We start from the raw sequence: 113169 nt of genomic DNA, 5'->3' as shown, positions 1-113169 counted from the left end.
TTGAAGTCGACGGCCAGGCGCTGCATGTACGCCTGCTCGACTACATCGAAGGCCAGCCGCTGACCCACCTCAAGCACCTGGGGCCCGAGCTGGCGGCCGGCTTCGGCCGGTTGTGCGGGCAGATGGACCTGGCCCTGGCGGACTTCCAGCACCCGGGCCTGGAACGCACCCTGCAATGGGACGCGCGCCACGCCCATAGCCTGATCAATCACCTGTTGCCGGTGATCGCCGACGAACAGCAACGCCGCCTGATCGCCGAAGTGGCCGAGCAGGCCGAGCGCCGTGTGCAGCGCCTGGCCGAGCAGTTGCCGGTGCAGGCGATCCACCTGGACATCACCGACGACAACGTGGTCTGGCAGCGTGACGCCCAGCGTCACTGGCAGGTACAGGGGGTGATCGATTTCGGCGACCTGATCCGCGCCTGGCGTATCACTGACCTGTCGGTGACCTGCGCGGCGCTGCTGCACCATGCCGAGGGCGATCCGTTCTGCATCCTGCCGGCGGTCCGTGCCTATCACGCGGTCAATCCACTGCAGCAGGCCGAGTTGCTGGCGCTGTGGCCGCTGATCGTGGCCCGTGCCGCGGTGCTGGTGCTCAGTGGCGAACAGCAGGTGAGCATCGACCCGGGTAACCAGTACAGCCGCGACAACCTGAGCCACGAATGGGAGATCTTCCGTGTCGCCACCTCGGTGCCGTTCGAGTTGATGGAAGCGGCGATCCTCGCGGCGGTCGGCCAGTCTCTGCCGGCCATCGCCAGCGAAGGTTTCGCCCCCTTGCTGCCGGGCCTGGTGGGGCGCGAGTTCGCCCTGATCGACCTGGGCGTGCTCAGCCCGCATTTCGAGGCCGGCAACTGGGAGCAGCCGGAGATCGATACCCAGCTGTTGCAGCAGGCCGCGGCGGCCCATGGATTGGCGGCCAGTCGTTATGGGCAGTACCGCCTGTCCCGGACTTGCCCGGACAGTGCGGTCGAGCCGGACACCTTCCCGTTGCATGTGCAGTTGCAGGTGCCGTCGGGCACGGCGGTCGAAGCGCCTTTTGCCGGGGTGCTGCACCGCGCCACGGACGGTGTGTTGCGCCTCGACGGTCCGCAATTGAGTGTGCGGCTGTGGGGCGTCACGCCCTCGGTGCATGCCGGCGCGGCGCTGGTCAAAGGCCAGGTGCTGGGGGCGGTGGATGGCGGGCTCAAGGTCCAGCTGTGCCGTGGCGCGCAGCTCGATCCGCCGCTGTTCTGCACGCCCTCGCGGGCCGCGGCATGGCAGGCGCTGTGCCCGTCGCCGGCGGCGCTGCTGGGCCTGGCCTGCGACGCCGAGCCGGAGCTCGACTCGCACGCTTTGCTGGCGCGCCGCGATGCCAGTTTCGCCCGTTCGCAGAAGCACTATTACGTCGACCCGCCACGCATCGAGCGCGGCTGGCGCAACCACCTGATCGACATGCAGGGCCGTTCCTACCTGGACATGCTCAACAACGTCGCGGTGCTCGGTCACGGCCACCCGCGCATGGCCGCCGAGGCCGCGCGCCAATGGTCGCTGCTCAACACCAACTCGCGCTTCCACTACGCGGCGATTGCCGAGTTCTCCGAGCGCTTGCTGGAGCTGGCGCCGGACTCGATGGACCGGGTGTTCCTGGTCAACAGCGGCAGCGAGGCCAACGACCTGGCGATCCGCCTGGCCTGGGCCTACAGCGGCGGGCGCGACCTGCTCAGCGTGCTGGAGGCCTATCATGGCTGGACGGTGGGCGCGGATGCGGTGTCCACCTCGATCGCCGACAACCCCCAGGCCCTGAGCAGCCGCCCGGACTGGGTGCATCCGGTGACCGCGCCCAATACCTATCGCGGCGAGTTCCGCGGCCAGAACAGCACCGCGGACTACGTGCGCAGCGTCGAACACAACCTGGCCAAACTGGCGGAGCAGAATCGCCAATTGGCCGGTTTCATTTGCGAGCCGGTGTATGGCAACGCCGGCGGCATCGCCCTGCCGCCGGGTTACCTGAAGCAGGTCTATGCGCTGGTCCGCGCCCAGGGCGGGGTGTGCATCGCCGACGAGGTGCAGGTCGGTTACGGGCGCATGGGCACGTTCTTCTGGGGCTTCGAAGAGCAGGGCGTGGTGCCGGACATCATTACCATGGCCAAAGGCATGGGCAACGGCCAGCCGCTGGGGGCGGTGATCACCCGCCGGGAGATCGCCGAAGCGCTGGAGGCCGAAGGTTATTTCTTCTCCTCGGCCGGCGGCAGCCCGGTGAGTTGCCGGATCGGCATGGCGGTGCTGGACGTGATGCAGGAAGAAAAACTCTGGGAAAACGCCCAGGTGGTCGGTGGCCACTTCAAGCAGCGCCTCGAAGCCCTGATCGAGCGTTATCCGCTGGTGGGCGCGGTGCATGGCTCGGGGTTCTACCTGGGCCTGGAGCTGATCCGCGATCGCCAGACCCTGGAGCCGGCCACGCAGGAGACCGCGCTGCTGTGCGATCGCCTGCGCGAGCTGGGGATCTTCATGCAGCCCACCGGCGATGACCTGAACATCCTCAAGATCAAGCCGCCGATGGTCACTACGCGCCAGAGCGTCGACTTCTTTGTCGACATGTTGGCCAAGGTGCTGGAGGAGGGGCTCTAGGCCCCACTCGAATGCCCTGCATTCGGATCGCGAGCAAGCTCGCTCCTACCTAGAAAGGCATGCCCTGTAGGGGCGAGCTTGCTCGCGATAGCGTCCGCACTGACACCCCTGAACCCCTATAAATATCGATAATAATCGATATTTATAGGGTTTAATTTTTTGATTATTTGTTTTTAGGCTTTTAAAGTCGATTTTTATCGGATATAAAGTCATCCCTATCAGGGCAGGCTCAAGCCGCGCCTGAGCATTCCCTTTTTTGTCATCGACCGATGCCACCCTCGGTCCTTTGCTGCTGCCCAGGAGATGATCCATGAGCCGTATCGTTACCGTCGCCGCAACCCAGATGGCCTGTTCCTGGGACCTCGAAGCCAATATCGAGACCGCGGAAAAGCTGGTCCGCGAGGCCGCCGCCAAAGGCGCGCAGATCATCCTGATCCAGGAACTGTTCGAGGCCCCGTACTTCTGCCAGAAGCCGAACCCGGACTACCTGCAGCTGGCGACTCCGGTGGCAAGCAATGCGGCCATCGCGCACTTCCAGAAAGTCGCCAAGGAGCTGCAGGTGGTGCTGCCGATCAGCTTCTATGAACTGGCCGGGCGGGCGCGTTTCAACAGCATCGCGATCATCGACGCCGACGGCAGCAACCTCGGGATTTATCGTAAAAGCCACATTCCGGACGGCCCCGGCTATCACGAAAAGTACTACTTCAATCCGGGCGACACCGGCTTCAAGGTGTGGAACACCCGCTACGCGAAAATCGGCGTGGGCATCTGCTGGGACCAGTGGTTCCCCGAGTGCGCCCGCAGCATGGCGCTGCAAGGCGCACAGATTCTGTTCTACCCGACCGCCATCGGCAGCGAGCCCCACGACAAGAGCATCTCGTCCCGCGACCACTGGCAGCGCGTGCAACAAGGCCATGCCGGCGCCAACCTGATGCCGCTGATCGCCAGCAACCGCATCGGCAACGAAGAGCAGGACGGCTACGACATCACCTTCTACGGTTCGTCGTTCATCGCCAACCAGTTCGGCGAGAAGGTTGAAGAACTGAACGAGACTGAAGAAGGTATTCTTGTCCACAGTTTCGACCTCGACGAGCTGGAACACATTCGCAGCGCCTGGGGTTCGTTCCGCGACCGTCGGCCGAACCTGTACAGCGCGATCAAAACCCTCGACGGTTCCCTGGAGTCCTGAACCCATGACCACTTTGCACAGCACCCCTCGCGCCGACGGCTTCTACATGCCCGCCGAGTGGGCGACGCAGACCCAGACCTGGATGATCTGGCCCGAGCGCCCGGACAATTGGCGCCTGGGCGGCAAGCCGGCGCAAGCCGCGCACGTAGCGGTGGCCAAGGCCATCGCCCGCTTCGAACCGGTGACCGTGGCAGTGTCCGCGGGCCAGTATGAAAACGCCCGGGCCCGCCTGGACGTGCCGAATATCCGCCTGGTGGAGATGTCCAGCGACGACGCCTGGGTCCGCGATACCGGCCCGACCTTCGTCATCAACGACCAGGGCGAAGTCCGTGGCGTGAACTGGGATTTCAACGCCTGGGGCGGTTTCGACGGCGGCCTGTATGCGCCGTGGAACCGAGACTCGCAGGTCGGCGGCAAGATCCTCGAGATCGAGCGCAGCCCGCGTTACCGCACCGAGGGCTTCGTGCTCGAAGGCGGCTCGATTCACGTCGACGGCGAAGGCACGGTGATCACCACCGAGGAATGCCTGCTCAACCGCAATCGCAACCCGCACATGAACCGTGCCGAGATCGAAGCGGTGCTCAGCGCCAACCTGGCTGTGGATAAAGTCATCTGGCTGCCGGATGGCCTGTACAACGACGAAACCGATGGCCATGTGGATAACTTCTGCTGCTACGTGCGTCCGGGCGAAGTATTGCTGGCCTGGACCGACGACCCGCAGGACCCGAACTACCCGCGCTGCCAGGCGGCGCTGAAAGTGCTGCAAGACAGCACCGACGCCAAGGGTCGCCCGTTCACGGTGCACAAGATGCCGATTCCGGGGCCGCTGTACGCTACCGAAGAAGAGTGCGCGGGCGTCGACCCGGTGGATGGCACCCAGGAGCGTAATCCGTCGGTGCGCCTGGCCGGCTCCTATGTGAACTTCCTGATCGTCAACGGCGGCATCATTGCTCCGAGTTTCGACGATCCCCTGGATGCCCAGGCCAAGGAAATCCTGCAGAACCTGTTCCCGCAACACGAAGTGGTGATGGTGCCGGGTCGCGAGTTGTTACTGGGGGGCGGAAATATCCATTGCCTTACCCAACAGCAACCGGCGCCGCACAAGGTTTGAGTGTTGTTGTAACAGCCCGTGACGCCTGATTGACGGGCGGTTACATGGATCCAATCCGGCGTCGCCCGGCAAGCCCGCAGCCCTGATGGACTGCGGGTTTTTTTGGATCCGGAAGCTGGCAATTGCGGGACCTTGGCATAGCTCTTGTATCTCTCGCGAGGTCAATCCGAGGCCGGTGGAACTGCGATGTTCTGTCATAAACCTTGGATAAGTTAGCCGCTTACAAACCGGGAGAGAGCGCTGGAAATGAATAGGGTCAGCGAGCGGACTTCCGCAATAAATAGCGAGTCGCTTCAGGTTCTGGCGCAATGGTTGAAGTGCAATGGAACGCGACAGGTCCGGGAAACCGACCCGCGCCGGATGATCCTCGATCGTTACCCTGCTGGTTTGTTCAGCGAGGCCGAACTCGAAGCGCTGTGGGATGTGCTGGAAGGATAAGCAAACAACGGATTGGTAAAAGCGCTGCCCGGATGGCAGCGCTTTTTTTTTGCGTGGGTTTTGTCGCAGGCGCTCGGTCGGCCCTCGCTTGCCGGTGATGGGAGCGTCGCGGTTTGCCTGATGCAACGCGTTATCGTTCATCGCGAGCAAGCTTCGCTCCTACAGGATTGGGAGGCTTTTGTAGGAGCGAGGCTTGCCCGCGATAAGCACAACGCGGTCTGGCCGAGGCGCCGCGTATCCGCTTAAAAACTGTAGGTGCCGGTTACCACCAGGCTGCGTGGATCGCCGAACTGGATCTGCCCGGCGCTGGTGGCCGAGGAGTAATACGTGCGGTCGCTGATGTTGTTCAGCGCGGCCCGCAGGTCCCAGTCCTTCTGCCGGAAGCCGGCCAGGGCGTCCCAGCGGCCATAACCCGGAAGCATCACGGTGTTGGCGTTGTCGGCATAACGATCGCCGACCAGGGTCAGGCCGGTCTCGGCGTACCAGCCCATTTCCGGCTTCCAGGTCACGAACAGGCTGCCATTGCGCTTGGCCACGTTGTTCACCCGGTTGCCCTCGTCACCGTTGTTGCTCTTGACCACCGTCGCGTCCTGCAGGCCGATGCCGCCGCGGATCGACCAGTTGCCGACGATCTTGCCGGCCGCGGTCAGTTCCACGCCGCGTGAGCGCTGCAGGCCGGTCAGCAGGATCACGTTCGGGTCTTCCACGCTGCGGCTGCGACGGTTGTAGAGTTCCAGTTCATAGACCGCGAGCGTGGTGCTGAAGCGGTCGTCGAGCCAGTCGCTCTTGACCCCGATTTCCTTCTGCCGGGTGCGCTCGGGGCTCAGGTCGTTGCTGTTGCCGTTGGCATTGGGGGTGATGCCGATCAGGCCACCGCCGACCGGCGAGAAGCTCTTGCTCCAGGAGGCGTAGAAGGAGTGGTTCTCCAGCGGGGTCCAGACCACGCCCAGGCGCGGGCTGGTGCTGTGGCTGTCGCGGTCGTCCTTGATATCCAGCAGTTTGTTGTGGGTCTCGACGTTGAAGTTGTCGTAGCGCAGTCCCGCGAGCACTTGCCACTGATCGTTCAGGCGCAGCTGGTCCTGGACATACACGGCGCGGCTTTCCACCTCGCTGTGGTTGTAGCTGGACGCCACCATTTTCCCGGTATGCCGCATGTTTTTATCCGGGTTGAACGGGTCCAGGGACGGCACGGCCTGGCCACCGGCGCTGACCGCCGCTGCGGTATAGAGCTTCGGATCGCGTCGCTGGCTGCCCAGCTCGACACCCGTCAGCACCCGGTGCTCGAGGCCGAAGGTATCGAAGGTGCCTTCGACTTCGAGGTTGTTGTAGAGGTTGCGGGTGTTCAGGTCCTGCTGCCAGCGCTGGCGGTTCACCCGCTTGGTGCGGCTGTCGTAGCCGGTCTGGTAGGTGTTGTCGAAATCGCTGTTGAGCTTGAACAGGCTCAGGGTATGACGCAGTTGCCAGTTGTCGTTCAGCTCGTAGCTGAGCTTGGAGCGCAGCGACTGGGACTTGTCGTCGATGTAGTCGCGCGGGTCGCCGTACGTGGTGTCGCGACTTACGTCCGCCGGGCGCCCGTCGATCCCCGGGATGCCGCGGTCCGGCGTGCGGTTGTAGCGGCTGTATTCGTACTGCACCAGCCAGTTCAGGTCCGGCGTCAGTTGCCAGCTCATGGACGGCGCGAACAGCTGGCGACTGCCACTGACGCCATCGCGGAAGCTGTTGTTGTCCTGGTTGCCCATGTTCAGGCGCAGGCTGATGTTTTCGCTGGGGTCGGCGCTGAGGTCGGCATACAGGCTGCGCAGGTCTTCGCTGCCGCCTTTGACTTCGACGCTGGAGTGGCGGCCGAACTGCGGCAGCTTGCTCACCCGGTTGACGATCCCGCCCTGGCTACCACGGCCATAAAGCACCGCCGCCGGGCCCTTGAGCACCTCGATGCGCTCGATGTTGTGCAGGTCGCGCACGTACTGGCTGTCGTCACGGACGCCGTCGAGGTAGAAGTCGTTGCTGGCGTCGAAACCGCGAATACGCAGGCTGTCGAAGCGGGTGTCGGCGCCGCTGCTGACGTTGGGAATGCCGCTCAAGGCCGTGCCCAGGTCGTTGATGCCGTAGTCCAGCAGGTTGCTGGTCTTCACCGAGTCGATGGCTTGCGGCACGTAGCGCACCGGCGTGGCGGTGCGGGTCGCGGTGCTGACTTCCTTGACCCGTGGGTCGTCGGCATCGACTTCCGCGCTGATGGCGGTAGCCGGCAGGGTGGTCGGGGCGGCGCAGGTGAAACCGGCCGTCAGCGAGGCGCAAAAGCCAAGGGTGAGGGGAGTCAGGCGGAAGGGGGCAGGCATGGAAAAACGCATCCAGAAGGGGAAAGAAACAGTCGGCGCGAATGGTAATGCTTGCTATTTACTTTCGTTAATTATTCTTGAAAAGTTCCCTGGGCGGATTGTTTCAATTTGTGTCTTGATTGAGATGAAGTGGATACACGGCCGATTCGACCGATTCTTGAAACAGACTAAAAGCCATTCCAGCGTTTTTCGCCGTGGGCCACAGGCATAGTCTGCCGCCATCGAATTTATCGGCCTTTGTCCCGGAGCCTTGCATGTCGGCAGCGACCCTTCATTACATCTACGATCCTTTGTGCGGCTGGTGCTACGGCGCCAAACCGCTGGTGCAGGCGGCCCAGGCAGTGCTGCCGGTGGTGGCCCATGGCGGCGGCATGATGACCGGGCGCAACTGCCAGCAGGTTTCGCCGCAACTGCGCGACTACGTCATGCCCCATGACCGGCGCATTGCCGAATACACCGGGCAGCCGTTCGGCGAGGCTTACTTCGAAGGTTTGCTGCGCGACTATTCGGCGCTGTTCGATTCGGCCCCGCCGATTGCCGCGGTACTGGCGGCGCAGGCGCTCGCCGGGCGCGGCCTGGAGTTGCTCGGGCGCTTGCAGACGGCCCACTACGTCGAAGGGCGCCGCATCGCCGATGTCGATGTTCTGTTGGAACTCGCCGAAGGCCTGGGCTTTGAGCGCGGCGAGTTCGAGGAAGCCTTCGAGTACGCCGCGGCGAACAGCTTGAACGAGCACATCAAGGCCAGCCGTGCCTTGTTGGCCCGGGTCGGTGGCCAGGGTTTTCCGACCCTGGTGCTGGAGCAGGACGGTCAGTTCAGGCTGCTCGATATCAGCCCCTGGCTGGGCAAGCCGCAGGCGTTCGCCGCCTGGCTGAGCGAAGCCTTCGGTTCGCCAGTGGTCGAGCTTTCACCTAGCCTGCAGGCCTGTGGCCTGAACGGTTGCGCCCTTTGAACCCCCACTTAATTTGCGGAGTCGCCCATGGATAACCTGGCACTGATCAAAAGCACCTACGAAGGCGCCAACTCCCAGGAGAACGCGAAAAACACTGCCGCCGCCCTGGCTGCGGATGCGCGCTGGACCGAAGCGGCAGGTTTTCCCTACGCCGGCACCTACGTCGGCTTCGATGCCGTGGTGGAGAATGTCTTCAAGCGCCTGGCCACCGAGTGGGAGGGGTTTGCCTTCACTGTCGAGAACTATGTGGCCCAGGGCGACAAGGTGTTCGCCTACGGCAACTACAGCGGCGTCTATAAAGCCACGGGCAAACCGCTGAATGCCCGCGTGGCCCATTTGTGGACGTTGAAGGATGGCAAGGTCACGCACTTCGAACAGTTCGTCGACAGCCATACCGTGCAACTGGCCATCAAGGATCGTTAAGTTCTTAGACGATTTTTGCCTATTTTCAGACGATTCTTGAAATTGACACACTGTTCAGGGCGCGGATAGGATTCGCGCCAACGCCTGTGGCCAACGGCCATGACCTTCCAATAATAAAAGGCCCACCGCGATTTTTCGTGGGTGGGTCTTTTTGTTCTGGCCTGAAAAAAGAGCGCTTAAGCGCCGTTTCCAAGGAGCACCACAGCGCGTCATCAACCCGTAATAAGGAAAATAAAATGTTGAACAAGCGGATCGGTCTGATCGCACTGGGGATTCTGAGCAGTACTCAAGTTATGGCTAACGACCAGGCTGAGTCCAAGGGTTTTGTCGAAGACAGCAGCCTGAAAATTTTGCTGCGCAACGCCTACATCAATCGCGACAAGAAAAACGGTAACGATGACCAGCGCGAGTGGGGTCAAGCGGCCATCGGTACCTTCTCGTCGGGCTTCACCCAAGGCACCGTCGGCGTGGGCGTCGATGCCTTCGGCCTGTACGGCCTGCGCCTGGATAAAGGCAGCCACAGCGGCGGCCAGGGCATCGACTTCTTCAAGCCAAGCGAAGGCGGCAACAAGAGCCCGGCAGGCGACCTGGCCAAGGCCGGCGCCGCGGTCAAATTCCGCCTGTCCAACACCGTCCTGACCTACGGTGACCAGATGCCGGCCCTGCCGGTACTGAGCTACGACAATGGTCGTCTGCTGCCGGAAAGCTACACCGGTACCCTGATCACCTCCAAAGAGATCAAGGGCCTGGAGCTGAACGCCGGTCGTTTCACCGCCGAGTCGCGTAAAAGCGCCGAAGGCCGTGACAGCGGTGGCCTGAAGTCGATCAACGTATTGGGCGGCAGCTACCAGTTCACCGAACAGTTCAAGGGCTCGCTGTACGCTTCCGACGTCGAAGACGTGCTGAAGAAGCAGTACGTGAACTTGAACTACGTGTTCCCGCTGGCCACCGACCAGTCCCTGACTTTCGACTTCAACGGCTACCGCACCAAGCTGGACAAGTCCTACGCTGAGCTCAAAGAAGCAGGCGGCCAGGACAACAAGATCTGGAGCCTGGCAGCCACCTACGCCACCGGCCCGCACTCGTTCACCCTGGCGCACCAGCGCAGCACCGGCGACAGCAACCTGGGCTATGCCTATGGCGGCTACCAGAAAGAGCAAAACCGCGTGGGCGATGGCGGCAACACCATCTACCTGGCGAACTCCTACTGGTCCGACTTCAACGCCGAAGACGAACGCAGCTGGCAGCTGGGCTACGGTCTGGACTTCGGCGCCTTCGGCGTACCGGGTCTGACCTACAACGTGGCTTACGTGCGTGGCGACAACATCACCACTGCCACCTCCTCCGGCGGCACCGAGCGCGAAATCTTCAACCAGTTCAAGTACGTGGTCCAGAGCGGCCCGGCCAAGGACCTGAGCGTCAAGGTGCGTAGCTCGATCCTGCGTGTATCGCAGAAATCCAGCGACTACAACGACAGCGGTAACGAACTGCGTGTGTTCGTCGACTACCCGATCAACGTGTTCTGATAAACACCTGATCGCGGCCTGATACTGGGCCGGCCATAGAAAAAGCCCCGACTGGTTCGGGGCTTTTTTGTGGGTGTTGTCCCGTCCTGAACAGCACCGCGGCTCCCTGTAGCCGCTGCCGCCGGGCTGCGATCGGGCGCGAAGCGCCCGTTGAGGATTTGGGGCCGCTTTGATTTGTCAGGCCACTCAGGGCTGTTGCGCCTGAAAGCTCTGCAGATAGGCCAGCAGATTATCGATCTTCTCCTGATCGCTCAGCCCCCAGAAAATCATCCGCGTACCGGGCACCACGGCCTTTGGGTCTTCCAGGTAGGCCACCAGCTTGTCGCGGGTCCAGACGATGCCGGAGGACTTCATCGCGTCGGAGTAGTGATAGTCCGCCACGCTCCCCGCGGTGCGCCCGAAAATGCCATTGAGTTGCGGCCCGAAAGAGCTGCGCACCGAAGGCCCGATATTGTGGCAGCCACCGCAGATGCGCTTGAACAGCTTGCCACCGGCCTCGGCATCGCCCACCGCTTCTGCCTGGGCGTGGAGCGACGGCAGGCTGAGCATCAGGGCCAAGGTCAGGGCGGCGGTGTTTTTCATGTTCGGCTCCGGATCGGGTGTGGCGGGTGGCAAATGCGGGGGGCTATTTGAGCATGGCGGGCGGTCTTTCGGGAAAAGGGGTGTTACGAGTCCGAGGAAAGATTGGTTGCTGAAGCCATTTCGCCCGATGTTTTGAGAAATGCCTTAAATCCTTCTGAATACCCCGGTCGTTAGCATTCAGGCTCATTCCGCTTGCAGGAAATAGCCATGACTTTTGTGATCAGGGAGGGAGACCCGACCACGACGGGAGGTCGGGTTCTCGTAGGGTCGACGACTACGGTTGTGGAGTACCGTAAGGCCGCAAGAATCAGCGATCCGGTGTGGTGTCCTCAATGCAACAGCATGGGGTTTATCGCCGAAGGCAATCCGACTTTTATCGTCGAGGGTGTTGCAGTAGCGACCCATGGCCATGCTGTGCAATGCGGATGCCCTCCTGGCAGCAATCGGCTGATCGCCACTCAAAGTACGGTAATGGCTGCCGAGGAAGGTAGCGTGACCATCGCTCCTGAGTTTGCAGCAAAGGCGCAGGCGGCCACGCATGCCTGGGCACAGGCAATCAGCGATGGTTCTTACAAAAGCGAATTCACTCGGGATATTCCAAGTCAAGGACTGACCGGGTTGACCAGTGCTGAGCCGTTGTCAGCTGCGCCGACAACGCTTCAGGGTGTCGAGCCTGGGTTTCATATTGTGCAAAGCGTTATCCCTCGCTCAGAGCTTGAAGCGCTCCTGTTCGAACAGCCAAGTGCCGCTGTGCTTAACAAGTTCCGCACCTTGAACCCTCAGCTATCGAGCTACGCAAAACCGGGGCAACTGATTGTCTTGAGCGATCCAAAGAACCATCAGTGCACCCGAGAAGAAGCATTGCTGATGGACGCTGCCAATAAGGTGAACAGCGCGCTTGGATCGATGAGTGATGATGAGGCGACCTTTATGGTCCGTCATCGAGCGGAAATCGAATCGTTCTTGACCGAAGGTTCGGGGGCGATCGGCATCGGCGAAGTCATGTTCTCCAAGCATCTGGAAAACGTGAAAAGCACCTTGGGGCAACTGGAGCAGTTGCACCAGCGTACGTTCCAGCAACATGGCAGGTTGCAGACCCCGGAGTTTTTTGCAGAACGAAAGCGTTTGATGTCTCAACTGGATAACAGCCTGGGCCCGCTTGTGCGTAAAGGCGTAGGTATACCTGAGCACCCAAAACTGAAAAATGCCCTGGGGATCTCCAGTCGTAGTCTGGTCCATCACTGGAGCAAAGCCGGAGTGCCTGGAAATATTCCGGGTTATGCGACCCACATTAATGGCGTAGCCAAGGCCAGCAAATACATCAAACTCGGGGGCTGGGTTGGTATTGGGCTTGGGGCATCCGCTTCGGCATTGAAAGTCCAGGAAACCTGTCGACTGGGGCGTGAGGATGATTGTCGTAAGGTGATGCTTACTGAAAGCGGAAAATTTACTGGTGGGCTGATAGGTGGTGCTATTGCCGGCGCGGTGGTCACCGGTTCAGTTGCCGCTGGGGTGTGTACGGCTATCGGGGCGGGGACCGTTGGTGTGGGAGGTATCGTCTGTGCTTTAGTGGTTGTGGCAGGCGCTTCAGTAGCCGGTGGTACGGTCGGAGAGTCTGGCGGTGAGTTAGTCGGTGAGCAAATTTATAAAGTGAGCAACTAGCCATGCTTGATAGCTATGCCCTGAGCTGGATATCAGTATTTGTATTGATACTGCTCTCGTTGGTCCTATGGCTTTACACCGCCTATACAAGAATGGACGAGATGCTGAAACACCTCTCGAATTGTCGTGCCATTCAGATCAGGAAGCTCCTAATGGGCAAAGATCCATTTGGACGTTTGTTCATGATGGGGACCATCGCTGGGGTGCTGCTGACTCCGAAGTTTTATCTGAAAGATGGTGGAGCAGACCCGGACGACATTGCCAAATTCCCGAAGCACTTGAAGAGGGTGATAGCCATTCAATATGGGCTTTTGGTGCTTGCCGGAACTTTGATGTTTGTGCTTTGGGGAATCGGAAAGTACATGGGGTGGCTCAAGTAGCTTGGCGACATGTGCTGCTATCCATCTAGTCCGTCGGCTACTGACGGTACGGGAGAAGCGCTGAGAATTCAAAACGGGACAGGTATGGCCCTGAAACAACGAAGCCCTCGCATCGCCGCGAGGGCTTTTTTCTGAGTCGAAAACAGCCCCTGACCCGCCCGTCCTATATGTGGCCCGGCGGCGCAGGTCCGACGGGGCGCACTATACTTTTCAGAAGATTTGCCCCGGGGATAGAGGCAATGTTCCAGCAGGCTTGGGAGGAGGGTTAGGCATCGGTGTGGCGCTGCGGTTGGGCGACGTTGCGTTTGCATGGCCACAGAACAACCGGCACAGGAAGACGAGAAAATGGCGATAGCAATCATCCTGGTTCTAGTCGTTGTCGCTTCGGTGCTGTTTCACCTGCTTGCTCCCTGGCACATGACGCCGGCTGCCTCCAACTGGGGGGCGATAGACACCACGCTGCTGATCACCCTGGTCATTACCGGAATCTTTTTCATCGCCATCACGCTGTTCATGGCCATCGCCGTGATTCGCTTCCGTCATCGCGAAGGTGCCCGGGCGCACTACCAGCCGGAAAGCCGGAAGCTGGAAGGGTGGCTGGTCATCCTCACTTCATTGGGCATCATCGGCATGCTCGCGCCCGGCCTGGTGGTCTACAACGATTTCGTCCAGGTGCCGCAAGAGGCCACCCAGCTCGAAGTGGTTGCCCAGCAGTGGCAGTGGGCGTTTCGCTTTCCCGGGCGTGACGGAAAACTCGGCAAGGCGGATGTCAAATGGATCGATCCCGGCAACCCCTTCGGTCTTGATCGCAATGACCCTGCCGGGCAGGACGATGTACTGATCATGAACAATGAAGTACGCCTGCCCATCGATCGGCCGGTAAAAGTCCTGCTGCGGGCAAAGGATGTGCTGCACGATTTTTATATTCCGCAGATGCGCGCGAAGATGGACATGGTGCCGGGCATGGTGTCCCACTTCTGGTTCACCCCGACCCGGCTCGGCAAGTTTGAAGTGCTGTGCGCCGAGTACTGTGGCCTGGGCCACTACAACATGCGCGGCCATCTGGTCGTCGAGGAGCAGGGCGCTTTCGACCAATGGTTCGCCAGCCAGCCGACCTTTGCCCAGACGCTGACGAACGTCGCCACGCCGAGCCGGGACAGCCTGCTGGAAAAAGGCCGCCAACTGGTGGAAAACCATGGCTGTCGCGCCTGCCATAGCCAGGACGGCAGCACCAGCCTTGGCCCGGGCTGGAAGGACCTGTACGGCCGCTCGGAACAGCTGGCCGATGGCAGCAGTGTCCAGGTCGACGAAGCCTACCTCAAGGAGTCGATTCTCGAGCCGCAGGCCAGGCTGGTCCAGGGCTATCCGCCGGTCATGGTGGCCTATACTTTCAGTCAGGATGAACTGGCCGCCGTGGTGGCTTTCATCAAGTCGCTGAGTGCCGTGGGGCAGAAAGAACAAGGCCCTGCAAACGCACAGAATGAGCTGGCGGCGCAGGGACAGCGGCTGGCCGAATCGCTGGGTTGCCTGGCTTGCCACAGTGTCGATGGCAGCCAGGGTGTCGGCCCGAGCTGGCAGGGGTTGTATGGCAAGACGGAAACCCTGGCCGATGGTTCTCAGATCAAGGTCGATGAGGGCTACCTGAAGGATTCCGTGCGCCAACCCGGCGCTGCGATCGTCAAGGGTTACGCCGCGGTGATGCCGACCTTTACCCCCAATGACAAGGAACTGGACGCCCTGATCGCCTTCATCAAGTCGAAAGCTGCTGTCGACGCGGATGCCGGCAAGGTGGAATCGGGCAAGTCGCCGTAACTAGCCGGAAATGCTCCGAAACTTAGCGGAGGATGACCTGATGGCTTATGTCGAGCATGCAGAAGCAGAAGTCCTGCACGAACCGAAGAGCTTCTTCACGCGCTATATCTGGAGCCAGGACCACAAGGTCATCGCCATCCAGTATTCCTTGACGGCGATTTCCGTGGGGCTCGTCGCCCTGGTGCTGTCCGGCCTGATGCGCATACAGATCGGCTTTCCCGGCAGCCTCGAGTTCATGGACGCCAGCACCTATTACCAGGCGATGACCCTGCACGGCATGATCATGGTCATCTACCTGCTGACGGCCCTGTTCCTGGGCGGCTTCGGCAACTATCTGATTCCGCTGATGATTGGCGCCCGGGACATGGTCTTCCCCTACGTCAACATGCTGAGCTTCTGGTTCTACCTGCTCTCGGTCCTGGTGCTGCTTTCCAGCTTCTTCGTCCCGGGCGGGCCCACCGGGGCGGGCTGGACACTCTATCCGCCGCAATCCATCACCCGGGGCACCCCGGGGACCGAATGGGGCATCGTGTTGATGCTGGTGTCGCTGGCGATCTTCATCGTCGCCGCCACCATGGGCGGGCTGAACTACGTGACCACGGTGCTGCAGGCACGCACCCGCGGCATGACGCTGTTTCGCATGCCGCTGTCCGTCTGGGGCATCTTCATGGCCTCGATCCTGGCCCTGCTGGCCTTTCCGGCCTTGTTCGTCAGCGCGGTGATGATGCTGTTCGACAGGCTGCTGGGCACAAGCTTCTTCATGCCGGCGGTGATCTCCATGGGGCAGCAGCTCGCGCATCAGGGTGGCAGCCCGATCCTGTTCCAGCATCTGTTCTGGTTCTTCGGCCATCCGGAGGTCTACATCGTCGCCCTGCCGGCGTTCGGCCTGGTCTCCGACCTGATCAGCACCCACGCGCGCAAGAACATCTTCGGTTACCGCATGATGGTGTGGGCCATCATTGCCATCGGCGTGTTGAGCTTCGTGGTCTGGGCGCACCACATGTACGTCAGCGGGATGAACCCGTACTTCGGCTTCTTTTTCGCCGCCACCACCTTGATCATCGCCGTGCCGACCGCGCTGAAAGTCTACAACTGGGTGCTGACCCTGTGGCATGGCGACATCCACCTGACGGTGCCGATGCTGTTCGCCCTGGCCTTTATCGTCACCTTCCTGGTCGGTGGCCTCACCGGGTTGTTTCTCGGCAACGTGATTGTGGATATCCCGCTGTCGGACACCTACTTCGTGGTGGCTCACTTCCATATGGTCATGGGGGTCGCGCCGATCCTGGTGATATTTGGCGCCATCTACCATTGGTTTCCGAAGATCACCGGGCGCCTGATGAACGACACCCTGGGCAAGCTGCATTTCTGGATAACTTTCCTGGGTACTTACTGCATCTACTTCCCCATGCACTACCTGGGGCTGCTGGGCATGCCTCGGCGCTATTACGCCTGGCAGAACTACGACTTCATCCCGCAATCGGCGCAGCAGCTGAATGCGTTCATCACCGTTGTCGCGCTGACGGTCGGGGTATGCCAGCTGTTGTTCCTCTTCAACCTGGCCTGGAGTGCCTTCAAAGGCAAGCCGGCAGGCCCGAACCCATGGGGGGCGGCCAGCCTGGAATGGCAGACGCCGGACACCCCGCCCGTACATGGCAACTGGGGGCCGGAGCTGCCGGTGGTGCACCGTTGGGCCTATGACTACAGCGTGCCCGGGATAGAGCAGGACTTCGTGCCACAGACGGTTTCGGCCCAGGAGCTGGAGCAGATGAGGCAGAACAGCGCAGAAGCCAGGATCGCGGGCGAAAGACCATGAACGGGCCGCTATTGAAAAACACCGAAAGCGCCGGCGCCGGTGGCCGTTGGAGCCAGCCCCCCGACCACTCTCGGGGACCGGCAGGCCTGGACAGGGAGAAAGCCGCAAAAGTGGGCCTGCGCATGTTCCTGGTGGTGGTGACCTCGCTGTTCCTGCTGTTCCTGCTGGCCTTCATCGCGCGTTCGCAAATGGCGGACTGGCAGCCTCTGACCGAGCCCCTGGCGCCGCTGGCCAGTACCCGGCAACTCTGGCTGAACACGCTCCTGCTGGTGCTGGGCAGTATCAGCCTGCAGTGGGCGCGGCTGGCCGCCCGGCGGGATGCATTGAACGGGGCCACCCTCGGCTTCGCCTTGGGCGGTGTCTTTGCGATCGCCTTTCTCGGGGGGCAACTTTGGGTCTGGAAGCAGTTCGTCGACTGGGGCTATTTCGTCTCCGCCAATCCGGCCAACAGCTTTTTCTATCTGCTGACCGGTGTACACGGGTTGCACCTGCTGGGAGGCCTGGTGGCCTGGGGCAGAGTCGGCGCCAGGTTCCTGCGCCGGGTTCCGCTGTCGCAACTGGCGCCCAGCGTGGAGCTCTGCGCGATCTATTGGCACTACCTGCTGGGGCTGTGGATCGTTCTCTTCGCCTTGCTGACCAGCACGCCGGAAACCTATCAAGCCATCGCCGCATTCTGCGGCCTGAGGTGAAGCCATGGCATTGCCCTCAGCAACAGCTCCGGAAGATCCCGTCCCGCCCCCACCCGATACGCTGGTAGCGGGGTGGAAGAGCATCGCCACCGATTGGGCCTCGGATCAGGATGTGTTCAAGCGGGTGCCCTGGGGCAAGGCGATGATGTGGATCTTCCTGCTCAGCGACACCTTCATCTTCACCTGCTTCCTGACCGGCTACATGTCGGTGCGCATCAGTGCCACCGTCCCCTGGCCGAACCCCAGCGAAGTGTTCGCCCTGACCATCGGCGGCGTTGAAATCCCCCTGATCCTGATCGCCATCATGACCTTCGTGCTGATCAGCAGCAGCGGCACCATGGCCATGGCCGTGAACTTCGCCTATCGCCGTGTACGCGGCAAATGCGCGGCCCTGATGCTGGCGACCGCGATCTTCGGTGCGACCTTCGTCAGCATGCAGGCGTTCGAGTGGAGCAAGCTCATCGCCGAAGGCGTGCGCCCCTGGTCGAACCCCATGGGCGCGGCGCAATTCGGCGCCAGCTTTTTCATGATTACCGGTTTCCACGGGCTGCATGTATCGGTCGGCGTCATCTACCTGTGCATCGTCGCCTTCAAGGTATTGCGCGGAGACTACGAGCGCTCTGGAAACTACCAGATCGTCGAGATCGCCGGGTTGTACTGGCACTTCGTGGACCTGGTGTGGGTATTTATCTTCGCTTTCTTCTACTTATGGTGAGCCCGCAGAGGAGTACCGGCGATGGCACATGCACAAGGTCAACAGCATCCACTGAGCCTGTACCTGAAGATCTGGGGGCTGCTGTTCGTACTCAGTACCCTGTCCTACCTGGTCGACTACTTTCACTTCCAGGGCTACTTCAGGTGGTCGCTGATCCTGGTCCTCATGTTGTTGAAGGCCGGCCTGATCGTTTCCATCTTCATGCACATGGCCTGGGAGCGCCTGGCGATGGTCTACGCCATCCTCGTCCCGCCGTTGTGCCTGCTGGTGCTGGTTGGCCTGATGGCCGCCGAGGCGGACTACGTGTTTTCCACCCGGGGGATTTTCCTCGGGCAATGACCGGCTTCCGCCTCCGGCGTTCAAGCGCCGCAGCGTCCTATATCGTGCGCTTGAACTGATGCCATTTCTGCAGCCAGGCCACTATCCAGTGAGGCGCTGCTGCGCCGGTCCCGGCGACCTGCAGTTGCGGGTGATGGCTGATGACCTGATCCAGGATCGGCTCCTGAGCGGGTTCGACGTCCACGAAGAAAATGTGCTCGCCGTCCCTTACCGTCTTTTTCAAATTGCTGAAGTGGGCATTGGGCACCTGGATACCAAAGAAGCCGCCTTCCCAGATACAGAAGCCCAGGATCACGATCGCCAGGAAGATGAACGGCACCCAGCCTGCCGCGGACTCGGTCCAACCTGCCAGATAAGCACCGAGCAGTACCAATGCCGCGAGTGGTATGCCAATGACCGCGCCAATCTCGCCAGAGTGAACGACATCCTGCTTCATGAGTGAGTTCACATCATGCAGGTGATGCTGTTCCACATCCGCATCCCGGTCGCTGAGCACATGAATCTGCTCGGTACTGATGCCGCTGGCTTCCAGTTCGCTTTCAACGGTTTCCAACTCGTCGAGATTGTCGCTGATGTAAAAATGCCGGTTCATGAGTCACCTCCTACTTCATCGTCGCAGAGGCCCCCATTTTTTCTGCAGTCGTTATCTGAAATTCCAAAGCGTTTTCCTGTTGCTCTGGATAACACCGCACGCTGATCGCTAGCTAAAAAAGTATAGCATCGCCCCTGTCAACGCCTTGCTGGCCGGGGGCTGCGGGCACATAGGGCAATCTGAGGGGCGTGAGTCATTCTGTTCGAATTGGCCTGGTGACGTGGGTATTAGCGGTTTGTTGCCCGTAGGAAATCTGGCAGCCCTTGTGCTTAAAGCCTGCCGAGCTTTTGTGCATGCCTTGTAGGGGACAAATGATTGGCCTTCCGGAGAAATTTCATCGGCATGGGGTTGCGTCGAAATACTGTATGTATGTACAGTTATTTTGACTGGGATTCTATCCAGTCCAACTCAATGCAACATGTTTCCATGGAGAAAATTTATGAAGGGAAGCTTTATCCGTTTTGTGCTTTCGCTCGGCCTTGCTGCTGGGGCTGTTGGCGCAGCTCACGCTGATAGTTCGCCTGTTGGCTTATGGCGGATGTCGACGTTCACCATTCCAGGCGGAGCTGCGGCGACTGTTCAGACGGTTTGCTTAAAAGCCGATAACACGTGGTATTCCACAAGCGAGCCAAATTGGAACGGCAACTGGTTCAAGAACGAAAAAGATGTCCATTGGTATGGAAGTATTCCTATCTCCCAGATCGGTACCATTGCGAGCATGGCGATGGGTAAGCTGGACAGCCCTACCGCCATGACAGGCAATTATGCGGAGTGGACCGCCCCCGGTACTCCACCCCTGTCTTTCGATAGGCATTTCACTTATTCGATGGTTTTTCTACAGGCTGACTGCCTGCCACCAAAGCAATGATCAGCAAGTTTGGGAGTAGCTAAAACTGGCGGCCTCTATAACTCTTTTGAATTGAGCTTTGGCGATAGAGCGCGATGCCTCATTTGGGCACGTTGATCAAGATGGATGCCGGCTTACTCGTATTGCAAGATCAGTTGTCCGCTCCCGGATAGCCGGACCGATGTGCGACGGAGCCACGATTATGTTTTGTATGAGCGGCAGGTGTGGATAACTCAAGAGCCGCTAGAACAATGTACGTCTGGTAGAAACAACAAAGCCCTCGCATCGTTGCGAGGGCTTTGTTCTGTAGAGTGCCACGCTGGGAGTCGAATCCAGACACTGCTTATGCAGTGTCTGCTTCAGCGCTCACCTGGCGATTTGTTACTTGCTCAGCTTGACCGCCAGCTGGGCCACGTACTGGCCTTGATGACGGGCGATCTCCAGTTCACGAGCATCAGGCTGGCGCGAGCCGTCACCACCGGCAATGGTGGATGCGCCATAAGGCGTGCCACCGCCGACACTGGATGTATCGAACAAGGCTGGCGAGCTGTAACCGATGGGCACAATGATCATGCCGTGGTGAGCCAGGGTGGTCCACGTGGAGGTAATGGTCATCTCCTGGCCGCCGCCGGTACCTGTCGAGGTGAATACACTGGCGAGCTTGCCAACCAGGCCGCCCTTGGCCCACAGCCCGCCAGTCTGGTCGAGAAAGTTGCGCATCTGGCCGGACATATTGCCGAAGCGGGTCGGAGTACCCAGGATGATTGCGTCGTAGTCGCCCAGCTCACCTGGCGTGGCAACCGCAGCGCTCTGATCCACCTTCCCATGAGCAGCCTTGAAGGCTTCCGGGTCCATGGTCTCGGGTACGCGTTTGAGGGTGACTTCAACCCCGGGAACGCTCCGGGCACCTTCCGACACGCTCTGGGCCATTGTTTCGATATGACCGTACATCGAATGATAAAGAACCAATACCTTAGCCATGCGTACTTCCTCTTGAGGTGTGTCTTGAGCTGACTGACGGCCTGTTAAATAGGCAATCAGGTTAGTTATCCATCCCACTGTTGCACCTGCATCTGCGTGAGTCGTGGCGCATGATCGATCTAATTGGCTTCTGTGAATATGAGAAAATATCGAACGGGATGTTCGAAAAAATTGATCTTGGAAAGCAACAAAGGCCAACCCGAAGGTTGGCCTTTGACATACTGCGTATGGGTACCAGAGAAAAACGTAATGACATGAAAGCCTCAGAATCGCCCACTGATCCCCAACAGTGGCCCCTTCTGGACAATGTCGTAGACAAAACCGTCATGGCGATAATTCACCCCCATGGCCCGGTAACCGGCCACCGCCGAAAAGCCCGGCAAGAATTCCCAGCCTGCCAGCGCGGCCAGGTCCCAGTCTTCCCGCGACTGGCCGGCGCCTGCCATGCCCCAGGATGACAACCAGAATCGCTCATTCACGGCATAGTGCCCACGCAGCCCCGCCATCGCGTCGGCCCAGGTGGCCTTGTCGGACCCGGACAGGCCGCCAGCAGGCCCGCCGTGCAGGGTGATGGCGGTGCTGCTGTACCAGACCCGCACGCCGCCCGCGACGTCCAACCGATGATCGTCATCCCCCAGCACCTGATATCCGCCTCCCAGGAATCCCGAGGCCGTCTTGCTTTCCACCTCAAGCTTGGACGCCGGGGCGCCTGCTGGCAGACGGTTGCGGGTGTCGGTGTCGATGTACATCAGGTCGGCGAGTACGCTGTATGGCCCGCGCCGCGCCTCGCCCATCAGCATCACCGACATATCGACGCTACGCGCGATGTCGGAGAAGTCGGATTTTATAAACTGGGTCCCGGTGCTGCGGTGGCCCACGTGCCCACGGATACCGGCGCCCCACAGGTAAGGCCCGCCATTGAACTGCCAGCCATCAGCGTCTGCCGCCATGGCCACCATCGGCAGACTGGAACCCGCGGTCGTCAAGGCGCTGACCAGCAGCGCCAGGCGGGCCTGCTTGCACCGCAACGGCGAGCGTGGGTTGTCACTGTGCATCATGGTGTTTCTCCGATCAGTGCTGGGTCAGCGAGAGCGCCACGCCCTCGGCTGCACAGTCCTCTGTAGGCTTCAGGCCCGCCTTTTGCGCAGCCTTGACCTCCTCCTTCGCGGCCGCCAGGTCCGCCAGGAACGCCGGATTGCCATGCAGGCTCGCCACCGTGGCGGCCCCCATGATGCGGCCTGCATCCACGTCGCTCTGCCAGTGCGCATCGCAGATGACCCGGCTCTGGCCGTATGACAGGCCACGGGTCATCAATTCGGTGGCGCGTGCCGGATTGATCTCAGCCAGTACCAGGCCCCAGGCCCAGCCCGCGGCGGAGTGGCCGGACGGCCAGGAACCATCCGTGCGCAGCAGTGGCTCCATGTCTTTGCGGCATGTGCTTTCGTTATGCACCACGAAAGGACGGGTACGGTTGTAGGCATTCTTCCCGGCGTAGGTGGAGCCGCCCGCATCGGTCAGGGTGCGCTGCATCAAGGTGTAAAGATGCGGTGTACTTTTCTCGGTGATCGGCGTGCCCAGCGCGCAGGAGAATGTTTTCGCCGGGCCAGGGAATGACAGCGCCGCATCCGTTGCCGCGAGTTTCTCCCGAGCGGTGCCACGCAGCGCCAGCGCCGTGCGTCGTGCTTCCTCATCCCGCGCAAGCGCCGCGGAGTCTGGTTTGGGCGGGGCACCGAGCAGCGCCAGGCGCACTGGCAAGTCAGCCGGGTCCAGATAGCCTGGAGCCAGCTTGAAGTGAGGGTCCGTGACCTGGGTGGCGGCATCTTCGGCGAGCAGCAGTCCCGACCCGAATAGGCCGGCCAGGGACGCGGTCATCCCCAACTGCTTAGGTAGTTTTTTCATCGATCATTCCTTTATCTGTATCGGATGGCGCCGGTATTACCGGTTTATCAAAAACGGTATAGAGCGTTCAGATAGGCACCGGCCCCGACCTTCTCACCCGTCAGCGGGCTGTCGCGGGCGTCGGCAACCAGGGCGTAGGTCTTGATGCCGCCTTCCAGTGCCAGCTGTGGCTGCCATTGCCAGGTGAGGCCCAGCTTCAAGGTCACGTCGCGCATCCCGCCACCCGGGTGGTATTCATCGAACCGGGTGCGTGCGGCTTGCTGGGCCGTGACGCCGAAGCGCGCCATCATGTCGTTCTCATTGCTCCAGGTGCCGTACAGCGTCGAGTCCAGGGTCAAGGTCGAAGACAGTAGGTATGCCGTGGCGACCCCGGCTTCCAGGTACGCCGTGCGCCCCAGGCTTTCGCCACCGTAATGGCGGTTCTGGCTCGATTGCAGGCCGCGAACGAACAGGCGGCCGGCCGGCAGGATCCAGTACGCTTCCGCCCCGACCAGGGCGGTGCTGTCCAGGTTGCCCATTCCCTTCAAGTAGTCATCGCGGCCGTCCAGGGTATGAATTCTTTCCTTGCGTCCCTGGTCATAACCGATCAGCAGGGCCACTCCGAAAGGAGCCAGCCCCGGCAAGTCCCAACGCAGCCCATCCGGGAAGGCCGCGGTAAAGGTGCCCCAGTCTTCGGTAGGCAAGACCGCTTTCAGTTTCAGCGACGGGAACGCGGCGTAGTGTGAAGAGCCTTCGTACAACGGGCCAACGGCAACTCCGCCACCTACCGTCACGGATGGAGCGCCGTTTGAATCGTCAATGGCTGCATGTGCAGGCAACACCAGCGTCAATGCGAGGGCTGCACCCATGATGAACATCAGCGGGTGTCTAAAAGAATTTGAATGGTCTTTGCTTGTCATTGTTTAGTTCCTTTGGTGTGAACTCTGTAGTCCAGAGCCATCCTGACTTAATAAGCCATATCAAACTTGGTAACCGTTGCGTCTAACGCTACTAAGGCATCAGCCAATTGATCTAAATAACCAGTCATTATTCGAATGCTTGAATTTATAGAACGACGGGCTGCGGCTGTGGAAAACGCCATTGGCCATTCAGTATTTCGTTGCTCGGCTGATAAAGCCTGACCGTATAGTTCCAACCGGGCATAACGGGCAGGCAATTAGTGATCTTTGCATCGCAACCACCGAACTGGATGACAATCGAGCCATCATCGCTTTTCTTGGCAGTGAGGTTATTCAGCGAGTAGAGGTCATATGGGTTCTTCTGAAAGTATCCGTCTGCGTTGTAAACACTCACAGACCAGAAGCTGTTGACCGGGACCTGCCCAACTTTGAGACGGTAAACGGTTTTCCCATCGTTCTGCGGCATCACACCGCCGAGGTAGATGGCGTCCTTGCTCGGATTTCCGCCCCACCCCGTCGCAGTTCCGATCAGGTGCTGGATCGGATCGACGCTACCTTTAGGGCCAAAGGACTGGTTGTAGTTGGGAATTGTCGAACCCAGGACAGCCAGGGCATCACGCATCTTTTTCTGGCTCGCCTGATCCCACTTCGGTACTACGAACTCCCCTGGCTTGGCCTGGCTGACCTTGATTGCGTCCTGCAGCTCATGCACCTGCTCAAGGTCTTCGCGATCCGTGGGATCGAAGAAAATGCGCACAGCGACAAAAACATAGCGTGTGCCGATATCCTCTTTCGTCAGCGTATGGCGACCGGCACCGTAAATGACGGCGGGTACGTAGTGATCTTCGTTGACCATTTGCATCGACATGAACCGCTCACCGGCCTCAGGCAAAGTGATCGTGACTGGACCGGCATCGAGATCGAACACCGCTGACGAATAGAGGGTGTCCCGATTCATTCGGACGACATCCTGAGCGTCGATAGGAACCGGTTCACGGTTATGAACAAACTGACCAAAGCCTCCACTCGTCACCGTTTTGCCCATGTACAGGTCGGACTCGGCACGAACAAAGTTATCGACACCCACCAGCGTCGCCGCGGCAGGGGATGACTGCGCGTTTGCACTGGCAAAAGTTGCCAGCGTCAGGGCGACGATGCAGGCCGTGGATGAGTAGGACATTTAAACCTCTTGATCTTATAAGAAGTGATTCCCTTCCCCGGCTTCAGGCTTTTCTTGTGCATGGATCGCTTGCTGCAGTGCTTGCTGGGGTTGGCATTACCTTTTAAAACTGTATAAGAACGCCTCGATGGAAACTTGCCATTTGATGCCAAAAGGCCAAGCCATTACTTACCGATCAGCTTGCCGGCGGCGCTCGTACAGAAATGGCTGCTCAGATCAGGACGGCAAGCCCTATCCCGGTAGTTCGAGGCTATTGGAAGGCTTAGCCCGAAGTGGGCCGAAGGGGCGGGTGGGAGAGGGAGCAAGTGGTTAAGCGAAGACTCTGTCTTGAATTTTAATAATCATGTTTCAAGGCCGAGCGGTAGCGCGACGGCGAGTTCCCGGTCCAGCGTTTGAAGGCTCGAGTAAAGTGCGCTTGATCGCTGTAACCCACCATGTAGGCAATTTCGGTTGCGGTGTATTTACCGCTGGCAATTAGTTGAAGTGCTTCGCTGCGCCGCGTCTCGTCGCGTAGATCTTCGAAGTCGATGCCGCAATACTTGAGACGGCGCTGCAGCGTTCGAGAAGACAGTCCGATATTTCTTGAGATAGCGGTAAGTTTGGATTGATCCTGATCCGATATCCGCTCGATGAGCACGCCTGCTGCTTGCGCTGTCGACTTCAAGGCTTCGGTGACTTTCCAGGCGTCATCCCGAACAGGTTGCAGGGGCGTGTCGAGCAGCTCACGGTCGAATTCGATCATGTTGTACTGCGCGTTCATTTCGAGATTCGGCCCCAGGTATTCTTCAAGCGCCTCATCGCCGCTTTCCCTCGGGTTTTGCAGATGCACGCGTATGGCGCCAGGCTCACCGGACATGAGAGGTACTTTTCTAAGCAGCGCAAGCGTGCCGAGAATGACTTGCTTCGGATCAGCTCCGTGCTGCCCGGTAAATTGGTGGATCAGTTTCGTCGTACGGCCTTCGGTGACGATTTCTACTTCTCCTCCTTGATGCAGCAAGTCGGTATAGATCGCCGCCGTTGCACAAGCCTGAGCGAGGTTGGTTGAGCCCAATATCAACTCGCCCCAGGCACCGAGCGAGCGTACTTCGATCAGATGCCCCACACAGGCACCGCCGAAGGGGTCCTGTGCGATAGCTGCCATTTCGTTGGCTATATGAAAACAGGCCGCTCGCGGTACCCAGGCATCAGGGTTTTGAAAAACATGAGGGGAAATGCCGTAACGCCGAAAGAACTCCAGCGGCGACACCCCACGCATGCTCAGGTAGGGGGCTATTTGCCGAAGAGTGCTGAGTTTGATGGATGGCGTGGCATTCGTCATAAGTGTTCGCACCTGTTTTTAAAGGCAATGCACGGGAAAGCCGTCTTGGCCCGCAGGGAAACACTAGCGCAAAACTTTTGCCAAAGTCGCGTTATTGACAGCACAGCACAGGTCGATTCAGCGACAAGATCATCGCTTTTGCAGAACCCCAAAACGAAAAAAACCGCCAGAAGGCGGGTTTTTCGGGGGTTCCAGAGATTTAGAAAGCCTTCTCTGGAACCTTGTATGGTGCCGGCACCAGGAGTCGAACCCGGGACCTACTGATTACAAGTCCAATAATACGGTTAGTGTTTATTGGGGAAGAACAGATGGCCCAAGATTTCAGAGGATATTTGGGAAATAGTCGTCATAGATGCTATTAGAGCCGCCTATGACGCATCGGATTGATAACCTGTTATCCAGCAGAAAAAAATTCATGACGTGATGCTCGTCGTTCGCGGGCATTGTCTATGCTTAGGCTTTCTCGAAAGGAATCGACACCATGCCAAGCGATTATTCAGCAGGTGCGGTGCACACCAAGGTCCAATCAAAAGTCATGGCGAGATGAATTCGGGTAACCAATCCGGTTTCTCGCCACATACTGTTAATTGTATTAAACGCAAGCAGGTGACAAGAATGGAAGCTAAAGTTTACGCAAACAAGGACTGGCAACATATCGGCATAGTAGAAAAAGACGGAAATTTGTATGCTGACGGAGAGTGGTGCTTCAAAAAAGATCAACCCGATATTTATACCTGTAAGAGTACTGGGCTTAATTCCAGTTATTTATCATTTACTCATGTCAAAAAAATCGATAATAGCGGTGACACATCCTATCCCTATAGTGGCCCAGGGGCAAAGATTGGTCAGCTTGTTATTCGCCTAGGTGAAAACGGACTACCAGTACCTTTGAATGGTGCAGGCTTCTTAAGCGTGAAGGCCGGGCAGGATTTATGGATGCGCATTAATGATGACTCAGGACTTTCCGATAACGACGGCTACTTAACACTTAGAATTGTTCAAGGTGTACCAGATCGTGCCGTGACAAACTCCTATGGAGACCCTATCGGTACTCAGTACCGTCGAAACTCCGCCGGAGGTTACGATAAAATTTAGAGGTTCTGGTTTGAGCTGATAGTTTCCAATTTTCTGACTGTGGCTTTCAGCTCAAACTCAACCGATTTATAAACCTCAGATTGATGATGTGAAGCAACGCACTCTACATCCGCTACTGATTGGCTTTCGTTTGTGAATATGAATTACCAGCCCACCTTGCACGCCGTGCAAGTGCCGAACGCCCCACAGACCCCGTAGCGGGCCTGGGCTAGGGCCTGGTTTGCACTACCCTGCCGGTTTGCACAAAAAACGGACGCAGAGCCCGTCGGCGGGAGGGGGATAAGTGTTTTTTCGGCAGGTTTTTTTCTCTGCGCTCGGACTTTCCCAAGGCGGTGGCTGCATGCATGAAAAAGCCCCCACTACCCGATAGAGCAGTGGGGGGCTGGTCGTTGCTTACCAGGTGCTTATGCAGCCTCGACGGTGATAGAGATCCGCCGACCGAGTTCCGGCAGGGTGAAGTGGCTGCCCTTGCCGGGATTGGAACTCCGCGCCTTGGTCTTTCAACCATCGCCGAAACTCGCTGTACTTCATCTGCATCCCTCGCTGTTTCGGTGAAGCCATCGTGCAACATTTATGATGCGCCCTTGTTGGAATTAACTCGTAATAAGTTCAGAAAAATCCCCGCCATCGTTTTGACATAATTGCCGCAACAGGCGAGGCTCAACCCGCGCCTTCATCGTTTTGTGGGAGTGGGTTGGTGTCAGAAAGGATTGAGGGCTCGGGCGGGAAAATCATGTTCGACGTGGATGCGGTCTACTGCATTTCGTTGAAAGAGCGAACAGACCGGCGAGAGCTATTCCGGGCCTCGGTACAAAGCCTGATCCGAAACCCGGTGGTGTTCCATGTCGTGGAGCGGCGCGCCGCCCCTGTCCGTGGCTGCTATGAGTCGCACCAGGACCTGGCACGGATTGCGCTCGAGCGCGGGCTTGACCGGGTGTTGATCTTTGAAGACGACGTTGCACCGTATGAACTGAAGGCGACCCCCATCCGTTGGATCAATAAATTCATCCGTACTCGGCAATTTGAAGTGCTGCACCTGGGGTACAGCATGGGCAGGACCTGGCTAACCTGGTTCCCCTTTATTGCCCGGGGCCGCGTCGTTGCGCTGCACGCCTATATCCTGTCTCGTGAGGGTTGTCAGATCCTGGCGAACACCCCGTACAACGGCACGCCCGTTGACGTGATTTTCAAGAAGCGCATAAAGCAGCACTGCGCCTTTCCGATGCTGTTCCGTCAGCAGCCAGCAACATTGGCGGGTAGCGACATCGAGACCGAAGTGAAAAACGAGGATGAATGGTGGCAGCGCAATTGGGACAAGCACCGTACCTCGCCGATTAAAAACCTCTGGCGGACAGTGCTAAGACTCAATTTTTAAAGGGGAGGGGCTTTATCTTCCCCCAGCACGTTGGCCTTGGCTGGCGCTGTAGTGAAGGTATCGGCGTTGCCTGGCGGTGGTGTCGACCCATGGGGGATGAACGGCCAGTTGGCTGTCCATGTCGGCCACCAGGCTCGCGGATCGGCCCGACACCGCTTGAGCGCGCCCAGCGCCTGGGACCGTTTTCGCCAGCCTGGGCACAATGTGGACAACTAAGGCGAACTAAGTGGCGTTTACAACAGCCAGAAACAACAAAGCCCCGCATTGCGGGGCTTTGTTTTGTATGGTGCCGGCACCAGGAGTCGAACCCGGGACCTACTGATTACAAGTCAGTTGCTCTACCAACTGAGCTATACCGGCGTGTGGGCGACGATTATAGCGATTGGCGGGGTTCTGTAAACCCCTGAAATCTTACTATTTTTGCTTTGTGCCGGGCTCTAGCCGCGGACCAGTACTTTCTTGAGTTTTTCGAGGACGCGCCACGAGCGGCTGTTGCGCAGGGCGTGCAGTGCAGCTTCGGCGCGGTCGGCGCGTTGGCGTTCGGCTATCAGGGCCTGTTCCAGGTCGGTGGCGGGGGCGACGAAGCGGTGGCCGGGGTTGAACTGGAATTCGTCGAGGTTGCACGGCGGAATGTCGAAGGCACCCTTGAGGTTCAGGTGTTCTTCGGCCAGGTAGAAGGTGTTGATACCGTCGAACACCACCGGGTGGTAGCCGGCGCCGGTGACCAGGGTTTCCCAGGCCTGGTCGCGGTTCCATGGGGTTTCGATCAGCAGGATCCACGGCCGCCAGCGGTTGAAGTCCATGCTGCGCAGCACGGTTTCTTCGTGGCCTTCGACGTCGATCTTGAGGAAGTGGATGGGGCCGCCGACGTGGGCCTCGCAGATATCGCTCAGGGTGCGTGAGCTGACGATTTGGGTCTGCACCTGCATGCCGGCGTCCTTGTGTTGCTGGGCGATGGCGGGGTCGAGGGTGGACAGGCCGGTGTCGGCGATGGCGTAGAAGGTCAGGGCCTCGGCGTTGTCGCCGGCGGCGCATTGCAGGTTGGTATCCCTGGGCCGCTCCTGGCACAGGGCGTGGTAATAGCTCGGCACCGGTTCGACGTTGATGCCGCGCCAGCCGTGATCGTAGAAGGCGCGGGTCACCGAGTCGGCGGTGGGGTGGTTGGCGCCGACGTCGATGTAGAAGCCGTTTTCAACGTGTTTGAGCGCGCGCCACAGGCGGATGTCTTCGAAATTCTGTGCATAAGAAATGAACGTCACTGTCTTTTCCCGTCAGTCACAAAGGTTCTGGATCGGACGCGCCCGCGAGCGCCTGCGTCTGTATAACAAGCGTCGCCGACCGGCGCAATTTGCCGCGCCTGTGGTGCCGGTTTTCGGCTGTTATGTCCTTTGGCATTGACGCTTATGCACAATCGATGGCTATCGCGCGGCTGTTTTTGCTGATTTTGTGGATCCGTTCTCAACTCGCCGCAACTGGCTGTTTTTTCGCTGATTTATTTTTATGAACAAAAAATGACCAGCTCTGTATTGAGGCTGTAGCAGGCGCTTTCAGCGGCTTTGGCGGGATTTCATCAACAGAGTTATCCACAGGCTGGATAAGATGATGGATCCAACTTATCCACGTTCCGCCAGCAGCATCAGATTGCGTGGGGTGAGCGGTGCCGGGCAGAACAGGCCCAGTTGTACGCGGTAACCCTGTTCCTGCAAAAACAGCCCGCGATCGAGCACCAGCCACAGCTCCAAGGGCCGGCGAAACAGGCCGCGCAGCAGCTCCAGGTTGCGCACCTGGGCCAGGCGCTGCCAGCCGGCGGCTTCCAGCGCCGGCCAGTCCTGCGAACCGACTGTGGGTAAGTCCTTGAGGGTCGCCAGGTCGCGGCAGTAGTCGGCGAAGGGTTTGTCCAGCCAGCTGGCGGGCAGCGACGGGGTGGGCAGGTATTCGTCGACCCCGCGCAGGCGGCGTTGCAGCAGGTCGAAGGCCAGGCGGCGGGCCATGGAGCTGTCGCGTTGGCGGCGCACCCGGGCGCCGGCGGTGACGGTCTCGCTCAGGGGCAGGCCCAGGTCGTCGAGGGACAGTTGCAGCGCCGAGCCCTTGGCCGGGCCGGAGAGCGGCTGGTACTCGGCATGGCTGATGCGGTTGTAGCAGCAGGGCGCGATAGCCAGCTGGCGGCAGCCGCGTTCGCTGGCCAGTTGCATCAGGCGGACATGCAGGTCGCCACAGGCGTGCAGGGCCACCGGGGTGTGTTCGGCGCTCAGGCGGGTAGCGGCGTCGGCGGCGAGTACGTCCTGCTGCAGGTGGCTGACCGCTAGCCGATGATGTTCGCTCAGTTGCCGGCCGCTGGCGACCAGCGCCGGGTCGTATTCCAGGCAGGTCAGCCGTTGCCCGGGTTGCAGCAGGCGGCGGCCGAGGTGGCCCTTGCCCGAACACCAGTCCAGCCAGTGGCCGGGTGCCTGGGTGAACTCCAGGCAGGCGGCGAAGGCTTCGATCTGCTGCCATTTGCGCCCGGGCACATCGACGTTTAGGCGTTGGCGGGCGGCTGGCACCTCGTGCGTCGGCAGCTCGGCCACGGCACCGAGCGCGGCGGCGGTCCGCGCCAGATCGGGGAAGGGCGCGGGAGCATCGAGCCGTTCTGGGAGGTTATGGCTGGCCTCGGCATCGTCCAGGCTGCGCTGGCGCAGCCACTGGGCGAGTTCATGGTGCTGGGCTTCCCAGGGCAGCTGCGGCTCGGTGAAGGGGCGTGGGCGCCAGAGCGGTTGATGCTCCAGCAGGAAGCGGTCCAGGGCCTGGAAGCGGCTGAGGAGTTCGGGGCCTTGGAGGATGGAGGGCATGCTGGGCTGCTCAGGATAGGGGCCGTAGGAGCGAGGCTTGCCCGCGATGAGAGCGTCGCGGGTTATCTGGTACACCGCGTTATCGTTTATCGCGGGCAAGCCTCGCTCCTACAGAAGCAGTTCAGCGGCCTTGGCACTGCTCGACGCGCAGCCAGCGTTCCAGCAGCTTGAAGCCTTGCACCAAAACATAGGACATCAGCAGGTAGAATACCCCGGCGGCGAAGAAGATCTCCACCGGCAGGTAGGTGCGGGCGATGATGGTGCGGGCCATGCCGGTCAGTTCCAGCAGGGTCACGGTGCTGGCCAGGGCGCTGGCCTTGAGCATCAGGATCACTTCGTTGCTGTAGGCCGGCAGGCCGATGCGCGCGGCCCGGGGCAGGATGATGTAGAACAGCGCCTTGGGCTTGGACATGCCCAGCGCCCGCGCCGCTTCGATCTCGCCCGGCGGGATGGCCTGGATTGCCCCGCGCAGGATCTCGGCGATATAGGCCGCGGTGTGCAGGGTCATGGTGGCGGTGGCGCACCAGAACGGATCGCGCAGGTACGGCCACATCGCGCTGTTACGCACTGCATCGAACTGCGCCAGGCCGTAGTAGACCAGGAACAGCTGCACCAGCAGCGGCGTGCCGCGGAAGAAGAAAATATAGGCATAGGGCAGGGCGCGCACGTACCACAGGCGCGACGAGCGGGCGATGCCCAGCGGAATGGCCAGCAGCAGGCCGGCGATGACCGCGATGGCCACCAGTTCCAGGGTCAGCGTGGCGCCCTGGGCCAGCTTGGGCAGCCACTTGATGATCACTTCCCAGTTCATGAAGCGCTCCTCGCGAAGCCGCGAGCGGCGCGTTTTTCCAGGAAATGCATGCCGGTCATGGCCAGCACGGTCAGGCCCAGGTACATGAAGGCCGCCACCATATAGAAGGTGAAAGGTTGCTTGGACACGGTCACGGCGATCTGCGAGTGACGCATGATTTCTTCCAGGCCGATCACCGACACCAGCGCGGTGTCCTTCATCAGGATCATGAACAGGTTGCCCAGGCCCGGCAGGGCGATGCGCCACATCTGCGGCATGATCAGCCTGGTGAAGATCCGCCATTTCGACAGGCCCAGGGCCACGCCGGCCTCACGATGGCCCTTGGGGATGGCGAGGATCGCGCCACGAAACACTTCGGTGGCGTAGGCGCCGAAGCACAGGCCGAGGGCGATGACCCCGGCGGCGAAGGCGTTGAGTTCCAGCTCCGGGTTGCCGAAGAACTCACCCAGGGCGCGCATCAGGTTGACGGTGCCGAAGTAGATCAGCAGCACCCAGAGCAGCTCGGGAACGCCGCGCACCAGGGTCGAATAGGTGCCGCCAAGCCATTGCAGCGGCTTGTACGGGGAAGTCTTGGCCAAGGCGCCGAGCAGGCCGAGCACCAGCCCCAGGCACAGCGCCGAAAGAGCCAGCTTGACGGTCATCAGCGCGCCAGCGGCAAGCGCCGGGCCGAATCCGTAGAGATCGATATTCATGGATGGTTATTCAAGTCGCGGCAGGCTTTGCTAAGGACCGGCGCCCTCGGGGAAGGGCGCCGGGCAGGCCAGTCAGTATCAGTAGATGCTGAACGGGAAGTACTTGTCGTTGATCTTCTTGTAGGTGCCGTCGGCCACGATTTCCTTCAGGGCGGCGTTGAGCTTCTCGCGGATCGGATCGTTCTTGCGCACGGCGATGCCGATCTTGTCGCTTTCTTCAACCGGGTCGCCCTTGAACTCGTAAGGCTTGCCCGCTTCGCTTTTGAGCCACTCGTAGTTGACGTACTTGTCGGCCAGGATCGCGTCCAGGCGGCCGGACGTCAGGTCGAGGAAGGCGTTTTCCTGGGTGTCGTAGAGCTTGATGGTGATGTCGTCGCCCAGGTTGTCTTCCAGCCAGGTGCCGGCCAGGGTGGCGCGCTGCGCACCGATGATCTTGCCCTTGAGGGAAGCCTTGTCGGTCTTGAAGTCGGTCTTGTCTTTAGGCGCGATGAACTGCAGCTTGTTGGAGTAGTACGGGTCGGTGAAGTCCACCGCCTGCTTGCGCTCGTCGGTGATCGACATCGAGGAGATCAGGAAGTCGAACTTCTTCGCGTTCAGGGCCGGGATGATGCCGTCCCAGTCGGAGGTGACCACTTCGCACTCGACTTTCATCTTGGCGCACAGGGCGTCGCCGACGTCTTTGTCGAAACCGACGACCTGGCCGCTGGCATCCTTGTTGTTGAACGGCGGGTAGGCCGCTTCGATGCCCATCTTCAGTTTGTCGGCGGCCATCGCATTGGCCGAGAACACCAGAGTGGCGGCAGCGGCCAGGAGGAATTTCTTATAGCTCTGCATGCGTGTTGCTCCGTTAGCGGTTGCTGGACATGAATTGTTTGCAGCGTGCCGAAAGCGGGTTCTCGAACACCTGCTGTGGCGATCCTTGCTCTTCCACCAGGCCCTGGTGCAGGAACACCACTTCACTGGAGACCTGACGGGCAAAGCCCATTTCGTGGGTGACCAGCAGCATGGTCCGGCCTTCTTCGGCCAGGGCGCGGATCACGTTGAGCACTTCCTGGACCATTTCCGGGTCCAGTGCCGAGGTCGGCTCGTCGAACAGGATGACTTTGGGCTGCATCGCCAGGGTGCGGGCGATGGCGGCGCGTTGCTGCTGGCCGCCGGAGAGCTGGGCCGGGTAGGCGTGGCGCTTGTCGGCGATGCCGACCTTGGCCAGCAGCGCTTCGGCCACTTCGATGGCTTCGGCCTTGCTCTGGCCGAGCACCCGGCGCGGCGCCTCGATGATGTTGTCGAGCACGCTCATGTGCGGCCAGAGGTTGAAGTTCTGGAACACGAAGCCGATTTCGCTGCGCAGGCGGTTGATCTGCTTGCCATCGGCGGCAACCAGTTCGCCGTTCTTGGCGGCCTTGAGCTTGAGTTCTTCACCGGCCACCAGGATCTGGCCCTGGTGCGGGTTTTCCAGGAGGTTGATGCAACGCAGGAAGGTGGACTTGCCGGAACCGGAGGAACCCAGGATCGAGATCACATCGCCGTCGCGTGCGGTCAGCGAGACACCCTTGAGTACCTCCAGCGAGCCGTACCGTTTGTGCAAGTTGCGGATTTCAAGCGCGGGCGTGGCCTCAGCCATGTGCGGTCCTCATGAGTTCATTGCGCTCCTGCTGGTAGCGGCTTTTCTGGCGAGGCGCCAACCTAGCATAGCGTTCGAATGACAGCCAACAGCGCTTCAGGGTGTAAGCAGACGGCGTGTGACAGGTTGTCGCATCGGCACAGCAGACTGTCGCCCCGTCAACAACCGAACGCCCGTTTGAACCCTGTTCCCAGCGGGTGTCGCGTAAAAAAAGGCGCGATGGTGCCAGCTTTGGCCAGGTGTTGGAAGGGTAAAACGGCCAAAGGTTGCGTATCCGCCCTCTTTTTGTGCGTCGCGCACTTTTTGTGTGTGTTTCTGGTGCGCTGCTTCGTTCTACAAATGGGTGGTGCGGTAACGTTCTGGCGCAAGGCCATTAATCTCAAGGACTTGCGCTCATCCGCCGGTCGCCTTCACAGGCCGCGCCCGCTGGGAGCCTGTAACATTTTGGCGCAAATCTTGCGTAAGAAATAAAGAACGCCCTGTTGGATTCTTTTTACGAGAAAGAATGTCCAGGCCGGGTGGACGCTTTCGCTTTCTTCGCAAAGGTAGTTTCAATGAGCAGTACGCAGACCTCCAATGACCTCGAACAGGGGCTCAAACCGCGGCATGTCACCATGCTGTCGATCGCCGGGGTAATCGGCGCCGGGCTGTTCGTCGGTTCCGGCCACGCCATCGCCGAAGCCGGCCCTGCCGTGCTGCTGGCCTATGCGGCGGCGGGCACCCTGGTGGTGCTGGTGATGCGCATGCTGGCCGAAATGGCCGTCGCCTCGCCGGACACGGGTTCCTTCTCGACTTATGCCGACCGTGCCATCGGCCACTGGGCCGGTTTCACCATCGGCTGGCTGTACTGGTGGTTCTGGGTGCTGGTGATTCCGCTGGAGGCCAACGCCGCCGCGACCATCCTGCATGCCTGGTTCCCTGATATAGCGATCTGGGCCTTTACCCTGGTCATCACCTTGCTGCTGACCGCGACCAACCTGTTCAGCGTGAAGAACTACGGTGAGTTCGAGTTCTGGTTCGCCCTGATCAAGGTCGTGGCGATCATCGGCTTCGTGGTGCTCGGCCTGCTGGCGATCTTCGGCCTGCTGCCGACCAGCAAGGTCAGCGGCGTTTCGCACCTGTTCGATACCCAGGGCTTTTTGCCAAACGGCATGGGCGCGGTACTCGCCGCCATGCTGACCACCATGTTCTCGTTCATGGGCACCGAGATCGTCACCATCGCCGCCGCCGAATCGAAGAACCCGGGCCAGCAGATCAGCAAGGCCACCAACTCGGTGATCTGGCGGATCGGCCTGTTCTACCTGGTGTCGATCTTTATCGTCGTGTCGCTGGTGCCATGGAATGACCCGAGCCTGGCCCAGGTCGGTTCCTACCAGACCGTGCTCGACCGCATGGGTATCCCCAACGCCAAGTTGATCGTCGATCTGGTGGTGCTGGTGGCGGTGACCAGCTGCCTGAACTCGGCGCTCTACACCGCCTCGCGCATGCTGTTCTCCCTGGGCAAGCGCGGCGACGCCCCGGCTGCGGCCAAGCGCACCAACACTAGCGGCACGCCTTACTGGGCGGTGATCCTGTCCACCGCAGCCGCCTTCCTCGCGGTATTCGCCAACTACGTGGCACCCGCCGCGGTGTTCGAATTCCTGTTGGCCAGTTCCGGCGCCATCGCCTTGCTGGTGTATCTGGTGATCGCGGTATCGCAGTTGCGCATGCGCCAGAAACGCACGGCGGCCGGCGAGAAGATCGCCTTCCGCATGTGGCTGTTCCCGGGCCTGACCTACGCGGTGATCGTGTTCATCGTCGGGGTGCTGACCATCATGCTGTTCCAGGAAGGGCACCGCATGGAGATCGTCGCCACCGGCCTGCTGAGCATGGTCGTGATCGCGGCGGGCCTGCTGGTTGCGCGTCGGCGCAAGCTGGAGAAGCAGGCGGCCGGTGTATTGAGCCGCGCCTGAGTTTTTCCCGGTAACGAAAAAGGCCGCTGTCAGTGCTGACAGCGGCCTTTTTTATGGCCTGTACCGACGCTTTCGCGGGCAAGCCTCGCTCCTACAGATGAAGGTGATCCGTAGGAGCGAGGCTTGCCCGCGATGACGATTGAACATTCGACGCAGCAGTGAGGGTCATGCAGGGCGCGCTGTAGCCGCAGGCTGCGCCAGCGGCTACAGATTGTGTTGAAGCTTATTTCTGCATCAGGGCTTCCGAGGCGGCCAGGTAGGCGGCCTGGAACTCCGGGCTTTCGATCCAGGCCAGGGCGCCGGCCTCGTCGGTCTCGGTGGACCACTGGCGGTACTCGATCAGCGCGGCGAGGATGAAGTCCATGGCGCCTTCCTCGCCTTCCTGCTCGTAGACGATCTCCAGCAGCGGGTCTTCCAGGAACGCCGCGCACATCGCCTGCTGGCTGGTCTTCTCGGCGTCGATCATCTTCTTGAACAGCTCGGTCAGGTCCACCGATTCGAAGTCGATGCGGTCGTCGTTCGGGTCCAGTTCCACTGGCGCGGCGTTGCGCTGGGTGCGGTTCTGCTTGGCCTTGGTTTTCGCCCGCTGGGCTCTTTTGTGTTGCTTGTTCGCAGATGCCATGGGCGTCGTACCTTTTGCGCAAAGAGGGGGCCAGGGATGGATACAGTGTCCGGCCTGGCTTTCAGGCGGCAGAGGATGCCAGTAAATGCGCTGCCTGGCACGCTCAACGGCTACCGCTGATCAGGCGTCCCGGGGTGTCGCTGGGCAACGCGGCGTGTTGCAGCCAGGCCAGGGCGATCGGCCACAGGCGGTCCTGGTAATGGCTGCGGAAAAACGCGAAGTGCCCGACTTCCCGCTCGCCGATGTCCTCGGGTTCGATGCGCCAATGGCTGCGCTGGCTGGCGGTGAAGTAGCCCAGCAGGCGCTCGATGGCCGGCACGGTGCCGTAAGGGTCGTCGCTGATGCTGATGGCCAGCAGCTGCGCCTTGACCCGGGCGAAGGGCAGCGCCGGGTCCCGGCGCGCCAGGTGGCGCCCGCTGGGCCGCCGTTGATAGTGCGCGGTGGGCGTGGCCCAGTCGCGCACCACGCCGGCGGGGGTGTCCTCCAGCCAGCCCAGGCGCTTGCCGGGGAAGTAGCCGTAAATCGCCGTCAGCAGCGGCATCACGACATGCCACTTGCCCAGCATGCGCCAGCGGCTCGCCGGGGCGTAGTCGCGCCAGTAGGCGAACTGCGCGCCTACGGTCACCACGCGGCGGATCAACTGCCCGGATGCGCCCAGCCCAGCCGCGCAGCCGCCGAAGCTGTGTCCGACCACATCGATGGGCTGGCCGGGGCATTCCCGCTGCGCGCGTTGCAGCATGGCTTCGAAGTCCAGGCTGCCCCAGTCCGACCAGGACGCCTTCAGCTTGCGCATCGATGCCGGCCGCGACTCGCCGATGCCGCGGTAGTCGTAGGTGATGACGTCGAAGCCATGGCTGAACAGGTAATCGGCGAACCGCGAATAGTGCCGGCAACGCACGGAGGTGGCGGCATTGATGATCACCACCGGGCGTGCGGGGTCCGGTTCGGCATGGCGCCAGGTGAAACCACCCAGGATAAAGCCATCGGCGGCGGGTTCGCGGAAGGCTGTGCCGGGGCTGCTGGTCACGGTGCTGGCCGGGTGCAGGGGCGAGGGCGGGGATTGCACGGTCATCGGCGCGTATTCCTTTGCGGGCGAAAAGGCGTGTCGGCTCTTTTTAAGTGCAAGCATTAATAACCGCCTTGTCCGCGCCGTGGCAACCGTCGGGATTGGCGCCGCTGCTAGGTACTTTTGGTTAAAAGCATCACACCGAATCGATCTAAACGGCCTGGCATCGGGGCGTACACTGAATATCAGGGCCTGGGGGCGATCACGGATGCATGACGCTTACGGGCTGTTCATTCGAGCATCGTTTGCCTGAGGCGTAGCTGGGCTATTCAAGATGAAAAGGGGAGACCCGGACGCTGCCGTTCTGGGGCTGGGCTCTTGGCGGTGGCGTTTCCCATTCAGTGGTTCGAGACGAACCCGGGAGTGCTCATCATGAAGTCCTTTTACTTGTGTGTCGTAACAGGCGTCCTCGCGGCGTTCCTGTCACTCGCGCCGTTCAGCGTGCAGTCCGCCACCCCCAGCAACGAACCCATCGACCCGGCGGGCGTGCAGCTGGAACCTCAACAGCAGAACGGCATTACCTATCTGTCCGGCGGTATCGGCCTGGACGAATCGCGGACGCTCTTGCAGACCAAGGGGTACAACCTGCACATGACCTTTTCCGTCGGCCCGGAAAACAAATACACCTCGGATATCGACCTGGCGATCCAGAACCCGCAAGGGCAGCCGGTCCTGACCCTGAATCAGGTGGGCCCCATCGTCTTTGTGCAACTGCCGGCTGGCAAGTACCAGGTTGTCGCCACCCGTGGCGGGCGTACCGAGCGCAGCGCGGTGGATATGAAAGTGGCGGGCATTCGCGACCTCAACCTGCATTGGAATGAAGGTTATTGAGTGAAGGCTGCAATGCTGAAAACAGGCGCATCAAATCGCAGGCAATAAAAAACCCCTGAATCTTGCGATTCAGGGGTTTCGGTATTAGTGGTGCCCAGAGACGGAATCGAACCGCCGACACGGGGATTTTCAATCCCCTGCTCTACCGACTGAGCTATCTGGGCAACGGGGCGCATTAAACGGGTTTTTCGGGGGGGCGTCAAGCAAGTTTTGAAAAAAAGTTTAATTATTACCGCCGCTTACGTTCCCGCCCCGATTTGAGCGCAATTACTCGGACGGCGGCACGTAGCCGTCGGCCTTGGCGTATTCCTCGCCGGAGAAGAACTTGTCCATCTCGCCCTGCAAGTATTTGCGGTCTTCGGCGTTCATCATGTTCAGGCGTTTTTCGTTGATCAGCAGGGTCTGGTGTTTCTGCCAGTCGGCCCAGGCCTTGGCGGACACGTGCTCGAAAATCTCCTGGCCCTTGGCACCCGGGTACGGAGGACGCTCCAGGCCCGGCAATTGTTCTTTGTACTTGCGGCACATTACGGTGCGGGTCATTGCAACTCTCCTGCGTTCAATACGTCGGCCGCGCGTTTGAGCAGCTTTTTCACCGGGGCGGCAAGGCCCAGGCGCGGCGGGGTGGCGAGGTTATACCAGAGCCAGTCGGCCTCGGCCACGTGATGGGTGGATGCCTGGACCTGCACCAGCCAGGGCTCGATGGCCAGCTGGAAGTGACTGAAGGTGTGCACCAGCCCGGGCATTTCCTGTTGCTTGCCCAGCTCCAGCGAGTGCTGCGAAGCCAGGTGTTCCAGGTCCGCCAGGTCGTCCAGCTCCGGCAGGCTCCACAAACCGCCCCACAGGCCGCTGGAGGGCCGGCGGTACAGCAGGATGGCGCCTTCGTGGTTGGCCAGCATCGGCATCAGCGTGCGTTTCTGCGGGACCGTCTTGCGTGGCTTGGGAATCGGGTAGCGGGTTTCCAGGCCCAGCATGTGCGCTTCGCAGCCTCTTTCCAGGGGGCACAGCAGGCAGCTGGGTTTGCTCCGGGTACAGAGGGTGGCACCCAGGTCCATCATCGCCTGGGTGTAATGGTTCACCCGGGTCTGCGGGGTGAAGCGCTCGGCCGCGGCCCACAGCTGCTTGGCCACCTTGGGTTCGCCTGGGTAGCCCTCCTGCGCGGTAAAGCGCGCCAGCACCCGCTTGACGTTACCGTCGAGGATCGGCGCGCGCAGGCCCATGCTGATGCTGGCGATGGCGCCGGCGGTGGACAGGCCGATGCCCGGCAACTCGGTGAGTTTTTCCACGTCGCGGGGAAACTCGCCGCCATGCTCGGCGACCACGATCTTCGCGGTCTTTTGCAGGTTGCGTGCGCGGGTGTAGTAACCCAGGCCGGTCCACAGGTGCAGCACTTCGTCTTCCGGCGCGGCGGCCAGGGCCTGGACCGTCGGCAGCGAGGCCATGAACCGGTCGAAGTAGTTGAGCACGGTACTGACCTGGGTCTGCTGCAACATGATTTCCGAGACCCATACCCGATACGGGTTGATCTCTTGCTGCCAGGGCAGGTCATGGCGGCCATGGCGGTCGTACCAGTCCAGTACCGCCGGTGCGAACTGCTCGGCCCTCATCGTTTGAACAGCCCTTTGAGCGCGTTTTTCAGTTCCGGGCTGACCTTGTCGCCCAGCTTCTCATCGAGTTTTTCGCTGAGGCGATCGCCGGCCAGCTTGGCCGCGACCTGGCCCAGGCCGTCGCGGTCCAGGCGGCAGGCCTTGGCGCCCAGTTCCAGCGGGCCGCGGCAGCGCAGCGGCAGTTCGATGCCGACAAAACGCTCGCCGACCTGGCAGGCCGGGTCCGGCATGTCGCTCTTGTCGCCTTCGACGACGATGCCGACGCGGTAATCCATGCCCAGTACGCGCAGGTCGATGTCGCCATTGCCTTTGACGCTCATGCCCGGGATGCGCACTTTCAGGTCCGGGTTGCTGGCCACGCCGTTGCGCAGGGTCAGGTTGCCCTTGAGTTCCTGGAAGGGTGTGTCCTTGCCCCGCGGCTCGCTGCTCAAGGTCTTGCGGTTCAGCGTGGCGATGCCCTGGCACACTTGCTGTTCGAGGTTGGCATTGAGCAGCACGCCGTTGTTGACGACGAAGCTGGCGTTGCCGTTGAGGCCGTCGACCAGCGCCTTCTGGCTGTTGCCGCTGCTGGTCAGGTTGCTGTCGAGGGTCACCAGGCCCTTGACCGGCGGGTTCTGCCCCTGGCTTTCCAGGATGCGTTCCACCGGTACCCGGTTGATCCTGGTCTGCAGGCTCAACTGTGGCGTTGGCTGGCGCACGTCGAGGTTGCCGTTGGCTTCGAAGCTGCCGTTGTACAGCTCGCCGCGCAGGCCTTCGAGTTTCAGCAGGCCGCCCTGGCCGTTGGCCTTGAGCGTGGCGTTCTGGATCGGCAGCTTGTCCAGGGTCAACTGGCCGAAGCTCAGGTCGGCGTCCACATCCAGCTTGCTCAGGCGTTCCACCGGCAGCAGGCGCTCGGTGCTCCAGGCGCCCTTGGTCGGCGCGTCCGGCAGCGGCGAGTTGCCGGCCCCGGCGACGGCGCTGGCTTCGCTGCTCTGCACTTCGGCCTTGCGTGCCACCGCGGCGCTGTTGGCTTCGGCGGATTTCGGCGGCAGGTAGCGGTCGACGTCGAAGGTGTCGGCCTTGAGCTGGGCGCGCAGCGATTGCTTGGCCAGGTCTTCGACCGCCAGGCGGCCGCTGAAGCTGCTGTCGTCGAGTTTCAGGTTGATGTTTTCCAGGGCGATGCTGTTCGGCGTGGCGGACAGGCGGCTGACCAGCTCGACTTTGCTCAGGCTGCCTTCGGCCATGGCCGGCAGGGTCTGGCCGATGCTGTCGACGAACTTGGCCAGGTCGAACTGGGCGATGGAAATGCCGCCGTTGAGCTGCGGGGTCTTGTCCAGGTCGTTGACCTTGAGCTCGCCGATGGCGCGCAGCTGGTTGAGCGAGAGCTTCAGGCTGTTCCATTCGGCGACGTTGGCGGCCTTGTCCAGCAGCAGCTGGCCCTGGGCGGCGAAGGTCAGGGTCTTGCCTTGCAGCGGATCGCCGGCGGCTTCGCCGGACAGTTTCATGTCTTCGAACTGGTAGCGCTTGAGGGCGCGGTCGAAGCGCAGCTCGCCCTTCAACTCGGTGCGCACGCGCACGGCCGGCTGGGTGCTGGCGAGGAAGGCAGTGAGCTTGACCGGGGTATTGGTCGCTTCGTGGATCGGGCCGGTGCTCAGTTGGATGCTTTCGGCGGTGAACTGCTTGCCGCTCTGCTCGTCGTTGTATTCCACCCGGGCGTTGTTCACGGTCAGGCTGTCGATATCCAGGCGGATAGGCTGCGCCGGTTTTTCCGTGGTGGCCGGGGTCGTGGTCGTGGTTTCGCCGGTGCTGGTGGCCGGGGTTGCGGCCTGCTTGTCGGCGGGGGCGACCTTGCCGATGTCTTCCCAGTTGCCGTGGCCATCCTTGTTGCGAGTCAGGCGCAGGTTCAGGCCTTCGACACGCACATCGCTCATCTGCACTTCGCGGCGCAGCAACGGCAGCACGCGGACCGACAAGCCGAGCATCTGCAAATCGGCGAACGGCTGGGTCGGGTTGGCCAGGGTGGCGACCCCGGCTTCATGCAGTTCGAGGCCGAGCCAGGGGAACAGGCTCCAGCCGATATCGCCATTGAGCGTCAGCTCGATGTGGGCCTTGTCGCGGGCTATCTGGCGAATTTCTTCTTTGTAGTCGTTGGGATCAAACAGGTGAGTCAGGGCGAAGCCGAGAGCCACGATGATCAGCAACAGCCCGAGAAGTACCAGACCCAGGATTTTGCCGAACGCTTTCATGGGCGAGTCCTTGTAGTGTCGAATTCGAATTTAGCCGGGGAGTATAACGCCCCGGACCTGGCCGCTGGTCACTGATCGCTTTGCAGCACATCCAGCGGTATCTGCAGCTTGGCCGCCAGCGCCTGGGCTTCGAGGTGCCCGGCGGGGGCCAGCAGGCGCAAGGTGGCGCCGTGCCGGGCGGCCATTGTCCGGGCCTCGCTCACCAGTCGCTCGGCCACGCCGCGACGCCGGGTGATCTTGCGCACACACAATTGGGACAGGTGCCAGACGTCTTGGTGCCGTTGCAGGCGGGCGGCGCCCAGCAGGCGGTCGTTGAAGCGCCCGGCGATCAGGCTGCCGTCGCCCAGGGCGGTCTCGATCAGTTCCATATCGTCGCGCTGCGGGGCGAACAGCCAGGGCGGAGCGTCGCGGTAGATCTTCTGCAGGTCCTGCTGATCCTGATAGCTGATTTCTTTCAGCGACTCGACAACGATGGGCATGGGGAATCCTGTGCAGAGCGAAGGAATGGCTGGCCATTATCGACAGCAGCGCATGGGCTGGCGAGGGGCAGGCTTCTGTAGGAGCGAGGCTTGCCCGCGAAGCGTTCTGCCTGACACACCGCATAACGCCCATCGCCGGCAAGCCTGGCTCCTACAGAAGCGCTGTTGCCGTCTTGCGGAGCAGATGACGCTGAAAAGGTGATGGCAGTTTGCTTTTTCTGTCACGAGCAAATGGTAATCTCTCGCAGTTCATCTGCCCTTCCGCGACCAAAAGTCGCACTCTATGGAGCTTCACTCGATAAAACGACCACGTCTGCGTGCAAAGGTCGTGAGTGAAGAGTGGCCGGCGAATAATTCCAATAATTGGGGGAAACACTCATGAGCACTAGCACCGAGGCGGGCGCGATTGCCGCCCAGCCGGCGTTCTTGTCCAAAGAACGCATCATCGCCAAGCCCGGTTTCAACCGTTGGCTGGTTCCACCGGCCGCTCTGGCCATCCACCTGTGCATCGGCATGGCCTACGGCTTCTCGGTGTTCTGGTTGCCGCTGTCCAAGGCCCTGGGCGTGACCGCCCCGGTGGCCTGCGCCCCGGACATGAGCTTTATCGCGCAGGTCTTTTCGTCCCAGTGCGACTGGCCGATCTCGATGCTCGGCTGGATCTACACCCTGTTCTTCATCTTCCTCGGCTGCTCCGCGGCGATCTGGGGCGGCTGGCTGGAACACGCCGGCCCGCGCAAGGCCGGTGTGGTATCGGCGCTGTGCTGGTGCGGCGGCCTGCTGATTTCGGCGCTGGGTATCTATACCCACCAGATCTGGCTGATGTGGCTCGGCTCCGGCGTGATCGGCGGTATCGGCCTGGGCCTGGGCTACATCTCGCCGGTGTCGACCCTGATCAAGTGGTTCCCGGACAAGCGCGGCATGGCCACCGGCATGGCGATCATGGGCTTCGGCGGTGGTGCGATGGTCGGTGCGCCATTGGCGGCGGCACTGATGAGCCACTTCGCTTCGCCAACCGGCGTCGGCGTCTGGCAGAGCTTCCTGGTGATGGCGGCGATCTACTTCGTGTTCATGATCGGTGGCGCGCTGTCGTACCGCGTACCGCCGACTGGCTGGAAGCCTGAGGGCTGGACCCCGCCGGCGAAAAAAGCCGCGAACGCGATGATCACCCACCGTCATGTGCATGTGAACGTGGCCTGGAAAACCCCGCAGTTCCGCCTGGTATGGCTGGTGCTGTGCCTGAACGTTTCCGCGGGTATCGGCATCCTCGGCATGGCTTCGCCGCTGTTGCAGGAAGTCTTCGCCGGCAAGCTGCTGGGCAATGAACTGGCCTTCGGTCAGCTGGATGCCTCGCAACTGGCGTCGATCGCCGCGATCGCCGCCGGCTTCACCGGTCTGCTGAGCCTGTTCAACATCGGTGGTCGCTTCTTCTGGGCGTCGTTCTCCGACTACCTGGGGCGCAAGAACACCTACTTCGTGTTCTTCGCCCTGGGTTTTGCCCTGTATGCGCTGATCCCGAACCTCGGGCACCTGGGCAACGTCGCGCTGTTCGTAGCGGCGTTCTGCATCATCCTGTCGATGTACGGCGGCGGTTTCGCCACGGTTCCGGCCTACCTGGCGGACCTGTTCGGCACCCAGATGGTGGGCGCGATCCACGGTCGCCTGCTGACCGCCTGGGCGGCGGCGGGCGTGCTTGGCCCGGTGCTGGTGAACTACCTGCGTGAGTATCAGCTGAGCATCGGTGTCGAGCGCGCCGCGGCCTACGACATCACCCTGTACATCCTCGCCGGCCTGCTGGTGCTGGGCTTCCTGTGCAACCTGCTGGTGCGTCCGGTGGCCGACAAGTACTTCATGAGCGACGCCGAGCTGGCCGCCGAACAGGCGCTGGGCCATGACAAGGGCGCGGACAGCACCACCGTGCTGGAGTGGAAGGCCTCGTCCGGCAGCGTGCCGCTGGCGGTCGCCGCCTGGCTGGTGGTGGGTATTCCGCTGGCGTGGGGCGTGTGGGTCACCCTGCAGAAGACCGCGGTGTTGTTCCACTAAGTGATTGCGCCTGGTACTGCTGCCAGGCGCATCGACTTTTTTCTGTAGGAGCGAGGCTTGCCCGCGAACAGGATCGCGCGGTGCATCAGGTATACCCCGCTATCGTTCGCTCATCGCGGGCAAGCCTCGCTCCTACAGAAGATTTGCGATCGGCCGTGGGCTTTCGGGAGGCTTCGGTAGCGGCCATCGATTTCATATTGCTTGTCATGACAGGTACAGCCCCGGCTTTATTGGCTTCAGCCCGTCAGGATCTTGTCCTGCGTGTTCCTGTTTAGCCGCCGTCCGGCCTATAATGTTCGCCTTTTTCGCCCAATGATTTTGCGGAGCTGGTGATGGCCGAACGTAAGGCGTCCGTCGAGCGCGACACTCTGGAAACCCAGATCAAAGCCTCGATCAACCTGGATGGCACCGGAAAGGCCCGATTCGATATCGGGGTTCCCTTCCTTGAGCACATGCTGGACCAGATCGCCCGTCACGGGCTGATCGACATGGATATCGAAAGCAAAGGCGACTTGCATATCGACGACCACCACACCGTGGAGGATGTCGGTATCACCCTGGGTCAGGCCTTCACCAAAGCCATCGGCGACAAGAAGGGCATCCGTCGCTACGGCCACGCCTATGTGCCGCTCGATGAAGCGCTGTCGCGCGTGGTGATCGACTTCTCCGGCCGCCCTGGCCTGCAGATGCACGTGCCTTACACCCGCGCCACCGTGGGCGGCTTCGATGTCGACCTGTTCCAGGAATTCTTCCAGGGCTTCGTCAACCACGCCAACGTCACCCTGCACATCGACAACCTGCGTGGGCACAACACCCACCACCAGATCGAAACCGTGTTCAAGGCTTTCGGCCGCGCGCTGCGCATGGCCGTGGAGCTGGATGACCGCATGGCCGGGCAGATGCCTTCGACCAAGGGCGTGCTGTAATGCAGACGGTCGCGGTTATCGATTACGGCATGGGCAACCTGCACTCGGTGGCCAAGGCCCTCGAGCATGTCGGCGCCGGCAAGGTGCTGATCACCAGCGATGCCGATGTGATTCGCGAAGCCGACCGGGTGGTCTTCCCCGGCGTCGGCGCGATTCGCGACTGCATGGCGGAGATCCGTCGCCTGGGCTTCGACGCGCTGGTGCGTGAAGTCAGCCAGGACCGTCCGTTCCTCGGCATCTGCGTGGGCATGCAGGCCTTGCTCGACCGCAGCGAAGAGAACGACGGCGTCGACTGCATCGGCCTGTTCCCCGGCCAGGTGAAGTTCTTCGGCAAGGGCCTGCATGAGGACGGCGAGCACCTGAAAGTCCCGCACATGGGCTGGAACGAAGTGAAACAGGCGGTGAGCCACCCGCTGTGGCACAACATCCCGGACCTGGCGCGCTTCTACTTCGTGCACAGCTACTACATCGCCGCCGGCAACGCGCGGCAGGTGGTCGGTAGCGGCCATTACGGCGTCGATTTCGCCGCGGCACTGGCCGAGGGCTCGCGCTTCGCCGTGCAGTTCCACCCGGAGAAAAGCCATACCCATGGCCTGCAATTGCTGCAGAACTTCGCGGCGTGGGACGGTCGCTGGTAAATGGCGGTCAAGAAGACCAAGGCGCCGATCCTGACCCTCACGCCCGAGCAGGAAAGTGAGGCCAATCACAAGATCCAGCGCTTCATGGCAGATCGCTTCGAGCTCGACCTGGGCTCGTTCGAGGCGGCCGAGATTCTTGAACTGTTTACCCGCGAAATTGCTCCGCACTATTACAACAGGGCGATTTTCGATGTGCAGGCCCAGCTCAAAGAGCGGTTCGAAAGCATCGAAAGCGACCTGTGGGCGCTCGAAAAAAATTAGGAGCAGCTGCAAGCCGCAAGCTTCAAGCTGCAAGAATTGGTACACCGCATGCTTGCAGCTTGTCGCTTGCAGCTTGCCGCTCTTTTGACGAAGGAAAAAGCATGCTGATTATCCCCGCTATCGATCTCAAAGACGGTGCCTGTGTACGTCTGCGCCAGGGCCGCATGGAAGATTCCACGGTGTTCTCCGATGACCCGGTGAGCATGGCTGCCAAGTGGGTGGAGGGCGGCTGCCGCCGTCTGCATCTGGTCGACCTGAACGGCGCCTTCGAAGGCCAGCCGGTCAACGGCGAAGTGGTCACCGCCATCGCCAAGCGCTACCCGAACCTGCCGATCCAGATCGGTGGCGGCATCCGCTCGCTGGAAACCATCGAGCACTACGTCAAGGCTGGCGTGAGCTACGTGATCATCGGCACCAAGGCGGTGAAAGAGCCGGAGTTCGTTGCGCAAGCCTGCCGCGCCTTCCCGGGCAAAGTGATCGTCGGCCTGGACGCCAAGGACGGCTTCGTCGCCACCGACGGCTGGGCCGAGGTCAGCAGCGTGCAGGTCATCGACCTGGCCAAGCGCTTCGAAGCCGATGGCGTGTCCGCCATCGTTTATACCGACATCGCCAAAGACGGCATGATGCAGGGCTGCAACGTACCCTTCACCGCCGCCCTGGCCGCTGCCACCAAGATCCCGGTGATCGCTTCCGGCGGTATCCACAACCTGGGCGACATCAAGGCCCTGCTGGATGCCAAGGCCCCGGGGATCATTGGCGCCATCACCGGCCGCGCGATTTATGAGGGCACGCTGGATGTGGCAGAGGCTCAAGCATTTTGTGATGGCTACGCGGCCAGCTCCAAGTCGTAAGCTGCAAGCTGCAAGTCAGGAGCGTGAACGCGATCCGCTCTTTCTTGCAGCTTGAAGCTTGAAGCTTGCAACTCGAGGATTAACCATGGCTTTAGCCAAACGCATAATTCCCTGCCTCGATGTCGACAACGGCCGGGTGGTCAAGGGCGTCAAGTTCGAGAACATCCGTGACGCCGGCGACCCGGTGGAAATCGCCCGTCGCTACGACGAGCAGGGCGCGGACGAGATTACCTTTCTCGACATCACCGCCAGCGTCGATGGCCGCGACACCACGCTGCATACCGTCGAGCGCATGGCCAGCCAGGTGTTCATCCCGCTGACCGTGGGCGGTGGCGTGCGCACCGTGCAGGACATCCGCAACCTGCTCAATGCCGGGGCGGACAAGGTCTCGATCAACACCGCGGCGGTGTTCAACCCCGAGTTCGTCGGCGAAGCGGCGCAGCATTTCGGCTCGCAGTGCATCGTCGTCGCCATCGATGCGAAGAAGGTTTCCGGGCCGGGCGAAACCCCGCGCTGGGAGATCTTCACCCACGGCGGGCGCAAACCCACCGGGCTGGACGCGGTGGAGTGGGCGAAGAAGATGGAAGGCCTGGGCGCCGGCGAAATCCTGCTGACCAGCATGGACCAGGACGGCATGAAGAACGGCTTCGACCTGGGTGTGACCCGCGCCATCAGCGATGCCCTGGGCATTCCGGTGATCGCCTCGGGCGGGGTCGGTAACCTGCAGCACCTGGCCGACGGCATCCTCGAAGGCCACGCCAGCGCGGTACTGGCGGCGAGCATCTTCCACTTCGGCGAGTACACGGTTCCGGAAGCCAAGGCTTATATGGCGCACCGCGGCATCGTCGTGCGGTAGCCACTGGACAGCATGGCGGGCTCGCGGCACTCTTGGGCACGCCATGGATTCCGGTAGCCCGTCATGTTCAAACGTCTTCTTCTTGTTCTTGCCAGCGCTTCGGTCCTCTTCGCCGCAGGCGCTCGCGCAGCACAAACGCCAGGCACCTCCCTGGTGCTGCTGACGGAAAACTTCCCCCCCTACAACATGGCCAAGAACGGCAAGAACTTCGCCCAGGGCGAGAATATCAACGGTATCGCCGTGGATATCGTCCGCGAAATGTTCAAGCGTGCCGGGATCAATTACAGCCTGACCCTGCGTTTTCCCTGGGAGCGCATCTACAAGCTCGCCCTGGAGCAGCCGGGGTATGGCGTGTTTGTCATGGCGCGGCTGCCGGACCGGGAGCCGCTGTTCAAATGGGTCGGCCCCATCGGCCCGGATGACTGGATCATGCTGGCCCGGGGCGATAGCAAGATCGCCCTGCAATCTCTGGAGCAGGCGCGCAAATACCGGATTGGCGCCTACAAGGGTGACGCCATTGCCGAGACCCTGGCCAAGCAAGGACTCAAGCCGCTGGTGGTGCTGAGGGACCAGGACAACGCCAGGAAGCTGGTTGGCGGCCAGATCGATCTATGGGCCACTGGCGATCCCGCCGGGCGCTATCTGGCCAGGCAGGAAGGCGTGACCGGGCTCAAGACCGTGCTGCGCTTCCACAGCGCCCAGCTGTACCTGGCGCTGAACAAAGAAGTCCCGGACGAGACCGTCGCCCGGCTGCAGGCCGCGCTGGATCAACTGCGCGAGGAGGGCGTGGTGGAAGAAATCATGGGGCGTTATCTGTAGAAGGGCAGCCGCAAGCTGCAAGCTTGGAGCTGCAAGTGACTTGAAGCTTGCAGCTTGAGGCTTGCAGCTGCTTCACCGATAGACCCCATCCTTGCCGTGCCCGACCATGGCCTTATTGCTGCGCACGCTGATCATCAACTTGATATCGATCCAGTCGATGCCCTGGGCCTTGAGCCTGGGCAGTTCGCGTTCGAGCACGGCCAGGGTCTGCGGGTAGGGATGGCCGATCACCACCGCCGAACCCTGCTTGCGCGCGAGGTTGATCGCGGTCTGCAACTGGGTGCCGATCGCCGCTTCGGTGCGTTCGTCGTCGAGGAACACATCGCGGGACACGCTGGCCAGGCCGATCTTCTGCGCCTCGGCGGCGGCCACGGTCTTGGCGCTGGTGCGGCTGTCGACAAAGAACTTGTGGCGGCGCTGCAATTCGGCCATCAGCCAGGCCATGGCCTGGGGCTGGGAGGTCATGCGGCTGCCCATGTGGTTGTTGATGCCGCTGGTGTAGGGCACGGCCTTGAAGGCGGCGTTGAGGCGCTTTTCCAGCTCTTCGATGGGCAGCTCGGGGTGCCAGGCGAAGGGCCCGGTGGCCGGGTCCATGGGCATGTGCAGGATGACGATCTTGCCGGCGCGATGGGCTTCGCGAGCGAACTCGGCGGCGTGGGGCGTGTCGGGCATGATCGCCGTGGTCACCGGGCCGGGCAGGGCGAGTACGCGGCGATCGCGGGGCAGGTTCTGCCCGAGGTCATCGATGATCAGGCTCAGGTAGGCCTTGCGCGGGGCGGGCTCGGTGGCCTGGGTCGAGGTGAAGGCGAGGAGGCACAGAAGCCCGATCATGAGCCTCCACGGCAACCGTTGGAGGGGTTGGCGTTGGTTGATCATGGGGATTTGAAGCATAGGGTTCGGGTAAAGCCTCGGCGGGGTGTGGCGGTCATCAGGGCGCTATCGCGAGCAAGCCTCGCTCCTGCAGAGGAGGCGGCGGGCTTGCTCGCGATGGGCTCCATCACTTGCTGCGGGTGATGCTCAGGCCCTTGAGCAGGCTGAGGGCCTGGGCCAGCTGGTAGTCGTCGTCCTGCGGCATCGGCTTGGGCTTGCTGCCGGAAGCGGTCGGCTTGTCGGCGCCGCCGTTGCCATTGCCCAAGTGGCCTTGCAGGTCGGCTTCCTTGAAGTACTCGTTGTCCTGCGCTTCGCTGGTGATCTTGGCGCGGCGCACCTCGATGTCCGGCACGATGCCCTGGGCCTGGATCGAACGGCCGTTCGGCGTGAAGTACAGCGCGGTGGTGATCTTCAGCGCACGGTCGTTGTTCAGCGGCAGTACGGTTTGCACCGAGCCCTTGCCGAAGCTGGTGGTACCCATCAGCACCGCGCGTTTCTGGTCCTGCAGGGCGCCGGCGACGATCTCCGAAGCCGAGGCGCTGCCACCGTTGATCAGTACCACCATCGGCACCGCTTCGCTTTCGTCCTTGCCGGTGGCGGAGAAGCGCAGCTCGGAGTTGGCGATGCGGCCCTTGGTGTAGACGATCAGGCCCTTGGTGATGAAGTGGTCGACCACTTCCACCGCCGATTGCAGCACGCCGCCCGGGTTGTTGCGCAAATCGAGGATGATGCCGTTGAGCTTCTTGCCGTTGTCCTTGCGCAGCTTGGCCAGGGCCTTGGAGACTTCCTCGCCGGTCTTGACCTGGAACTGGGTGATGCGGATGTAGCCGTAGCCCGACTCCAGCAGCTGGCTCTTCACGCTCTTCACCTGGATGGTGGCGCGGGCCAGGGTCACGTCGAACGGCGCACCGCCGTCGCGGACCAGGGTCAGGGTGATCTTCTGGCCGATCTTGCCGCGCATCTTGTCCACGGCTTCGGTCATGCTCTGGCCGCGGGTCGGCTGGCCGTTGATCTTGACGATCAGGTCGCCGGCCTGGATGCCGGCCTTGGACGCCGGAGTGTCGTCGATCGGCGACACCACCTTGATGATGCCGTCCTCGGCACCGACTTCGATGCCCAGGCCGCCGAACTCGCCGCTGGTGCTTTCCTGCAGCTCGGCGAAGTCTTCAGGGCCCAGGTAGGCCGAATGCGGGTCGAGGTTGCTGAGCATGCCCTTGATGGCGTTTTCCAGCAGGGTCTTGTCGTCGACGGGTTCGACATAGGCGGCCTTGATCCGGTCCATGACCTCGGCGAAGGTGCGCAGCTCTTCGAGCGGCAATGGCGCCTTGGTGGTCGTGGCGGCTGCCGACTGAGCGGTTTCGGCGGCGAACGCCAGGGGCGCACCGATCACCAGAGCGATCGTCAGGGCCAGCGAGGTGAGGCGGGACAAATGCAGCATGTCGAACGAACTCCTGAATGAGATGGCGCGCTTATCCTTGCGCGCGGCACCATTGTGCCGGGTCGCTTGGGCGACCCTGCTGGCGAATAGCGAAGTACAGTGCAGGCGCGCCCTGTCCGCCACTGCTACCGACAGTGGAGATGGACTCGCCGGCCTTGACGATATCGCCTGCTTCTTTAAGCAGCGTCTGGTTGTGTCCGTAGAGGCTCAAGTAGCCGTTGCCATGGTCGAGGATCACCAGCAGGCCGGCGCCGCGCAACCAGTCGGCGAACACTACACGGCCGCCATGGACGGCATGCACCTGGCTGCCGGCCGAGGCGCTGATCATCACCCCGTCCCACTTGGTCCGGGCATCGTCGCCGCGGCTTTCGCCGAAGCGCGCCAGCAGTCGACCATCAACCGGCCATGGAAGTTTTCCCCGGGATGAAGCAAAAGGGCCTCCATAGGAGGCGCCTGCGCTGGAAACCAAGGGGCCGGGCGTCGCTCGGGGCGGCTTGCTCGGGCTCTCGTCGGCATTGGCCTGGGCCTCACGCAAACGCTTTTTTTCGGCTTCCTGCTGGGCGATCAGCGCTTTCTGTCGCGCTTCCTCTGCCTCTCGGGCCTGGCGGGCCAGGGTTTCCTCGATGGTTTTCAGGACCTTGCCCAGATCGGCCTGGTCCTGTTCGCGGGCCTTGAGCTTGTCGCCACGGGCCTTCACGTCGTCATTGAGCTTGGCCAGGGCCACCTGGCGTTCCTTGCGGACCTTGTCGAGTTCTTCACGCTGGGTGTCGAGGCTGCTTTTCTGCACCAGCAGCTGGGCTTGCTGCAGGGAGATTTCCTTTTCGACATTGGCCAGCTGGCGCAGGGTCTCGTTGAAATTCTTCAGCTGCTCCAGGCGGGCCTGGCTCAGATAGTCGTAATAGGTGAGTGTGCGGGCGAATTTTTCCGGGTTCTGCTGGTTGAGCAGCAGCTTGAGGTACTCCTGACGGCCGTTCTGGTAGGCCGCGCGGGCCTGGATGGCGATCAGTCGTTGCTGTTCAATGCGCGCGCTCTGGAGTTTTTTTTTCTCCTCATCGAGTCGCTGCAGCTCGGATTCGCTTTTCTTCAGCTCTTTCTGCAGGGCATCGACCTGCTTTTCCAGCTTGCCCATCTCGGTTTCGGTGCCGCGCAGGTCTTTCTGCACGCCGGATTTTTCTTCCTGCAGCTTGCCCAGCAGCTTTTTCAGCTCGGCAATATCCTGACGCGTGGCGTCCAACTGCTGTTGGGTTTGCGCGCGCTCGTCGGCGAAGGCCGGTTGGAGCAGACAGATCAGAGCAAGGGTAATCAGGGCGCGAAGCATAGAGGCGGGCGACACCAGGGAAAGGGACGGCCTAGTATGCCCGCCCCTCGCTGCAAAAAAAACGCCTCAAAGCCAACTGCTTTGAGGCGTTCGTCATAAAAAGCCGTTTGCGGCCCATTATTCGGTCTTTTTGATATCAGACCAGTATCGAAGTGCCAGTCATTTCCGCGGGCTGCGGCAGGCCCAGCAGTTTCAGCATGGTCGGCGCCACGTCGGCCAGGACTCCGCCTTCACGGACTTTCAGGTCACGCTTGCCCACATAGATGAAGGGTACCGGCTCGCTGGTGTGGGCGGTGTGGGCCTGGCCGGTGGAAGCGTCGGACATCTGCTCGACGTTGCCGTGGTCGGCGGTGATCAGGGCTTCGCCGCCGACCTTTTCCAGGGCATCGACGATGCGGCCGACGCACAGGTCCAGGCATTCGACGGCCTTGACTGCCGCGTCGAACACGCCGCTGTGGCCGACCATGTCGCCGTTGGCGTAGTTGACCACGATCACGTCGTAGCGCTGGTTTTCGATGGCGTCGACGATCCGGTCGGTGACTTCCGGCGCGCTCATCTCCGGCTGCAGGTCGTAGGTGGCGACTTTCGGCGACGGGATCAGGATGCGTTCTTCGCCCGGGAACGGCTCTTCGCGGCCGCCGGAGAAGAAGAAGGTCACGTGGGCGTATTTTTCGGTTTCGGCGATGCGCAGCTGGGTCTTGCCGTTTTTCGCCAGGTAATCGCCCAGCACGTTTTCCAGGCTGCCCGGGGCAAAGGCCGAAGGGGCCGGAATGCTTGCCGCGTACTGGGTCAGCATGACGAAACCGGCCAGTTTCGGCTGGCGGGCGCGCTCGAATTCCTTGAAACCGTCCTCGACGAATACCCGGCTCAGCTCGCGGGCGCGGTCGGCGCGGAAGTTCATGAACACCACGGCGTCGCCGTCTTCGACTTTCACCGGCTCGCCGAGGGTAGTGGCCTTGACGAATTCGTCGCTCTCGCCACGCTCGTAGGCGGCTTGCAGGCCTTCCTGGGCGGTGGCGGCGTTGAATTCGCCCTTGCCGTCGACGATCAGGTTGTAGGCCTGGGCCACGCGGTCCCAGCGGTTGTCGCGGTCCATGGCGAAGTAGCGGCCGACCAGGCTGGCGATGCGGCCCTTGCCCAGGGTCTTGAAGGTTTCATCCAGCAGTTCGATCGACGAAGTGGCGCTTTTCGGCGGGGTGTCGCGGCCGTCGAGGAAGGCGTGCAGGTAGATCTTCTCGGCGCCACGCTTGAAGGCCAGTTCGGCCATGGCCACCAGATGGTCCTGGTGGCTGTGCACGCCGCCATCGGATAGCAGGCCGAGGATATGCACGGCCTTGCCGGCGGCCACGGCTTTATCCACGGCGGCGCAAATGGTCGGATTCTCGAAGAACTCGCCATCGCGGATGGCTTTGGTGACACGGGTGAAATCCTGGTACACCACGCGGCCGGCGCCGAGGTTCATGTGGCCGACTTCGGAGTTGCCCATCTGGCCGTCCGGCAGGCCGACATCCATGCCCGAACCCGAGATCAGGCCGTTCGGCACGCTGGCGCACAGGCGGTCGAGGACCGGCTTCTTGGCTGCATAGATAGCGTTGGATTCGTGGCTCTCGCTGTGACCGAAGCCATCCAGAATCATCAGGACCAAAGGTTTAGGCGTGGTAGTCATAGATTCCACTCGTGGCTGGATTGGGAGAATGTTGGAAAAAGGGAGTGGCAGTTTAAAGCGAAGTTCCGGTGGCGTCACCGCCGGGCGGGGTTTGGCCGACCCGGAGGGCTGTGTATACTGGCCGACATTTTAACGCCCTGGAACCTCCTTGATGGTTGCTCACCTGATTCAATTCGCCACTGAACACTACTTGCTCGTCGGCGCCTTCGTCATCTTGCTGGCTCTGTTGATCGCTCACGAGTTGAGCCGCGGCGGCCGCAGCCTCAGCACCCGTGAACTGACCGCGCTGGTGAACAGCGAGCAGGGCGTGGTGATCGATATCCGTCCGACCAAGGACTTCGCCGCGGGCCATATCGTCGGCGCGTTGAACATCCCTCAAGACAAACTGGCCGCCCGCGTGGGCGAGCTGGAAAAGCACAAGGCCAAGACCATCATTCTGGTCGACGCCCTGGGTCAGCACGCCGGCACCCACGCTCGCGAGCTGATGAAGTCCGGCTTCACCGCCGCCAAGCTGTCCGGCGGCGTTGGCAGCTGGAAAGCCGACAACCTGCCGCTGGTGAAGTGATATGGCTGCCGTCGTCGTCTATTCCAGCGATTACTGCCCCTACTGCTCGCGGGCCAAGTACCTGCTCGAGAACAAAGGCGTAGCCTTCGAAGAGATCAAGGTCGACGGCAAGCCGCAGGTTCGCGCCGAAATGGCCCAGAAGGCCGGGCGTACGTCCGTGCCGCAGATCTGGATCGGCAGCACCCATGTGGGCGGTTGTGACGATCTGTTCGCCCTGGAGCGCGCCGGCAAGCTCGACGCGCTGCTCGCGGCCTGACTGACCACCCAAGTTCAGCAAACCCTACATGACCCCGAGATCAAGAAGGATCTGAGATGACTGACCAACAGAACACCGCTGCGACCGAAGACGAATCCGCACCGCAATTCTCGCTGCAGCGTATCTATGTGCGTGACCTGTCTTTCGAAGCTCCGAAAAGCCCGGCGATCTTCCGCCAGCAGTGGGAGCCGAGCGTCGGCCTGGACCTGAACACCCGTCAGAAGGCGCTGGAAGAGGGTTTCCACGAAGTCGTGCTGACCCTGTCGGTCACCGTGAAGAACGGCGACGAAGTGGCGTTCATTGCCGAAGTGCAACAGGCCGGTATCTTCCTGATCAAGAACCTGGACGACGCTTCGATGAGCCACACCCTGGGCGCGTTCTGCCCGAACATCCTGTTCCCGTACGCTCGCGAAGCGCTGGACAGCCTGGTGACCCGCGGTTCGTTCCCGGCCCTGATGCTGGCTCCGGTGAACTTCGACGCGCTGTACGCGCAAGAGCTGCAACGCCTGCAGGCGGCCGGTGAAGGCACCGTTCAGTAAGAGCTTTGCCCGAGCATGAAAAAAGCGCCGTTAAAGGCGCTTTTTTCATGCTCGGGCGAAACATTCGGGTAGGAGCGAGGCTTGCCCGCGATGGGGCCGACGCGAAACGTCTGAAGCACTGCGTTATCGTTCATCGCGAGCAAGCTTCGCTCCTACTTGAACCCCATCTGGCGCCAGGCTTCGTAGACAGCCACCGCCACGGTGTTGGACAGGTTCAGGCTGCGGCAGCCTTCGCGCATGGGTAGGCGCAGGCGTTGTTCGGCGGGCAGGGCGTCCAGTACCTCGGCGGGCAGGCCACGGCTTTCCGGGCCGAACAGGAAGGCATCGCCCTCGGCGAAGCTGGCGTCGTGGAAAGGTCGCGAGCCCTTGGTGGTGAAGGCGAACAGGCGCGGATGGCCTAGGCTTTCAAGACAGCTGGCGAGGTCGGCATGGCGCTGCAGGGTGGCGTACTCGTGGTAGTCGAGGCCGGCCCGGCGCAGGCGCTTGTCGTCCATTTCGAAACCCAGCGGTTCGATCAAATGCAGGTGGCAGCCGCTATTGGCGCACAGCCTGATTACATTGCCGGTATTCGGCGGAATTTCTGGTTGAAAAAGGATGACGTGAAACATGCACGGCTCCGAAGAAAAAGACAGGCCGCATTCTACGCCTGAAGCGGACGTCCGGCCGAAGCTAATGCTGCGGGTATTCGGCTCGCTGGCGATCTTTGGCGTGATGGTCGGGTTGATGATCGGTCGCCTCACCACCCCGGACCCCACCGAATTGCAGGAAGTGCAGGCTCGGCCTAATGCCCTGGTGGTGTGGTTCAACAACGAGCCCAAGGTTCATGGCGAGCACATCGACGGGGCCGTGGCGCTGTTGTTCGAGGCCGAGGGGCGGGCGCAAAAGGGCCAGTTGAAGATCAACGACAAGGATGCCAACTGGCGGGTGCGGGCGGCTGAGGAAGGGTTGCTGTTGAACGTGGTCGCAGCAAGAGCGCTGCACGCCGAGTGGTCGGGCAGCGAGGTCGACGGGCGCTGGCGCCTGGAAGTCCAGCTGCGCGAGGAATAAAAGAGGGGATTCCCGGCCTGCCTGTACCAAGGTCCCCAAAAGCGTGAGGGCTGGGCGCTGATTGCGCCGGGCCCGGTGTAAAGAGGGGAAGCCCCGGCCTGCCTGTACCAAGGTTCCCAAAAGCGTGAGGGCCGCGCTGATTGCGCTGGGCCCGGTGTAAAGAGGGAATCCCCGGCCTGCCTGTACCAAGGTTCCCGAAACGGGTGGGGCTCGTCGCTGTGAGCGTGATGAGCCCGGGTGTTAAAGAGGGAATCCCTGGCCTGCCTGTACCAGGGTTCCCCAAACCGGGTGGAACCCGTCGCTGCGAGCGGTATGGGTTCCGGGTGTAAAGAAGGGGATTCTCGGCCTGCCTGTACCAAGGTCCCCAAAACGGGTGAGTGACTGCACTCATGATCTTGTCTTTGCAGGGGGCGTGCCAATTTCGGCTTAAACGGTTAAGCGAATTTTCAAGAAAAGCTGAAAGCCCCGGTTTACGGGGCTTTCGCCGTTTTGTGGATATGTTCTTGCGAGAAAAATCGAGATCGCCCACGGGGAAATCCCACGCCCAGCTGCGCATTCGGGCAGTGCAGGCTCACCATTGCGGTGCACAAAAAGCTTCGCGGGCAAGCCTCGCTCCTACAGAACACCTTCATCTGTAGGAGCGAGGCTTGCCCGCGATTGGATCTGTCATTCGGCACAGCCCGAATGCCTTGCACTGTAGCCGCTGCCGAAGGCTGCGATCGCGACCGAAGGGCGCGCAGGATCTCAAGATCGCTGAAGGCCTTCGGCCTTATCGCAGCCTGCGGCAGCGGCTACAGGGGGTTACGCGGCTCAGCCCTCGTCGCTGTCGTCGTCATCCCCGCCGTCGACCTTCATGCCCAACTCCTTGATCTTGCGCGTCAGGGTGTTGCGGCCCCAGCCCAGCAGCACGGCGGCGTCGCGGCGGCGGCCGGCGGTGTGCTTGAGGGCAGTCTCGATCATGATCCGCTCGAAGCTTGGCACCGCGCTGTCCAGCAGGCTCGACTGGCCGCGTGCCAGGGCCTGGTCGGCCCACTGGCGCAGGGCCTGTTCCCAGTTGGTCACTGGCGCCGAATCCTGGGGCAGGCTCAGCAGCTCCGGCGGCAGGTCGCTGATATGCACCTCGCGACCCGAAGCCATCACGGTGATCCAGCGGCAGGTGTTCTCCAGCTGGCGCACGTTGCCGGGCCACGGCAGGTTCTTCAGGTATTCCTCGGTCTCGCTTTTCAGCAGCTTGGGCTCGACGGCCAGCTCCTGGGCGGCGCGGCTGAGGAAGTGCTTGGCCAGGGTCGGAATGTCTTCGCGACGGTCCGACAGGCGCGGGATATGGATGCGGATCACGTTCAGGCGGTGGAACAGGTCCTCGCGGAACTTGCCGGCGTGCACCAGGGTTTCCAGGTTCTGGTGGGTCGCGGCGATGATGCGCACGTCGACCTTGACCGGCGTATGCCCGCCGACCCGGTAGAACTCGCCGTCGGCCAGCACCCGCAGCAGGCGGGTCTGGGTGTCGGCCGGCATGTCGCCGATCTCGTCGAGGAACAGGGTGCCGCCGTCGGCCTGTTCGAAGCGCCCGCGCCGCAGGTTGGCCGCGCCGGTGAAGGCGCCTTTTTCATGGCCGAACAGCTCGGATTCCATCAGGTCCTTGGGGATCGCCGCCATGTTCAGCGCGATGAACGGCGAAGCCGCTCGCGGGCTGTGGCGGTGCAGGGCGTGGGCCACCAGCTCTTTACCGGTACCGGACTCACCGTTGATCAGCACGGTGATGTTGGAATGGCTGAGGCGACCGATGGCGCGGAATACCTCCTGCATCGCCGGCGCTTCACCGATGATTTCCGGGGTGCGGGCCAGCGCCGGGATCACTTCCAGGCCCTGCTGCTCCTGGGCGTGCTGGTTGGCGCGCTTGACCAGGGACACTGCTTCGTCGACATCGAACGGCTTGGGCAGGTACTCGAAGGCGCCGCCCTGATAGGAGGCGACAGCGCTGTCCAGGTCGGAGTGCGCGGTCATGATGATCACCGGCAGGCGCGGGTGCTGCTCGCGGATCCGCGCCAGCAGGTCCAGGCCACTGGCGCCGGGCATGCGGATGTCGGAAATGATCACGTCCGGTTGCTGGCGGGCCAGGCGACTCATCACACCATCGGCGCTATCGAAGCTCTGGGTGGTCATGCCTTCCTGTTGCAAGGCTTTCTCCAGAACCCAACGGATAGAACGGTCGTCATCGACGATCCACACGGTTTCACTACGGCTCATGTCGATGGGGCTCCTTGTTCCAGTGGCAGAAAGATCGAGAACGTGGTGTGGCCGGGATGGCTGTCACACTCGATCAGGCCCTGGTGCTGGCTGATGATGTTCTGGGTAATGGCCAGGCCCAGCCCGGTACCGTCCGGACGGCCGCTGACCATGGGGAAGAAGATGGTTTCCTGGAGTTCCGCAGGGATCCCCGGGCCGTTGTCGATGATCTCGATCTTGGTCACCAGGCGGTGGCGCACGTGGCCGATGGTGAACTGGCGCATGGTGCGGGTGCGCAGGCTGATGCGGCCCAGGCGCAGCTCGTTCTGGCTGCTGATGGCCTGCATGGCGTTGCGCACGATGTTGAGCACCGCCTGGATCATCTGTTCGCGGTCGATCAGTACATCGGGAATGCTCGGGTCGTAGTCGCGCACCAGGGTGATGCAGCCCTGGCTTTCGGCTTCCACCAGGCTGCTCACGCGCTCCAGCACTTCGTGCACGTTGCACAGGGCCAGCGACGGCAGCTTGTTGGAACCGAGCATGCGGTCCACCAGGTTCCGCAGGCGGTCGGCCTCTTCGATGATGACGTTGGTGTAGTCCTTGAGGTTCTCGTCCGGCAGTTCGCGGGCCAGCAACTGGGCGGCGCCGCGAATCCCGCCGAGGGGGTTCTTGATCTCGTGGGCCAGGCCGCGCACCAGCATCTTGCTGGTTTCCTGCTTGGACAACTGGGCCTCTTCCTTGGTGATCCGCAGGAGGCGGTCACGGGGGTGGACTTCCAGCAACAGCAGGGTGTCGCCATTGCTCAGGATCGGCGTCACCGCATAGTCCACGGTCAGGGTCTGGCCGGTCAGCGCGGTGAGCATGGCTTCGCGCTTGGTGAACGGGTGCGCCTGCTCCACCGCCTGGCGCAGGGAACTCAGGGCTTCGGCCGACTCGGTGAACAGTTCGCTGATGAATTGCCCATGGCTGCGCTGGCCACTGATGGCCAACAACATCTCCGCCGCCGGGTTCATGTACTCAAGGCGCAGGTCGGCGTTGAGCAGGATGGTCGCGGTGGTCAGGTTGTCGAGTAGCAAGCGGTGCAGTTGATCGCTGATGGTCATGGGTAAATGTTGACCTCTTTTGAAACAAGGCAATCCCGGGCCGGCCCAGGATTGCGCGCGCGAACAAGGCGCTGGTATCGAGAAAATGCAAAAACCAAACCAAGGCTCCGAAAAGAAGCGCTCGAGCCCTGAAACAGACGTTTAAAGTTCTGTTTCGCAGCGCTTTGCCGGCTGCGCTGGGTACTTTCGAACCAAAATGGGCTGTGGATGGGTGCAGGTGCAGTTTGATGCACCAATATAGTGCGATTTATCCGAGGCTGCGCTAAAGAATAGCCAGCCGTGCGCCGGTCCAGAATTCGCGGCGCACGCAAAAAGGCCCGCTTGCTGGCGGGCCTGGAAGTGTGCGGCGGATAGCGTCTCAGTGGGCGAGATGTGGGTTCTTGTCGATACCCTGCTGCGTCGCGATCGGCTCCTCGTCCGGTAGTGTGGCGCGGGGTTCCCGGGCCAGTTCGTCGGCGTCCGCCTGCTCGGCGGTGGACAGGTCGGCGGCGTTGTGGCCGATGCGCTTGAGCAGCAGGAGCATGCACACCAGGGACACCAGGGCATAGCCAGCGGAGGCAATGGCCACGCCGACAATGCTTCCGGTGTTGTTGAGAATGCCCTGGGCCAGGACCGGCGTGGCGCCGCCCACCAGCAAGGAACAGAGCTGGTAGGAAATCGACAGGCCGCTGTAGCGCACCCTGGTCGGGAAGGCGCGGGCCAGGATGCCACCGACGGCGCCATAGAACATCGAGTGCGGCACGGTGGCCAGGCACATGCCGAGCACGGCAATCCAGTAGACGCCGGTTTCCACGGCGAAGAACATCGCCGGCATCAGGAAGAACTCCGGCAGCAGCATCAGCACTACGGCCTTGCGCATGTCCATCCTGGAAACCAGCACCGCGCCCAGGGGCTGGGTGATGAACTGCACCACCAGGGCGATGACGATCACGCTGAGAAAGGTGCTCTGGCTGTAGCCCAGCTCCTTGGTGGCCCAGGACAGGGCAAAGGTGCTCTTGAAGTAGGTGACATGGATGATCGGCAGCACGCCGGCCCCCAGCAGCACGATCTGCCAGTGTTTGCGCAGGACCTCCAGGATCGGCAGCTTGACGGTCTTTTTCTGCTGGATCAGGCGCTTCATGTCGTCCGATTCTTCGAGCTTGAGGCGAATCACCATGCCCACCAGGACCAGTACCGCCGAGAGCAGGAACGGAATGCGCCAGCCCCACAGCAAAAAGTCCGGCGCGGGCAGGGCACTGAGGCCGAAGAACACCAGGGTCGCCAGCAGGTTGCCAGCCGGCGAGCCCTGCTGGGCGAAGGCCGCATACAGAATGCCTTTGCCCTTGGGCGCGCTTTCGCTGGCGATGAGGATGGCGCCGCCCCATTCGCCGCCCACCGCGATGCCCTGGATGATGCGCAGCACCACCAGGGCAATCGGCGCCCAGATACCGATCTGCAGGTAGGTCGGCAGCAGGCCGATGCAGGTGGTGGCCACGCCCATCATGATCAGGGTGATCACCAGGGTGGTCTTGCGCCCGATCTTGTCGCCCAGGTGGCCGAAGATGATGCCGCCGATGGGGCGGGCGATGAAGCCGGCCCAGAGGGTCAAAAACGACAGCAGGGTGGCGGTGCCCGCAGGCAGGTCGGCGGGGAAGAACACCTTGCCGAAGACCAGCGCGGCGGCGATTCCGTAGGCGTAGAAGTCATACCATTCGATGGTCGTGCCGATGAACGAAGCGATTCCTGCCTTGCGGGCTTTCTTGTGCGCGGCAGCGTGCTGGGCGGCATTCATATTCAATTCCTGCATGTTGTTATTGTTATTTGCGCCGCGGGAGGTTCGTCTGACGACGGCTCCGGATACTCATTGCACGAATGGGCGCATCACGTACTTGCAAGGTCCGACGGCACGGAGCCTATACAGGCAGGAATGAAAAAAATAATGATTAAATCTTATTGTGTGATACGGGATTTCGTATGGTCGACAGCCCTCAAAGTCCCGGCGCCACGGGCTTTTGCAGGGCCTTGAGGACACTCAGGAAACTCTCCGCGGCGGCCGACGGTTTGTCGGCATGACGGATGGCGTGGACCTCGGACAACGCCCCGTCGCCGCTGATTTCGCAGTAATGCACACCCTCTTTCCAGGTGCCGGCCAGGGTCTGCGGGACCAGGGCCACGCCCATTTCATACGCCACCATCGCCACCACCGTTTGCCACAGCCGGGTTTCGTGGCGGATACGCGGGCTGAACCCGGCTGCCACGCAGCGCGCGATGATCAGGTCGTGGTAGTGCGGCGAGACATTGCGTGGGAACAGGATGAAGTCGTCGTTGGCCAGCTGCGCCAGGTCGATGCGCGCCTTGTCCGCCAGCCGGTGCCCCTGGGGCAGGCAGCAGAGGAAGGGCTCGGCGAGAACCGGCTCGCCGCGGATGCTCTCGGGAAAGTGGCTCCAGTGCACGAAGCCGATATCGATCTGCCCGCGCTGCAGTGCCTGGGCCTGCTCGGCGCTGTTCATCTCCATCAGCACGATCTCGGTGTCCGGGTGATCCTGCTCGAAGGTCCTCACCGCCTGCGGCAGGCCGCGATGCAGGATCGAGTTGACGAAACCGATGCTCAGCCGGCCGACGAAACCCTGGGCCGAACGCAGGGTCAGGCGCCGCGCCTGCTCGGCCCGCAGCAGCAGGTAGCGGGCTTCGTCGAGCAGCACCTGGCCGGCGTTGGTCAGGCTCACCGACTTGTTGTTGCGGCTCAGCAACTGCACGTCCAGCTGGCTCTCGAGCTTCTTGATGTCGAAGCTCAGGGCCGGCTGGGAGATGAACAGGCGAGCGGCGGCCCGGCCGAAATGCAGCTCTTCGGCGACCGCGACGAAGTAACGAAGCTGTTTGAGATCCATGCTGGCGTCCTCGCTTTACGATCTGGTTTTCTTATCGTAGTGGATTGATTTTGTATTAGATACTTATCGATGGCGACTCTAGTCTCGGGGCAAAAGAGCCTGGAGAGACGCCATGACTGCCCTGCCTGAACCCGTCCAAGACACCCTGAATATCCCCGATAGCCGGGGCCTGAACCTGTTCGATTGCGACGCCGGGCTGGCGGCCCTGCTCAAGGTCTACCTGGCACCGCAACTGTACGCCCAGTGGTTACCGAGCCTGCGCCAGCTCGGTGCGCGGGCCGGTGGCGAGCTGGATGTGCTGGCGCTCTCGGCGGACAAGAACCCGCCGCAACTGCGACCGCGCACCCGCCGTGGCGAAGACCTGCAGAGTATTTACAAGCACCCGGATTTCATCGCCCTGGAGCGCGCCGCCTATGCCGAGCTGGGCCTGGCCTCCATGAGTCATTGCGCCGAGCCGGTGCTGCCGCTGGTCAAGTACGCCCTGACCTTCCTTTTCGTGCAGGCCGAGTTCGGCCTGTGCTGCCCGGTGAGCATGACCGACTCGTTGACCCGTACCTTGCGCAAGTTCGGCTCGCCGGAGCTGGTGGCGCGCTACCTGCCGTCCCTGGCCTCGCGGGATTTCGACCGCTTGTTCCAGGGCGCGATGTTCATGACCGAACAGGCGGCCGGCTCCGACGTGTCGCGCACTGAAACCCGCGCGCGCCTGGAGAACGGCGAGTGGCGGCTGTTCGGCGACAAGTGGTTCTGCTCCAACCCGGACGCCGACCTGGCCATGGTCCTGGCCCGTCCGGAAGATGCGCCGGAAGGCCTGAAGGGGGTCAGCCTGTTCCTGCTGCCGAAGGTCCGCCCCGATGGCTCGCGCAACGCCTACCGGATCCTGCGCCTGAAGGACAAGCTGGGCAGCCGCTCCATGGCCAGCGGCGAAATCAGCCTGGACGGCGCCACCGCCTACCTGATCGGTGAGGTCGGCCGCGGCTTCCAGCAGATGGCCGACATGATCAACATGTCGCGCCTGTCCAACGGGGTGCGGGCCGCCGGGCTGATGCGTCGCGGGGTCAACGAGGCGCTGTATGTCGCCCGCCAGCGCCGGGCCTTCGGCCGCCATCTGATCGAGATGCCGCTGATGCAGCGCCAGCTGCTGAAAATGATGCTGCCCACCGAGCAGGCCCGTTCGATGTTCATGCAGATCGCCACGCTGCTGCCCAAGGCCGATGCCGGCGACGAGGCCGCGCGCAAGTGCGTGCGCATCCTCACCCCGCTGATCAAGTTCCGCGCCTGTCGCGATGCGCGCCGGGTCACCGGGGACGCCATGGAAGTACGCGGCGGGGTTGGCTACATCGAGGAGTGGAGCGATGCGCGGCTGGTGCGCGATGCCCACCTGGGCTCGATCTGGGAAGGCACCAGCAACATCGTCGCGCTGGACATCGCCCGCGCCGTGACCCGCGAGCAGGCCCTGGAGCCGCTGCGGCACTACCTCGCCGGCCTGCTCGCCGAGGCCGACCTGCCGGCGGCCAGCCAGCGCCTGTTCGAGACGGTCCTGCAACGTGCGGTCGCGGCCATCGAAAAGGTCGCGCAAGAGCGCCGCGACGACCAGGTGCGCCTGGCCGGCAGTGCCCTTTATCACACTGCCACGGCGATCTTCATGGCCTGGGAAGCGAGCCGCCAGGCCCCCGATTACCGGCGCCTGGCCCTGGCTCATCTGCTGCTCCAGCACAAGCTGCTGCCCCGCGATCCGCTGCGTCCGGAGGCATCGATTGAGCCTGAGCTGCTGACGCTCCTGGCCAATGAAAGCGCGCTGTCGAAAGCCGATGCGATGCAGCTGTTGCCGGCCTGAACGGCCTTGCCCATTTTTGTCAGAGAACTGCCATGAACCATTCAAAAGGGGCCCTGGCCGGCCTTAAAGTCATCGACCTCAGCCGCGTGCTGGGTGGACCCTACTGCTCCCAGGCCTTGGCCGACCACGGCGCCGAAGTGATCAAGCTGGAGCCCCTGAGCGGCGACGAGACCCGCGGCTGGGGCCCACCTTTCGAGGGCGCCGACGCTTCGTATTTCAGGGGCGTGAACCGCAACAAGCAGGGGGTCGCCGTGGACCTGTCCCGACCCGCGGGCATCCAGCTGCTGATGCGCCTGCTGGAAGGCGCCGACGTGCTGATGGAGAACTTCAAGCCCGGCACCCTGGAGCGTTGGGGCATCGGTTATGCCGAGGTGCTGAGCCAGCGTTTCCCGACCCTGATCCACTGCGCGGTTTCCGGTTTTGGCAGTGACGGCCCGCTGGGCGGGTTGCCCGGCTACGACGCGGTGATCCAGGCGATGGCCGGGCTGATGAGCGTGAACGGCGAAGCCGACAGCGGCCCGCTGCGCATCGGCCTGCCGATCGTCGATATGGTCACCGGGCTGAATGCCCTGGCGGGGATTCTCCTGGCACTCAACGAACGCCACCGCAGCGGCCTGGGGCAGTCCCTCGACATCACCCTGTACGACTGCGGCGTGTCCCTGCTGCACCCGCATCTGGCCAACTATTTCGCCGCCGGCAAGACCCCGCAGCGTACCGGCAACGCCCATCCGAATATCGCGCCCTACGACAGTTACCGCACCGGCACCGAGCCGATCTTCCTGGCGGTCGGCAATGACCGGCAGTTCGCCAAGTTGTGCGAACAGCTGGACGCCGGCGCCTTGCTGGACGACCCGCGCTTTGCCGACAACGGCTGTCGCTCGGTCAACCGCGAGGCGCTGAAGCAGGCGCTGGAGGCGCGCCTGGCCGAGCACGACGGCACGGCCCTGGCGCAACGGCTGATCCGCCTGGGCGTGCCCTGCGGCTCGATTGCCTCCATCGACAAGGTGGTCGAGCACCCGCATACCCGGCATCGCGGCCTGTTGGTGGAGATCGGCGACTACCGCGGCGTCGGCTCGCCGGTGAAGCTGTCGCGGACCCCGGCCAGCTATCGCAGTGCTCCGCCGGCATTGGGCGCGAATACCCGCGAGGTTCTCGAAGGCCTGGGCCTCGACAACCAGGCGATCGAAAACTTGTTCGAGCACGGCATCGTCCGCGAGTGAAGGACTGCGCCCAGAGTCCCGGCCGGGCCTCTGGCGCGCTTCTCAGGTTCCTATCTGCATCAGGAGACTCCATGAATCCCGAGTCCGCTAGCCCTCAACCCCTGGTCCTGCTGGAGCGCCCCGCGCCGGGCGTGGCGCTGCTGCGGCTGAACCGCCCGCAGGCCCTCAACGCGCTGAACATGGCGCTGCGCGAGGAGCTGGCCGAGCACTTTCGCCGCCTGGACACCTGCCCCCAGACCCGGGTCGTGGTACTCACCGGTGGCGATACGGTGTTTGCCGCCGGCGCCGACCTCAGCGAGCTGGTGAACGCCAGCGCGCTGCAGCTCTATGCCCGGCATGCCGAGCGCCACTGGCAAGCCATCTCGGCGTGCCGCAAGCCGGTCATCGCCGCGGTGAATGGCTACGCCCTGGGCGGTGGCTGTGAGTTGGCGATGCATTGCGACCTGATCGTCGCCGGCCACTCGGCGCGTTTTGCCCAGCCGGAAATCAAGGTCGGGGTGATGCCCGGGGCGGGCGGCACCCAGCGCCTGCTGCGCGCCATCGGCAAGTTCCAGGCGCTGCGCCTGTTGCTTACCGGTTGCCAGGTCCCGGCCGACGAGGCGCTGCGCCTGGGCCTGGTCAGCGAGGTGGTGGCGGACAGCGAGACCCTGCCGCGGGCCCTGGCCCTGGCCGCCAGCATCGCCGGCATGCCGCCGCTGGCCGTGGCGCAGATCAAGGAGGTGGTGCTGGCCGGCATGGACCTGCCGTTGGAGCAGGCGTTGGTGCTGGAGCGCAAGGCGTTCCAGCTGCTGTTCGGCTCCCATGACCAACGCGAAGGCATGCAGGCCTTTCTTGAGAAACGCAAACCGGAGTACCAGGGGAAATGACCACACAACCATTGCAGCGCATCGGCCTGGTCGGCACCGGCGCCATGGGCCGGGGCATCGCCCAGGTCATGGCCATGGCCGGGCTCAAGGTATTTTTGTTCGATGCGCGCCCGGGTGCCGCGGGCATGGCCCGGGAGCAACTGGCGACGATCTTCGCCCAGCAGATCGAGAAGGCCCGCATCACCCCGCAGGACGCCGCGGCGGCCATGCTCAATCTGGAAGTGGTCGACAGCCTGCAAGCGCTGCATGACTGCCAACTGGTGATCGAGGCGATAGTCGAGGACCTGGCGGCCAAGCAGCAGCTGTTTCGGCAACTGGAGGAGGTGCTGGCACCGGACGCGATCCTGGCGAGCAACACCTCGTCGCTGTCGATCACCGCGATTGCCTCGGTGTGCCGCCATCCGGAACGCGTCGCCGGGCTGCACTTCTTCAATCCAGTGCCGCGGATGCGCATTGTCGAGGTGATCGACGGCCTCGCCACCAGCGTCGGCGCGCGCTTGCAGGAGCTGGTCCGCGCCATCGGCTACTACCCGGCGCGGGCCAAGGATTCTCCCGGCTTTATCGTCAATCATGCCGGACGGGCCTTTGGCACCGAGGCGCTGCGCATCCTCAGCGAGGGCGTGGCCCCTGCATGGCGGATCGATGCGCTGCTGCGCGACAGCGCCGGTTTCGCCATGGGGCCGTTCGAGCTGCTCGACCTGATCGGCCTGGATGTTAGCGTGCCGGTGATGGAGTCGGTCTACCGGCAGTTCTATGAGGAGCCGCGTTATCGGCCTCACCCCGTGCTGCGGCTGATGCTGGCGGGTGGGCACCTGGGGCGCAAGAGCGGGCAGGGCTTCTACCTCTACGACGAGCCAGGCGATACGCGGTGCCCGCCACAGGCCGTGCCCTCTTGCGCGGTGCTGCCGCCGGTGTGGATCGCCGCCGACGACGAGGTCGGCCGGCTGCGTCTGCTGGACCTGCTCGAACGCCTGGGGGCCCGGGTCGAGAACGGCCTGCGGCCTTCCACCTCGGCCTTGTGCCTGGTGGCGCCACTGGGCGATGACGCCAGCGAAGCGGCCCTGCGTCATGCCATGGACCCGTCGCGCACGGTGGCAATCGATACCCTGACCACGCTCGACAGCCAGCGCTGCCTGATGCTCAACCCGGCGACCCGCGAAGACATGCAGCACGCCGCCCACGCGCTGTTCAGCGCCGATGGCGGCACGGTGACGCTGATCCGCGACAGTTGCGGCTTCATCGTCCAGCGCACCCTGGCGTCCATCGTCAACCTGGCCTGCGACATCGCCCAGCAGGGCATCGCCTCGGTGGCCGATATCGACGCGGCGGTACGCCTGGGCCTCGGCTATCCGCTGGGGCCGCTGGAGTGGGGCGACCAACTGGGCCCCGAGCGCCTGCTGCAGATCCTCGAGCGCCTGCACGCCCTCACCGGCGACCCGCGTTATCGCCCCAGCGGCTGGTTGCGCCGTCGGGCTCTGCTGGGCCTGTCCCTGCGCCAGCCGGAAAACCCGCTGCCGGCCTGAGGCCTGTCGATCCCTACTGCTGCGAGAGTCCTTTCATGCTTGATGCCTATATCTACAGCGGCTTGCGAACCCCCTTCGGCCGGCATGGCGGCAGCCTCGCCAGTGTGCGCCCGGACGACCTGGTGGGGCCTTTGCTGGCGCGTTTGCTGGAAACCTCGGGGCTACCGGCCGAGGCGTTGGAAGAGGTGATCCTCGGGTGTACCAACCAGGCCGGCGAGGACAGCCGCAACCTGGCACGCAATGCCTTGCTCAGCGCCGGGCTGCCTTGGCGCGTACCCGGGCAGACGGTCAACCGCCTGTGCGCCAGCGGTCTGTCGGCGGTGATCGACGCGGCCCGGGCAATCACCTGCGGCGAAGGCCGGCTGTACCTGGCCGGCGGGGTCGAGAGCATGTCCCGGGCGCCCTTCATCATGGCCAAGGCCGAGAGTGCCTACAGCCGAAGCCTGGACGTGGCCGACAGCACCATCGGCGCGCGTTTCGCCAACCCGCGGCTGGTGGAGCGCTATGGCAACCACAGCATGCCCGAGACCGGCGACAACCTGGCCCGACTCTATGCCATCAGCCGCGAGGACGCCGATCGCTTCGCCGCCGCTTCCCAGGCGCGTTACCAGGCGGCCTTGCTGGCCGGGGTGCTGGACGGCGAGATCATGGCCGTCGAGCTGGCGGCCGGGCGCAAGGGCCCAGCCTCGACCGTCTGTGATGACGAACATCCGCGCCCCGGCTCCGACCTGGCGGCCCTGTCGCGCTTGCCGACGCTGTTCGCGGAGGGCGTGGTGACCGCCGGCAACGCTTCAGGGATCAACGATGGCGCGGCGGTGTTGCTGCTCGGCAGCCGTGAGATCGGGAGGGAACATGGGGTCGCGCCCATGGCGCGCATCCTCTCATCGGCGTCGGTCGGTGTGGAGCCGCAGTTCATGGGTATCGGCCCGCACAGGGCGATTCTGCTGGCGCTGCAGCGCGCCCGCATCGGCCTGGAGCAGCTCGACCTGATCGAGATCAACGAGGCATTCGCGCCACAGGTGCTGGCTTGCTTCAAGGCCCTGGGCCTGGATTTCGACGATCCGCGGGTCAACCCCAATGGCGGTGCCATCGCCATCGGCCACCCACTGGGTGCGTCCGGCGCCCGGCTGGTGTTGAGCGCCTGCCGCACCTTGCAACGCAACCACCAGCGTTACGCCGTGGTCAGCCTGTGCGTGGGCGTGGGCCAGGGCGTGGCCATGGTGATCGAGCGCGCCTGATCTACCGCTCGGCGCTGTTGCGCGCCGGGCACTAGCCATAGTTATGCCGAGGTAGCGAGCAGCATAGGTTCGGCCTCCGTCGTGCGGGCCATGGCCCGGGCCAATGGTGCCAATCAGATCGCCATCGTGATTGCCTGTCACCGGGTGATAGGTGCCGACGGTTCGCTCACCGGTTATGGCGGCGGGCTCTGGCGCAAACGCTGGCTGCTTGAGCATGAGCGGCGCCTGTATTCGCAGATTCAGGCGCGACAACACCTCAGGGCCGATGAACCCGTTGCAGGGTGAAGGTCAGCGCCGGGCTTTGCTGGATCACCCGCGCGCCATCGAGCACCTGCACCGCCAGGCGGTGCTCGCCGCGGTCGATGTTCACCAGTTGCAGGCTCGGCAGGTTGCCGGGCTGGCCATAGGGTTGGTCGTCCAGCAGCAGGCGCAGGCGATGCTCGTTGTGCAGGGGCGGTTGCAGGCTGACCTCGACATTGAAGGAGCCGTTGTTGGCGCGGATCACTCCGCCGTTCGGTACGCCGCTCAGCTCCAGGGTGGTGTAGGCCGGTGCGCTGGAGGGTGGTGTTTGCGCTGGCTCGACGCCGGGCGGTGTGGTCGGCCGGGGTGCCTCAATGCGATTCAGCGGCGCCAGCTCGACGGCCTGGCCGGACACGCCGGCCGGCGGCTGGTCGCTGTAGGCGGTATTGCCGTGGGCGTCGGTGTAGCGGTAGATCTGCGCGGCGGCCGGCAGGGCGGTCAGCAACAGCAGGTAGAGACAGTGCACACGCATGGCGGCTTTCCTGGGCGCTTGGGTCGGCGGCTGCAAAGGTGAAACTGCCTCCAGCATAGAGCCGCGAACCGGGCCCAGGTTCGCTGCTTCAACCTTTGGACACACAAAGCTCGGCGGTGGCGCGGACCAGCGCCAGCTGGCGCAGCACCGGGCGGTCGCCGCCGTGGGTGGCCTGGGCCAGCCATTGTGGGCACTGCGGGTCATTGCGGTGGGGGCTGAAATCCGCCAGTTGCTGCAGCAGGCGTTTTTGTAACCGATCAAGTTGCGGGCGGATCTGCCCCACCAGGTCCGGGCGCGGTACGTCCGGTGCCTGGCCTTGCAAGGTCCATTCGGACAGATGGGCGTACTGCACCAGCTTGTTGGCCTCGATCTGTGCGGCAAAGAACTGTTCCACTGCCGCGCCGTCGAGTTTGTAGGCCGGCGCCTGGGCCACTGCGCCGGCAATCACCTCACGCTCGCGCGGGCGGTCTTCCACCGGTTTGTGGCTGTCCCATTTGCTCAGCGCCACCTGGTCGGCAATGGCCAGGCGTTCTTCGAGGGTGGCCAGCAGAGGGCCGAGGGTGGCGGGGGCGGCGCAGGCATTACCGGCCAGCAACAGGGTCAACAGGGCAAGGCAGAATCGCGAAGTCATGGGCAGTCTCGGTTTCCTGGGGACAAGTCGGCGGCCATGATGCACGCAAAACCGCAGTGCCTGGCAAGCGCCGGGTGCAAGGTGGGTCATTGGCCGGCCGCGACAGTCGCGGGCGCCCCGCAATTGGTTGGACTGGAAGACAGTCGCTGGCCGCTTTCGTCATAGACGATCCGGCAGGCGCTCAAGCCGTTGTCGATCAGCTCGCGGCTCTTGACCGCGCCGTTGCGGTGATAGCACAGCTGTTCGCCGACCAGTTGGCCGTTGGACTCATGACTTTTCACCTGTTGCTGGTTGATGGTCATCCAGGTGAAACCCACCGAGTTTTTCTGGCACTCGACCTGCCCATTGTCGTAGTAGGTGCGCTGAGTGATCTGGTCATTGTCGCCGATGATCTTCTCGCGGGTCTTTTGGCCTGTTTCATAGTTGTACTCGATGGAGCCTTGGGGGCTGCCAAAGAGAAAGTCCGTTTCCCAGGACAGCTTTCCGTGGGTGAACCGCCGTTGTTTTCCACAGCGTTCGACGGTTGAGCCGAACTTGTCGAAGCGGCACCAGTTGGCTTCCTCATAAAGCACTCCGTCCTGATCGTATTGTTTCATCAGGCCGACAAAGCGCCCTCCCTCGAAGCGCCCGACCGTGGCCGGCGTCCCGTCACGCAGGAAGGTCAGGTGAGGGCCTTCGTACCGATCGTTGTGCCAGGAAATATCGCTGATCAGCTTGCCGTCTTCGCTGTAACCCAGTGAGCGGCCTTCCCGTTTGCCATTCTCATATTGCTGCGAGTACTGCAGGTTGCCGCTGGGGCTATAGCCTTCGCGGGTGCCGGACAGCACATCTGCCTGGTAATGCTCGATCAGGACCAGCACGCCATTGGCGTCGGTTTCGCGCAACTCGCCGTCTTTTTTATCGGCGACGAAGTTCACGCTCTGGCTATGGCCCTTGTCCGTCTTGAGTATCCAGGGGCCGCTTTTCAGGCCGTTCTCGAAGTTGCCGCGACCTGCTTGGGTAACCCATGGTCCTTCGCGTTTGTTGTCGCGGTAGCTGCCGCTTTCGGTGAAGCCGTCCACCTTCTCTTCGCTCGGACCGTTGAGCACGCCATGGACATAGGTCTGGAAGCCAGTGACAGCGGATTCGCCTCCTTCGTCGTAGGACAGCACCCAGCGTCCCTCACGCAGATCGTCCCGATACTCGCCCGTTGCGGATTGCCAGCGGTAGGTTTCGGTCCATTGTCCCTGGCGCTTGCCATCGACATAGCGGCCATGGCTCCAACCATCGTCCGGGCTGGAAAAACTCCATTCGCCGGTGCGTTGGCCGTGGGCATAGGCACCCTGGGCGGCGACGGCACCGCCGGAATCGGAGTATTCCACGCAGGCCCCGTCCTCGCTGCCAGTAACGCGCCGCGGTTCGGTTTCCCAGGCAATGCGGCTGGCCCGGTAGTTGTACAGCAGGGGCTCGCCCTCCAGCGCAGGCGTTTCGCCGCGCCAGTAGGTGGCGGTGAGAAAGCGTCCGTCCTTTTCGGCGAAGGTCTTTTTGTAGCTGTACTGCTCAGCTCCGGGCGGATGGGCGGTGATGGGCTGCCCGTTCTGGTCGAAGTAACCCACCAGGGTGCCGGCCGAATGGTCGAGCCGGTCGAATTCCTCGATACCCGAGTCTTCGTAGAAGACGCTGTAGTTCAGCGGTGTCAGTTGGCGCAGGGCCTGTTTCACCGTCGGGGCATCGAGTTTCTTGCGGTCTTTGGCGATGCGCTCCAGGGCGGGTTGCAGTTTTTCCAGGCGCTGGTAGAGGTGGTCGCTTTCGTTATAGCGATAGGCATGCAGGCGGTACTGGCCGCGCTGTTTGAACAGCACCAGGCGAGTTAGGGACTCATCATCCAGGGCGATGTTGAACACCGACTCGATGGTTGCATCGCCGAAGTCGTCCAGCAGCTGCGGCTGGCTCTCGTCCGGGTCGACCGAGTAATAACCTTTGACGCCGCCACCCTGCTTGATAAAGGCCAGGGTCGCCGAGCTTTCCGCCAGGCCGGTGATCAGCGGGTGGGCCAGTGACTTGCCGGCATAGAAAGGAGCGGCCTGGGTGCTGCCGAACGCCAGGCAGGCGATCAGGCCGAGAGAACGAGTCCACTGCATACGAATCCCTTCGTCGAGGCGCCGGACAGAGGGCGCGAGAGGCGCGGATTATCCATGGATGAATAACCCGGGGGAATGCTCCGGGGCTATGGGCGGGCAATAAAAAAGGCCTCCCGAGGGAGGCCTTTTTTCTTGTTACGTAGCATGTCACGCCGCGTGGGGCGGCTCTACCGGATCAGCAGCTGTAGTACAGCTCGTATTCCAGTGGGTGTACGAAGGTACGGACCTTGATTTCTTCTTCGCTTTTCAGGGCGATGTAAGCGTCGATGAAGTCGTCGCTGAAAACGCCGCCTTTGGTCAGGAACGCACGACCTTTGTCCAGCTCTTCCAGGGCTTCTTTCAGGCTGCCGCAAACTTGTGGGATCTCTTTCGCCTCTTCAGGCGGCAGGTCGTACAGGTTTTTGTCAGCCGCGTCGCCAGGGTGGATCTTGTTCTGGATACCGTCCAGGCCGGCCATCAGCAGGGCAGCGAAGGCCAGGTATGGGTTGGCAGCCGGATCCGGGAAGCGTGCTTCGATACGGCGGGCTTTAGGGCTCGACACGTAAGGGATACGGATCGAAGCGGAACGGTTGCGAGCCGAGTAGGCCAGCATGACCGGAGCTTCGAAGCCTGGGACCAGACGCTTGTAGGAGTTGGTCGAAGGGTTGGTGAAACCGTTCAGGGCCTTACCGTGCTTGATGATGCCGCCGATGAAGTACAGGGCGGTGTCGGACAGGCCGGCATAACCTTCGCCAGCGAAGGTGTTCTTGCCATCTTTGGAGATGGACATGTGCACGTGCATACCCGAGCCGTTGTCGCCGTACAGAGGCTTAGGCATGAAGGTCGCGGTGCGGCCGTAGGCATCGGCCACGTTGTGCACGCAGTACTTGAGGGTCTGAACTTCGTCGCCCTTGTTGACCAGGGTGTTGAACTTCACGCCGATTTCGTTCTGGCCGGCAGTCGCCACTTCGTGGTGGTGAACTTCGATGACCAGGCCCATTTCTTCCATGGCATTACACATGGAGGTACGGATTTCGTGGTCGTGGTCGAACGGAGGAACCGGGAAGTAGCCGCCTTTGACGCCTGGACGGTGGCCTTTGTTGCCGCCTTCCACGTCCTGATCGGACATCCACGAGCCTTGCTCGGAGAAGATCTTGAACATGGAGCCGGAGATGTCGGACTTGAACTTCACTTCGTCGAAGATGAAGAACTCAGGCTCTGGACCTACGAATACGGTGTCGCCGATACCGGTGGACTTCAGGTATTCCTCGGCACGCTTGGCGATGGCGCGTGGGTCGCGATCGTAGCCCTGCATGGTCGAAGGTTCGATGATGTCGCAGACCAGGATCAGGGTCGGCTCTTCGGTGAACGGGTCCAGGACGGCGGTTTCGTCAACCGGCATCAGGATCATGTCGGAGGCTTCGATGCCTTTCCAGCCAGCGATGGAGGAACCGTCGAACATTTTGCCGATTTCGAAGAAATCGTCATCCAGCGCATCACGGGCCGGCATGGTCACGTGGTGCTGAGTGCCTTTGGTGTCAGTGAAGCGCAGATCAATCCATTTGACGTCATGATCTTTGATGAGTTGAACCGACTTCGACATAGTGTCCTCCGGGTGGCTTCGGGCGAGTGTTGGTGTGCCCTTAGAATGTGGGTGATGCCGGCGCAGATACTCTGCCATGGCAACCTGCCTCACAAGGGAGCAAATTGCATGCCAGTGCCCCGAGTTGGGTTTTATGCCCCAAACTCACGCATTCCGGGGGGTATTTGGACCAGATTGGCAAACCGGCGCACCGCAATGTTGCGTTTTTATCTGGCGACGACCCGTTTTGGTGCACGAAAAACCGAGTGCACATTAATTGGTTAAACCTTGAGCAATTTCCGCTATAATCCGCGCCCCCCTTTTTCGGCTGGCCCAGCGCGCGCTGTTTTCATGAAACTAATCGTTAAAGTTTTCCCGGAAATCACCATCAAGAGCCGCCCGGTACGGACGCGTTTCATCCGTCAGCTGGCCAAGAACATCCGTGCCGTGCTCCGCGATCTGGACCCGGCTGTGGTGGTCAATGGTGTGTGGGACAACCTCGAGCTGGAAACCGCCGTCAGCGAGCCGAAAGCCTTGAAGGAGATGACCGAGCGCCTGAGCTGCATGCCGGGCATCGCGCATTTCCTGCAGGTCGATGAGTACCCGTTGGGCGACTTCGACGACATCGTCGCCAAGTGCAAGCAGCACTTTGGCGAGGCGCTGTCGGGGAAAGTTTTCGCCGTGCGCTGCAAGCGTGCCGGCAAGCATGAATTCAGCTCCATGGACGTGGAGAAATACGTCGGCAGCCAGCTGCGTCGGCAGTGCGGCGCCGCCGGGATTTCCCTGAAAGAGCCGGAAATCGAAGTGCGGATGGAAATTCGCGACCAACGGTTGTTCGTGATCCACAGCCAGCACAACAGTATCGGCGGTTACCCGCTGGGCGCTCTGGAGCAGACCCTGGTTTTGATGTCCGGCGGTTTCGATTCCACGGTGGCGGCCTACCAGATCATGCGTCGCGGCCTGATGAGCCACTTCTGCTTCTTCAACCTGGGCGGGCGTGCCCACGAATTGGGCGTGATGGAAGTCGCGCACTATATCTGGAAGAAGTACGGCAGCTCCCAGCGTGTGCTGTTCGTCAGCGTGCCGTTCGAGGAAGTGCTCGGCGAAATCCTCGGCAAAGTCGACAACAGTCATATGGGCGTCATTTTGAAGCGTATGATGTTGCGTGCCGCGTCGAGCATCGCCGACCGCCTGCACATCGACGCGCTGGTCACCGGCGAGGCGATTTCCCAGGTGTCGAGCCAGACCCTGCCGAACCTCTCGGTCATCGACTGCGTGACCGACAAGCTGGTACTGCGCCCGCTGATCGCCAGTCACAAGCAGGACATCATCGACCTGGCCAACGAAATCGGCACCGCCGACTTCGCCAAGCACATGCCGGAGTACTGCGGGGTCATCTCGGTGAACCCCAAGACCCATGCCAAACGCCATCGCGTGGAGCATGAAGAGAAAGAATTCGACATGGCGGTGCTCGAGCGTGCGATCGAGCGGGCCAAACTGGTGCCGATCGATCGGGTGATCGACGAACTGGGCCAGGATTTGCAGATCGAAGAAGTCAGCGAGGCGCTGGCGGGCCAGATCGTGATCGACATCCGTCATCCGGATGCTCAGGAAGACGACCCGCTGACACTTTCTGGCATCGAGATAAAAGCGCTGCCGTTCTATGCATTGAATGCACGCTTCAAGGAACTGGACCCTACTCGCCAGTACCTGCTGTATTGCGACAAAGGCGTCATGAGTCGCCTGCATGCTCACCATCTGCTCAGTGAGGGACATGCCAATGTGCGCGTTTATAGACCGAGCTAAGTGCCCGGGGCTGTTTGCCTGTGGCTTGCGTCACCGGCCCCCCGACGCCACCGTCAAGCTGTAACGGCCTTGCCGGACTCTATTGTTAATCGCTGCCAGCAGTTGTCAGCACACCGAATCCTCTGATCGAGATACACAAGTGATCGAAAATCTACGCAACATCGCCATCATTGCTCACGTTGACCACGGTAAAACCACCCTGGTAGACAAACTCCTGCGTCAATCCGGCACCCTGGAGCGCAACGAGCTCAACGACGAGCGCGTGATGGACTCCAACGACCAGGAAAAAGAGCGCGGTATTACCATCCTGGCGAAAAACACCGCCATCAACTGGAACGGCTACCACATCAACATCGTGGACACCCCGGGCCACGCCGACTTCGGCGGCGAAGTTGAACGCGTAATGTCGATGGTCGACTCCGTTCTGCTGCTGGTCGACGCTCAAGACGGCCCTATGCCGCAAACCCGTTTCGTGACCAAGAAGGCGTTCGAAGCCGGCCTGCGTCCGATCGTGGTCATCAACAAGGTCGACCGTCCAGGCGCGCGTCCTGACTGGGTTCTGGACCAGATCTTCGACCTGTTCGACAACCTGGGCGCCACCGAAGAACAGCTGGACTTCAAAGTCGTCTACGCCTCGGCCCTGAACGGTATTGCCGGTCTGGACCACACCGACATGGCCGAAGACATGACCCCGCTGTACCAGTCGATCGTCGACAACGTTCCAGCTCCGGCCGTTGACCGTGACGGTCCGTTCCAGATGCAGATCTCCGCTCTGGACTACAACAGCTTCCTGGGTGTGATCGGCGTTGGCCGTATCGCTCGCGGTCGCGTCAAGCCGAACACCCCGGTCGTCGCTATCGACGTCGACGGCAAGAAGCGCAACGGCCGTATCCTGAAGCTGATGGGTCACCACGGTCTGCACCGTGTGGACGTTGAAGAAGCCGCTGCCGGCGACATCGTCTGCATCAGCGGTTTCGACGAGCTGTTCATCTCCGACACCCTGTGCGATCCGACCGCTGTCGAAGCGATGAAGCCACTGACCGTCGACGAGCCGACCGTTTCCATGACCTTCCAGGTCAACGACTCGCCATTCTGCGGTAAAGAAGGCAAGTTCGTGACCAGCCGCAACATCAAGGAACGTCTGGACAAAGAGCTGCTGTACAACGTTGCACTGCGCGTTGAAGAAGGCGACTCGGCCGACAAGTTCAAGGTTTCCGGCCGTGGTGAGCTGCACCTGTCGGTACTGATCGAAACCATGCGTCGCGAAGGTTTCGAAATGGGCGTTGGCCGTCCTGAAGTGATCATCCGTGAAGTCGACGGCGTGAAGCAGGAACCGTTCGAAAACGTCACCATCGACATCCCTGAAGAATCCCAGGGCAAGGTCATGGAAGAAATGGGTCTGCGTAAGGGCGACCTGAGCAACATGGTTCCGGATGGCAAGGGCCGTGTACGCCTGGAATACAACATTCCAGCCCGTGGTCTGATCGGTTTCCGTAACCAGTTCCTGACCCTGACCAACGGTGCAGGCATCCTGACCTCGATCTTCGATCGTTACGCTCCGATGAAGTCCGGCCACATGTCCGGTCGTCAGAACGGCGTACTGGTTTCGGTCGAGACTGGCAAGGCCCTGACCTACTCCCTGGAAACCCTGCAGGCGCGCGGCAAGCTGTTCGTCGAGCACGGCCAGGAAATCTACAACGGTCAGATCGTTGGTCTGAACAGCCGTGACAACGACCTGGGTGTGAACCCAACCAAAGGCAAGAAGCTCGACAACATGCGTGCTTCGGGCAAGGACGAAACCATCGCCCTGGTTCCGCCGGTTCGTTTCACCCTGGAACAGGCTCTGGAATTCATCCAGGACGATGAACTGTGCGAAGTGACTCCTAAGTCCATCCGTCTTCGCAAGAAGATCCTGGACGAAGGCGAGCGTACCCGCGCTGCCAAGAAAGCCAAGAACTGATTCTTTAGTTCAGGCTGAATAAAAACGCCCCCGGTCGAAAGGCCGGGGGCGTTTTTTTTGATCTGTGAAAAAGCTCGGGTCCTGTAGCCGCTGCCGAGCCTGCGAGGCTGCGATCGGCCGCGTAGCGGTCGTCAAGCGGTGTATCTGAAACTCTGTGGTGACTCGGATTGCGGCTGCTTTGCAGCCGATCGCAGCCTCGCAGGCTCGGCAGCGGCTACAGGGCGGCAGGGTTACGCGGGGAACGGGGTTGCAGGCGCAGGTCGGGGCTCAGAAGCGTTCCAGGGTCCGGCTGCTGGTGTTGGTCGGGCGCTCCACCGGCTTGGGCTTGTACGCGCAATAGCCCGGGCGCGGGCCGATCTTCGGGTGATTGCGGCAGGTGTCCGGGCGCTTGTCATAAATGGTGCACAGGCGGCTCTTACGATCCAGATACAGGCAGTCGTTGTTACTCATGCGCTGCAGGGTGAAGATCTCGGACTTCTGGTTGTAGCGCTCGACGATGCCTTCCTTCTGCAGGCGCTTGGCGATGTTCTTCGCCGGCTCGCCGCGCTCGAATTCGTCGACGATGCCGATGCGGATCAGATCCTTGATCTTGACCTCCACCGGCAGGGTGCAGCAGCTGGACATGCAGGAGCCGCACATGGGCGCGGAATACTTGGCCCAGGTATCGAGTCGGTCGATTTCCGCGGCGGCGATCAGGTTGGACTTCATCAGGCTTGTTTCCAGCGTGTGTATCAGGGCGCGCGATCATACCGGTACTGGTGGATTTTTGAACAACCATTTAACGGAATTTACGCCTGCCCAAGGGGAGTGCGAGGGTCGGCACGGCATCTGCATCATTTTTGCCAGCTGCCGCGGGAGACGCCGCCTCTGCTCGGGCAATCGCACGACGCACCGAACCAGAGTCTTTGGCTCCTGTCAGACCGACTAGGCTCAGACAATTCCATGCTCACTGTCTATCTCGCTCGAGGTCGTATTCATGACTCAGGAACTGCAAGTTCGTGACGCTGAGGTGGCCGCTTTTCGCGATGCCGTCCTGACCAAACTCACCTACGCGGTGGGCAAAGACCCGGACCACGCCTTCGACCATGACTGGTTCGAAGCCATCGCCCTGGCGGCGCGCGATCACATGGTCGAGCACTGGATGGACCATACGCGGCAGATCTACCGCAAAGGCCAGAAACGCGTTTATTACCTGTCCCTGGAATTCCTCATCGGCCGCCTGCTCTACGACAGCCTGAGCAACCTCGGGCTGCTGGACGTGGCACGCGATGCGCTGAACGACTTGGGCGTCGACCTGGAGCGCATCCGCCTGCTGGAGCCGGATGCGGCGCTGGGCAACGGTGGCCTCGGCCGGCTGGCGGCGTGCTTCATGGAAAGCATGTCGACCCTGGGTATCGCCGGCCACGGCTACGGCATTCGTTATGAACACGGTTTGTTCCGCCAGGCCATCGTCGATGGCTGGCAGCAGGAGCAGACCGAGCACTGGCTGGACTTCGGCAACCCCTGGGAGTTCGAGCGCCCCGAAGTGATCTATTCGATCGGCTTCGGCGGCAGCGTCGAGACCGTCACCGACGAGGCCGGCCATGCCCGGCAGGTCTGGTGGCCGGCGGAAACCGTGCGCGCGGTGGCCTACGACACCCCGGTGGTCGGCTGGCGCGGTGCCAGCGTCAACACCTTGCGCCTGTGGCGCGCGCGGGCCATGGAAGACCTGCACCTGGAACGCTTCAACGCCGGCGACCACCTGGGCGCGGTGGCCGAGGTGGCCCGCGCCGAAAGCATTTCCCGGGTGCTCTACCCGGCGGACAGCACCGAAGCCGGGCAGGAACTGCGCCTGCGCCAGGAGTACTTCTTCGTCTCCGCGTCCCTGCAGGACCTGCTGCGCCGGCACAAGAACATGCACGATTCGGTGCTCAGCCTCGGCGAGCATGCGGCGATCCAGCTCAACGACACTCACCCGTCGATTGCCGTGGCCGAACTGATGCGCCAGCTGGTGGACCTGCACGGCATCGCCTGGGAAGCGGCCTGGCAGATCACCGTCGAGACCCTGGCCTACACCAACCACACGCTGCTGCCCGAAGCCCTGGAAACCTGGCCGGTGGGCCTGATGGAACGCATGCTGCCGCGGCACATGCAGATCATTTACCTGATCAACGCCCAGCACATCGATTCGCTGCGGGCCAAGGGCATCCACGACTTCGACGTGCTGCGCGCGGTGTCGCTGATCGAGGAAGACAACGGCCGCCGGGTGCGCATGGGCAACCTGGCGTTTCTCGGTTCCCACAGTGTCAACGGCGTGTCCGGTCTGCACACCCAACTGATGCGCAGCACGGTGTTTTCCGAGCTGCACAAGCTGTATCCGGAGCGGATCAACAATAAGACCAACGGCATCACCTTCCGCCGCTGGCTGTACCAGGCCAACCCCAAGCTGACGGCGATGCTGGTCGAAGCCGTCGGCCCGGAGCTGCTGGACAACCCCGAGGAGCTGTTGCTCAAGCTCGAACCCTTCGCCGAGAAGCCGGCCTTTCGCAAGCAGTTCGCCGAACAGCGCCTGCACAGCAAGCGCGCGCTGGCGGCGATCATCCATGAACGCCTGGGCATCGCGGTCAATCCGGCGGCGCTGTTCGACGTCCAGGTCAAACGGATCCACGAGTACAAGCGCCAGTTGCTCAACCTGATGCACACGGTGGCGCTGTACCAGGCGATCCGCGCCGAGCCGGAAATCGACTGGGTGCCGCGGGTGAAGATCTTCGCCGGCAAGGCCGCGGCCAGTTATCACCAGGCCAAACTGATCATCAAGCTGAGCAACGACATCGCCCGCACGGTGAACAACGACCCGACCGTGCGCGGCCTGCTCAAGGTGGTGTTCCTGCCCAACTACAACGTCAGCCTGGCCGAAAGCATCATCCCGGCGGCGGACCTGTCGGAGCAGATTTCCACCGCCGGTTTCGAGGCCTCGGGCACCAGCAACATGAAGTTCGGCCTCAATGGCGCGCTGACTATCGGCACCCTGGACGGCGCCAACGTCGAGATGTGCGAGCGGGTCGGCGCCGAGCACATGTTCATCTTCGGCCTCAGCGCCCAGCAGGTGGAGGCACGCAAACGCAATGGCGAGTTCAGCGCGGTGCCGGACATCGCCGCCTCCCATCGTCTCAACGATGTGCTGCAGGCGATTCGTGGCGGGGTATTTTCGCCGGACGATCCGGCCCGTTACACCGGGCTGATCGATTCGCTGGTCGACTATGACCGCTTCCACGTGTGCGCTGATTTCGACTCCTACTGGAATGCCCAGCTGCATGTCGAAGAGCGTTGGCGCGACAGCAATCAATGGTGGCGTTCGGCGGTGCTCAACAGCGCGCGCATGGGCTGGTTCTCTTCGGACCGGACCATTCGCGAGTACGCCACAGAGATCTGGAAGGCTCTGGAATAGGCTGCTCGGCGGTCCCCGTAGCGTCTAAAGGGCGCAGGCTATCGCAGCCTGCGCCAACGGCTACGGATCGGATTTCGGGCTACGCTCAACCCCATGCATGAACTCTCTGTGGCGGATCTCGTCTCATAGGAGGAAATGCACCCCGACTCGCGTTAAACTGCGCGGGTTTTTAGCCCCCCATTCCTCCGGAGCCGTCCATGTCCCGCGTTACCCTGAGTCGCTATTTGATTGAGCAGACCCGCAGCAACAACACTCCTGCCGATCTGCGCTTCCTGATCGAAGTGGTGGCGCGTGCCTGCAAGGAGATCAGCCATGCCGTGTCCAAAGGCGCCCTGGGCGGTGTTCTGGGCAGCATGGGCACTGAAAACGTCCAAGGCGAAGTGCAGAAGAAGCTCGACGTGCTCTCCAACGAGATCCTGCTCGAAGCCAACGAATGGGGCGGTCACCTGGCCGGCATGGCGTCCGAGGAAATGGACAATGCCTACCAGATCCCGGGCAAATACCCGAAAGGCGCGTACCTGCTGGTATTCGACCCGCTGGACGGCTCGTCGAACATCGACATCAACGCCCCGGTCGGCACGATCTTCTCGGTATTGCGTTGCCCGAACGAATACCTGAGCCAGAACGAACCGCTCAATGAAAAGGCCTTCCTGCAGCCAGGCACCCAGCAGGTTGCCGCCGGTTACGCCATCTACGGCCCGCAGACCATGCTGGTGCTGACCCTGGGCGACGGCGTCAAGGGCTTCACCCTGGATCGCGAAATGGGCAGCTTCGTGCTGACCCACGAAGACATCACCATTCCTGAAAGCACCCAGGAATTCGCCATCAACATGTCCAACCAGCGTCACTGGGAAGCGCCGGTGCAGCGTTACGTGAGCGAATTGCTGGCAGGCGAAGAGGGCCCGCTGAACAAGAACTACAACATGCGCTGGGTGGCCGCGATGGTCGCCGACGTGCACCGCATCCTGACCCGCGGTGGCCTGTTCATGTACCCACGCGACAGCCGCGAGCCATCCAAGCCGGGCAAGCTGCGCCTGATGTACGAAGCCAACCCGATGTCGTTCCTGGTGGAACAGGCGGGCGGCGCTTCCACCGACGGTCACCAGCGCATTCTCGACATCCAGCCTGAAGGCCTGCACCAGCGCGTAGCGGTGTTCCTCGGCTCGAAGGAAGAAGTCGCCCGCGTCACCGCCTACCACAAGGAATAACCCATGGCCGCGCCCTGGCAGCCCTTGCTCGACTGGTGGTTCGGTTCGGCCGAGAAACCCGCGGATATCAAGGCTGAAAAGGGCAGGCTGTGGTTTGGCAAGCGCGACAGCCAGGACCTCGAAGCGCGCGAGCGTTTCGGGGGGCTGGTGGAACAGGCCTTGGCCGGCGGATTGACCGAGTGGGCGCAACGCCCACAAGGTTGGCTGGCCCTGGTGCTGCTGCTCGACCAGCTGCCGCGCATGCTGTATCGCGAAACCCCCAAGAGCTTTGCCGGCGATCTGCGCGCCCAGGCGCTGGTGGCCCAGGGCATTGCCGCGGATTTCGACCGGCAACTGTCACCGATGCAGCGCAGCTTCGTCTACCTGGTGTTCGAGCATTGCGAAAACCTGGCGGTGCAGAACGAAGCGGTCTCCAGGTTCGCCGCCTTGCACGACGAGCAGCCGCTGGCCGACCAACCGGTGTTCGCCGATCTGCTGGACTACGCCGAACGGCATCAGAAAATCATCGCCCGCTTCGGGCGCTTCCCCCATCGCAACCGGATTCTCGGGCGTGAGTCGACGCCGCAGGAATTGGCGTTCCTGCGTGAGCCGGGTTCCAGCTTCTAGTTCTTCTGCATTCTGTAATCGCTATCGCGGGCAAGCCTCGCTCCTACAGGCGCGTGTATGCATCCATAGGAGCGGCCGGTCGACGCTCGATTGCCCGCGATAGGGCTTCAGGACCCATGAATACTTAGCGCCTGGCGCGCAGCAGCCGCTTCATCAGCAAGGTTTGCAGGTCTTGGCGGGTATCGGCGATGACATGGATGTAGACGGTAGCGTCTCGTACTTCATAGATGATTCGATTCATCCCCGAGAGTATCTGTCGGTAGTGGCCGACATGCAGTTGTTCGAGTTCTTCGGGAGCCGCCCCGGCGTAGGGCAGGGTGGCCAGTTGGCGAATGGCTTGTTTCAGGCTGCTGTAGCTGTTGTGCCAGGTAGCGGTGGAGAACCGCTGGGTGAGGTAGGTACGCAACTCGATGAGGTCGGTTTCCGCCGAATGCAGAAGCACTACCTTGAATGTCACGGTTGGTCGGCCTGGTCCAGGTCGGCAAACACGTCCTGCGCATCGCGGAATTGGCCTTCATCGATCTCACGATTACCGAGGGCGAGGATCTTCAGCAGCGCCATGGTTTCTTCCTGCTGCTCGAAGCTTTTCACATCCATGACCACCAGTTTTGCCTCGCCGTTCTGGGTAATGACCATGGGCTCACGGCTTTCGGTGATGGTTTTGACGATCTCGGCGGTATGGCTTTTCAGGTAACTGATCGGTTTGATCTGAGAAGAAAGCTTCATGGGAGCATCTCGTCTGGGGAAGCAGGACTGAGTTTAGTCTTTATTCAGTCCTATGTGCGCCATGCCAGACGAGTTGAGTGTTGCTGATCGTTAAATCCGGAAACTGCCCACCAACTGCTGCAACCGCGCCGCTTGCTGCTCCAGGTCGGCGCAGGCGCGCAGGGTCGCCTGCAGGTTTTCCACGCCTTCCTGGTTGAGGGTGTTGATCTCGGTGATGTCGACGTTGATCGACTCCACCACGGCGGTCTGCTCCTCGGTGGCGGTGGCCACGGACTGGTTCATGCCGTCGATCTCGCCGATGCGCTGGGTCACGCTGCCCAGGCGCTGGCCGGCCTGGTTGGCGATGCCGACGCTGCTTGCGCTCTCGCGCTGGCTTTCGGTCATGGTGTCCACCGCCTGGCGGGCGCCGACCTGCAGTTCCTCGATCATCTTCTGCACTTGCTGCGCTGAGTCCTGGGTGCGGTGGGCGAGGTTGCGCACCTCATCGGCGACCACCGCGAAACCACGGCCGGCCTCCCCGGCGCGGGCGGCTTCGATGGCGGCGTTGAGGGCCAGCAGGTTGGTCTGCTGGGAGATGCTGGTGATGACTTCGAGGATCTGCCCGATGTTCACCGTGTTGCTGTTCAGCGTTTCGATATGGCCGCAGGAGTCGCTGATCTTCGCCGACAGCTGCTGCATGGCGGCGATGGTCTGGTCGACCACGGCCTGGCCTTCGCCAGCCAGGTTGCGCGCATCGCTGGAGTGCTGCGACGCCAGGGCGGCGTTCTGGGCGATTTCCTGGGCGGCGGCGCCGAGCTGGTTGATGGCCGCAGCGACGCTGCTGGTGCGCGAGGCCTGCTGGCCGGAGTTGAACATCGACGAGTTCGAGGCGCTGACCACCCGCAGGGCGACTTCGTTGACCTGGCCGGTGGCCGAAGCGACTTCGCGGATCGAACCGTGAACCCGTTCGACGAAACGGTTGAACGACACGCCCAGGGTGCCGAACTCGTCGTGGCCATGGATGGTCAGGCGCTTGGTCAGGTCGCCCTCACCCTCGGCGATGTCGTGCATGGCGCGGCCCATCAGGTGCAGCGGCTGCATCAGCACGCGGATCAGCATGCCCAGCAGGCTGATGATGATCACTACGGCAATCAGCATGGCGATGATCGCCGAGGTGCGGAACTCGCTGAGCATCGAGAACGCGGTGTCCTTGTCCAGCACCAGCGCCACGTACCAGTCCGCCGCCGGCACACCGTTGACGCGGGTGAAGGAGATGAGCCGGGTCTGGCCGTCCAGCTCGACTTCCTTCAGGCCCGGGCCGACCTGCGGGGCTCCATTGGGGTAGGCGTCGCTGAGGTTCTTGAGCACCAGCTTGCTGTCCGGGTGGATCAGGATCTTGCCGCCGGCGCTGACGATGAACGCCTGGCCATGGCCGCCGAAATTCAGCGAGTTGATGATGGCGCTGACGTTGGACAGGTCGATATCGGCCCCGGCGACGCCGATGAAGCTGCCCTGGTGCTGCACCGGGGTGGCGACGGTGATCACCAGCTTGCCGGAAGAGGCGGCGATGTAGGGTTCGGTGACGATGGTCTGCTGGGCCGAGTTGGCCGCCTTGTACCAGCCACGGGCGCGCGGGTCGTAGTCGGGCGCGCGGTTGCCCGCCGGGACCGAGAACATCGCGCCGTCCTGGCCGCCGAAGTAGCTGAGCTGGAAGTTGCTGGCGTAGGCGGGGAGGCCGACGCTGCGTTTCAGACCATCGGCGCCGCTGCCGTCCACGGCGATTTGCTGGGCCAGGGTGTGCAGCAACTGGATGCGGCTTTCCAGCCAGGTCTGGATGTTGCTGCTGGTCAGGCTGCCGAGTTCCTGCATGGAGGACTCGTTGCTGCTGCGCAGGGCCTCGCGCTGTCGATAGTCGTTGAACAGGATAAAACAGGCGAACGCAACGGCGACCACAAGAGCGGCGGCAAGCAGGATCTTATGGCTGAATTTCATGTTTCTGGTCATTAGGTGAACTACCGCGAAAGGGTGGTCAGCGAGGGGGCGTCAATTTGCCATAACGGCAGCTTTTGCGCTGCTTTTATGTCGACTGGCCATCATGAAAAATGAGGCACGCCGACGTCTGCCCGACGAAATGCGTTTTGCCCCCGCAAAGTGGTTGATTCCGGAGGAAATGCTGGGTGCTGCGTCACAATAAATAGGCGTCTGGCTGGGGAACCAGATGGGGCTTTTCTCTTCTAAGCTTCTGGTTGGCAGCATGCCATCCCCCCCGTTCGCCCAGGAGTTTCACCATGTCCCTGCGTTCTCTCGCTCTGTTGTCGTTCTGCGTGCTGTTGGCTGCATGCGGCAAGATCAATCAGGAAAACTATTCCAAGCTGTCGGCCGGCATGCCCAAGGCCGAAGTTGAAAAACTGCTGGGCAAACCGACCGATTGTTCCGGCGCGCTGGGCATGTCCAGCTGCACCTGGGGTGACAAGAACAGCTTTATCAGCGTGCAGTACGCCGGTGACAAAGTGCTGATGTTTTCCGGGCAAGGCCTGAAGTAAAAAAAAACCGGGGCCACGTGCCCACGGGAGAAAAATAATGATGCGTTTGCTAGTCACTCTTCTGGCCGGCCTGTTGTTGGCCGGCTGCGCCACTTCCCGGGACGATTCACTGGCGCCCAAGACCGCGAATCACGTCGATCTCAAGCGTTACCAAGGGACCTGGTACGAGTTGGCGCGTTTGCCGATGTATTTCCAACGTAACTGCGCGCAATCCGAAGCCCGCTACACCTTGCTGCCCGAAGGCAATATGGCGGTGCTCAACCGCTGCCTGACCGCCAACTGGCAATGGGAAGAGGTGCGGGGCACAGCAACGCCGCAGGCGCCGGACAAAACCGATAAGCTGTGGGTCGAATTCGATACCTGGTTTTCCCGGTTGATACCGGGCCTGGCCAAGGGCGACTACTGGGTGCTGTATGTGAGCGACGACTACAAGACCGCCATTGTCGGCAACCCGGATCGTCGATACCTGTGGCTGTTGTCGCGCCGGCCGAATGTCAGCGAGGCGGTTCGCGAGGACCTGCTGAGCAGGGCGCGCCAGCAGGGTTATGACACCACCCGCCTGATCTGGCGAGTGTCGGACAAGGCGATGGCCAAGACCTCGAAGTGAATCCATGCGGGAGCCAGCATGCTGGCTCCCGCGGTGACGGGCTTCAGCCGAGCAGGTCGCGCAGCACCTGGGTAAAGGCCCGATTACTTTCTTCCTCGCCTGCGTGACGGCCGTCGCGCACGACCCACTGACCGTTGACCAGCACATCGCGCACCTGGCGATCGCCGCCGGCGAACAGCCAGCGATTGAGAATGCCGTCGCCCTCGGCGGTGGCCAGGTAAGGATCGCTGCCGTCAAGCACCAGCCAGTCGGCACGCTTGCCCACTTCCAGGGCGCCGATCGGCTGCCCCAGGGCCTGGGCGCCGCCGTCCAGCGCGGCATCGTACAGGGTCCGGCCAACCATCGGCTGGTCGTTGCGATACAGGCGGTTGCGGCGTTGATCGCGCAGGCGCTGGCCGTATTCCGCCCAGCGCAATTCTTCCACCACGCTCAGCGACACATGGCTGTCGGAACCGATGCCCATGCGGCCGCCCTGGGCGAGAAAATCCACCGCCGGAAAAATCCCGTCGCCGAGGTTGGCTTCGGTGGTCAGGCACAGGCCGGCAATCGCTCGGCTTTGCGCCATGAGGCTGACTTCTTCGGCATTCGCGTGGGTGGCATGGACCAGGCACCAGCGCTGATCGACCGCGGTGTTTTCATACAGCCATTGCAGCGGCCGGCGCCCGCTCCAGGTCAGGCAGTCGTCGACTTCTTTCTGCTGTTCGGCAATGTGGATATGCACCGGGCACTGCTTGTCGCTGGCGGCCAGCACCTCGCTGATCTGCTGCGGGGTAACCGCGCGCAACGAGTGGAAGCACAGCCCCAGCTGCTGGGCCGGTTGCCGGGCCAGCAGCGGTTGCAGGCGGCTTTGCAGCTTGAGGTAGTTTTCCGTGCTGTTGATGAAGCGGCGCTGGCCTTCGTTGGGCGCCTGGCCGCCGAAACCGGAGTGGCTGTACAGCACTGGCAGCAGGGTCAGGCCGATGCCGGCGGCGCTGGCGGCCTGGCTGATGCGCAGGGACAGCTCGGCCGGGTCGGCGTAGGGCTGGCCGTTGGTGTCGTGATGCACATAGTGGAATTCGGCGACCGAGGTGTAACCGGCCTTGAGCATTTCGATGTACAGCTGACGGGCGATGACGCCCAGCTGGTCCGGGCTGATCTTGCCCACCAGGCGATACATCAGGTCGCGCCAGGTCCAGAAGCTGTCGTTGGGGTTGCCGGCCACTTCCGCCAGCCCGGCCATCGCCCGCTGGAACGCATGGGAGTGCAGGTTGGGCATGCCCGGCAGCAGCGGGCCTTGTAGCCGCTCGGCGCCTTCTGCGCTGGCATCGGCCTGGATGTGGGTCAACAGGCCGTCGGCGCTGACCTCGAGACGTACGTTGTTGGCCCATCCGTTAGGCAGCAGTGCGCGTTCGGCAAAGAAGGCGGACATGGTTCAAGCACCCCGTCGTGTGTTATTTGTATATACATATACAGACGTTTGCCTGCTCGGTAAACTCCGGCAAGCTAGCCTCTTTCTTCAGCCAACAAGGATTTCCCGTGCCGACTCCGCCCGCCAACTCCCCGCTGGCCGCCCATCTGGGCGATAGTCCGGCGCCCCTGTACGCCCGCGTCAAGCAGATGATCACCCAGCAGATCGAGAGTGGAAACTGGCCGCCGCATTACCGCGTGCCCTCGGAAAGCGAGCTGGTCAGCCAGCTGGGTTTCAGCCGCATGACCATCAACCGCGCCCTGCGCGAGATGACCGCCGAAGGCCTGCTGGTGCGCATGCAGGGCGTGGGGACTTTCGTCGCCGAACCGAAAAGCCAGTCGGCGCTGTTCGAGGTGCACAACATTGCCGACGAGATCGCCTCGCGCGGTCATCGCCACACTTGCAAAGTCATTACCCTGGGTGAAGAGGCGGCCGGTTCCGAGCGCGCCGTGGCCCTGGAAATGCGCGAAGGGCAGAGGGTCTTCCACTCGCTGATCGTGCATTTCGAGAACGATATCCCGGTGCAGATCGAGGACCGTTTCGTCAACGCGCTGGTGGCGCCGGATTACCTCAAGCAGGATTTCACCTTGCAGACCCCCTACGCCTACCTGAACCAGGTCGCGCCGCTGACCGAGGGCGAGCACGTGGTCGAGGCGATTCTGGCCGAGCCGGAAGAATGCAAGTTGCTGCAGATCGAGCGCGGCGAGCCGTGCCTGCTGATTCGCCGCCGGACCTGGTCCGGCCGCCAGCCAGTGACCGCCGCGCGCCTGATCCACCCGGGGTCTCGTCACAGCCTGGAAGGGCGGTTTCATAAGTAAGGGGCATCAATGACTCAGTTGAACGTTTTGCGCGCGGCCAACTACCCGCGCATGCCATGGAAGAACGGTGGCGGCAGTACCGAAGAAATCACCCGGGACGCCGGCGTCGGCCTGGAAGGTTTCGGCTGGCGGCTGTCGATCGCCGATATCGGCGAGTCCGGTGGCTTCTCCAGCTTCGCCGGCTACCAGCGGATCATTACCGTGCTGCAAGGCGCGGGCATGACCCTGACGGTGGACGGCGAGGACACTCGCGCACTGTTACCGCTGGACCCCTTTGCCTTCAGTGGCGCCAGCCAGGTCGCGTGCACCCTGATCGACGGGCCGATTCGCGACTTCAACCTGATCTACGCGCCGGACCGCTACAGCGCTCGCCTGCAATGGCTGTCGGGTGGTCAGCGCTTCTTCACCCAGGCCGGCACGGTGCTGGTATTCAGCGTGGCCGAGGAAATGCGCGCCGACCTGGGTGGCGGTGTCGCCGCCTTGCTTGAGCGCCATGACTGCCTGCAACTGCTCGGTAACCCCGGCTTGCGGGAAGTCACCGTCAGCGGCGCTTGCTGCGTGATCGAACTGACAGCCATCTGACCTGTAGCCGCTGCCGAAGGCTGCGATAGGCCGGGGTCGCGCTCGACTCGAAGAGCCTTCCGGCCTGCAAGAGCGCGTCTCCTTCGGAGTCGATCGCAGCCTTCGGCAGCGGCTACAAAGCCCCGTGTTTCTCTCCCTCCCTGATGTTGTTTCCCTCGCGCACCAATTTGTTACCGAACGCCCCAGCGTGGCGCAAAGCCCTGGCGAAGTAACAGCTCTCCCGCCTCTCGTCATATCCCCCGCGAAAAAATAATCGATGCTGAAACCCTTGATCCAAGGGCCTCTTCACCGGTTTCACGATTTTCTTGAAGGCTCATTCAACGAGTTGGCCGATCGATTGCATATGCTTGTATGTACAAGTAAAGACGTATGCGTATGAGTCACTGAAGACTCTTCGCAACGTCCCCTGATTCGCTTGCTGCGCAGCGCCCTGCGCGCAGGCACGCTCGCCCACTGCCTGGGTTGGTTTGGATTGATCGCTGAGGAGTTTTTTCGTGACTGAGAATAAACCTACGAAATACCGGAACGTCGAAATTCGCGCTGCCCGCGGCAACAAGCTGACCGCCAAGAGCTGGCTGACAGAAGCGCCGCTGCGCATGTTGATGAACAACCTCGACCCGGAAGTCGCCGAGAACCCGAAAGAGCTGGTGGTTTACGGTGGCATCGGCCGCGCCGCGCGCAACTGGGAGTGCTACGACAAGATCGTCGAGAGCCTGACCAATCTGAATGACGACGAGACCCTGCTGGTGCAATCCGGCAAGCCGGTCGGCGTGTTCAAGACCCACAGCAACGCCCCGCGCGTGCTGATCGCCAACTCCAACCTGGTGCCGCACTGGGCCACCTGGGAACACTTCAACGAGCTGGATGCCAAGGGCCTGGCCATGTACGGCCAGATGACCGCCGGCAGCTGGATCTACATCGGCAGCCAGGGCATCGTCCAGGGCACCTACGAAACCTTCGTCGAAGCCGGTCGCCAGCACTACAACGATGACCTCAAGGGCCGCTGGGTCCTGACCGCCGGCCTCGGCGGCATGGGTGGCGCCCAGCCTCTGGCCGCGACCCTGGCCGGCGCCTGCTCGCTGAACATCGAATGCCAGCAGACCAGCATCGATTTCCGCCTGAAGACTCGCTATGTCGACGAGCAGGCCAAAGACCTGGACGACGCCCTGGCGCGTATCGCCAAGTACACCGCCGAAGGCAAGGCGATCTCCATCGCCCTGTGCGGCAACGCGGCTGAAATCCTCCCGGAAATGGTCCGTCGCGGCGTGCGTCCGGACATGGTCACCGACCAGACCAGCGCCCACGACCCGCTCAACGGCTACCTGCCAGCCGGCTGGACCTGGGAGCAGTACCGCGAGCGCGCCAAGACCGAGCCGGCGGCGGTGGTCAAGGCGGCCAAGCAATCGATGGCCGTGCACGTCAAGGCCATGCTCGACTTCCAGAAGCAGGGCATCCCGACCTTCGACTACGGCAACAACATCCGTCAGATGGCCCAGGAAGAAGGCGTCGAGAACGCCTTCGACTTCCCAGGCTTCGTACCGGCCTATATCCGTCCGCTGTTCTGCCGCGGCATCGGTCCGTTCCGCTGGGCCGCGCTGTCGGGCGACCCGCAGGACATCTACAAGACCGACGCCAAGGTCAAGGAACTGATCCCGGACGACGCGCACCTGCACAACTGGCTGGACATGGCGCGTGAGCGCATCAGCTTCCAGGGCCTGCCGGCGCGTATCTGCTGGGTTGGCCTGGGCCTGCGCGCCAAGCTCGGCCTGGCGTTCAACGAAATGGTGCGCAGCGGCGAGCTGTCGGCGCCGATCGTCATCGGTCGCGACCACCTGGACTCCGGCTCGGTATCCAGCCCGAACCGCGAAACCGAATCGATGCAGGATGGTTCCGACGCCGTGTCCGACTGGCCGCTGCTCAACGCCCTGCTGAACACCGCCAGCGGCGCGACCTGGGTTTCCCTGCACCACGGCGGCGGCGTCGGCATGGGCTTCTCCCAGCACTCCGGGATGGTGATCGTCTGCGATGGTACCGACGAAGCGGCCGAGCGTATCGCCCGTGTGCTGCATAACGACCCGGGTACCGGTGTCATGCGTCACGCCGATGCCGGTTACCAGATCGCCATCGACTGCGCCAAGGAACAGGGCCTGAACCTGCCGATGATCACTGGCAAGTAAGCTCCCGGCGGATTGCCGCCAGGATTAGGGAAGAAGCCGTCGCACGCTGCAGTGCGGCGGCTCGGTCCATGTAGCAGTGCTTTGACATGACAAGAATCTCCCGGGAGAACAATAACGATGTCCACGGCCAGCGATAGCTCCAAACCCCTGATCGAACGGCGGTCGATCAACTACATCCCCGAAGCCGAACGCCACGGCAAGCTCTACAGCCAGTTCACCCTGTGGTTAGGGGCTAACCTGCAGATCACGGCCATCGTCACTGGCGCTCTGGCGGTGGTGCTGGGCGGTGATGTGTTCTGGTCGCTGATCGGCCTGCTCATCGGGCAACTGCTGGGCGGCGGTGTGATGGCGTTGCATGCGGCGCAAGGGCCGAAGCTCGGCCTGCCGCAGATGATCTCCAGCCGGGTTCAGTTCGGCGTCTATGGCGCGGCCATTCCGATCGTCCTGGTCTGCCTGATGTACCTGGGCTTCACCGCCACCGGCACGGTGCTTTCCGGCCAGGCGCTGGGCCAGCTGTTCGGCGTCAGCGACAGCGTCGGCATCCTGATCTTCGCCAGCGTCATCGTGCTGGTCACGGTGCTCGGCTACCGGGTGATCCATTTCATCGGGCGTGCCGCCAGCGTCATTGGCGTGATCGCCTTCGTTTATCTGTTCAGTCGCCTGATGAGCCAGACCGACGTTGGCGCACTCCTGGAAATCCGCCATTTCAGCTGGAGCAGCTTCCTGCTCGCGGTGTCGCTCGCCGCGTCCTGGCAGATCGCCTTCGGCCCCTACGTGGCCGACTATTCGCGCTACCTGCCGAGCAAGACCTCCTCGGTGAAAACCTTCCTCGCCGCTGGCGCGGGTTCGGTGATCGGCGCGCAGGTGGCGATGATCCTCGGCGTGTTCGCCGCGGCCATGGCCGACGGGCAGTTCGCCGGCCACGAAGTGGCCTACATCGTTGGTCTGGGTGGCAGCGGTGCCACTGCCGCGCTGCTGTACTTCAGCATCGCCTTTGGCAAGGTCACCATCTCGACGTTGAACTCCTACGGCAGCTTCATGTGCATCGCCACCATCATCAGTGGCTTTCGTGGCCACCTGGAAGTGACGCGCTTGCAACGCCTGGTGTTCGTGCTGGTCATCGTCGGTACCGCGACCCTGATCGCCTTGCTCGGCCAGCACTCGTTCCTCGGTGCGTTCAAGTCTTTCATCCTCTTCCTGCTGGCCTTCTTCACCCCGTGGAGCGCGGTCAACCTGGTGGACTACTACTGCATCACCCGCGAGCACTATGACGTGCCGGCGCTGGCCGATCCGAACGGTCGCTACGGCCGCTGGAACATCCTCGGTATCAGCGTCTATGTGATCGGTGTGCTGGTGCAGCTGCCGTTCATCGCCACCAAGTTCTACACCGGCCCGCTGGTGGAAGCCCTGGGTGGCGTGGATATCTCCTGGATCGTCGGCCTGGTGGTTCCCGCGGCGCTGTATTACGTCTGCGCGAAGAAATGGCATGGCGCTGTACCCGATCGCCTGATCCTGCCAGTAGAGCAGGACTCGATCACAGAACAAAAGCTGAGTGGGGCAGGCCGCGCTACTGCGGTCTAGACCTGATTGGACGTGGACGGGCTGGATGCCTCTTGACTGCCGTAATCCATTTCAATGATTGGGAGCGTCACACAATGAAAATGAATAAGACCCTGCTGACCACTTTGCTTTCCATGGGCCTGCTGGCCAGCGCCGGCGCTACCCAGGCGGCCGGCTGGTGCGAGTCCGGCAAACCGGTGAAATTCGCCGGCCTGAACTGGGAAAGCGGCATGTTGCTGACCGACGTGCTGCAAGTGGTCCTGGAAAAAGGCTACGGCTGCAAGACCGACAGCCTGCCAGGCAACTCCATCACCATGGAGAACGCCCTGAGCAGCAATGACATCCAGGTTTTCGCCGAGGAGTGGGTCGGTCGCAGCGAGGTCTGGAACAAGGCCGAGAAGGCCGGCAAGGTGGTCGGCGTCGGCGCCCCGGTGGTGGGCGCCATCGAAGGCTGGTACGTGCCGCGCTACGTGATCGAGGGCGATGCCAAGCGCAAGCTGGAAGCCAAGGCCCCGGACCTGAAGAACATCGCCGATTTGGGCAAGTACGCCAGCGTATTCAAGGACCCGGAAGAGCCGAGCAAGGGCCGTTTCTATAACTGCCCGGCCGGCTGGACCTGCGAGCTGGACAACAGCGAGATGCTGAAAAGCTACGGCCTGGAAAGCAGCTACACCAACTTCCGCCCAGGCACCGGCCCGGCGCTGGATGCCGCGGTGCTGTCGAGCTACAAGCGTGGCGAACCGATCCTGTTCTACTACTGGTCGCCAACCCCGCTGATGGGCCAGGTCGACCTGGTGAAGCTGGAAGAAAAGCCGGGCGTGGACAAGAGCGTGACCATCAAGGTCGGCCTGTCCAAGACCTTCCACGAGGAAGCGCCTGAGCTGGTGGCCGTGCTGGAAAAGGTCAACCTGCCGATCGACCTGCTCAACCAGAACCTGGGTCGCATGGCGAAGGAACGTATCGAATCGCCGAAGCTGGCGAAAATTTTCCTCAAGGAACATCCTGAAGTCTGGCACGCATGGGTGAGCGACGACGCAGCCAAGAAAATCGACGCGGCCTTGTAGGTAGAGCCTTCCCGGCTGCCTGAGCGGTAGCCGGGAGCTTCACCACAACCCACTTGATCGAGAGTCTCTCTATGTTTCCTGAAAGCTTCACCTTTTCCATCGCCGACTGGGTCAACAGTTGGGTCGATTCGCTGGTGACCAACTACGGCGATGTGTTCCGCCACATCTCCGACACCCTGCTGTGGGCCATCGTCAACCTCGAAGGCCTGCTGCGCCTGGCGCCCTGGTGGCTGATGCTGGCGATCGTCGGCGGCATCGCCTGGCATTCGACCCGCAAGCTGGTGACCACCGCGGTGATCGTCGGCCTGCTGTTCCTGGTGGGCGCGGTCGGCCTGTGGGACAAGCTGATGCAGACCCTGGCGCTGATGCTGGTGGCGACCTTCATTTCGGTGCTGATCGGCATTCCCCTGGGGATCCTCTCGGCGCGCAGCAATCGCCTGCGTTCGGTGCTGATGCCGCTCTTGGACATCATGCAGACCATGCCGAGCTTCGTGTACCTGATCCCGGTGCTGATGCTGTTCGGCCTGGGCAAGGTGCCGGCGATCTTCGCCACCGTGATCTACGCCGCGCCGCCGCTGATCCGCCTGACCGACCTGGGCATTCGCCAGGTCGACGGCGAAGTCATGGAGGCGATCAACGCCTTCGGCGCCAACCGCTGGCAGCAACTGTTCGGCGTGCAACTGCCGCTGGCCCTGCCGAGCATCATGGCCGGGATCAACCAGACCACCATGATGGCCCTGTCGATGGTGGTGATCGCCTCGATGATCGGTGCCCGTGGCCTGGGCGAAGACGTGCTGGTGGGCATCCAGACCCTCAACGTCGGCCGTGGCCTGGAAGCCGGCCTGGCGATCGTGATTCTGGCCGTGGTCATCGACCGTATTACCCAAGCCTATGGTCGTCCACGCCATGAGGTGAGCAAATGAACGACGCAATCGTGAGCAAGATCGAAGTCAAGAACGTCTTCAAGATTTTCGGCAACCGTTCGGCCGACGCGCTGAACATGATTCGCCAGAACAAGACCAAGGACCAGGTGCTGGCCGAGACCGGCTGCGTGGTCGGGGTCAACGACCTGTCGCTGAGCATCGGCACTGGCGAGATCTTCGTGATCATGGGCCTGTCCGGCTCCGGCAAGTCGACCCTGGTGCGCCACTTCAACCGCCTGATCGACCCGACCAGCGGCGCGATCCTGGTGGATGGCGTGGACATCCTGCAATACGACATGGAAGCCCTGCGCGAATTTCGCCGGCACAAGATCAGCATGGTGTTCCAGAGCTTCGGCCTGCTGCCACACAAGACCGTGCTGGAAAACACCGCCTATGGCCTCAAGGTGCGGGGCGAGAGCAAGGAAGTCTGCACCGAGCGCGCGCTGCACTGGATCAACACCGTGGGCCTCAAGGGCTACGAGAACAAGTACCCGCACCAGCTGTCCGGCGGCATGCGCCAGCGCGTCGGCCTGGCCCGCGCCCTGGCGGCGGACACCGACATCATCCTGATGGACGAGGCCTTCAGCGCCCTCGACCCGCTGATCCGCGCCGAGATGCAGGACCAGCTGCTGGAGCTGCAAAAGACCCTGCACAAGACCATCGTCTTCATTACCCACGACCTCGACGAGGCCGTGCGCATCGGCAACCGCATCGCGATCCTCAAGGATGGCCGGCTGATCCAGGTCGGCACGCCGAAAGAGATCCTGCATTCGCCGGCGGACGAGTATGTCGACCGTTTCGTGCAGCGACGCGCGGCGGTGGTTTAAAGGCTTGGGGCGGGCCTCTTCCCCTGTAGGAGCGAGGCTTGCCCGCGAAGGCGGCGGTAAAGCTGCATCAATGTTCAGGTTGTACCCGTGAGGTCGAAGATGTCGCAGGCTGAAAAAATCGTTATCGCCGACGCCCCGTTGCGTTGGCAGGATGTGGTCGCCGTGGCCCGGCATGGCGCGCAGCTCGAGCTGTCGGCCCAGGCCTGGGCGCGCATCGAGAATGCCCAGGCCATCGTCCAGCGCATCGTCGTCAGCGGCGAACGCGCCTATGGCATCAACACCGGTCTTGGCGCGCTGTGCAACGTTTCGCTGCAGGACGAACAGCTCAGCCAGCTGTCGCGCAACACCCTGCTCAGCCATGCCTGTGGCGTGGGCGTGCCACTGGCCGACGAGCAGACCCGGGCGATCATGTGCGCGGCTGTCGTCAACTACAGCCACGGCAAGTCCGGCCTGCATCGCCGGGTGGTCGAGGCGCTGCTGGCCCTGCTCAATCGCGGTATTACCCCGCAGGTGCCGTCCCAGGGCTCGGTGGGTTACCTGACCCACATGGCCCATATCAGCATCGCCTTGCTCGGCGTCGGCCAGGTCAGCTATCGCGGGCAGGTGGTGTCGGCCGAGCAGGCGCTGGCGGCGGAAGGCCTGGAACCGGTGCAACTGGGGGCCAAGGACGGTCTGTGCCTGGTCAACGGTACGCCGTGCATGACCGGCCTGAGTTGCCTGGCCCTGGCCGATGCCACGCGCCTGCTGCAATGGGCCGATGTGATCGGCGCCATGAGCTTCGAGGCCCAGCGCGGGCAGATCGCCGCCTTCGATGCCGAGATCATTGCGCTCAAGCCGCACCCCGGCATGCAGCAGGTCGGCATCAACCTGCGCGCCTTGCTCGACGGCAGTGAAGTGATTGCCACCAGCAAAGGCATCCGCACCCAGGATGCCCTGAGCATCCGTTCCATCCCGCAGGTTCACGGCGCCGCCCGCGATCAGTTGACGCACGCGACGCAGCAGGTCGAAACCGAGCTCAACTCGGTCACCGACAACCCGATGGTGCTGGGCACTCCGGACAACTACCGGGTGATGTCCCAGGCCAACCCCCACGGCCAGTCGGTGGCACTGGCGGCGGACCTTCTGGCGATCGCCATGGCCGAGATCGGCTCGATCGCCGAGCGCCGCCTGGACCGCCTGATCAACCCCCATGTCAGCGGTTTGCCGGCGTTCCTGGTGAGCAACCCCGGGGTCAACTCCGGGATGATGATCGTCCAGTACGTCGCTGCCTCGCTGTGCGCGGAAAACCGCCAGCTGGCGCAACCGGCGGTGCTCGACAACTACGTCACCTCCGGCCTGCAGGAAGACCACCTGAGCCTGGGCACCAATGCCGCGCTGAAGCTTTCCCGCGCGCTGGAAAACTGCACCCAGATCCTCGCCATCGAATACCTGCTGGCGGCCCAGGCCTTCGAATTTCTCAAGGAACAGCGTTTCGGTGCCGGCACCGAGGCGGCCTGGAAGCTCCTGCGCCAGCGGGTTCCGGCCTATGACCAGGATCGCTGGCTGGCCCCGGACATCGCCAGCGCGGCGGCGCTGCTCAAGGCTCCGGCCTTGCTGCAGGAGGTTTTACCGGGCGTGCGCTGAAGCGTGCCCTGCAAGTACAGGATTTTCCAAGACAACGGTTTCCACGAAAAACCAGCGTGCCAAGGCGCCACTCGCTCACAAACGGCGGGCTGCGACGGACAACGGAAGCTTCCGGAGCGACTGGTAGTTAATAACAAACTCTCAAAAGGAGCATAAATGTGACTGCGCTAAATCTGATTCCCGGCCAACTGACCCTGGCCCAACTGCGTGCCGTCTACCAACAGCCGGTAACCCTCAGCCTCGATAACAGCGCCTCGGCACAGATCGACGCCAGCGTCGCCTGTGTCGAGCAGATCCTTGCCGAGAACCGCACCGCCTACGGCATCAACACCGGTTTCGGCCTGCTGGCCTCGACCCGTATCGCCAGCGAAGACCTGGAAAACCTCCAGCGCTCCCTGGTGCTGTCCCATGCCGCCGGTGTCGGCGAACCGATCAGCGACGCCCTGGTGCGCCTGGTCATGGTGCTCAAGGTCAACAGCCTGAGCCGTGGTTTCTCCGGTATCCGCCGCCAGGTGATCGACGCGCTGATCGCCCTGATCAACGCCGAGGTCTACCCGCATATCCCGCTCAAGGGTTCGGTGGGCGCTTCCGGCGACCTCGCGCCGCTGGCCCATATGTCCCTGGTGCTGCTGGGTGAAGGCAAGGCCCGTTATAAAGGCCAATGGCTGGACGCCACCGAAGCCCTGAGCGTGGCCGGCCTCAAGCCGCTGACCCTGGCGGCCAAGGAAGGCCTGGCGCTGCTCAACGGCACCCAGGTTTCCACCGCTTTTGCCCTGCGCGGCCTGTTCGAAGGCGAAGACCTGTTCGCCGGCGCCCTGGCCTGCGGCGGCCTGACCGTCGAGGCAGTGCTGGGCTCGCGTTCGCCGTTCGATGCGCGGATTCATGCCGCCCGTGGCCAGAAAGGCCAGATCGACGCCGCCGCGGCTTACCGCGACCTGCTGGGCGACAGCAGCGAAGTCTCCAAGTCGCACCAGAACTGCGACAAGGTGCAGGACCCGTACTCCCTGCGCTGCCAGCCACAGGTCATGGGCGCCTGCCTGACCCAGTTCCGCCAGGCCGCCGAGGTGCTGGTGGTCGAAGCCAACGCCGTGTCGGATAACCCACTGGTGTTCGCCGCCGAGGGCGATGTGATCTCCGGTGGCAACTTCCACGCCGAGCCGGTGGCCATGGCCGCCGACAACATGGCCCTGGCCATCGCCGAAATCGGTTCCCTGAGCGAGCGCCGCATCTCGCTGATGATGGACAAGCACATGTCCCAGCTGCCGCCGTTCCTGGTGGCCAATGGCGGGGTCAACTCCGGCTTCATGATCGCCCAGGTGACCGCCGCGGCCCTGGCCAGCGAAAACAAGGCGCTGGCCCATCCGCACTCGGTGGACAGCCTGCCGACTTCCGCCAACCAGGAAGACCATGTGTCCATGGCGCCCGCCGCTGGCAAGCGCCTGTGGGAAATGGCCGAAAACACCCGTGGCATCCTCGCCGTGGAATGGCTGGCGGCCTGCCAGGGCCTGGACCTGCGTGACGGCCTGAAGACCTCGACCAAGCTGGAAAAAGCCCGCGCCACCCTGCGTAGCAAAGTGCCGTTCTACGAGAAGGACCGCTTCTTCGCCCCGGACATCAATGCCGCGAGCGAACTACTGGCGTCCCGTTGCCTGAACGAGCTGCTGCCGGCCAAGCTGCTGCCGAGCCTGTAACCCCATGCCCGTAGCCGCTGCCGAGGCACGAGGCTGCGATGGGCTGCGCAGCAGCCCCCGAGGGCGCTCCTGCGGACCGCTTCGCAGCCTCGTACCTCGGCAGCGGCTACAGGTGGTTCCGGTTTTCTCCGATAAAAATAATTAGGAACGAGAAATGCAACAGCAAGCTCAAGGATTGAAACGCGGGCTGTCCGCCCGACATATTCGCTTCATGGCGCTGGGGTCGGCGATCGGCACCGGGCTGTTCTATGGTTCTGCCTCGGCCATCCAGATGGCCGGTCCCGCGGTCCTCCTGGCCTACCTGATCGGTGGCGCCGCGGTGTTCATGGTGATGCGCGCGCTGGGCGAGATGGCCGTGCACAACCCGGTGTCCGGCTCGTTCGGCCACTACGCCAGCAATTACCTGGGACCACTGCCGGGCTTTATTCTCGGCTGGACCTATGCCTTTGAAATGATCATCGTCTGTCTGGCCGACGTCACGGCCTTCGGCATCTATATGGGCTTCTGGTTTCCGGAAGTGGCGCGCTGGGTCTGGGTGCTCGGCATCGTGTTCCTGATCGGCGGCCTCAACTTGTGCAACGTCAAGGTCTTCGGCGAAATGGAGTTCTGGCTGTCGCTGCTGAAAGTCGGCGCGATTGTCGCGATGATCCTCGCCGGCTTCGGCATCATGTTGTTCGGTATCGGTTCGGCCAGCAACGAGCAGGCCACCGGGGTGGCCAACCTCTGGGCCCACGGCGGCTTCATGCCCCACGGCATCGGCGGCCTGATCGCTTCGTTCGCGGTGGTGATGTTCGCTTTTGGCGGCATCGAGATCATCGGTATCACCGCCGGTGAAGCCAAGGACCCGCAGCGGGTCATCCCCAAGGCGATCAACGCGGTGCCGATGCGCATCCTGCTGTTCTATGTGCTGACCCTGTTCGTACTGATGGCCATCTATCCATGGCCGCAGATCGGCAGCCAGGGCAGCCCGTTCGTGCAGATCTTCGACAACCTGGGCATCGGCTCGGCGGCGACCATCCTCAATATCGTGGTGATCTCGGCGGCGGTGTCGGCGATCAACAGCGACATCTTCGGCGCCGGACGCATGATGTACGGCCTGGCCCAGCAAGGGCAGGCGCCAAAAGGCTTTGCCCAACTGTCGAAACACGGCGTGCCGTGGATGACCGTGGTGGTCATGGGCGCCGCGCTGCTGGGCGGTGTGCTGCTGAACTACCTGATTCCGGAAAACGTGTTCCTGCTGATTGCCTCGATCGCTACTTTCGCCACGGTCTGGGTCTGGCTGATGATCCTGGTCACCCAGGTGGCCATGCGTCGCTCGATGAGCGCCGAGCAGGTTGCCCAACTGAAATTCCCGGTGCCGTTCTGGCCCTGGGCGCCGGCAGCCGCCATCGTGTTCATGCTGTTCGTCTTCGGCGTGCTGGGTTATTTCCCGGAAACCCAGGCGGCGCTGGCGGTGGGGGCGGTGTGGATCGTGCTGCTGGTGATCGCTTATCTGTTGTGGGTCAAGCCGGCCGCCGGTCAGGCGGTCCAGGTGCATCGCGACCCTTCTTTGTCCCATCGATAACTAACGGAGTCCTCGGATGAAAACTCTCTGGCAACACTGTCACGTCGCAAGCATGGCGCAAGGTGCTTACTCGATCATCGAGGATGCCGCCATCGTGACGTCAGGAGCGCTCATAGAGTGGATCGGCCCGCGCGATCAGGTCCCGGCTGGTAACTATGCCGAGCTGCATGACCTGGCGGGGGCCTGGGTCACCCCGGGCCTGATCGACTGCCACACTCACACGGTATTCGGCGGCAACCGCAGCGGCGAATTCGAGCAACGCCTGCAAGGGGTGAGCTACGCCGAAATCGCCGCCGCCGGTGGCGGTATCGCCAGCACCGTGCGGGCCACCCGCGCGGCGAGCGAGGACGAATTGTTCGACAGCGCCCGCAAGCGCTTGAAAAGCCTGCTGCGCGACGGTGTGACCAGCGTCGAGATCAAGTCCGGCTACGGCCTGGACCTGGCCAGCGAACGCAAGATCCTGCGGGTGATCCGGCGCCTGGGCGCCGAGCTGCCGGTCAGTGTGCGCAGCACCTGCCTGGCGGCCCACGCCTTGCCGCCGGAATACGTCGAGCGCTCGGACGACTACATCGAGCACATCTGCCACGAAATGCTCCCGGCCCTGGCGGCCGAGGGCCTGGTGGACGCGGTGGATGCGTTCTGCGAATACCTGGCGTTCTCGCCGGAGCAGGTGGAGCGGGTGTTCATCGCCGCGCATAAGCTTGGCCTGCCAGTGAAACTGCACGCCGAGCAGCTGTCGTCGTTGCATGGCTCCAGCCTGGCAGCGCGTTATCACGCGCTGTCGGCCGACCATCTGGAGTTCATGACCGAGGAGGACGCCATTGCCATGGCCGAGGCCGGCACCGTCGCCGTGCTGCTGCCGGGCGCGTTCTATTTCCTGCGCGAAACCCAGCTGCCGCCGATGGACGCGCTGCGCAAGCACGGGGTGAAGATCGCCGTGGCCAGCGACCTCAACCCCGGCACTTCGCCGGCGCTGTCCCTGCGCCTGATGCTGAACATGGCCTGCACCTGTTTCCGTATGACCCCGGAAGAGGCCCTGGCCGGTGTGACCCTGCATGCGGCCACCGCGCTGGGCATGGAACAGACCCACGGTTCGCTGGAGGTCGGCAAGGTGGCGGACTTCGTCGCCTGGCAGATCGATCGTCCCGCCGACCTGGCCTACTGGCTGGGCGGTGACCTGGAAAAACGCGTCGTGCGCCACGGCGTTGAAGTGGATTTATAGGAGAAGGGTTGTGGATAAGGTTCTGAACTTCAAACAAGGCCGGGTGCCGCTGCTGATCAGCATGCCCCACGCTGGCCTGCGCCTGACACCGGCGGTCGAGGCCGGGCTGATCCCCGAGGCGCAAAGCCTGCCGGATACCGACTGGCACATTCCCCAGCTCTACGCGTTCGCCGAGGAACTGGGCGCCAGCACCCTGGCGGCTGAGTATTCGCGTTTCGTCATCGACCTCAATCGCCCATCCGACGACAAGCCTCTCTATGTCGGCGCCACCACCGGGTTGTACCCGGCCACGCTGTTCGATGGCGTGCCGCTGTTCCGTGAGGGGCTGGAGCCGTCGAAGCAGGAACGGGCGACTTACCTGGAGAAGGTCTGGACGCCTTATCACGGCACTTTGCAGCAGGAGCTGGCACGGTTGAAGGCCGAGTTCGGCTATGCCTTGCTGTTCGATGCGCATTCGATCCGTTCGCTGATCCCGCATCTGTTCGAAGGCAAGCTGCCGGACTTCAACCTGGGCACCTTCAATGGCGCCAGCTGCGATGCCGAACTGGCCAGCCAGCTGGAAGCGATCTGCGCCCGCCATGCCGACTACAGCCATGTGCTCAACGGTCGTTTCAAGGGCGGCCATATCACCCGGCACTACGGCAACCCGGCCGAGAACATCCATGCCGTGCAGCTGGAGCTGGCGCAGAGCACCTACATGGAAGAGTTCGAGCCGTTCCACTACCGCGACGATCTGGCGGCGCCGACCCAGGTGGTACTCAAGCAGCTGCTGCAAGGGCTGCTGGCCTGGGGGCAGAAGCGTTACGGGCGCTGAAGCCGACAGGAAGCCCTGTAGCCGCTGCCACAGGCTGCGATAAGGCCGAAGGCCTTCAGCGATCTCAAGATCCTGCGCCTGCTGCGCAGTCGAGCGCAGCCTTCGGCAGCGGCTACAGGTGCGTCTGGCTTTCCGGGGGGAACAACCGCATTTTTTCCAAGGACATGCTCATTGCGTAATTCGGGTTTATGATGCCGGACGGCAGAATAATTGAAGTCCCCCCAGGGATGACCTCGACCCCTTACGGAGCGCGCAATGCAGACTTTGTACCCGCAGATCAAACCCTATGCCCGGCACGATCTGGCTGTCGACGAACCCCATGTACTGTATGTCGATGAGAGCGGATCCCCGGAAGGCTTGCCGGTGGTGTTCATCCACGGTGGCCCGGGAGCCGGGTGCGATGCCCAGAGTCGCCGTTACTTCGACCCGAACCTGTACCGCATCATCACCTTCGACCAGCGCGGTTGCGGGCGCTCCACCCCGCACGCCAGCCTGGAAAACAACACCACCTGGGACCTGGTCGCCGACCTCGAGCGGATCCGCCTGCACCTGGGCATCGAAAAATGGGTGGTGTTCGGCGGCTCCTGGGGTTCGACCCTGGCCCTGGCTTATGCGCAAACCCATCCTGAGCGTGTTCATGGTCTGATTCTGCGTGGGATCTTCCTGTGCCGTCCGCAGGAAATCGAATGGTTCTACCAGGCCGGTGCCAGCCGTCTGTTCCCCGACTACTGGCAGGACTACGTGGCGCCTATCCCGCTGGACGAGCGCGACGACCTGCTCAGCGCCTTCCACAAGCGTCTCGTCGGTAACGACCAGATCGCCCAGATGCATGCGGCCAAGGCCTGGTCGATCTGGGAAGGGCGGACCGCGACCCTGCGGCCGAACCCGCTGGTGGTCGATCGTTTCTCCGAGCCGCAGCGCGCGCTGTCGATTGCCCGGATCGAATGCCACTACTTCACCAACCATGCGTTCCTCGAGCCGAACCAGCTGATTCGCGACATGGGCAAGATCGCCCACCTGCCGGGCGTGATCGTGCATGGTCGCTACGACGTGATCTGCCCGCTGGACAATGCCTGGGAATTGCACCAGGCCTGGCCGAACAGCGAGCTGCAGGTGATCCGCGATGCCGGTCACGCTGCGTCCGAACCGGGCATCACCGATGCGCTGGTGCGTGCCGCTGATCAGATGGCCCGGCGCCTGCTCGACCTGCCGCCCGAAGAAGCATGAAGGGGCTGTTGCAGCGCGTGCGCGGCGCGCGGGTCGAAGTGGCGGGGGAAATCGTCGGGGCGGTGGACCAGGGTTTGCTGGTGCTGGTGGCGGTGGAGCCCGAGGACACTCGGGCCAGTGCCGACAAACTGCTGCACAAGCTGCTTAACTATCGGGTATTCAGTGATGCCGAGGGCAAGATGAACCTGTCCCTGGCCGATGTGGACGGCGGTTTGCTGCTGGTCTCGCAGTTCACCCTGGCCGCGGACACCAAGAACGGCCTGCGCCCGAGCTTTTCCACGGCGGCACCGCCGGCCCTCGGTGAAGAACTTTTTGATTATCTGTTATGCAAGGCGCAACAGTTGCATGGCAAAGTAGCATCAGGGCGCTTCGGGGCGGATATGCAGGTCCATCTGGTCAATGATGGCCCGGTAACCTTCCTGTTACAGACTTGAAAGTGCTTGAAACATCTTTTTCGGCCGGAACCGGCCGAAAATAGGCGTTTTTCGCGATAAATACTTGGTCGCCCCTGATGCGTTGTAACGCGGGCTACTAGATAATCGCGCGCTACGGGGATCAGCGTTCGTTGGTCCGTTTTTGACTTAGGTAGAGACTTGTTCGGGACCGTTTGGGGAATCATTTAGCCCCATCGGAGTCGGAACAATGCTCGCCAACCTGGCATATAGATAGCTGGCCGTTGGTTTTTTGATCTGTTTTCGGCGAGGGTTGCTCGTGATTGTTAGTCCCTGTAATGCACCAAAATTGTCTGCCAAACGGTTACGAAACGCACTGGTGACGGGCTCTGCACTGCTTTGCCTGCTTAGCGCCGGCCAACTCTGGGCATTCAATCTGGATGATGTATCGGCCAAGGCTAAGGATCTGGCCGGGCAGAAGTACGAGGCTCCGCGCAGTAACCTGCCGAACGAATTTCGTGAGATGAAGTTCGCGGACTATCAGAAAATCCGCTTCCTGCCTGAAAAGGCCGAGTGGGCCAAGCAGAAAACCCCATTCAAGCTGTCCTTCTATCATCAGGGCATGCATTTCGACACGCCGGTGAAAATCAACGAAATCACCACGAACACCGTCGAAGAGATCAAATACGACTCGACTCGCTTCGACTTCGGCGACCTCAAGTTCGATCCCAAGGCCACCGAGCAGCTCGGTTATGCGGGCTTTCGCGTGCTGTACCCGATCAACAAGGCGGACAAGCAGGACGAAATCATGACCATGCTCGGCGCGAGCTACTTCCGCGTCGTCGGCAAGGGGCACGTCTATGGTCTGTCGGCCCGTGGCCTGGCCATCGACACCGCGCTGCCGTCCGGTGAGGAATTCCCGCGCTTTACCGAATTCTGGATCCAGCAACCCAAGCCGACCGACAAGCACCTGGTGATCTTCGCCCTGCTGGATTCGCCGCGCGCCACCGGCGCCTATCGCCTGACCCTGCGTCCGGGCAGCGACACCATCGTCGACGTCAAGGCCCGGATGTTCCTGCGTGACAAGGTCGGCAAGCTGGGCATCGCCCCGCTGACCAGCATGTTCCTGTTCGGCGCCAACCAGCCATCGAAAGTCCTCAACTACCGTCGCGAGCTGCACGATTCCAGCGGCCTGTCGATCCATGCCGGCAACGGCGAGTGGATATGGCGTCCGCTGAACAACCCGAAACACCTGGCCGTGAGCAACTTCTCGGTGGAAAACCCGCGTGGTTTCGGTCTGCTGCAGCGTGGCCGCGACTTCAGCCACTACGAAGACCTCGACGACCGCTACGACAAGCGTCCAAGCGCCTGGATCGAGCCGAAGGGCGACTGGGGCAAAGGCACCGTCGACCTGGTAGAGATCCCGACCGCGGACGAAACCAACGACAACATCGTGGCGTTCTGGAGCCCGGAAAAGCAGCCTGAGCCAGGCCAGCCGTTCGATTTCGCCTATCGCCTGCACTGGACCATGGACGAAGCTTCCCTGCATTCGCCGGACAGTTCCTGGGTCGAGCAGACCCTGCGCTCCACCGGTGACGTCAAGCAATCCAACCTGATCCGCCAACCGGACGGCAGCGTGGCCTACCTGGTGGACTTCGAAGGTCCATCCCTGGCGGCATTGCCGGAAGACACCGAGGTGCGCAGCCAGGTCAGCGTCGGCGACAACGCCGAGCTGGTGGAAAACAGCGTGCGCTACAACCCTGAAACCAAGGGCTGGCGCCTGACCCTGCGGATGAAGATCAAGGACCCGAGCAAATCCACCGAGATGCGCGCGGCCCTGGTCAAGAACGCCACCCCTGTCGAGCCGGCCAAGGCCGTGTCGCCAGCCTCCAGCGCCTCCATTGCCAAGGCCGACAAAGTCGCCGCCAAGCAGCAGGAGAAGAAAGAGGCGGATGCCAAGCAAGCCGAAGCCAAGCCGGCCAAGGACGCCAAGAACCACAAAGACGCCAAGCAGCCTGCGGCTGCCGAGGCGGCCCCAGCCACACCGGAATCTGTCCCGACCGAGCAAGTCCTGACCGAGACCTGGAGCTACCAGTTGCCTGCCGATGAGTAACGCTCAAGTACAGCCAGAGACTCTTGCCGAGTATCTGGCGCACCTGCCAATGACCGATGAGCAGCGCGCGGAACTCGCGGGCTGCAAGTCCTTCAGTGAACTGCACGAACGCCTGTCGTCGTCGACGTTCGACGCGCCTGTCGATGCCGCCCAGGCCTCGGTGGGCCGCCGGCTGACCCTGGGTTCCGTCGAGGAGCTGATCGATGCCGAGATGCTGGCGCTCGACGCCAGCGGTCGCGTGTGCCTCAAGGCCACGCCGCCGATCCGTCGGACCAAGGTGGTTCCCGAGCCATGGCGCACCAATATCCTGGTGCGTGGCTGGCGGCGCCTGACCGGTCGGACCAATCCGCCGCAGCCACCGAAAGATCAGAACGTGCTGCCGGCCGCCCGCTGGCGCACCGTCGGTTCGATCCGTCGCTACATCCTGTTGCTGCTGATGCTTGGCCAGACCATCGTCGCCGGCTGGTACATGAAAGGCATCATGCCGTACCAGGGCTGGTCGTTCGTCGACCTGGAAGAAGTTATGCATCAGCCATTGATGCAGACTGCCACCCAGGTACTGCCGTATGCCCTGCAGACCAGCATCCTGATCATGTTCGGCATTCTGTTCTGCTGGGTCTCGGCCGGTTTCTGGACCGCGCTGATGGGCTTCCTCGAGCTGCTCACCGGGCATGACAAATACCGCATTTCCGGCAAAAGCGCCGGTAACGAGCCGATCCCCAAGGATGCCCGTACCGCGCTGGTCATGCCGATCTGCAACGAAGACGTGCCGCGGGTATTCGCCGGCTTGCGGGCGACCTTCGAGTCGGTCGCGGCCACTGGTGACCTGGACCGCTTCGACTTCTTCGTGCTCAGCGACAGTAACGAGACCGATATCTGCGTGGCCGAGCAACAGGCCTGGCTGGACGTCTGCCGCGAAACCAAGGGTTTCGGCAAGATCTTCTATCGCCGTCGCCGCCGTCGGGTGAAGCGCAAGAGCGGTAACCTCGACGACTTCTGCCGCCGTTGGGGGGGCGACTACAAGTACATGGTGGTGCTCGACGCCGACAGCGTGATGAGCGGCGAATGCCTGACCAGCCTGGTGCGCCTGATGGAAGCCACGCCGGACGCCGGGATCATCCAGACCGCGCCGAAAGCCTCGGGCATGGACACCCTGTATGCGCGCATGCAGCAGTTCGCCACCCGCGTCTACGGCCCGCTGTTCACCGCCGGCCTGCACTTCTGGCAGCTGGGCGAATCCCACTACTGGGGCCATAACGCGATCATCCGCATGAAGCCGTTCATCGAGCACTGCGCCCTGGCGCCGTTGCCCGGTAAAGGCGCCTTCGCCGGTGCGATCCTGTCCCACGACTTCGTCGAAGCGGCGCTGATGCGTCGCGCCGGTTGGGGCGTGTGGATTGCCTACGATCTGCCGGGCAGCTATGAAGAGCTGCCGCCGAACCTGCTGGACGAGCTCAAGCGCGACCGGCGCTGGTGCCACGGCAACCTGATGAACTTCCGCCTGTTCCTGGTCAAGGGCATGCACCCGGTGCACCGTGCGGTGTTCCTCACCGGGGTGATGTCCTACCTGTCGGCGCCGTTGTGGTTCTTCTTCCTGGTGCTGTCGACGGCGCTGCTGGCGGTCAACACGCTGATGGAACCGCAGTACTTCCTGGAGCCGCGCCAGCTGTATCCGCTGTGGCCGCAATGGCATCCGGACAAGGCGATCGCGCTGTTCTCGACCACTATCGTGCTGCTGTTCCTGCCGAAGCTGTTGAGCATCATCCTGATCTGGGCCAAGGGCGCGAAAGAGTTCGGCGGCAAGTTCAAGGTGACCCTGTCGATGCTGCTGGAGATGCTGTTCTCCATGCTGCTGGCGCCGGTGCGGATGATCTTCCACACCCGTTTCGTGCTGGCCGCGTTCCTGGGCTGGGCCGCGACCTGGAACTCGCCACAACGTGACGACGACTCCACGCCGTGGAGCGAAGCGGTGCGCCGCCATGGTCCGCAGACCCTGCTGGGCTTCTGCTGGGCGCTGCTGGTGATCTGGCTGAACCCGAGCTTCCTCTGGTGGCTGGTGCCGATCGTCGGTTCGCTGATGCTGTCGATCCCGGTGTCGGTGATTTCCAGCCGCGTCGGCCTGGGCCTGAAGTCCCGTGACGAAAGCCTGTTCCTGATCCCCGAGGAATACGCGCCGCCCCAGGAACTGCTGTCCACCGACCAGTACACCCATGAAAACCGTTGGCATGCGCTGAACGACGGTTTCATCCGGGCAGTGGTCGATCCGCAGCAGAACGCCCTGGCCTGTGCCCTGGCGACGTCCCGGCACGGCCTGGCCGAGCCGATCGAGTGGCTGCGTATCGAACGTGTCCGCCATGCCCTGAAAGTCGGGCCGGCGGCGCTGAACAACGGCGAGCGCCTGGCGCTGCTGAGCGATCCGGTGGCCCTGGCCCGCCTGCACGAGCAGGTCTGGAGCGAAGGCCACGCCGACTGGCTGAGCGCCTGGCGGCAATCGGTGGATGAAGATCCTCATGCACCGTTGTTGCCGTTGCGACCGCCAACGACAATCGCCCAACCGGCCTGATGACAACGCCCTTGAGAGTGCTCTCAAGGGCGTTGTTGTTTGTGGCGTCCGTTTTTTGTCGTCCGCTCTGTAACAACAAATCCTGGTCAAGCCCTTGTGCAAATAGGCGGGTGAGTTAGCATCGCACCCCGAATTGCCGCGAGCGGGCCCATGGTGTCCGTATCTGCCGGTTTTCCAAGGGAAAACCGGCCGCGGGTTCACCTCACAATAAAATGGGTTCAGGGGACTTGAAGATGAAGAAGTATCTCTCGATGCTGCTGCTCGGCGTCACGGCAATGCTGGCGGTCAATGCAGCCCAGGCTGGCGCCATCGATGATGCGGTCAAGCGCGGCACGCTGAAAGTCGGCATGGACCCGACCTACATGCCGTTCGAGATGACCAATAAGCGCGGCGAGATCATCGGTTTCGAGGTCGATATCCTCAAGGCCATGACCAAGGCCATGGGCGTCAAGCTGGAGCTGGTTTCCACCGGCTACGACGGGATCATCCCGGCCCTGCTGACCGACAAGTTCGACATGATCGGCAGCGGCATGACCCTGACCCAGGAACGCAACCTGCGCCTGAACTTCAGCGAACCCTTCATCGTGGTCGGCCAGACCCTGCTGATCCGCAAGGAGCTGGAAGGCACCATCAAGTCCTATAAAGACCTGAACAGCGCCGACTACCGCATCACCTCCAAGCTGGGCACCACCGGCGAAATGGTCGCCAGGAAGCTGATTGCCAAGGCCAAGTACCACGGCTACGACAACGAGCAGGAAGCCGTGCTCGACGTGGTCAACGGCAAGGCCGACGCCTTTATCTACGACGCCCCGTACAACGTGGTGGCGCTGAGCAAGGTCGGCAACGGCAAGCTTACGTTCCTCGACAAGCCGTTCACCTACGAGCCCCTGGCGTTCGGCCTGAAGAAGGGTGACTACGACAGCCTCAACTTCATCAACAACTTCCTGCACCAGATCCACGAAGACGGCACCTACGATCGCATCCATGACAAGTGGTTCAAGAGCACCGAGTGGCTCAAGGACATGGAGTAAATCTACAACCGCTGCGCGGTTGATCGCGAGCAAGCTCGCTCCTACAGGAACCGCATACCCCCTGTAGGAGCGAGCTTGCTCGCGATGGCGTCCTGATCGGCACCACCGAACTTCCCCGAGCTGGAACCTGCAAAGTGATCAAACATAAAAAAGCCCAATGGCCCTGGCACGTACTGACCGTGCTGGTGCTGATCGGCCTGGCCGGCGCGTTGTACTACGCCACCTCGCTGATGTCCTACGAGTGGCGCTGGAACCGCGTACCACAGTACTTCGCCTACCAGGCCGAGGAATCGCAGCGGGCGGCGGACATCTCCACCGTCAGCGAGCTGGTGCGCAAAGGCGGCAAGGCCGAAGTCACGCTGCGCAACGACGCGGGCGACGAGCAACAGCTGACGGTCGACGAGAACAGCCTGCAAGTTGCCCGTGGCGACGATGTGGCCGAAGGCGATGTGATCGGCGTGACCCGTCACTGGGCGGCCGGACCGCTGCTGCTGGGCCTGTGGACCACCTTGTGGCTGTCGGTGGTGTCCGGGGTGCTGGGGCTGTTCATCGGCCTGGCGACCGGGCTTTGCCGACTGTCGAACAACCCGACCCTGCGCGATCTGTCGACCCTCTATGTCGAACTGGTACGCGGCACGCCGTTGCTGGTGCAGATTTTCATTTTCTATTTCTTCATCGGCACGGTGCTGAACCTGTCCCGCGAGTTCGCCGGGATCGCCGCGCTGTCGTTGTTCACCGGTGCCTATGTGGCGGAAATCGTCCGCGCCGGCGTGCAGTCGATCGCTCGCGGCCAGAATGAGGCGGCCCGCTCCCTGGGCCTGAACGCCAGCCAGTCGATGCGCCATGTGGTGCTGCCACAGGCTTTCAAGCGCGTGCTGCCGCCGCTGGCCGGGCAGTTCATCAGCCTGGTGAAGGACACCTCGCTGGTATCGGTGATCGCCATCACCGAGCTGCTCAAGAGCGGACGTGAAGTCATCACCACCTCGTTCTCGCCGTTCGAGATCCTGTTCTGCGTGGCGGCCCTGTACCTGTTGATCAACCTGCCGCTGTCGAAGATGGCCAGCCGGCTTGAGCGGAGGCTCGCGCAAAGTGATTGAAGTTCGCGATCTGGTAAAAGTCTTCGACACCCG

The 113169-nt window shown here is 62.3% G+C and carries 103 protein-coding genes, 2 tRNA genes and 1 pseudogene (2 of these 106 cut by a window edge); 63 read left to right on the top strand and 43 right to left on the bottom strand.

Annotation, left to right across the window (positions count from 1 at the left end; all coding sequences use genetic code 11):
* Positions 1-2606: the 3' portion of an aminotransferase gene (locus tag J4E58_RS03655; RefSeq protein WP_087089625.1), read on the top strand. It extends 307 nt beyond the left edge of the window; the window shows 2606 of its 2913 coding nt (coding positions 308-2913); its start codon lies off the left edge, out of view; the stop codon is at positions 2604-2606.
* A gap of 45 nt (positions 2607-2651) precedes the next feature.
* On the opposite strand, the gene J4E58_RS03650 is transcribed toward J4E58_RS03655, so the two are convergent.
* Positions 2652-2918: a hypothetical protein gene (locus J4E58_RS03650; protein WP_143481877.1), complete on the bottom strand. Its 267-nt coding sequence runs from the start codon at positions 2916-2918 to the stop codon at positions 2652-2654.
* On the opposite strand from J4E58_RS03650, the gene aguB reads away from it, so the two are divergent.
* The 3 genes from aguB (at position 2917) to J4E58_RS03635 (ending at position 5344) form a co-directional block, all read left to right on the top strand.
* Positions 2917-3795 carry an N-carbamoylputrescine amidase gene (gene aguB, locus J4E58_RS03645; protein ID WP_087089627.1) on the top strand — a complete coding sequence of 293 codons (879 nt, stop codon included), beginning with the start codon at positions 2917-2919 and terminating at the stop codon, positions 3793-3795. The two genes, J4E58_RS03650 and aguB, sit on opposite strands and share 2 nt — an antisense overlap.
* Before the next feature lie 4 nt (positions 3796-3799).
* The gene (gene aguA / locus J4E58_RS03640) at positions 3800-4906 is read left to right on the top strand and encodes an agmatine deiminase (RefSeq protein WP_009041728.1); all 1107 of its coding nucleotides are present in this window, start codon (positions 3800-3802) and stop codon (positions 4904-4906) included.
* Between the two features lie 246 nt (positions 4907-5152).
* Entirely contained in the window at positions 5153-5344 is a 192-nt protein-coding gene (locus tag J4E58_RS03635; RefSeq protein WP_009041729.1) for a hypothetical protein, read from the top strand.
* A 242-nt stretch (positions 5345-5586) separates the two neighbouring features.
* Here the strand turns inward: J4E58_RS03635 and J4E58_RS03630 are convergent, their stop codons facing one another.
* Positions 5587-7680 carry a TonB-dependent siderophore receptor gene (locus tag J4E58_RS03630; protein WP_087089629.1) on the bottom strand — a complete coding sequence of 698 codons (2094 nt, stop codon included), beginning with the start codon at positions 7678-7680 and terminating at the stop codon, positions 5587-5589.
* Here J4E58_RS03630 and J4E58_RS03625 point away from each other — a divergent pair.
* The 4 genes from J4E58_RS03625 to J4E58_RS03610 all read left to right on the top strand — a co-directional run bounded on the left by J4E58_RS03625 (position 7679) and on the right by J4E58_RS03610 (position 10579).
* Positions 7679-7891: a hypothetical protein gene (locus tag J4E58_RS03625; RefSeq protein WP_143481878.1), complete on the top strand. Its 213-nt coding sequence runs from the start codon at positions 7679-7681 to the stop codon at positions 7889-7891. The genes J4E58_RS03630 and J4E58_RS03625 overlap by 2 nt on opposite strands.
* Before the next feature lie 43 nt (positions 7892-7934).
* Positions 7935-8630 (top strand): DsbA family protein, encoded by a 696-nt coding sequence (locus J4E58_RS03620; protein ID WP_087089631.1) that lies wholly within the window; start codon positions 7935-7937, stop codon positions 8628-8630.
* A gap of 27 nt (positions 8631-8657) precedes the next feature.
* Positions 8658-9053, top strand: a complete 396-nt coding sequence (locus J4E58_RS03615) for a nuclear transport factor 2 family protein (protein WP_007922537.1) — start codon at positions 8658-8660, stop codon at positions 9051-9053.
* 236 nt (positions 9054-9289) lie between these two features.
* A complete protein-coding gene (locus J4E58_RS03610) occupies positions 9290-10579 on the top strand; it encodes an OprD family porin (RefSeq protein ID WP_087089633.1) in 1290 nt (429 codons plus the stop codon).
* A gap of 186 nt (positions 10580-10765) precedes the next feature.
* On the opposite strand, the gene J4E58_RS03605 is transcribed toward J4E58_RS03610, so the two are convergent.
* Positions 10766-11161, bottom strand: a complete 396-nt coding sequence (locus J4E58_RS03605; protein ID WP_087089635.1) for a cytochrome c family protein — start codon at positions 11159-11161, stop codon at positions 10766-10768.
* Between the two features lie 207 nt (positions 11162-11368).
* Between J4E58_RS03605 and J4E58_RS03600 the strand changes: the two genes are divergently transcribed.
* From J4E58_RS03600 to J4E58_RS03570, 7 genes are all read left to right on the top strand, one after another.
* Positions 11369-12823: a PAAR domain-containing protein gene (locus tag J4E58_RS03600; protein ID WP_087089637.1), complete on the top strand. Its 1455-nt coding sequence runs from the start codon at positions 11369-11371 to the stop codon at positions 12821-12823.
* Positions 12824-12825: 2 nt separating this feature from the next.
* On the top strand, positions 12826-13203 hold the full coding sequence (locus J4E58_RS03595) for a hypothetical protein (protein WP_087089639.1): 378 nt from the start codon (positions 12826-12828) through the stop codon (positions 13201-13203).
* A 345-nt stretch (positions 13204-13548) separates the two neighbouring features.
* Positions 13549-15015: a cytochrome c oxidase subunit II gene (locus tag J4E58_RS03590; protein ID WP_087089641.1), complete on the top strand. Its 1467-nt coding sequence runs from the start codon at positions 13549-13551 to the stop codon at positions 15013-15015.
* Between the two features lie 40 nt (positions 15016-15055).
* A complete protein-coding gene (ctaD, locus tag J4E58_RS03585; protein WP_087089644.1) occupies positions 15056-16831 on the top strand; it encodes a cytochrome c oxidase subunit I in 1776 nt (591 codons plus the stop codon).
* On the top strand, positions 16828-17520 hold the full coding sequence (locus J4E58_RS03580) for a cytochrome c oxidase subunit 3 (protein ID WP_087089646.1): 693 nt from the start codon (positions 16828-16830) through the stop codon (positions 17518-17520). The genes ctaD and J4E58_RS03580 overlap by 4 nt, the downstream gene beginning before the upstream one ends.
* A 4-nt stretch (positions 17521-17524) precedes the next feature.
* Positions 17525-18235, top strand: coding sequence for a heme-copper oxidase subunit III family protein (locus tag J4E58_RS03575; protein ID WP_087089648.1), 711 nt, complete (start codon positions 17525-17527; stop codon positions 18233-18235).
* Positions 18236-18256: 21 nt separating this feature from the next.
* The gene (locus J4E58_RS03570; protein ID WP_007922565.1) at positions 18257-18574 is read left to right on the top strand and encodes a cytochrome C oxidase subunit IV family protein; all 318 of its coding nucleotides are present in this window, start codon (positions 18257-18259) and stop codon (positions 18572-18574) included.
* A gap of 37 nt (positions 18575-18611) precedes the next feature.
* Here the strand turns inward: J4E58_RS03570 and J4E58_RS03565 are convergent, their stop codons facing one another.
* Positions 18612-19166, bottom strand: coding sequence for a hypothetical protein (locus J4E58_RS03565; protein ID WP_053259294.1), 555 nt, complete (start codon positions 19164-19166; stop codon positions 18612-18614).
* Between the two features lie 439 nt (positions 19167-19605).
* Here J4E58_RS03565 and J4E58_RS03560 point away from each other — a divergent pair, with 439 nt between their 5' ends.
* Entirely contained in the window at positions 19606-20034 is a 429-nt protein-coding gene (locus J4E58_RS03560) for a hypothetical protein (protein ID WP_087089649.1), read from the top strand.
* A gap of 360 nt (positions 20035-20394) precedes the next feature.
* Here J4E58_RS03560 and wrbA read toward each other — a convergent pair whose 3' ends face one another.
* The 6 genes from wrbA to J4E58_RS03530 form a co-directional block, all read right to left on the bottom strand.
* Positions 20395-20994 (bottom strand): NAD(P)H:quinone oxidoreductase, encoded by a 600-nt coding sequence (wrbA, locus tag J4E58_RS03555; RefSeq protein ID WP_085533433.1) that lies wholly within the window; start codon positions 20992-20994, stop codon positions 20395-20397.
* Between the two features lie 263 nt (positions 20995-21257).
* On the bottom strand, positions 21258-22052 hold the full coding sequence (locus J4E58_RS03550) for a hypothetical protein (protein ID WP_087089651.1): 795 nt from the start codon (positions 22050-22052) through the stop codon (positions 21258-21260).
* Positions 22053-22065: 13 nt separating this feature from the next.
* Positions 22066-22893, bottom strand: a complete 828-nt coding sequence (locus J4E58_RS03545; RefSeq protein ID WP_087089653.1) for a phosphatase PAP2 family protein — start codon at positions 22891-22893, stop codon at positions 22066-22068.
* A 47-nt stretch (positions 22894-22940) separates the two neighbouring features.
* Complete coding sequence (locus tag J4E58_RS03540) at positions 22941-23792, bottom strand: MipA/OmpV family protein (protein ID WP_087089655.1); 852 nt, start codon at positions 23790-23792, stop codon at positions 22941-22943.
* A gap of 145 nt (positions 23793-23937) precedes the next feature.
* Complete coding sequence (locus tag J4E58_RS03535) at positions 23938-24972, bottom strand: DUF1254 domain-containing protein (RefSeq protein ID WP_087089657.1); 1035 nt, start codon at positions 24970-24972, stop codon at positions 23938-23940.
* Positions 24973-25306: 334 nt separating this feature from the next.
* Positions 25307-26290, bottom strand: coding sequence for an AraC family transcriptional regulator (locus J4E58_RS03530; RefSeq protein ID WP_087089659.1), 984 nt, complete (start codon positions 26288-26290; stop codon positions 25307-25309).
* Between the two features lie 615 nt (positions 26291-26905).
* Here J4E58_RS03530 and J4E58_RS03525 point away from each other — a divergent pair.
* Together J4E58_RS03525 and J4E58_RS03520 are read left to right on the top strand one after the other, a co-directional pair.
* On the top strand, positions 26906-27385 hold the full coding sequence (locus tag J4E58_RS03525) for a hypothetical protein (RefSeq protein WP_143481879.1): 480 nt from the start codon (positions 26906-26908) through the stop codon (positions 27383-27385).
* 733 nt (positions 27386-28118) lie between these two features.
* Positions 28119-28760, top strand: a complete 642-nt coding sequence (locus J4E58_RS03520; RefSeq protein ID WP_087089660.1) for a hypothetical protein — start codon at positions 28119-28121, stop codon at positions 28758-28760.
* 284 nt (positions 28761-29044) lie between these two features.
* On the opposite strand, the gene J4E58_RS03515 is transcribed toward J4E58_RS03520, so the two are convergent.
* From J4E58_RS03515 to J4E58_RS03485, 7 genes are all read right to left on the bottom strand, one after another.
* A tRNA-Thr gene (locus tag J4E58_RS03515) sits at positions 29045-29120 on the bottom strand.
* A 77-nt stretch (positions 29121-29197) separates the two neighbouring features.
* Positions 29198-30019 (bottom strand): FkbM family methyltransferase, encoded by an 822-nt coding sequence (locus J4E58_RS03510; protein WP_087089662.1) that lies wholly within the window; start codon positions 30017-30019, stop codon positions 29198-29200.
* Between the two features lie 354 nt (positions 30020-30373).
* The gene (locus J4E58_RS03505) at positions 30374-31585 is read right to left on the bottom strand and encodes a methyltransferase (protein WP_087089664.1); all 1212 of its coding nucleotides are present in this window, start codon (positions 31583-31585) and stop codon (positions 30374-30376) included.
* A gap of 121 nt (positions 31586-31706) precedes the next feature.
* Positions 31707-32396, bottom strand: a complete 690-nt coding sequence (locus J4E58_RS03500; protein WP_007922607.1) for an ABC transporter permease — start codon at positions 32394-32396, stop codon at positions 31707-31709.
* Positions 32393-33088 carry an ABC transporter permease gene (locus J4E58_RS03495; RefSeq protein WP_087089666.1) on the bottom strand — a complete coding sequence of 232 codons (696 nt, stop codon included), beginning with the start codon at positions 33086-33088 and terminating at the stop codon, positions 32393-32395. The genes J4E58_RS03500 and J4E58_RS03495 overlap by 4 nt, the downstream gene beginning before the upstream one ends.
* Before the next feature lie 78 nt (positions 33089-33166).
* On the bottom strand, positions 33167-33922 hold the full coding sequence (locus J4E58_RS03490; protein ID WP_087089668.1) for an ABC transporter substrate-binding protein: 756 nt from the start codon (positions 33920-33922) through the stop codon (positions 33167-33169).
* Positions 33923-33935: 13 nt separating this feature from the next.
* Positions 33936-34709 carry an ABC transporter ATP-binding protein gene (locus J4E58_RS03485; RefSeq protein WP_007922616.1) on the bottom strand — a complete coding sequence of 258 codons (774 nt, stop codon included), beginning with the start codon at positions 34707-34709 and terminating at the stop codon, positions 33936-33938.
* A gap of 554 nt (positions 34710-35263) precedes the next feature.
* On the opposite strand from J4E58_RS03485, the gene gabP reads away from it, so the two are divergent.
* Positions 35264-36661 carry a GABA permease gene (gene gabP, locus J4E58_RS03480; RefSeq protein WP_087089670.1) on the top strand — a complete coding sequence of 466 codons (1398 nt, stop codon included), beginning with the start codon at positions 35264-35266 and terminating at the stop codon, positions 36659-36661.
* Between the two features lie 223 nt (positions 36662-36884).
* On the opposite strand, the gene J4E58_RS03475 is transcribed toward gabP, so the two are convergent.
* Positions 36885-37283, bottom strand: coding sequence for a hypothetical protein (locus tag J4E58_RS03475; protein ID WP_009046516.1), 399 nt, complete (start codon positions 37281-37283; stop codon positions 36885-36887).
* A 103-nt stretch (positions 37284-37386) separates the two neighbouring features.
* Positions 37387-38355, bottom strand: coding sequence for an alpha/beta fold hydrolase (locus J4E58_RS03470; protein ID WP_087089673.1), 969 nt, complete (start codon positions 38353-38355; stop codon positions 37387-37389).
* A gap of 366 nt (positions 38356-38721) precedes the next feature.
* Between J4E58_RS03470 and J4E58_RS03465 the strand changes: the two genes are divergently transcribed.
* On the top strand, positions 38722-39180 hold the full coding sequence (locus J4E58_RS03465; RefSeq protein WP_087089675.1) for a hypothetical protein: 459 nt from the start codon (positions 38722-38724) through the stop codon (positions 39178-39180).
* An 88-nt stretch (positions 39181-39268) separates the two neighbouring features.
* Here the strand turns inward: J4E58_RS03465 and J4E58_RS03460 are convergent.
* The 5 genes from J4E58_RS03460 to J4E58_RS03440 form a co-directional block, all read right to left on the bottom strand.
* A tRNA-Phe gene (locus tag J4E58_RS03460) sits at positions 39269-39344 on the bottom strand.
* A gap of 103 nt (positions 39345-39447) precedes the next feature.
* The gene (locus tag J4E58_RS03455; RefSeq protein ID WP_007921798.1) at positions 39448-39720 is read right to left on the bottom strand and encodes an oxidative damage protection protein; all 273 of its coding nucleotides are present in this window, start codon (positions 39718-39720) and stop codon (positions 39448-39450) included.
* Positions 39717-40784, bottom strand: a complete 1068-nt coding sequence (gene mutY, locus J4E58_RS03450; RefSeq protein ID WP_087089678.1) for an A/G-specific adenine glycosylase — start codon at positions 40782-40784, stop codon at positions 39717-39719. The genes J4E58_RS03455 and mutY overlap by 4 nt, the downstream gene beginning before the upstream one ends.
* Entirely contained in the window at positions 40781-43009 is a 2229-nt protein-coding gene (locus tag J4E58_RS03445) for an AsmA family protein (RefSeq protein WP_087089680.1), read from the bottom strand. Before J4E58_RS03445 ends, mutY begins: the two co-directional genes overlap by 4 nt.
* Before the next feature lie 68 nt (positions 43010-43077).
* Positions 43078-43488, bottom strand: coding sequence for an acetyl-CoA sensor PanZ family protein (locus tag J4E58_RS03440; RefSeq protein WP_087089682.1), 411 nt, complete (start codon positions 43486-43488; stop codon positions 43078-43080).
* Between the two features lie 378 nt (positions 43489-43866).
* On the opposite strand from J4E58_RS03440, the gene J4E58_RS03435 reads away from it, so the two are divergent.
* From J4E58_RS03435 to J4E58_RS03405, 7 genes are all read left to right on the top strand, one after another.
* A complete protein-coding gene (locus tag J4E58_RS03435; RefSeq protein ID WP_087089685.1) occupies positions 43867-45528 on the top strand; it encodes an OFA family MFS transporter in 1662 nt (553 codons plus the stop codon).
* 332 nt (positions 45529-45860) lie between these two features.
* A complete protein-coding gene (gene hisB, locus J4E58_RS03430) occupies positions 45861-46454 on the top strand; it encodes an imidazoleglycerol-phosphate dehydratase HisB (RefSeq protein ID WP_087089687.1) in 594 nt (197 codons plus the stop codon).
* Positions 46454-47092 (top strand): imidazole glycerol phosphate synthase subunit HisH, encoded by a 639-nt coding sequence (gene hisH, locus J4E58_RS03425; RefSeq protein ID WP_009041756.1) that lies wholly within the window; start codon positions 46454-46456, stop codon positions 47090-47092. The genes hisB and hisH overlap by 1 nt, the downstream gene beginning before the upstream one ends.
* Complete coding sequence (locus tag J4E58_RS03420; RefSeq protein WP_087089689.1) at positions 47093-47353, top strand: DUF2164 domain-containing protein; 261 nt, start codon at positions 47093-47095, stop codon at positions 47351-47353.
* A gap of 101 nt (positions 47354-47454) precedes the next feature.
* On the top strand, positions 47455-48204 hold the full coding sequence (hisA, locus tag J4E58_RS03415; protein ID WP_087089691.1) for a 1-(5-phosphoribosyl)-5-[(5-phosphoribosylamino)methylideneamino]imidazole-4-carboxamide isomerase: 750 nt from the start codon (positions 47455-47457) through the stop codon (positions 48202-48204).
* 85 nt (positions 48205-48289) lie between these two features.
* Positions 48290-49060 (top strand): imidazole glycerol phosphate synthase subunit HisF, encoded by a 771-nt coding sequence (gene hisF, locus J4E58_RS03410; RefSeq protein ID WP_007921812.1) that lies wholly within the window; start codon positions 48290-48292, stop codon positions 49058-49060.
* A gap of 63 nt (positions 49061-49123) precedes the next feature.
* Positions 49124-49879: an ABC transporter substrate-binding protein gene (locus J4E58_RS03405; RefSeq protein WP_037033848.1), complete on the top strand. Its 756-nt coding sequence runs from the start codon at positions 49124-49126 to the stop codon at positions 49877-49879.
* A 72-nt stretch (positions 49880-49951) separates the two neighbouring features.
* On the opposite strand, the gene J4E58_RS03400 is transcribed toward J4E58_RS03405, so the two are convergent.
* The 4 genes from J4E58_RS03400 to gpmI form a co-directional block, all read right to left on the bottom strand.
* Complete coding sequence (locus J4E58_RS03400; RefSeq protein WP_087089693.1) at positions 49952-50710, bottom strand: divergent polysaccharide deacetylase family protein; 759 nt, start codon at positions 50708-50710, stop codon at positions 49952-49954.
* Between the two features lie 166 nt (positions 50711-50876).
* Positions 50877-52187, bottom strand: a complete 1311-nt coding sequence (locus J4E58_RS03395; RefSeq protein WP_009041761.1) for a S41 family peptidase — start codon at positions 52185-52187, stop codon at positions 50877-50879.
* Between the two features lie 31 nt (positions 52188-52218).
* On the bottom strand, positions 52219-53505 hold the full coding sequence (locus J4E58_RS03390) for a murein hydrolase activator EnvC (protein ID WP_087089695.1): 1287 nt from the start codon (positions 53503-53505) through the stop codon (positions 52219-52221).
* 136 nt (positions 53506-53641) lie between these two features.
* On the bottom strand, positions 53642-55171 hold the full coding sequence (gpmI, locus tag J4E58_RS03385) for a 2,3-bisphosphoglycerate-independent phosphoglycerate mutase (RefSeq protein WP_087089697.1): 1530 nt from the start codon (positions 55169-55171) through the stop codon (positions 53642-53644).
* Positions 55172-55322: 151 nt separating this feature from the next.
* Between gpmI and J4E58_RS03380 the strand changes: the two genes are divergently transcribed.
* From J4E58_RS03380 to secB, 3 genes are read left to right on the top strand one after another with little or no spacing between them, the layout of a single operon-like run.
* Positions 55323-55736: a rhodanese-like domain-containing protein gene (locus J4E58_RS03380; RefSeq protein WP_007930821.1), complete on the top strand. Its 414-nt coding sequence runs from the start codon at positions 55323-55325 to the stop codon at positions 55734-55736.
* Between the two features lies 1 nt (position 55737).
* Positions 55738-55992, top strand: coding sequence for a glutaredoxin 3 (gene grxC, locus J4E58_RS03375; protein ID WP_007930824.1), 255 nt, complete (start codon positions 55738-55740; stop codon positions 55990-55992).
* A 56-nt stretch (positions 55993-56048) separates the two neighbouring features.
* Entirely contained in the window at positions 56049-56531 is a 483-nt protein-coding gene (gene secB / locus J4E58_RS03370; RefSeq protein ID WP_007930826.1) for a protein-export chaperone SecB, read from the top strand.
* On the opposite strand, the gene J4E58_RS03365 is transcribed toward secB, so the two are convergent.
* The gene (locus tag J4E58_RS03365) at positions 56525-56674 is read right to left on the bottom strand and encodes a hypothetical protein (RefSeq protein ID WP_155500330.1); all 150 of its coding nucleotides are present in this window, start codon (positions 56672-56674) and stop codon (positions 56525-56527) included. The genes secB and J4E58_RS03365 overlap by 7 nt on opposite strands.
* A gap of 9 nt (positions 56675-56683) precedes the next feature.
* Positions 56684-57139, bottom strand: coding sequence for a tRNA (uridine(34)/cytosine(34)/5-carboxymethylaminomethyluridine(34)-2'-O)-methyltransferase TrmL (gene trmL / locus J4E58_RS03360; RefSeq protein ID WP_087089699.1), 456 nt, complete (start codon positions 57137-57139; stop codon positions 56684-56686).
* On the opposite strand from trmL, the gene J4E58_RS03355 reads away from it, so the two are divergent.
* Positions 57138-57578 (top strand): hypothetical protein, encoded by a 441-nt coding sequence (locus J4E58_RS03355; protein WP_087089702.1) that lies wholly within the window; start codon positions 57138-57140, stop codon positions 57576-57578. The genes trmL and J4E58_RS03355 overlap by 2 nt on opposite strands.
* Before the next feature lie 810 nt (positions 57579-58388).
* Here the strand turns inward: J4E58_RS03355 and ntrC are convergent.
* From ntrC to J4E58_RS03335, 4 genes are all read right to left on the bottom strand, one after another.
* On the bottom strand, positions 58389-59825 hold the full coding sequence (gene ntrC / locus J4E58_RS03350) for a nitrogen regulation protein NR(I) (protein ID WP_007929941.1): 1437 nt from the start codon (positions 59823-59825) through the stop codon (positions 58389-58391).
* Positions 59822-60907 (bottom strand): nitrogen regulation protein NR(II), encoded by a 1086-nt coding sequence (gene glnL / locus J4E58_RS03345; RefSeq protein ID WP_007929942.1) that lies wholly within the window; start codon positions 60905-60907, stop codon positions 59822-59824. Before glnL ends, ntrC begins: the two co-directional genes overlap by 4 nt.
* 358 nt (positions 60908-61265) lie before the next feature.
* Complete coding sequence (locus tag J4E58_RS03340) at positions 61266-62678, bottom strand: MFS transporter (protein WP_087089704.1); 1413 nt, start codon at positions 62676-62678, stop codon at positions 61266-61268.
* Between the two features lie 196 nt (positions 62679-62874).
* A complete protein-coding gene (locus J4E58_RS03335; RefSeq protein ID WP_087089706.1) occupies positions 62875-63774 on the bottom strand; it encodes a LysR family transcriptional regulator in 900 nt (299 codons plus the stop codon).
* A 112-nt stretch (positions 63775-63886) separates the two neighbouring features.
* Here J4E58_RS03335 and J4E58_RS03330 point away from each other — a divergent pair, with 112 nt between their 5' ends.
* From J4E58_RS03330 to J4E58_RS03305, 6 genes and pseudogenes are all read left to right on the top strand, one after another.
* Entirely contained in the window at positions 63887-65608 is a 1722-nt protein-coding gene (locus J4E58_RS03330; RefSeq protein WP_087089708.1) for an acyl-CoA dehydrogenase family protein, read from the top strand.
* 32 nt (positions 65609-65640) lie between these two features.
* Positions 65641-66828: a CaiB/BaiF CoA-transferase family protein gene (locus J4E58_RS03325; protein WP_087089710.1), complete on the top strand. Its 1188-nt coding sequence runs from the start codon at positions 65641-65643 to the stop codon at positions 66826-66828.
* A gap of 71 nt (positions 66829-66899) precedes the next feature.
* Positions 66900-67694: an enoyl-CoA hydratase gene (locus J4E58_RS03320; protein ID WP_087089712.1), complete on the top strand. Its 795-nt coding sequence runs from the start codon at positions 66900-66902 to the stop codon at positions 67692-67694.
* Positions 67691-69217 carry a 3-hydroxyacyl-CoA dehydrogenase gene (locus tag J4E58_RS03315; protein ID WP_087089714.1) on the top strand — a complete coding sequence of 509 codons (1527 nt, stop codon included), beginning with the start codon at positions 67691-67693 and terminating at the stop codon, positions 69215-69217. Before J4E58_RS03320 ends, J4E58_RS03315 begins: the two co-directional genes overlap by 4 nt.
* Before the next feature lie 35 nt (positions 69218-69252).
* A complete protein-coding gene (locus J4E58_RS03310; RefSeq protein WP_087089716.1) occupies positions 69253-70455 on the top strand; it encodes a 3-oxoadipyl-CoA thiolase in 1203 nt (400 codons plus the stop codon).
* A gap of 27 nt (positions 70456-70482) precedes the next feature.
* Positions 70483-70740 (top strand): annotated as a pseudogene (locus J4E58_RS03305) (methylated-DNA--[protein]-cysteine S-methyltransferase); the annotation flags it as partial.
* Here J4E58_RS03305 and J4E58_RS03300 read toward each other — a convergent pair.
* From J4E58_RS03300 to glnA, 4 genes are all read right to left on the bottom strand, one after another.
* Positions 70712-71227, bottom strand: coding sequence for a DUF4124 domain-containing protein (locus J4E58_RS03300; RefSeq protein WP_087089720.1), 516 nt, complete (start codon positions 71225-71227; stop codon positions 70712-70714). The pseudogene J4E58_RS03305 and the gene J4E58_RS03300 overlap by 29 nt on opposite strands.
* Before the next feature lie 88 nt (positions 71228-71315).
* Positions 71316-71858, bottom strand: a complete 543-nt coding sequence (locus J4E58_RS03295; RefSeq protein WP_087089722.1) for a chorismate mutase — start codon at positions 71856-71858, stop codon at positions 71316-71318.
* Positions 71859-71944: 86 nt separating this feature from the next.
* Entirely contained in the window at positions 71945-73978 is a 2034-nt protein-coding gene (locus J4E58_RS03290) for a toxin-antitoxin system YwqK family antitoxin (RefSeq protein ID WP_087089724.1), read from the bottom strand.
* 175 nt (positions 73979-74153) lie between these two features.
* On the bottom strand, positions 74154-75560 hold the full coding sequence (gene glnA, locus J4E58_RS03285) for a glutamate--ammonia ligase (RefSeq protein ID WP_007929953.1): 1407 nt from the start codon (positions 75558-75560) through the stop codon (positions 74154-74156).
* A gap of 330 nt (positions 75561-75890) precedes the next feature.
* Here glnA and thiI point away from each other — a divergent pair, with 330 nt between their 5' ends.
* Together thiI and typA are read left to right on the top strand one after the other, a co-directional pair.
* Complete coding sequence (gene thiI / locus J4E58_RS03280; protein WP_007929954.1) at positions 75891-77345, top strand: tRNA uracil 4-sulfurtransferase ThiI; 1455 nt, start codon at positions 75891-75893, stop codon at positions 77343-77345.
* Positions 77346-77484: 139 nt separating this feature from the next.
* Entirely contained in the window at positions 77485-79305 is a 1821-nt protein-coding gene (gene typA / locus J4E58_RS03275) for a translational GTPase TypA (RefSeq protein ID WP_009041779.1), read from the top strand.
* A 267-nt stretch (positions 79306-79572) separates the two neighbouring features.
* Here typA and J4E58_RS03270 read toward each other — a convergent pair whose 3' ends face one another.
* Positions 79573-80016 carry a YkgJ family cysteine cluster protein gene (locus J4E58_RS03270; protein WP_023970087.1) on the bottom strand — a complete coding sequence of 148 codons (444 nt, stop codon included), beginning with the start codon at positions 80014-80016 and terminating at the stop codon, positions 79573-79575.
* A 265-nt stretch (positions 80017-80281) separates the two neighbouring features.
* Here J4E58_RS03270 and J4E58_RS03265 point away from each other — a divergent pair, with 265 nt between their 5' ends.
* From J4E58_RS03265 to J4E58_RS03255, 3 genes are all read left to right on the top strand, one after another.
* On the top strand, positions 80282-82732 hold the full coding sequence (locus J4E58_RS03265; protein ID WP_053259325.1) for a glycogen/starch/alpha-glucan phosphorylase: 2451 nt from the start codon (positions 80282-80284) through the stop codon (positions 82730-82732).
* 197 nt (positions 82733-82929) lie between these two features.
* Positions 82930-83940, top strand: a complete 1011-nt coding sequence (locus tag J4E58_RS03260) for a class 1 fructose-bisphosphatase (protein WP_007925933.1) — start codon at positions 82930-82932, stop codon at positions 83938-83940.
* 3 nt (positions 83941-83943) lie between these two features.
* Positions 83944-84546 carry a DUF924 family protein gene (locus J4E58_RS03255; RefSeq protein WP_087089728.1) on the top strand — a complete coding sequence of 201 codons (603 nt, stop codon included), beginning with the start codon at positions 83944-83946 and terminating at the stop codon, positions 84544-84546.
* A gap of 124 nt (positions 84547-84670) precedes the next feature.
* On the opposite strand, the gene J4E58_RS03250 is transcribed toward J4E58_RS03255, so the two are convergent.
* The 3 genes from J4E58_RS03250 to J4E58_RS03240 all read right to left on the bottom strand — a co-directional run bounded on the left by J4E58_RS03250 (position 84671) and on the right by J4E58_RS03240 (position 87255).
* The gene (locus tag J4E58_RS03250) at positions 84671-85003 is read right to left on the bottom strand and encodes a type II toxin-antitoxin system RelE/ParE family toxin (RefSeq protein ID WP_087089730.1); all 333 of its coding nucleotides are present in this window, start codon (positions 85001-85003) and stop codon (positions 84671-84673) included.
* Positions 85000-85272, bottom strand: a complete 273-nt coding sequence (locus J4E58_RS03245) for a type II toxin-antitoxin system Phd/YefM family antitoxin (protein ID WP_009041784.1) — start codon at positions 85270-85272, stop codon at positions 85000-85002. Before J4E58_RS03245 ends, J4E58_RS03250 begins: the two co-directional genes overlap by 4 nt.
* Before the next feature lie 90 nt (positions 85273-85362).
* The gene (locus J4E58_RS03240; RefSeq protein WP_207255308.1) at positions 85363-87255 is read right to left on the bottom strand and encodes a methyl-accepting chemotaxis protein; all 1893 of its coding nucleotides are present in this window, start codon (positions 87253-87255) and stop codon (positions 85363-85365) included.
* 284 nt (positions 87256-87539) lie between these two features.
* Here J4E58_RS03240 and J4E58_RS03235 point away from each other — a divergent pair, with 284 nt between their 5' ends.
* Both J4E58_RS03235 and J4E58_RS03230 read left to right on the top strand, forming a co-directional pair.
* Positions 87540-87794 (top strand): hypothetical protein, encoded by a 255-nt coding sequence (locus J4E58_RS03235; RefSeq protein ID WP_007925924.1) that lies wholly within the window; start codon positions 87540-87542, stop codon positions 87792-87794.
* Positions 87795-87831: 37 nt separating this feature from the next.
* Positions 87832-88401 (top strand): lipocalin family protein, encoded by a 570-nt coding sequence (locus J4E58_RS03230; protein ID WP_007925922.1) that lies wholly within the window; start codon positions 87832-87834, stop codon positions 88399-88401.
* Positions 88402-88444: 43 nt separating this feature from the next.
* On the opposite strand, the gene J4E58_RS03225 is transcribed toward J4E58_RS03230, so the two are convergent.
* On the bottom strand, positions 88445-89809 hold the full coding sequence (locus J4E58_RS03225; protein ID WP_087089734.1) for a formimidoylglutamate deiminase: 1365 nt from the start codon (positions 89807-89809) through the stop codon (positions 88445-88447).
* A 188-nt stretch (positions 89810-89997) separates the two neighbouring features.
* Here J4E58_RS03225 and hutC point away from each other — a divergent pair, with 188 nt between their 5' ends.
* The 19 genes from hutC to J4E58_RS03130 all read left to right on the top strand — a co-directional run.
* Positions 89998-90666, top strand: a complete 669-nt coding sequence (gene hutC, locus J4E58_RS03220) for a histidine utilization repressor (protein ID WP_238437480.1) — start codon at positions 89998-90000, stop codon at positions 90664-90666.
* A 9-nt stretch (positions 90667-90675) separates the two neighbouring features.
* Complete coding sequence (locus J4E58_RS03215) at positions 90676-91248, top strand: HutD family protein (RefSeq protein ID WP_087089736.1); 573 nt, start codon at positions 90676-90678, stop codon at positions 91246-91248.
* A gap of 494 nt (positions 91249-91742) precedes the next feature.
* Positions 91743-93425 carry a urocanate hydratase gene (gene hutU, locus J4E58_RS03210; protein ID WP_007925917.1) on the top strand — a complete coding sequence of 561 codons (1683 nt, stop codon included), beginning with the start codon at positions 91743-91745 and terminating at the stop codon, positions 93423-93425.
* A gap of 117 nt (positions 93426-93542) precedes the next feature.
* Entirely contained in the window at positions 93543-95006 is a 1464-nt protein-coding gene (locus J4E58_RS03205) for a cytosine permease (protein WP_087089738.1), read from the top strand.
* Positions 95007-95080: 74 nt separating this feature from the next.
* On the top strand, positions 95081-96049 hold the full coding sequence (locus tag J4E58_RS03200; RefSeq protein ID WP_007925914.1) for an ABC transporter substrate-binding protein: 969 nt from the start codon (positions 95081-95083) through the stop codon (positions 96047-96049).
* 71 nt (positions 96050-96120) lie between these two features.
* Positions 96121-96972 (top strand): proline/glycine betaine ABC transporter permease, encoded by an 852-nt coding sequence (locus tag J4E58_RS03195; protein ID WP_007925913.1) that lies wholly within the window; start codon positions 96121-96123, stop codon positions 96970-96972.
* Complete coding sequence (locus J4E58_RS03190) at positions 96969-97799, top strand: glycine betaine/L-proline ABC transporter ATP-binding protein (protein ID WP_007925912.1); 831 nt, start codon at positions 96969-96971, stop codon at positions 97797-97799. The genes J4E58_RS03195 and J4E58_RS03190 overlap by 4 nt, the downstream gene beginning before the upstream one ends.
* Positions 97800-97898: 99 nt before the next feature.
* Positions 97899-99422 carry a histidine ammonia-lyase gene (gene hutH / locus J4E58_RS03185; RefSeq protein ID WP_087089740.1) on the top strand — a complete coding sequence of 508 codons (1524 nt, stop codon included), beginning with the start codon at positions 97899-97901 and terminating at the stop codon, positions 99420-99422.
* Between the two features lie 158 nt (positions 99423-99580).
* Positions 99581-101113: a histidine ammonia-lyase gene (gene hutH, locus J4E58_RS03180; RefSeq protein WP_087089742.1), complete on the top strand. Its 1533-nt coding sequence runs from the start codon at positions 99581-99583 to the stop codon at positions 101111-101113.
* Positions 101114-101267: 154 nt separating this feature from the next.
* On the top strand, positions 101268-102677 hold the full coding sequence (locus J4E58_RS03175) for an amino acid permease (protein WP_053259336.1): 1410 nt from the start codon (positions 101268-101270) through the stop codon (positions 102675-102677).
* A gap of 16 nt (positions 102678-102693) precedes the next feature.
* Positions 102694-103899: an imidazolonepropionase gene (hutI, locus tag J4E58_RS03170; RefSeq protein ID WP_087089744.1), complete on the top strand. Its 1206-nt coding sequence runs from the start codon at positions 102694-102696 to the stop codon at positions 103897-103899.
* A 10-nt stretch (positions 103900-103909) separates the two neighbouring features.
* On the top strand, positions 103910-104713 hold the full coding sequence (hutG, locus tag J4E58_RS03165) for an N-formylglutamate deformylase (RefSeq protein WP_087089746.1): 804 nt from the start codon (positions 103910-103912) through the stop codon (positions 104711-104713).
* Positions 104714-104968: 255 nt separating this feature from the next.
* Positions 104969-105940 (top strand): prolyl aminopeptidase, encoded by a 972-nt coding sequence (gene pip / locus J4E58_RS03160; protein ID WP_007925901.1) that lies wholly within the window; start codon positions 104969-104971, stop codon positions 105938-105940.
* Entirely contained in the window at positions 105937-106374 is a 438-nt protein-coding gene (gene dtd / locus J4E58_RS03155; RefSeq protein ID WP_007925900.1) for a D-aminoacyl-tRNA deacylase, read from the top strand. The genes pip and dtd overlap by 4 nt, the downstream gene beginning before the upstream one ends.
* 277 nt (positions 106375-106651) lie before the next feature.
* Entirely contained in the window at positions 106652-108445 is a 1794-nt protein-coding gene (locus tag J4E58_RS03150) for a glucan biosynthesis protein G (protein WP_087090448.1), read from the top strand.
* Positions 108438-111008 (top strand): glucans biosynthesis glucosyltransferase MdoH, encoded by a 2571-nt coding sequence (gene mdoH, locus J4E58_RS03145; RefSeq protein ID WP_087089748.1) that lies wholly within the window; start codon positions 108438-108440, stop codon positions 111006-111008. Before J4E58_RS03150 ends, mdoH begins: the two co-directional genes overlap by 8 nt.
* 233 nt (positions 111009-111241) lie before the next feature.
* Positions 111242-112039, top strand: coding sequence for a transporter substrate-binding domain-containing protein (locus J4E58_RS03140; RefSeq protein WP_087089749.1), 798 nt, complete (start codon positions 111242-111244; stop codon positions 112037-112039).
* A 137-nt stretch (positions 112040-112176) separates the two neighbouring features.
* A complete protein-coding gene (locus tag J4E58_RS03135) occupies positions 112177-113136 on the top strand; it encodes an amino acid ABC transporter permease (protein WP_370686807.1) in 960 nt (319 codons plus the stop codon).
* Positions 113129-113169 carry the 5' end (the start) of an amino acid ABC transporter ATP-binding protein gene (locus tag J4E58_RS03130; protein WP_087089752.1) on the top strand. The gene runs 694 nt beyond the window's last position, so the window shows 41 of its 735 coding nt (coding positions 1-41); the start codon lies at positions 113129-113131; its stop codon lies off the right edge, out of view. Before J4E58_RS03135 ends, J4E58_RS03130 begins: the two co-directional genes overlap by 8 nt.

Source organism: Pseudomonas sp. FW305-25, assembly GCF_017351415.1.
Lineage (GTDB): Bacteria > Pseudomonadota > Gammaproteobacteria > Pseudomonadales > Pseudomonadaceae > Aquipseudomonas > Aquipseudomonas chlororaphis.
This window is presented reverse-complemented; position numbering and strand designations above follow the sequence as displayed.

Excerpts from the sequence above, each read along its gene's own strand:
- J4E58_RS03590 (WP_087089641.1), top strand. The coding sequence starts at position 13,549 with ATGGCGATAGCAATCATCCTGGTTCTAGTCGTTGTCGCTTCGGTGCTG.
- J4E58_RS03490 (WP_087089668.1), bottom strand. The coding sequence starts at position 33,922 with ATGCAGAGCTATAAGAAATTCCTCCTGGCCGCTGCCGCCACTCTGGTG.
- J4E58_RS03540 (WP_087089655.1), bottom strand. The coding sequence starts at position 23,792 with ATGACAAGCAAAGACCATTCAAATTCTTTTAGACACCCGCTGATGTTC.
- J4E58_RS03440 (WP_087089682.1), bottom strand. The coding sequence starts at position 43,488 with ATGCCCATCGTTGTCGAGTCGCTGAAAGAAATCAGCTATCAGGATCAG.
- J4E58_RS03620 (WP_087089631.1), top strand. The coding sequence starts at position 7,935 with ATGTCGGCAGCGACCCTTCATTACATCTACGATCCTTTGTGCGGCTGG.
- thiI (WP_007929954.1), top strand. The coding sequence starts at position 75,891 with ATGAAACTAATCGTTAAAGTTTTCCCGGAAATCACCATCAAGAGCCGC.
- J4E58_RS03465 (WP_087089675.1), top strand. The coding sequence starts at position 38,722 with ATGAAGTCCTTTTACTTGTGTGTCGTAACAGGCGTCCTCGCGGCGTTC.
- dtd (WP_007925900.1), top strand. The coding sequence starts at position 105,937 with ATGAAGGGGCTGTTGCAGCGCGTGCGCGGCGCGCGGGTCGAAGTGGCG.
- J4E58_RS03295 (WP_087089722.1), bottom strand. The coding sequence starts at position 71,858 with ATGACTTCGCGATTCTGCCTTGCCCTGTTGACCCTGTTGCTGGCCGGT.
- J4E58_RS03195 (WP_007925913.1), top strand. The coding sequence starts at position 96,121 with ATGTTTCCTGAAAGCTTCACCTTTTCCATCGCCGACTGGGTCAACAGT.
- J4E58_RS03380 (WP_007930821.1), top strand. The coding sequence starts at position 55,323 with ATGGTTGCTCACCTGATTCAATTCGCCACTGAACACTACTTGCTCGTC.
- J4E58_RS03240 (WP_207255308.1), bottom strand. The coding sequence starts at position 87,255 with ATGACCAGAAACATGAAATTCAGCCATAAGATCCTGCTTGCCGCCGCT.
- hisF (WP_007921812.1), top strand. The coding sequence starts at position 48,290 with ATGGCTTTAGCCAAACGCATAATTCCCTGCCTCGATGTCGACAACGGC.
- wrbA (WP_085533433.1), bottom strand. The coding sequence starts at position 20,994 with ATGGCTAAGGTATTGGTTCTTTATCATTCGATGTACGGTCATATCGAA.
- J4E58_RS03200 (WP_007925914.1), top strand. The coding sequence starts at position 95,081 with ATGAAAATGAATAAGACCCTGCTGACCACTTTGCTTTCCATGGGCCTG.
- trmL (WP_087089699.1), bottom strand. The coding sequence starts at position 57,139 with ATGTTTCACGTCATCCTTTTTCAACCAGAAATTCCGCCGAATACCGGC.
- secB (WP_007930826.1), top strand. The coding sequence starts at position 56,049 with ATGACTGACCAACAGAACACCGCTGCGACCGAAGACGAATCCGCACCG.
- gabP (WP_087089670.1), top strand. The coding sequence starts at position 35,264 with ATGAGCAGTACGCAGACCTCCAATGACCTCGAACAGGGGCTCAAACCG.
- mutY (WP_087089678.1), bottom strand. The coding sequence starts at position 40,784 with ATGAGGGCCGAGCAGTTCGCACCGGCGGTACTGGACTGGTACGACCGC.
- J4E58_RS03525 (WP_143481879.1), top strand. The coding sequence starts at position 26,906 with ATGGAAGCTAAAGTTTACGCAAACAAGGACTGGCAACATATCGGCATA.
- J4E58_RS03395 (WP_009041761.1), bottom strand. The coding sequence starts at position 52,187 with ATGCTGCATTTGTCCCGCCTCACCTCGCTGGCCCTGACGATCGCTCTG.
- hisB (WP_087089687.1), top strand. The coding sequence starts at position 45,861 with ATGGCCGAACGTAAGGCGTCCGTCGAGCGCGACACTCTGGAAACCCAG.
- J4E58_RS03140 (WP_087089749.1), top strand. The coding sequence starts at position 111,242 with ATGAAGAAGTATCTCTCGATGCTGCTGCTCGGCGTCACGGCAATGCTG.
- hutH (WP_087089740.1), top strand. The coding sequence starts at position 97,899 with ATGTCGCAGGCTGAAAAAATCGTTATCGCCGACGCCCCGTTGCGTTGG.
- J4E58_RS03205 (WP_087089738.1), top strand. The coding sequence starts at position 93,543 with ATGTCCACGGCCAGCGATAGCTCCAAACCCCTGATCGAACGGCGGTCG.
- J4E58_RS03605 (WP_087089635.1), bottom strand. The coding sequence starts at position 11,161 with ATGAAAAACACCGCCGCCCTGACCTTGGCCCTGATGCTCAGCCTGCCG.
- J4E58_RS03330 (WP_087089708.1), top strand. The coding sequence starts at position 63,887 with ATGACTGCCCTGCCTGAACCCGTCCAAGACACCCTGAATATCCCCGAT.
- J4E58_RS03595 (WP_087089639.1), top strand. The coding sequence starts at position 12,826 with ATGCTTGATAGCTATGCCCTGAGCTGGATATCAGTATTTGTATTGATA.
- J4E58_RS03230 (WP_007925922.1), top strand. The coding sequence starts at position 87,832 with ATGATGCGTTTGCTAGTCACTCTTCTGGCCGGCCTGTTGTTGGCCGGC.
- glnA (WP_007929953.1), bottom strand. The coding sequence starts at position 75,560 with ATGTCGAAGTCGGTTCAACTCATCAAAGATCATGACGTCAAATGGATT.
- ctaD (WP_087089644.1), top strand. The coding sequence starts at position 15,056 with ATGGCTTATGTCGAGCATGCAGAAGCAGAAGTCCTGCACGAACCGAAG.
- J4E58_RS03600 (WP_087089637.1), top strand. The coding sequence starts at position 11,369 with ATGACTTTTGTGATCAGGGAGGGAGACCCGACCACGACGGGAGGTCGG.
- gpmI (WP_087089697.1), bottom strand. The coding sequence starts at position 55,171 with ATGACTACCACGCCTAAACCTTTGGTCCTGATGATTCTGGATGGCTTC.
- J4E58_RS03560 (WP_087089649.1), top strand. The coding sequence starts at position 19,606 with ATGAAGGGAAGCTTTATCCGTTTTGTGCTTTCGCTCGGCCTTGCTGCT.
- J4E58_RS03315 (WP_087089714.1), top strand. The coding sequence starts at position 67,691 with ATGACCACACAACCATTGCAGCGCATCGGCCTGGTCGGCACCGGCGCC.
- J4E58_RS03530 (WP_087089659.1), bottom strand. The coding sequence starts at position 26,290 with ATGACGAATGCCACGCCATCCATCAAACTCAGCACTCTTCGGCAAATA.
- J4E58_RS03400 (WP_087089693.1), bottom strand. The coding sequence starts at position 50,710 with ATGATCGGGCTTCTGTGCCTCCTCGCCTTCACCTCGACCCAGGCCACC.
- J4E58_RS03255 (WP_087089728.1), top strand. The coding sequence starts at position 83,944 with ATGGCCGCGCCCTGGCAGCCCTTGCTCGACTGGTGGTTCGGTTCGGCC.
- J4E58_RS03500 (WP_007922607.1), bottom strand. The coding sequence starts at position 32,396 with ATGAACTGGGAAGTGATCATCAAGTGGCTGCCCAAGCTGGCCCAGGGC.
- J4E58_RS03565 (WP_053259294.1), bottom strand. The coding sequence starts at position 19,166 with ATGAACCGGCATTTTTACATCAGCGACAATCTCGACGAGTTGGAAACC.
- ntrC (WP_007929941.1), bottom strand. The coding sequence starts at position 59,825 with ATGAGCCGTAGTGAAACCGTGTGGATCGTCGATGACGACCGTTCTATC.
- J4E58_RS03520 (WP_087089660.1), top strand. The coding sequence starts at position 28,119 with ATGTTCGACGTGGATGCGGTCTACTGCATTTCGTTGAAAGAGCGAACA.
- J4E58_RS03340 (WP_087089704.1), bottom strand. The coding sequence starts at position 62,678 with ATGAATGCCGCCCAGCACGCTGCCGCGCACAAGAAAGCCCGCAAGGCA.
- J4E58_RS03310 (WP_087089716.1), top strand. The coding sequence starts at position 69,253 with ATGCTTGATGCCTATATCTACAGCGGCTTGCGAACCCCCTTCGGCCGG.
- J4E58_RS03610 (WP_087089633.1), top strand. The coding sequence starts at position 9,290 with ATGTTGAACAAGCGGATCGGTCTGATCGCACTGGGGATTCTGAGCAGT.
- J4E58_RS03320 (WP_087089712.1), top strand. The coding sequence starts at position 66,900 with ATGAATCCCGAGTCCGCTAGCCCTCAACCCCTGGTCCTGCTGGAGCGC.
- J4E58_RS03475 (WP_009046516.1), bottom strand. The coding sequence starts at position 37,283 with ATGGCATCTGCGAACAAGCAACACAAAAGAGCCCAGCGGGCGAAAACC.
- J4E58_RS03300 (WP_087089720.1), bottom strand. The coding sequence starts at position 71,227 with ATGCGTGTGCACTGTCTCTACCTGCTGTTGCTGACCGCCCTGCCGGCC.
- aguA (WP_009041728.1), top strand. The coding sequence starts at position 3,800 with ATGACCACTTTGCACAGCACCCCTCGCGCCGACGGCTTCTACATGCCC.
- J4E58_RS03335 (WP_087089706.1), bottom strand. The coding sequence starts at position 63,774 with ATGGATCTCAAACAGCTTCGTTACTTCGTCGCGGTCGCCGAAGAGCTG.
- J4E58_RS03190 (WP_007925912.1), top strand. The coding sequence starts at position 96,969 with ATGAACGACGCAATCGTGAGCAAGATCGAAGTCAAGAACGTCTTCAAG.
- J4E58_RS03485 (WP_007922616.1), bottom strand. The coding sequence starts at position 34,709 with ATGGCTGAGGCCACGCCCGCGCTTGAAATCCGCAACTTGCACAAACGG.
- mdoH (WP_087089748.1), top strand. The coding sequence starts at position 108,438 with ATGAGTAACGCTCAAGTACAGCCAGAGACTCTTGCCGAGTATCTGGCG.
- J4E58_RS03235 (WP_007925924.1), top strand. The coding sequence starts at position 87,540 with ATGTCCCTGCGTTCTCTCGCTCTGTTGTCGTTCTGCGTGCTGTTGGCT.
- J4E58_RS03265 (WP_053259325.1), top strand. The coding sequence starts at position 80,282 with ATGACTCAGGAACTGCAAGTTCGTGACGCTGAGGTGGCCGCTTTTCGC.
- hisH (WP_009041756.1), top strand. The coding sequence starts at position 46,454 with ATGCAGACGGTCGCGGTTATCGATTACGGCATGGGCAACCTGCACTCG.
- J4E58_RS03575 (WP_087089648.1), top strand. The coding sequence starts at position 17,525 with ATGGCATTGCCCTCAGCAACAGCTCCGGAAGATCCCGTCCCGCCCCCA.
- J4E58_RS03650 (WP_143481877.1), bottom strand. The coding sequence starts at position 2,918 with ATGGATCATCTCCTGGGCAGCAGCAAAGGACCGAGGGTGGCATCGGTC.
- grxC (WP_007930824.1), top strand. The coding sequence starts at position 55,738 with ATGGCTGCCGTCGTCGTCTATTCCAGCGATTACTGCCCCTACTGCTCG.
- J4E58_RS03245 (WP_009041784.1), bottom strand. The coding sequence starts at position 85,272 with ATGAAGCTTTCTTCTCAGATCAAACCGATCAGTTACCTGAAAAGCCAT.
- J4E58_RS03225 (WP_087089734.1), bottom strand. The coding sequence starts at position 89,809 with ATGTCCGCCTTCTTTGCCGAACGCGCACTGCTGCCTAACGGATGGGCC.
- hisA (WP_087089691.1), top strand. The coding sequence starts at position 47,455 with ATGCTGATTATCCCCGCTATCGATCTCAAAGACGGTGCCTGTGTACGT.
- J4E58_RS03175 (WP_053259336.1), top strand. The coding sequence starts at position 101,268 with ATGCAACAGCAAGCTCAAGGATTGAAACGCGGGCTGTCCGCCCGACAT.
- J4E58_RS03495 (WP_087089666.1), bottom strand. The coding sequence starts at position 33,088 with ATGAATATCGATCTCTACGGATTCGGCCCGGCGCTTGCCGCTGGCGCG.
- J4E58_RS03260 (WP_007925933.1), top strand. The coding sequence starts at position 82,930 with ATGTCCCGCGTTACCCTGAGTCGCTATTTGATTGAGCAGACCCGCAGC.
- J4E58_RS03630 (WP_087089629.1), bottom strand. The coding sequence starts at position 7,680 with ATGCCTGCCCCCTTCCGCCTGACTCCCCTCACCCTTGGCTTTTGCGCC.
- J4E58_RS03625 (WP_143481878.1), top strand. The coding sequence starts at position 7,679 with ATGGAAAAACGCATCCAGAAGGGGAAAGAAACAGTCGGCGCGAATGGT.
- J4E58_RS03390 (WP_087089695.1), bottom strand. The coding sequence starts at position 53,505 with ATGCTTCGCGCCCTGATTACCCTTGCTCTGATCTGTCTGCTCCAACCG.
- J4E58_RS03420 (WP_087089689.1), top strand. The coding sequence starts at position 47,093 with ATGGCGGTCAAGAAGACCAAGGCGCCGATCCTGACCCTCACGCCCGAG.
- J4E58_RS03635 (WP_009041729.1), top strand. The coding sequence starts at position 5,153 with ATGAATAGGGTCAGCGAGCGGACTTCCGCAATAAATAGCGAGTCGCTT.
- J4E58_RS03545 (WP_087089653.1), bottom strand. The coding sequence starts at position 22,893 with ATGAAAAAACTACCTAAGCAGTTGGGGATGACCGCGTCCCTGGCCGGC.
- J4E58_RS03580 (WP_087089646.1), top strand. The coding sequence starts at position 16,828 with ATGAACGGGCCGCTATTGAAAAACACCGAAAGCGCCGGCGCCGGTGGC.
- J4E58_RS03215 (WP_087089736.1), top strand. The coding sequence starts at position 90,676 with ATGACTCAGTTGAACGTTTTGCGCGCGGCCAACTACCCGCGCATGCCA.
- aguB (WP_087089627.1), top strand. The coding sequence starts at position 2,917 with ATGAGCCGTATCGTTACCGTCGCCGCAACCCAGATGGCCTGTTCCTGG.
- J4E58_RS03615 (WP_007922537.1), top strand. The coding sequence starts at position 8,658 with ATGGATAACCTGGCACTGATCAAAAGCACCTACGAAGGCGCCAACTCC.
- J4E58_RS03550 (WP_087089651.1), bottom strand. The coding sequence starts at position 22,052 with ATGATGCACAGTGACAACCCACGCTCGCCGTTGCGGTGCAAGCAGGCC.
- pip (WP_007925901.1), top strand. The coding sequence starts at position 104,969 with ATGCAGACTTTGTACCCGCAGATCAAACCCTATGCCCGGCACGATCTG.
- J4E58_RS03435 (WP_087089685.1), top strand. The coding sequence starts at position 43,867 with ATGAGCACTAGCACCGAGGCGGGCGCGATTGCCGCCCAGCCGGCGTTC.
- J4E58_RS03535 (WP_087089657.1), bottom strand. The coding sequence starts at position 24,972 with ATGTCCTACTCATCCACGGCCTGCATCGTCGCCCTGACGCTGGCAACT.
- J4E58_RS03445 (WP_087089680.1), bottom strand. The coding sequence starts at position 43,009 with ATGAAAGCGTTCGGCAAAATCCTGGGTCTGGTACTTCTCGGGCTGTTG.
- J4E58_RS03470 (WP_087089673.1), bottom strand. The coding sequence starts at position 38,355 with ATGACCGTGCAATCCCCGCCCTCGCCCCTGCACCCGGCCAGCACCGTG.
- J4E58_RS03570 (WP_007922565.1), top strand. The coding sequence starts at position 18,257 with ATGGCACATGCACAAGGTCAACAGCATCCACTGAGCCTGTACCTGAAG.
- J4E58_RS03505 (WP_087089664.1), bottom strand. The coding sequence starts at position 31,585 with ATGCCCTCCATCCTCCAAGGCCCCGAACTCCTCAGCCGCTTCCAGGCC.
- J4E58_RS03405 (WP_037033848.1), top strand. The coding sequence starts at position 49,124 with ATGTTCAAACGTCTTCTTCTTGTTCTTGCCAGCGCTTCGGTCCTCTTC.
- J4E58_RS03290 (WP_087089724.1), bottom strand. The coding sequence starts at position 73,978 with ATGCAGTGGACTCGTTCTCTCGGCCTGATCGCCTGCCTGGCGTTCGGC.
- hutC (WP_238437480.1), top strand. The coding sequence starts at position 89,998 with ATGATCACCCAGCAGATCGAGAGTGGAAACTGGCCGCCGCATTACCGC.
- J4E58_RS03325 (WP_087089710.1), top strand. The coding sequence starts at position 65,641 with ATGAACCATTCAAAAGGGGCCCTGGCCGGCCTTAAAGTCATCGACCTC.
- glnL (WP_007929942.1), bottom strand. The coding sequence starts at position 60,907 with ATGACCATCAGCGATCAACTGCACCGCTTGCTACTCGACAACCTGACC.
- J4E58_RS03455 (WP_007921798.1), bottom strand. The coding sequence starts at position 39,720 with ATGACCCGCACCGTAATGTGCCGCAAGTACAAAGAACAATTGCCGGGC.
- hutI (WP_087089744.1), top strand. The coding sequence starts at position 102,694 with ATGAAAACTCTCTGGCAACACTGTCACGTCGCAAGCATGGCGCAAGGT.
- J4E58_RS03355 (WP_087089702.1), top strand. The coding sequence starts at position 57,138 with ATGCACGGCTCCGAAGAAAAAGACAGGCCGCATTCTACGCCTGAAGCG.